Here is a 115,343-nt window from a genome sequence, read left to right on the forward strand (position 1 = left end):
CTATCGTGAGAGGTATCGAGAACTTTAGAGTCGTGATGCTGGCAGTATGGGCACCGCATTGAAAGAATTACACTCCATTTTTAGAACATTTGTACCCGCCATCTGTGGGCGTAAAGGCGTTGCATCCCCGTACATTTGGCATCTATTGAACAGCATTTTAGCACGTACACCCCCTCACTTCAAGAGGACACACGGGGGATTAATCTTAAAATATCAGGTATTTTAAGGGGCGCGTAGAGCAATCGTTGTTATGCAACCCTTTTCAAAAATTCCAACACCAACACATTGAACTCTTTTGCATTCGATTGATGCGGCACATGCCCGGCGTTGATCGACTTCCCTTCTGCATGAGGCATCACCCGCATCAGCTCAGGGAATGACTTGGGATTCAATGTCTGGTCATGGTCACCCCACACGATCAGCGTCGGAACAGAAATGGATGATAGGTTCCTGGTCTGGTCTTCAAGCACGTTGGGGATGTTATATACGCCCGACGCAGTGCGTGTGTAATCCAACGCCGTCTGTGCACGGATATGTTCTGGCAGGGAGTGCAATGCACCGGCGCTGTGTCCCATCACACGACTGGTCGCATCCACGATCTTACGAAACATCCACTGCGGGATACGTTGAGCAATAACGCCTCGCAAGTTGCGGTTGCTGTAAGACCTTCGGAGAAGCGGAGGAAGCTGGCGGCGTGTATAAAATGGATTGACGAGGATCAGGCCTCGGGTCCGTGTTGAGAAGCGGCGTGCGTACTCCAAAGCAAGATACCCACCCAGTGAATGTCCGATGACAATAGCAGGCTCGGTCAGTTGAAGCGAGTCCACCCAATGCAGGAAATGTTCGATCACCCAGTCGATGTGATAACCCCGCGATTCGGGCTTTGGGCTTTCGCCATGACCGAGGATATCGAGCGCGTAGGAGGCGTAACCGTTCTTCGTGAGTTCAGGGATGAGTTCATCCCAATCATGTAAGGAGGCGGCCATGCCATGGATCATGATGACCGGCGTGCCGCTACCTTGTTGAACAAAATTTGCAGTTGTAGGGATCACAAGATCATTTATCGTACTTTTCATATCGTCTGACTAACTCTCTTCTCAAAACTTTTCCAATGAAGGTGCGCGGGAAATCATCGAGGAAGAAAACAAAACGCGGCACAAGATGACCGGGCAACCTGCGCTTGCAATAGGCAATGACCGCGTTAGGCGTGGGCGCATCTTTGCTCGCGATCACGAACGCAAAGGGATGCCCCGCCACAGCTGTGACTGCCACCTCTTTCACCTGCGGGATTTCGTAGATCACTTCTTCCACATCGCGCGGGAAGGCTGGCTTCTTTTGTTTGGTCGGGTACCACATATCGGCCTTGCGCGAGATGATGCGGACGTATCCATCTTCATCCTCTTGCGCAATATCGCCCGTGAGAAGCCAACCACCTTCAATGAGAACTTCCTTCGTCGCCTTCGGATTCTTCCAATATCCCATCATCACCTGCGGACCGCGGATCGCCAACTCACCGATCTGCCCTTGCTTCACGGCTTTGGTCTTCAAGGACAGATCAACAATGCGACTTTCCGTGGAGGGAAGAGGCACACCGATCGTGCCAACTCTGCGCTGATCACCCAGCGGATTCGCGTGCGTGACCGGCGAGGCTTCGGTGAGTCCGTAGCCTTCCACCAATCTGCCTTTCGTCAACTTCTCAAACGACTCTTGCACTTCTACAGGCAACGGCGCAGACCCACTGATACACGCCTTGATGGATTTAATCCCGTACTTTCGCACACCACGGAAGTTATTGATCGCCACATACATATTCGGCGAGCCGGGGAAGATGGTCGGCTTGTATTTTCTGATCGCCTTCAACACATCCAGCGTTTGGAATTGTGCCTTGAGGATCATCGCCGCCCCCACCGAAACAGGGACGTTCATCGCAGTCGTTAATCCATAACTATGAAAGATCGGCACGACACACAAAAATCGTTCCTGACCTTCTATCGCCTCTGGCAGCCAGTGACGGGTCTGCAAAGCGTTCGCTACTAAATTACGATGCGAAAGCATCACACCTTTTGATTGTGCGGTCGTGCCACCTGTATATTGAATAACAGCCAGATCATCGGGCGTCACTTCCACAGTCGGTGATTTGGTGCTGTTGCCACCCAGCCAATCCTTCCAACGCATCGCATTCCGCAAGCCATATCCGCGATTACGCCAACGCGAGATCAAATGCTTCGGCAACGAAAGATAATCACCAGGGTCGGTCAACACAACATGCGGAATACCACTGCTCTCTTGAATTTGTTTGGCAAGCCCTGCCCACATCGAAAGCGTCACCAACACGCTCGCATCTGAATCCTTGACCTGCCGCAACACTTCCTCAGGTTCGATCACCGGCGGCACGAACACCGCAGTCGCGCCCGCTTTCATCGTCCCATAAAAACCGATCACCATCTGCGGCAGGTTTGGCAACAACAACACAACCCGCGCTCCCTTTGCCACACCCAGCGAAAGTAACGCATTCGCATATCGATTGGCTTCGTGGTTCAACTTGCGATATGAAAGTTGACTGCCTTCAAAAAAGATCGCGGGTTGCAACGGAAAACGCCGTACCGATGAACGCAACAAATGATGCAACGGAATGTTCGGCACGCCCACCGTATACGGCACGCCCGCTTCATAATGCTCCAGCCACGGACGTTCCTTCCGCAAGGCATCACGTCCGCCCTTTTTCTTTTGGGGACTGCTGGCCGATTCTCGCCATGAGCGTTGACCTTCGCCCATGAGGAATCGTTCTATCGACCGATTCACCGCCTCCCGCCGCTCCAGCATGACCATATGGCCGGATACGCCAATATCGGCCTCTTCCGCCCCGACGATTGACTCTGTCACCTTCTCGAAGGCCGGCCGCTCGAACACGATATCGCGATGCCCGCGAATGACAAGTGTCGGCACTTCGAGCTTCGCCAACCTCTCCCAACCCTTCCAACGGGACATATTTTCGTAATAGTATTTCTTTAACGCATGTGGCGGCGCATGCAACCACGAACGCGTGAACGGGCCGATCAAGCGCAACAACCACGCTGGCAAGCTCAACCCAAACCGAAAGAACGGATTCAAATTGAACTCACCCGCCGTTGCGATCAAGATCAACCGCTCAATGCGGTCAGGGTGCTTCAATGCATATTCTGTAACAACCGCCCCACCAAAGGAATGCCCTACCAACACGATCTTCCCCTTGACCTGCAACAACGTAAGCGCGATCTCCAAGTCTTCAACAACACGTGGCATATCGTATCCACTACCCGGCTTATCGGAAAGTCCGTGGCCACGCATGTCCAACGCAATGACACGGTTCTCCACGGCAAACTTTTGCATCTGGTAATGCCATTGTTCCGCCTTGCCGCCAAACCCATGGATGAAAACAAAAGTCCGCTGGGGATGATCCGGCGAAATATCGATCGCCGAAAGTCTCACCAACGGATTTGTAGAAACGCGAACCTCGTGCCGATAAAGATCAAGGTCTATGTCCATGAAAAGAGTTTACAGGAGGTGACATCAATTGTCAATTTTGTTATACTGCCAAAATCATGGGCAACAAACTTACCCCCAAAGTCATCCTCGAAGGCACCCGCCTGACGTTCAAGACCGAGATCGCGTTCGAACTCAATGAGCATCCGCGCATTGTCGGGCCGCGCAAGTATCGCTATCATTCTCCATTGATCTCAGCGGAATGGTGTACGTTCACGAACTACCCCTGGGGGCGCGGACCGATCAACTTTGAACCGCAGGAAGAGTCGTTGGCGATGGAAACCTACGCGACCTGGGTAAAGATGTTCGAACTGCAAAAATATTATTCGTGGATCGTGGATCGCTTCCACATTTCGACAATCGCTTATCAAAAGCAAACCTATAACAAAGATTACGATTTCAAATGGCTGGAAGAGAAGTTACTGCCATTGAACTTCCGCATTGTTTTCTGTACGCGTACGCCAGAGAGTTTTGAAGCGGCAAGAGAGGAACGATTAAAGGTTTCAGGGAATCCATCGCAATACGATGACCTGCGTCCTTTCATTGAACAGCAAGAGCTGATGCGCGAGTTGATCGCCAAATCCATGTTGCCGAGTTTGACGCTGGATATTTCTGACAACAATATCCCTGCGGCTGTGGAGCGGGTCGCGGATTGGCTTGAACAAACGAACGGGCTGTACATGCCGGATTAGGAGAAGCATGAATTTCGATAAACTCGTCGAGTCCATCATCAAGGAAGCGCAGGAGCGCGGAGAATTTGATAACCTGCCCGGCAAAGGCAAGCCCATTGATCTGACCGCTTATTTTGAAACGCCTGAAGACGTCCGCATGGTGTATTCGGTGTTGAAGAATGCCGGGATGGCCTCGCGTGAAGTTGACTTGTTGAAAGAGATTACGGAGCTAAAACAAGTCCATGCGGCGATGGTGGATGAGAAAAGGAAGAAAGAGATCGGCAAGGAGATCGAGAAGAAACAGATCGAATTTAGCTTGATGATGGAGAGACAGAGGCGTCAGAGGAAGCAAAAGTAGTTCGGACGGAGGCAGGTAGCGGTTAAGTAAGAAAGAGGCACCCTTCGTCTACGCCGCCCAACAAACGGGCGACTCCGCTCAGGGCGGGTTTCAATCCCCGCTTTACAAATCATCCCTGCCCTGCTATACTCTTGTAAATTGAATTTGACTTTCGTGGCGCAAAAGCGTCATTTGTTTACAGGAACAATCGCACGGTACGACCCAACCTTCGCGAGCAAGTCAGCGAAGGTCTTTTTATTAAAACTAATTAGACCTTAACCGCCAAAGGCGGATAAAAATTTTTAAATTAAAAAGGATATACATACTTACATGAGTAAGCAAGGAAAATTGAAAATCATTCCCCTGGGTGGACTTGGGGAAGTAGGCAAGAATATGACTGCCTACGAATTCCAGAACCAAATTTTGGTTGTGGACGCGGGCATTATGTTCCCGCATAACGATATGATCGGGATCGACTATATCATTCCCGATTTTGAATATTTAACAAAACGAGCCGATAAAGTGGTGGGCATCATCATCACGCACGGACACGAAGACCACATTGGAGCGATCCATCATCTGGTACGTGAGATTCCCGCGCCGATCTACGCCACACCCCTAACCCGCGGCTTGATCGATGTGAAGCTGGCGCGTAACAACGCTGGAAATAAAATTTCATTGAAGAACATCGAAGCGGGCGATACGATCGAGATCGGCCCGTTCAAAGTGGAATTCTTCCACATCTGCCATTCGATCCCGGATGCAGTTGGGCTGGGAATTACAACATCTGCGGGTCTCGTCGTTCACATGAGCGACTTCAAGTTTGATCACACCCCCGTCGATGGCTGGCCCACCGACTATGCCAAACTGGCCGAGTTCTCCAACCGTGGTGTGGACTTATTGCTCTCCGATTCGACCAACGCCGAACGCCCAGGCTGGACCCCTTCAGAAATGATCATCGGCCCCGCCTTTGATAAAGTGTTTACCGAGGCGCCGGGTCGCGTCATCGTGGCTACATTTGCATCGTTGATCTCGCGTGTGCAACAAGTGGCTGACGCCACCGCCAAGCACGGACGTAAGATGGCGTTGGCTGGCTCGAGCATGATCGACAACGTGAAGATCGCCCGCAAGTTGGGCTATCTCGAGATTCCCGATGAGTTGATCGTACCGATTGACCAAGCCTTGCAGATGCAAGACCACAAGGTCACGATCATGTGTACGGGTTCGCAAGGTGAACCGTCATCCATCGTGGGACGTTTATCAGCGGGAACCAATCGTCAGTTCGATCTAAAAACCAATGACACCGTTGTGTTGTCATCACATCCGATCCCCGGCAATGAAGAGACCATCAGCAAGACGATCAATCGTCTGCTCAGGCGCGGCGCGAATGTGATCTATGATTCCATGGCTCCCATTCATGTCTCCGGTCATGCCAGCCAGGAGGAATTAAAACTCCTGCTGAACATGGTCAAGCCGAAGCACTTCATCCCCATTCATGGTGAATTGCGACAGTTGAAACGCCACGGACAATTGGCGGTTGAAGTGGGTATTCCACAAGAGAATGTCATCATCGTTGAGAACGGACAGATCGTGGAGCTCTCCGGCAAGAACATCAAACTCGGCGAACGTATCCCCGGCGGCTACGTCTTCGTGGATGGTCAATCCATCGGCGAAGTGGATTTCAGCGTGATGCGCGAACGCGAAAAACTCGCCCGTAACGGTATCTTCCTGATCGATATCAGCGTGGACAAACACAGTGGCAAATTATTGCACGAGCCTGAGATCATTACGCGCGGCTTCGTCTCACAAGAAGACGCGGAAGAACTTCTCCCCGAAGTACGTACGCATATCATGGAAGTTGTCAACAACAGCAGTTGGGACAGCGAAAAAGATATTGCCAACACGGTCAAGTCGTACCTTTACGAATACACCAAACGCAGGCCAATGGTATTGGTCACATTGAGCAAGGCGTAAAAATTCTTACAAAATAAAAAGAGGACCGCTGGAATAGCGGTCCTCTTTTTTGTCCTACTGAACTCAACCCATTTCCTTGAAAGTCACATCGGGATATTTTTCAGAATAATATTTCAAGAGATGAGGAGCAATAAAAATGACAACGGTCCGCTCCTTGAAATCGCGCGCCAATATGGCTTCTGCACGAGCGGGCAAATTCTTGATAGCCTGCTCTGTCCCTTCCACCCAACGGACAAGAGTATGTGGCAAACGTTCCAACTCCGTCGGCACGTTATATTCCATTTCCATTCTGGCTTGCACAACTTCAAATTGCAATTGCCCAACCACAGCCAGAATAGGTTCGCGCTTGAACGCATTCAAGTTATAGAATACCTGAACGCTCCCCTCTTTTTCCAACTGGCTTAATCCTTTTGCGAATTGTTTTTGCTTGCTCAAGTCAGAGTTTTTCAGCAGAGCAAAATGTTCCGGTGGGAAGTGCGGCATCGCCGCAAATTCGACAGGTTCCCCAACGTACAAGGTATCCCCAATTCCCAAAGCACCGTTGTTAGGGATGCCAACCACATCGCCGGGAAAAGCCTCGTCCATGATCTCACGTTCATTCGCAAAAAGTTTATACGGACGCATCAAGCGGATGGACTTCCCACTTTGGGCATGGACCACGTTCAAACCGCGCTCGAAGCGTCCCGAACAAACACGGACGAAGGCAACGCTATCGCGGTGCTTGGGATTCATGTTCGCTTGTATCTTGAAAACATATCCTGAAAAATCGGGGCTTTCAGGTCGAACGAGGGAATCGCCGCTTGCATACGGCTGTGGAGGCGGAGCATGTTCGATGAACGCATCGAGAAACAGCCGCACGCCGAAGTTAGTCAAAGCCGAACCGAAAAAGACAGGTGTCTGTTTCATGTCAAGCACACGGGCAGAGTCAAATGAAATCCCCAATCCGTCTAAAAGATGAATATCATCTTCGATCGTTTTATGGCTGGCTGTGAATGTCGGCCTGGTATACAACTGCTCCAGAGTGACGAATTCTTCAGGTGCCATTTTTTCGTTGCGCGTTGTGCGTTCATACAGATAAACACCCTTTGTCTGACGGTCATACACGCCCTGAAATCTGTCTCCATCCCCAATGGGCCAATTCATCGGGACAGGTTGCATTCCCAAAATTGATTCGATCTCATCCAGTAACTCAATCGGATGACGTGAAGGGCGATCCAACTTGTTGATGAACGTAAATATGGGAATACCACGCTGGCGACAGACATCAAAAAGTTTGCGCGTTTGCGGCTCGATACCCTTGGCCGCATCCAACACCATCACGGCGCTATCCACCGCAGACAATGTACGATACGTGTCTTCAGAAAAATCCTGATGTCCCGGCGTGTCGAGCAGGTTGATCACAAATCCTTTATACGGGAATTGCAGAATAGTGGATGAGATCGAAATGCCACGCTCGCGTTCCATCGCCATCCAGTCCGATGTCGCACTGCGTTGATTGCGTTTGGCTCGCACGTTGCCCGCCAACTCAATGGCGTTGCCGTACAATAAAAGTTTTTCTGTCAGGGTGGTCTTCCCTGCATCTGGATGCGAGATGATCGCAAATGTCCTGCGCGGGGCGCTTGCCCCTCCCACAGTAACACTTCCATTTGATTGATCGGTCAACTTAAACTCTTCCACGATATTCCTCTGTTCAAATTCTTTTATAAAGACCAGCCTGAGATCAGGTCGTCTTCTTAGTTAACATATTCGCGATTTGCCGATCCACCTTACCCATCGGCATCTCATTCAAGCCCTTCAGCGAAACCCACTTCATATTTTTATCTGGAATGGATTTCAACTCGCACCGAAACGCATGGACAGTCACTTTGAAGTGTGTGTACGCATGCTGGACGAACCCCATCGCCTCTTTCCTCTGGACTTTGAGGTTGTATCCCGCCCGAAGAGCTTTGGTCAATTCTTTAGCCGGGTCGCCATCTACTCGCCCATTCGGAAACTCCCACATCCCCCCGAGCAGTCCATCTGACGGACGTTGTGCCAACAAGACTTTTCCGCTCTTCACGATCACCGCCGCTGCATGGACGTACTGAGGCACAACTTTCTTCGCCTTCTTCACGGGGCGAAGTCCCTGCGTTCCGTTCTCTCGCGCTTTACATAGCTCCATTAATGGGCAAAGCAGACAACGTGGGTTCTTTGGAATACAGACTGCCGAGCCCAGATCCATTAGGGCTTGGTTGAAATCACCAGCTTTGCCTTTGGGCAGATTTGCTCTTGCGATGTCCCATAACAGCTTTTCACCTTTAGGTGAATCAACGGGTTCTGTAACATCAAACAAACGCGCATACACACGCTTGAGGTTTCCATCGAGGGCAGGTTCGTCTTTTCCATACACAAGTGACGCGATCGCCCCAGCAGTATAACGCCCAATACCGGGCAACTGAATTAACTCATCAACATCCTGCGGTAGTTTGTCGTCATATTCATTCGACACAACCTTCGCCGCTTTATGCAAATTGCGCGCACGACTGTAATAGCCAAGTCCTTCCCATGCGTTGAGCACATCCTGTTCGGAAGCTTGCGCCAAAGCCCGAACCGTTGGAAATAACCGCATCCACTTTTCGAAATAAGGAATGACCGCTTCTACCCTCGTTTGCTGAAGCATGATCTCGGAGATCCACACCGCATAGGCATCCGGGTGATCTCTCCAGGGTAGAGTCCGCTTATTTTTGTTGTACCAGTTCAACAGTCTGGTTTGAAGCGTGTGTGAAGGCATGGTTAAATAAAATCACGGAGACTTATCCTGTCTCCGTGATCCGTTGGCTAGAATTGAAATCCGCCGCGCGCGGGAACAACTTTACAGGAAAAATTTTTGACGTAATTGAACAGGCGTCCCTGCAATGCATCCCAATCGTCAGAGTTCAATATCTGACGAGCTTGAGCAAGGTCCGATGCAAGCAAGCCGACTTGAATTTGAGGGTATGCACCATAGACAGTGGCCCAGGCTTCGGCAGGTTGTAATCCCATGCGCTGAATGCCCGGGATGAATTCGCCGATAACGAACTCAAAATATTCCTGATCTCGTTCGGCGGCAATATCCCAGGTCATCAAAACTTTTACTGACATGATTAACTCTTTTGGTATTCCAATACAACCACATGAGTCTCGCTTGGCAAACTGCTTCGCGTCACTTTAAGGGACGGTTGAGCCTCTGGTTTGGAAAGTCCCATTTCTTTGATGAACTTGTTGAGCGATTCGAGAGATATCTTCGAATCAGGCGTTTCATAGTGCATGGGGATGACAATGTTCGGCTCGATCAGGCTGATGACTTCCGCGGCTTTTGCGGCATTCAATCCGTTACCACCGCCCACCGGGACAAGTGCCACGTTGATCGTGCCCAGCGATTCGATCTCAGATTGGGTTGGGACCTGTTTAAGGTCACCGAGATGCGCAACAGTGATGCCGTCATAATCGAACACATACACGGTGTTGCGTGAGGATGCGTCTTTGCCTTTCTTCTTTCCGCCCGCACCACCATCGGTGGCAACGCCAGTGATGAATACACCGCCGATCTCAAATTCACCCGCGCCGTCGATCACGTGAGATGTACCTTTGACCGAATCCGCGTTGCTGTGACCGGGTGCATCGTGACTGATCGTTGTAATGTCAGCTTTAAGTTTAAGTGCATCATAACCAACGGCCTTGTTATCGTAAGGGTCCGTCACCACTGTCGCATAACTGCGCTCAGTGAGACGAAAGCATGAATGTCCATACCAGGTAATTTCCATAAAAGTGTAGCCTCCGCCTGTTATTATACCCGTCACGGTCACAAAATTGCGTCTCTTTTTGAGGAGGGACAATACAAGTTAATCACCAAATCACGATGAATATTGAGTTTCAACTCGTTCATAAAGTTTATAATGGGCAATCTTATATCCATTCCAAGGACTTATAAAATGCAAAGATCAAAAACGGTCTCTTATCTTGAGGCTGTATTCGCAGTAATTGTATGGGGTGCGTCATTTATCGCCACCAAGGTTGTCTTGCAGGATATTTCGCCAACTACCACCGTATGGTTAAGGTTCACGATGGGCATTGTTATTCTTGGTATCGCTGTTCTGATGCGCGGGCAATTTGCCCTGCCAGACAAAAAAGAATGGGGATATTTTGCCCTGCTGGGTTTTCTAGGTATTACGTTTCATCAATGGCTTCAATCGAATGGACTTCAAACTTCTGAGGCTGGAACGACCGCCTGGATTGTTTCCACAACCCCGGTCTTCATGGCTTTGCTGGGATGGATCGTTCTTAAAGAAGGGTTGAGCTGGCTCAAAACAACCGGCATTCTCCTCGCTTTTAGTGGGGTCCTGCTCGTTGTTTCCAAAGGAGATCTTTCTTCGATTTCCATAGGTAAGTTCGGGGCACCCGGTGATTTTCTGATCATGATCAGCGCGGTAAATTGGGCTGTGTTTTCCGTCCTATCGCGCAGAGGCTTGAAGTCCCATCCTGCGAGTTTGATGATGTTCTATGTGATGATATTGGGATGGGCGTTTACATCCGTTTTATTTTTTACAGGAGACGGCTTGGGTGAATTTTCAAAGTTGACTTTCCACGGCTGGCTTGGAGTTACATTCTTGGGAGTGTTCTGTTCCGGGCTGGCATATATTGCCTGGTACGATGCGCTACAAACTTTACCTGCGGCACAGACCGGAGTGTTCTTATATATCGAACCGTTGGTTGCTGTGGTTGTAGCCTTTTTTGTTTTGGGCGAGAAAACTTCAGTTGAGTCCCTTGTAGGCGGCGTGTTTATCCTATTTGGGGTGTGGCTGGTTAACCGGTAAAAAGCCAAAGTTTGGAAAAACTCCCAGATTGGGAACAGGCGCGGGTGAGTCCGAAGCGGATATTCGTCATAGAAAACCCATACCAATTTCCTTATCCTCACCCAAAAGAGGGGGTATAATCTAGTCACTATATTCCCACGAAACGGAGGAAAGACCCATGGCAAGTGTAACATTTAAGAACGTAGTTAAGCAGTTTAATGATGTGATCGCTGTAAACAACCTCAACATTGAGGTTGCGGATAAGGAATTCCTTGTCCTCGTTGGACCGTCTGGTTGTGGAAAGACAACCGCCCTGCGCTCTCTCGCAGGATTGGAGGAAATCTCCAGCGGTGAAATTTTGATCGGTGACCGTGTTGTGAACGATGTGGCCCCGAAAGACCGCGACATCGCCATGGTCTTTCAGTCATATGCTTTGTATCCTCACCTCACGGTGTACGACAACATGGCGTTCGGCTTAAAACTCCGCAAGGTACCGAAGGACGAGATCAAGCGCCGCGTGAACGAGGCCGCTGACATTCTCGGTATTCAAGACCTTCTCGATCGCAAGCCCCGCCAACTCTCCGGTGGTCAACGCCAACGTGTTGCAGTGGGACGCGCCATCGTCCGTGAGCCGAAGGTGTTCCTCTTCGACGAACCCCTTTCAAACTTGGATGCAAAATTGCGTGTGGCAATGCGCGCCGAAATCAGCAAACTGCATCAGCGCCTGCAAACCACATTCATCTATGTGACCCACGATCAGATCGAAGCCATGACCATGGCAAGCCGTATCGCGGTCATCAACAAGGGTGTGTTACAACAGCTCGATACTCCCCAGAATTTGTATGACCACCCCAACAACCTCTTTGTTGCAGGCTTCATCGGCTCCCCCGCCATGAACTTCTTCCCTGGCAAGCTCCGCAAGGACGGCGGCAAATTGGTTGTGGACACTGGCGATTTCTCAGTTGCCATTCCGCCCAAGTATGCTAAGCCTTATGAGTCACATGTCGGCAAGGATATTATCTTTGGCATTCGCCCAGAGAATATCCATGATGTCAACTTCATCCCACCCAACGTCGACTTCGAAAAAGTTGCCGTAAAAGTGGATGTGACCGAGTTGATGGGTAACGAAATCTTCCTCTACCTCGTTAGCGGAAAGAACACTTTCGTCGCCCGCGTCGATCCCCGCTCAAAACTGCGCCTCGGCGAACAGGCCCAAATCGCTCTCGATATGGATGCTGTTCACATCTTCGATGCCGCAACCGAACAAGCGATTCGCTAGTTTCATAACTAAATCACAAAAAAATAGGCGCTCAAAATTGAGCGCCTATTTTTTATTTAATAACCCGACTACTTTGTTAAAGTACTTGAAAAAGTATTAAATATATGCTACTATAATCCTACAATAAGGACTTTAGAGACTATATTGAGCACTTTTTTTTGGCTCCCAGCAGGCTACAATGTCAAGAGCTTTAACAAACATGCGGCTCTTGACCTCATCCGTTTTTCGGGTGTCGGTTTATCACGTACCGAACTGGCGGACAAAATGGGCCTCACAAAAGCCGCGGTCAGCCTGATCGTAAAAGAACTTATGGACAGCAAAGTGGTACAAGAGACAGAAAGCCGGTCTGCCCCAAGCGGACGTCCGCCCATTGTGCTTGAGGTGAATCCCCATCGTGGTTTGGTTGGCGCAATTGATATGGGGGCGACACACTTGAGTATTGCCGTGGCAGGGTTTAACGGCCGCATACACGAGGAAACAAACTACCCATTCAACATCAAAAATGGACCTGAGGCCTGTCTGGCTCAAGCCGACGAAAATTTACGGAGTATGTTGACCAATCTAGAAATGAAGGTTTCAGATCTGTTGGCTGTAGGTGTTGGAGTGCCAGGACCTGTTATTACAGACGCAGGAATGGTTATTGCACCGCCGATCATGCCGGGTTGGGACCGCTTCCCCATTCGAACAGTATTAGAAAAAAAATGGGGCTGTCCGGTTACGTTGAACAACGATGCCGAATTGGGAGCGCTGGGCGAATGGGCATATGGAGCCGGTCGCGGCGAGAAAAATATCGCCTACATCAAAGTGGGAAGCGGTGTTGGAGCAGGTATCATCATTAATCAACAAATCTATGGAGGAACCACCGGCGCCGCAGGAGAAATTGGGCACCTTACCATCGATGAAAATGGACCTCTTTGCAACTGCGGCAACCACGGCTGTCTTGAAGCATTCGCTGGTGGTTATGCAATCGCCAGACAGGGACAACTACTGGCAAAGTCTGGGAAACGAACACTGCTATCTGAAACTCCTCTCGACTCGATAACCGCATCGGAAGTAGCCGAAGCGGCAAGACGTGGCGATCTTCATGCACAGGAAATATTACGGCGAGCCGGCACAGCTATCGGAGTTGCCATCGCTGGTTTGATCAATTTGCTCAACCCGGGCGTAGTGATCATCGGTGGCGGCGTAGCACAAGTCGGCGATATTATCACAGCCCCGATCCGCGAAGCAGTGCGGGAAAGGGCGATGCATGCATCCGAACAAAGTGTACGGATTACTACAGGTATGTTGGGGCGACGTTCTCTATTAATAGGTGCAACTGTGCAGGCCATCAACGTTGCCATTCATATTGCGGCCGATAACAAAAATGCTGGGTCGAAAGAAAAGTCCTTTAAAAATGCAAAAATAAAAAAATCCCTTGAAAGGAGGTGATGCGCATACAACCAGTTACTCACAATTGCAAAAAAGTGACGATTTTCAATCAATATATACATAAGGAGAAGAAGTAATGAAAAAGAAGTTCAATCTGTTGTTTACCCTTTTGCTGATCTCAGCCTTTGTCTTGACCGCATGCGGCGGTGGTCAAGCTACCGAGGCCCCTGCGGCAACTGAAGCACCCGCTATGACTGAGGCTCCCGTCGCCACGGAAGCCCCCGTTGTCGCTACCGAAGCTCCAGCAATGGAACCTGTAACAGTCAGCATCTGGCACTCGTATCACCCAGACGAAAATGAAGAGAAAGCCTTCAATCAGATTCTTGATCTGTATAAGGCAGAACACCCCAATGTAACAATTGATGTTCTGTATGTTCCGTTCGATCAACTCGCTAACAAATGGTCAACCGAGGTTGCCGCTGGTGGTGGCCCAGATATGTTCACCATGCCTAACGACGATCTTGGCAACTGGATTCGCGGCGGTCTCGTCGCCCCAGTGGATGAACTCGTGGCTGGCCAGCTTGATGGTTTCACCCAGCTCGGCATTGACGGCGTGACCTATGAAGGCAAAATGTACGCTGTCCCTGGTATTGCCAAGGCTGTTGGTTTGTTCTACAACAAGAGCTTGGTTGAAACAGCTCCCACCACTACTGACGAATTGCTTGCCCAAGTTAAGAGCGGCAAGATCCTCGTTGCCCGTCCGTGGGATTACTTCAACTACGGTTTCTTCACCGGCGCATTTGGTGGCAAATTGATGGATGAAAACGGTGTCTGTACTGCAGATAAAGGCGGCTTTGTTGAGGCCTTTGATTACCTCAAGGCGCTTAAGGATGCTGGCGCTGTGTTCGAGCCTGACGAAGGTAAAGCCAACGCCATGTTCACCGATGGCACCGCGGCCTTCATCACAACTGGCCCGTGGATGACCGGTGCTTTCAGCGAAAAACTCGGTGACAACCTTGGCTTCGTTGCTCTGCCCGCTGGTCCCGCTGGCCCTGCAACACCCATGACCGGTATCGACGGTTGGTATCTCAACCCCAACAGCACCAATCAACAAGCTGCGATCGACTTCGCCCTCTTCGCATTTGGTCCTAAGGGCGCTCAGATCTATGCAGATGTTGCAAAAGATCCAATGGCTCGCACTGACATTTCCGCCAGCGATCCATTTGTGAAAACTGCCGCAGAAATTGCGGCCGCTGGATACCCCCGTCCTCAATCTGCTGAATTCGGCAATTGGTGGGGCGCATTCAATGATGCAACCACAAAGGTTCTTGAAGGCAAATCAGACTCGACTGCTGCTGTAGCAGAAGCCTGTGCCGCAATGAACACAGCAAACAAAAAGTAAGAAAGTAGTTGGTAGTAAAATGGCGGTGCGTTGTAAATACAACGCACCGCCATTCAAAGTCTCTCGAGAGGAGATGTACACCATGTCAGAAAAAACAACAGGTGTTTTCGATACGGCAGCGGGGGAAAACCCGACCATAAAAAAGATCACACCATTTCTATATATACTGCCCGCATTTCTCGTCATGGGTATAATTACTTTTTACCCCATGGGATATCAGGTCTGGATGTCGTTTACAGACTATGGCATTAAGAATATCCGTGTTGATGCGCCTTTACCCAACTTTGTAGGTTTCAAAAACTATATCGACATCCTCACTACAAATCTGGGACTCTCCAGCTTTAGCTTCTGGCGTACATTAGCATTTAATCTTTGGTGGACATTTTCAAACGTTATCTTTCATGTCGCCTTTGGAATTATTATCGCCGTAGCCCTCAACACAGAAGGTTTGTGGTTCAAACGCTTCTACCGCATGGTATACATTATCCCGATCATTATTCCACAGATCATTATTGCAAACATCTTTCGCAATTTCTTTGACCCAGATTACGGAGCATTTAATCAGGGATTGCAATTGATGGGCTCATTATTTCACCTTCCCCCTGAAATGTTCCACATCCGCTGGCTTGACCAATTGGATTACCCATTCCAGAACATACCGCTCACGCTTTCGTATTTTGCGTTATTGATCACCAATGTCTGGTTGGGTTGGCCTTTCATGACTATTATCGCCACTGGCGCCTTGCAGAGTATTCCCAAGGAACTCTTTGAAGCCGCCGAAATTGACGGGGCAACAGGCTGGCAAAGATTCTGGAGCATTACCCTCCCCCTCCTCCGCCCAGCGATGGTTCCTGCGGCGGTATACGGTATCGTAGTCACATTCAATCTATTCAACCTTATCTTCTTCCTATCGGCGGGCGGACCCTTGCGACAAACCGAAATTTTGCTCACTGTTGCATTCCGCCTTGTCAACGAGCAACGAGCCTACGGCGTTGCGGCTGCATTTTCGATCTATGTGTTCCTCATCCTGCTTGGACTTACCCTTTTGACCAACTACATTACCAAAGCTACGGAGAGTTACGATGCATAATCAAACCCCATCTTTCATTCAGAAAATTGGCCGTAAATTTAGCGGAAATTCAGGCGCTGGTCGCAAACTCACCTTCTTGCAACAACTTGGCTTGCAACTCTTCCTCGGCACGATTGCTTTCACTGTCCTTTATCCCATGCTGTGGGTGTTCAGCCTCTCCATCAACCCATCAGATGACATTCGCCCCAAGGAACTTATCCTCATTCCAGAAGGCGCATCCTTTGACACCTATCGCGAAGTGATAAAACAGCCAACCCCAAACCCAGTTTCGTTTGGACGATTGGCATTCAATAGCTTCAGGTTGTCCTTCACCACCGCATTCGCATCTGTGATTATTGGTGTATTTGCGGCATACGCTTTTTCGCGTTTGCGATTTGCAGGGCGTCAGGTTTTTATGATCTCGGTGCTCACGGTTCTCATGTTGCCTGCCATTGCAACCCTGCCAGCTTTGTTCGTATTGCTTAACAAAGTTGTCTTCGGCGCTGGGAAGACCTTATTCAACCTTCGCAATTCACTTTGGGGTGTTGGCGTTGCCGTGCTTTCAGGTTTGCTTCCGCTTGCCATCTGGAATCTCAAAGGATACCTCGATACCATCCCCAAGGAACTTGAAGAAGCCGCCCTCATTGACGGATGCACTCCCAATCAGGCATTTTTCCGCGTTACGCTTCCTCTTGCTGTACCAGCCCTCGCGGTAACAGGTTTCCTCGGTTTCATGAGCACGTGGTCTGAGTTTGTCATCTCGTGGCAATTTCTCACTAAGCCTCAAGACTTTACACTTACGATGGCACTCTATGGCATGGTCGGGCAGTTCGCAGGGCAAACGCCTTGGTCAAAATTTGCCGCCTTCGCCATTCTCGTCGCGCTACCCGTTTCGGTGATATATCTATATCTACAAAAATATATCGTTGGTGGGCTTGCCCTTGGTGGCGTAAAAGGCTAAACACTTACGGGCGGTCACAATGACCGCCCGATTTTTTTGAGACTGGATATGAAACGACTTATCACTCTCCTCCTCCTGGCATCCATCATCATCGGATGTGCCCCTGCGACTCAGACCACGCTTCCCCCTACCCCTCAGCCTGCTTCTGCCACAGCGACAGCACCTGCCGCTGAAACTGCATCAGCCCAATGGTGGCAGGATGCGGTCTTCTACGAGATATTTGTCCGCTCGTTTTACGATTCCAACAATGACGGCATCGGCGACTTCAACGGCATCATCCAAAAAATGGACTATCTGCAAAGCCTCGGCATCAATGCCATTTGGCTTATGCCCATTCACCCGTCCCCGTCTTATCATGGGTATGATGTGACCAATTACTACGCCGTCAATACGGAATACGGCTCAATGAACGACTTCAAGAACCTGCTCGCGGAGGCCCATAAGCGCGATATCAAGATCATTATTGATTTGGTTTTGAACCATACATCCAGCCAACATCCTTTCTTTATCGATGCGAACAATGACCCGCAATCACCCTATCGCGACTGGTACGTTTGGAATGACAAATCGAATGGTGCTAACTGGCACGAAGGCAAAAGCGGATACTACTTTGGTCTCTTCTGGAGCGGGATGCCAGATTTGAACTATAACAATCCTGACGTCACTGCACAAATGGAGAATGTAGCCCGCTTCTGGCTCGATGACATCGGCGTGGATGGGTTTCGCGTGGACGCCGCGAAACATCTCATCGAAGAGAACGGCAAAGTGGAAAACACCCCAGCCACACACGAATGGTACAAAGGCTTTTATAAATTTTACAAAGCCAACAAACAAGAGGCTTACGCCGTTGGAGAAGTTTATAACGGCGGTGCGTTCATGGCAAAGACCTACGAGAATCAACTGGATGCCATCTTCAACTTTGAACTCGCCAGCGCGTTCATATCCAGTCCACAGGCGGGTACGAACATGCCTATCAACTCTGCCTTACGGTTTTCGCTGAAAGACAAGCCTGATTTCAACTTTGCGACCTTCCTCACCAATCACGATCAAAACCGTGTCATGAGTACATTGAACGGCAATATCGAGCAGGCGAAAGTTGCATCCTTTCTCCTGCTCACAACACCGGGCACACCCTTTATCTATTACGGCGAAGAGATCGGGATGCAAGGTGTGAAACCTGACGAGGATATTCGCCTGCCCATGCAATGGAATGCGAAGGAGAATGCTGGCTTCTCAACTGTCATTCCCTGGCGCGCGCCATTTACAAACTACTCTGAAGTCAATGTCGCCGCACAAGATATTGACCCTGATTCGTTACTTAACCACTATCGCAACTTAATTCAAATCCGCAAGGAACACCCAGCACTTCGCACAGGACAAGTATCCGTTATTGAAACAGGAAACTCAGGCGTATACGCCATTCTGTGTGTGAAAGAAAGTGAAACGCTCCTTGTATTGGCAAACCTAACCGACCAACCGATCAAAGAGTACGCACTCACGCTCAAAGGTGCTGTACTGGCAGATGGAACTTACAGTGTAGAGTCGCTATTTGGCGCAGAGCAGGTGAAAGGTCCAGCAGTGACGCGTGGCGTCTTCGAAAATTACAAACCCGTAGACGAGTTAAATCCATTTTCCACGCTCATAGTAAAATTGCTACCCTAATCCACTTTACTGAGGTTCCTGCAATGACCATAACCGCTCCCGACTGGGTGCAAGACGCGATCTTCTACCAGATATTTCCTGACCGTTTCGCTCGAAGTGCACGTAATATAAACAGTAAACTCACCTTAGAATCCTGGGACTCCCCTCCCACCGTACATGGCTTCAAAGGTGGTGACTTATACGGTGTTGCCGAAAAGCTTGATTATTTAAAGGACTTGGGAATCACGGCTCTTTACCTTAACCCGATATTTGCCTCTGCTTCGAATCACCGGTATCACACCTTTGATTATTATCAAGTAGACCCATTGCTCGGCGGCAACGAGGCCTTCCGCTTTTTACTGGATGAGGCCCACAAAAAGAACATGCGCGTTGTGATCGATGGTGTCTTCAATCATGCGTCACGTGGGTTCTGGCAGTTCCACCATGTGCTGGAAAATGGAATTGGCTCACCATACCAAGATTGGTTCTATTTTGATACCGACCGCCTGGAAGGACGTCGCCGTTGGGGAGCTTACCCCGGCACATCCGAACTGCATGCGTTACAAAGTGGCGAAGATAGCCTAAAGGCCATCGGTTATCGCGGCTGGTGGAATTTGCCCGCATTGCCCAAGCTCAATGTGAATACGCTCGCTGTACGTGACTTCTTGTTCGATGTTGCCGAATACTGGATCAAGTTTGGCGCGGACGGTTGGCGATTGGATGTTGCCACCGAAATTGACGACGACTCGTTCTGGCGTGAATTCCGCAATCGTGTGCGGGCTGTCAACCCTGAAGCCTATATCGTGGCTGAGATCTGGCATGAATCACATCGCTGGTTGCAGGGTGACCAGTTTGATGCCATCATGAACTATGATGTGACACGCCCAATTATTGCGTTCTTCTCGAATGGCAGTCTTGACCTGCGTGTTCTGCACCAGCAATTCAACTACAACGGCATCCACCACTCCATCGATGCGCACGAATTTGCCAATCGCATTGACCACAACCTTGGGTTGTATAAAAAAGACATCACGTACTCACAGCTCAACCTACTTGATACACACGATACACCGCGCTTCCTTTCCTGCGTCAACGGCGATAAATCCGCGCTTAGGCTGGCATGGTTGTTCATGTTCGCCTACCCCGGCGCGCCCTGCATTTATTATGGCGATGAGATCGGCGTGGACGGCGAGCATGATCCGTTCTGCCGCAAGTCCTTCCCATGGGATGAAGCCAAATGGGATAAAGACTTGCTCGCTTACGCCAAAGAGGTTGCGGCACTTCGCAAAAAGAATCCTGCCCTTAGGCGTGGGGACTATAAACGCTTGTGGTCAGCGGAAGGTGTGTATGCATTCTCGCGCACTTTCGAAGACAAAACGGTTGTCGTGGCGTTGAATGCTTCAGCATCGCCTCAGCATATCCACGTCACCTATGATGCGAAAGCTAAGCCCAAACCCATTTTTGGCGAAGCATCCGAAATATCCGTGGATGGGCGTCTCAGGTTCACCATCCCTGCACGAAGCGGAGTAGTATTGAAGTAGAAGCAAAAGACAGTTACCTTGCAAGTAACTGTCTTTTTAAAGCATTGGTTTGTTTTTATCGATCCACCTAGTACTGTTCAAACGCGAAAGGATAAACAACATGGATGATAATCTTTTCTCCAACCCTTTTGATAAGAACGAACAAAACATGGGCATGAAACCTATCGACTCTGGAGAAGGGGATACCAGTGGACGATCACTTGTATGGTTCCTGATAGGCATCATCGCAATAGGATGCCTCTGTTTCTTCGGCGCCGCACTGCTTTACTACCAACCCGATGTCAAAACACTTTATGCTCAATACTTCCCGTCGCCCACATCGACTCTAACCGCAACACCTGTATCAACTTCTACACCTATACCAACACCTACAAACACACCCACTCCAACGCCCAACATGACCGCCACCGCTATTGCCATCCAGGCAACAGATACCGCTCTTGCTTATCAGGCGACTGCTGAGAACGCGGCAACCAAGTGGAAGGTGATCCGCACCGACACATTCGATTCAAACAAGAACGATTGGCTGGTTGAATCGAATAGTGAAGATGAATACTCTACAACCAGCTACGAGGTTGTAGATGGAAAATACAGATGGGACACAACCGCTCACCAATCGTATATCGGCTGGGTACGAGCTGGCAGAAAGGTACTGAAAGATTTTTACCTGAGCGTGGATATCCAAGCCATGGAAGCGCCCGAAACTGCAGATTACGGTGTGGTCTTCCGTGAGGATGAAGATTCGAATTTCTATTACTTTGGGATCAACGAACAGGGAGAGTATGCCTTGTATGTGTATTTCAAAGAATGGAGCACTCTCATCGACTGGACCAAAACTGATCTGGTCAAACTAGGTAAAGCGAACCGTATCACGGTCATTGGCGAAGGCTCGCATTTTACTTTCTTCATCAACAATCAATATCTGACCGAGTTCACAGATGACACGCTCACCAAAGGTTCCACTGCGTTGGCGGTTGAACTCACAGACACAGACGACCACGCCCTCATTGAGTTCGACAACTTCGATCTACGCGCGCCATGACCAACCAATCCCGAGGGGATGGCAAGATTCTAGAAATAGACGATATTGAAAAAATCCCGAAGGGATGACATTGTTTGAACCTATGTCATCCCTTCGGGATTGATAAACACGATCTGAAATCTATAATCATTTCACTCCTTCGGAGTTATCGATCACTCTCCCCACACGGCTTTCACTAACGCTGGCAGTATTTCACCAGATTTGCCATGAAAGGCATAATCCACTTTGGAAGTGAGAGGTGTTGGCTCGGCGTTGACTTCGATCACGACCGCCCCTTTGTGTCGAGCCGCATGCGCCAGAGACGCGGCCGGTTGCACAACTCCTGACGTGCCAATCGAGATGAACACATCGCAGGAACGAGTCGCTTCGATAGCGGCTTCAAGTTGCTCGCGTGGCAAGGATTCCCCAAACCAAACCACATCTGGCCTCAACAAGCCACCGCATGACTCACACTTGGGAACAGACTCCATATCGTCCCCCCATATTTCAGTGAACATATAACATTCGGAACAACGTACACGCTGGATATTGCCGTGCAGTTCAAGGACATTTTGATTGCCCGCCATGCGGTGCAGGCCGTCCACGTTTTGGGTGATGATGGTAAATTGCGAGACGCGTTTTTCGATCTCGACTAACGCATAATGACCAGGGTTGGGTCGTACAGCCTTGATCGCTTCGCGCCGCCATGCATACCAATCCCAAATCAGTTTGGGGTCACGGGCAAACGCTTCAGGCGACGCTAGGTCTTCGGGTTTGTACTGCGCCCATAAACCAACTTGCGCGTCGCGAAAGGTGCGGAGTCCGCTTTCTTGCGAGGCACCGGCTCCTGTAAGTGCGACCAGTTTCGAGGTCCGAAGAAGAAGCGAGAGAAGTTCAGGCGGGAAAGTTAAAGTCCACACTTTGCCAGTGTCAGGTTGTGATCATAGAGCTGGGTGCGTCCAAGGATCTCAAGGTCTTCATTGACCGAGACAAGTTCATATTCGATCCAGGCGTTCTTGTAACCCGAATAACGTCTGAGGTTATATGTTTCGACGTTGTAATTGAATGACCCATCATCGACCTTGATCATTTCAGCGCCCGCGCTCCATTCACCAACGTTGAGAGTGTTTTGTTTATCACGTAAACGCAAAAAGAGGAAGACACGGTCGGTGCGGTCAGGGTCTTCAACTTGGGCCGTAATCTTAATAGCACGTGTCACACATGCACCCTGCCCCCAATACAGAACAGGCGCAGAATATTGGATCAACTTAAACCCGGAGTTCTGGCTAAAGAACGTAACACTGCTCATGTCGTTGATAAATTCTTCCGAGAAAGTGGGAAGAGGCACGATCGTATCTGTCGGCACAACAATGGGCACGGCATTCGGCGCCAATGGCGTTGTGGCTGGCGTGAATGTGATGGGAGTTGCGACCTTCGTGGCAAACAGATCACGGGTTGGGATCTTCGTGACGGTCGGCTGAGGCGTATCGGTGTTCACAGGGATGGGCGTAGGGGTCGTCAACAAGGCATTGATATCGGGCAGTTGGATACTGCCACAACTGGCGAGCAATAGAGTAAGTAGAAGAACGGGAATAATCTTTTTCATGGTATGTCTCATCATGGAACTAAAACGTCACAATGTGTAAGCGATACGCTGGTGCGGTCCACAACCGAACGCCCAAGCACGTTCAACCCAACTGTGGATGCCACCATTTGGTATTGCAACCACGCATCTTCATAGAACATGTAATCCTCGATCTGGTCGAGTTCCAGTTTGTAGAAATATTTACCTTGATCGTTATCTTTCATAATGGCGCCTGCGCCCCATTCGGTATTGCGCCCGCTGAATTTATCCTGAAGTTTTATGAAAAGCAAAACGTATTTCAATCTTCGCACTGGGGTTACGTTGGCAATAAAAGTGATCGAACGGTCGCCATCACAGGCGCTTCCCCACACAACCTGGCTGGTTGATCTTGAAACATATGTAAAGATATTAGGAGAGGGCGTGAACAGGCTCGGGTCTATCGGTTCGAGCGTGATGGTGGGACGGAATGTCTCAGTCGGTGGCACGGTACGCGTGGGCGGCGGAAGCGTGATGAGCGGGTCTTGCGTGGGCGGTATCTCGGTGGGAGCCGCGGTATTGATCGCAAACGGATCACGCGTGGATGTCGGCGTAGGGAAATGCGTGACCGTTGGCTGAGGCGTAAATGTCGGCGCTGGCGTAGCTGGGGTGAGAAAAGAGAGATCCAGCGGTGGGAGCGCAGAGCAGGCTGTGATGATTACCGAAAGAAGAAGGATGACTGTCTTTTTCATGAGTTCCTCATGGACAATTTTATACCCATCGCACCGCGGGCACTATATCAATTGTATCCGGTTTGACGTGGATTGACCTCCCCCTTTGGCCTTGCGTCCTTGTTTGGAATACGCCTCTTTCTTGGACACCGAGCCTGATTCAGCGGAAAGGACTTGTCACTCCGCTATGACGTACGCCAGCTTTACGGCTCCCATTGAGGTTGCCAATCGGGCTCAGGGTTATCCGTGATCTGGCGCATGGACGAACCATCGGCCCGCATGATAAAGAGATCAGCCTGATCGTTGTTCCGCAAGGAATTGAATGCGATCCACTGACCATCGGGAGAATAGGAACAAGCCGCGTTGTTGCCGCCTTGTGTGAGTTGGGCGGCGGTCTTCGCTTCCACATCAATGCGAAAAATATTCTTATCGCCTTCGGACCCAGCGTAGATCAACAGATACTTTCCATCTGGCGACCAATCAAGACTACCTCCAATACCGCTGAGACCACGCGTCAACTGGCGGACATCGGTAGCATCTGGGTTCATGAGGAATATTTCGTAGGCGTTCGGTTGATCCACGGCCATGGCAAATGCGATTGTCTTGCCATCTGGCGACCAATCGGCAGAGACAATGGTATTCGGCCCGGCATATAACAACTTTGCATTCTTGCCTGTGTTCTCCACCGTCCACAAAGAGGTTGGCCCGTCAGCCGCACGGTTGGCGAACAGGATGGTATTGCCATCAGGAGAAAAACTTGGCGAGAAGGCATTCCCAACATTTTGGGTCAAACGCAATAAGCGCGAGCCGTTGAATATAAAGAGGAATAGGTCGAAGTATCCACCATTTTGATTTGCCGCATAGACAATTGAGCCGCCCAACGGCGAAAACACAGGGTAATAATTATGCGCTTCCACATTTGTGAGCTGTTGGTAACCCGTCCCATCAGCGTTGACCATGCAAAGCTGATTGAAATCACCGCGCGTGCAAGTGAAGATAATGCGACCGATGTTAGGCCTTGTCGGTGCGGGAGCAGGTGTATAGGTTGGCAGAGCAGTTGGAAGGTCGGGGTCTGAGGCGTTGACATCGCCAAGGTTAATGTTCGCCGCAGGGATCAGCATACAGAGGCCAATCATGAGCACGATCAGGATCAATCCGATTGGTACTTGGAAGCGCGAGTTTTTATTTCGTCGGGAAAAGAGTCGCCTTTGAGACATGAGTGAATTTTACATCGTTATTTTTTGTCATCGGGAATGGTAAAGCAAAAAGTGGAGCCCTTCCCCAAGCCTTCCGATTCGATCCATACCCAGCCATGATGCGTTTCGATGATGCGCTTGACTAGGGCAAGGCCGATGCCCGTGCCTTCCACCGTGGCATCTAATTTCTCGAACAAGCCAAAAATCTTGGTATGGTATTGTGCATCAACTCCAATGCCGTTATCTTTTATGAAAATAACCTGCTGACCTGCCGTATTACGAGTACCTATCTCAATAACTGGTTCTGGCTGATCTCCCATGTACTTGATGGCATTGTCGATCAGGTTCTCGAATACTTCCAACAGACGGATGCGGTCACCATACAGAACAGGCAGAACATCTGCGATCACAATTTTGACATTTGAAGAAAGGATTTTTGCATCCAGTAGATCGAGAGTATCCTGCACCAATTCTCGGCAATCGATCTCTTCAGGCGGGTTGACGACACGACCAATGCGCGAGAGTTCAAGCAGTTCTGAGAGTAGGGCATCCATTTTATCCGCCGCATGTGCAATACGTTGCATATCATGTTCGGCCCGTTCAGGGCGATTCTCCTTCACATCTTTTTTGAGCATGCCGATAAAACCCTTGATGGTAACCAGCGGATTCCGTAGATCATGCGAGACCGTGTAAGCAAAACGTTCAAGCTCGGCGTTCTTTTTGTTCAACTCATCAATATATTGCTCACGCTCATTCTGCAAGTGTCTGCGTTGTTCGATCTCATCTCCCAATTGGAGAATGACACCCCGTTGCTTTTGCAAGGATGTTTCCATCTGAAGGCGCAAATAACGGACAATAAACACGATCATACTTTCCTGTGCGGCGAGGGTGATGAACGTTGTCCAGAAATCGGTAAAGGGTTGACCCGAAGAAAGAAGCGGAGGATCGTAGTAGTTCATATCCAGCCAATGTCCCCAACCTCCAATGACGGTCAACTGAAAGATCAAAAAGAACAAAATGGCATTACTCGGCAAGAGCAGTGTACCCAGAATCCCCTGAAGAATGATCGAGATCTGATACCCTGAATACCAATACCCCTCAATGGAAAGACTGAGCAGGTCGGTGAGATTCCAGTGCAGGAGGTAAAACACACCCGCCCAGCCGACTTTTTGTCCTACCAGAAAGTAGATCGAAAACATTATGGGGACGATAAATATAAATAGATTGACCCACAATGGGAAGAAAGGCGTAGTCAGTTCAGGAGCGCCAGAATACGCGCGTTGTATACCGAAACCACGCAAAAGGATCGTGATAGGCAACAAGACACGCAAGGCGCGTTCACGATATATAACGGTTGGATCAGTAGAACGTGTGGTGAACCACCATTTCCACAAGCGGATGATGGGGTTGTGCGACGTGTTCATTCTGTCTTTCCTTTCATCAGAAGACTCGAAAGACTTCACCGACGAGCATTACCCCCGTTGTGTCGAATTTATCCTATTAGACGCGACGTGGGTTCCCAAAAACCTGATACCCGACCTCAACTCATTGACACTTGTCAAATGGATAAGCTTTGAATGAAACATCTTTATTTTACAACGAAATGCAGGCCAAACTTAAGCATCCCAAGTACTATTTGTAAAAAGGAGAACATGCCGAATGCAAGGGAGCTAAACTACAGAATCGTAAAACTCCCCAATCGGCAAAACCGTATGAAGTAGATCAGGTGAGATTTTTCTTTCCCCGCAAAGAACAAAAAGGGATGCAACTCTGCCCAGCCCATCGCATGTTCTTCCAACCCGTCTTCAACCTGTTCCCTCTCCTCGGGTGATAACCACTCAGGCAGATCATCCAGCCAACATGCGGAGGACCAACTCAAATCCATGTTGTGATCGGGTATATCGTCCAATGACTTCTCCAGCGCACGCGCCAAAGACCGGGCATCCTCCGCACTGACCACCTGCCCATCGTTCGTCAGGTACGTACCATCCCATTCTGCATTGAGCAGATGCAAATTCAATCCAACAGGCGGACGTGTCCCCAAGGGTTGCCAGCCATACAAGCGGGCAAGTTCGAGGGTCTTCATCAAGAATTCCCTGCTCCATCTTCTTGAAATGGCTGTGGAGTCATTGAAGAGTTCGATACTCATAAGATGCCAATCACCAGTTCACGTTCAGGCTGTTACATCCTGAACAATAGGTAATGCCACGCTCCAACAGTTTATGAGCACACCTTCCACACACATCACCTGGACCTGAAATATGATGGATCATCTGCTTGCAATCGCGCAAGTTCAAGTTCAGTCGCTTGTGGATCAAGACCATCGCTTCGATCTTGCGATCTCCGCGACACGCAGTCGCCAATTCCAGTTGAATCGCTTCATCAATTTCAGAGGGGAGTGTCAGTGAGCCGTTACATTGGGGGCATTCGTAAACTTCGTCCATAAATAATACTTGCCTGTCACTCATTATACTCATTTACAGCTCTGCATATGGCGATGCGCTTTGCAGGAAAATGAAAGTCGCAACTCCCATAAAGCCACACTACCCCGCCATGCGGTACAATTCCTAAACTATCACCACTAACCGCTAAAAGCTAATTGCTAATAGCTAATAGCTAAAACCTACCCACTAAAAATGTCATCCATCGAAGTTCATAACCTCCAAAAAACATTCCAGACTAAACGCAAAACCGAAGGGCTGGGCGGCTCTGTGCGCTCCCTCATCAAACCACAATACAGCTCCATCGAAGCAGTGCGCGGCATCTCGTTTGAAATGGAAGCGGGTGAACTGCTTGGCTTCATCGGCCCAAACGGCGCAGGCAAATCCACCACGATCAAAATGCTCACAGGCATTCTGCACCCCAGTGGCGGCGATGCCAAAGTGCTCGGGTACGTTCCGTGGAAAGAACGACAACAACTCGCCTATCACATCGGCACCGTCTTCGGTCAACGCCCGCAGTTGTGGTATCACCTCCCCGCCATCGATACCTTCCGTCTCTTCGGCAAGATTTTCGAAATGGAAGATAGCGAGACACAAAAGCGCATCGCCTTTCTTTCGGAAGCGTTCGAGATTGGCGACCTCTTGGAGACTCCCGTACGCAAACTTTCCCTCGGGCAACGGATGCGCTGTGAAGTCGCCGCCTCGCTTCTTCACCGACCGAAGCTGGTTCTCCTCGATGAGCCTTCCATTGGCTTGGACGTGGTCGCCAAACAACACATCCGAGATGCCATCCGCGAAATGGCAAGGGTAGAGAACGTTGGTGTCCTACTCACATCTCATGATGCAGGCGATCTCGAAGCCTTATGTCGCCGCGTCATCGTCATCAATCACGGACAGATGGTCTACGAAGATAAAGTCTCCAACCTCAAACGCAAATTCCTCACATCCAAGTTGGTTGAAGTGCGTTACGCTGAAGAAGTATCGAAAACCTTCAAAGTGGAAGGTACCGAGATGATCAAGATCGGTCAATATGGAGTGAAGCTACGGTTCGACACCCACACAACTCCTGTCGAAAAAGTGTTATCGCATCTGACGGATGCAGGCAGTGTAGTTGATATCACCATCTCCGACCCGCCACTGGAAGAGGTCATTGCAAAGATCTATCAGACACAGGCATAACCCTGAGAGACTTCCTGCAGATCATCGTAACAGTAGAGCAAGCTCTGACCCCGAAGGCAGTGTATTGAGCTTGTCGAAACAGGTCGAATGATTGTAGATTGTATAATGCAATATATTCAAGGATGTAGACAGGAGCCCCCCATGTCAAAGTATCGCGTCACAACGGCCGCATTACGTTTACGTTCTGGGCCTGGCACAACTTACGAAATCATCGGCATGATCTATCGGGATAATACCGTCGAGGGCACTGAGATCACGAACGACTGGGTCCATATAAAAACAGTTGACAATATAGTAGGCTGGAGTCATCGCGCCTATCTTGAACTACAGGCAGAACTCCCACCTCCATCCAACGGAGATACCGTCTACCGCGTAGATGCCACCAGCCTCAACTTGCGTCAGGGCCCCGGAACAAACTACGCAACAGTTGGTTCGCTCATCAAGGGCGAAATGGTCAATGGGCTGGCCCTTTCGCCAGATGGCCTGTGGGCACAGGTTAAGAAGTCAAACAGGGCAACGGGCTGGGCTTCGCTCCAGTACATGTCCAGAGTCATCATTCCACCTGCCAGCTCCACAGATATTCAAATGATCGTCACAACCGACACATTGAATGTCCGCTCTGGACCCGGCACGGGGTACACGATCGTCGGCAAGGTCAACCGTGGAGATCGCTTGATCTACATCAGCGCCACGCCAGATTGGGCATGGGTTAACCTCAAGATCAGCGATACCAAAACTGGCTGGTGCTCTTCAAAGTACCTGATGGAACAGAACGATCTCTTCGCCCTGCCATCTGAGTATCCTGCTACAGGCTTTCACCGTGCATTGACAGATACCTTATACATGCGAGAAGGCCCTGGCGAAAATTATCCACAAACTGTAGAGATGAAATTCAATCGCGTCGTCATCGTGGATACGCTTTCAAGCGATGGCAAATGGAAACACTGCACAAACGCTTGGGGCGAATCAGGTTGGTATCCAGTAGAACGCCTCTCCCCGCTCGGAGATGTAGCCATCCAGAAAAGCAAAGAAGAGTTCCCGTGGCTTCCCATCGCATTCGCAGAGTTCGGGACACGTGAGATCCCCGGGGCAAAGAACAATCCCCGAATTGTGGAATACCTGAACAGCACAGACCTGGCCCAGAAATATCCCTACCTGCCCGACGAAACGGATTGGTGCGCGGCCTTCGTCAACTGGTGTATCGAAAAAAGCGGACTTTCCTCCATGAACTCGGCCCTTGTCAATCCGTGGACGAAGTGGGGTAAAGCATCGAATCCCCCTAAACGAGGGGCTGTCATCACCTTCCTCTGGGATGATGGCTGGGCACATGTCTCATTCTATCTAGGCGAGATCGGCAATTACGTCGTCTGTCTGGGCGGCAATCAAAGCGACGCGACATGGATCTCGGTGTACCACAAGAAATATGTAACAAGTTATCGCGTTTACTAGTAGATGGTGCATCGCATCTTCATAGAAAATATGAATCCAAAGCGTGGATTCGTCTGCTTTTGTGGACCAATCCACCCGTGTGGTGCGACGCACTCAGCCAGCACACTCGCTGACTCTATATCATAAAGAGAGAAGAATGAAATCATTTCCCATTGCATTGAAAAGACCTTACGAGATCACACAACACGGCGAGACACGCATAGATCATTACCACTGGCTCCGTCAACGCGAAGACCCTGATGTGTTGAAGCATTTACATGTTGAGATGGATTATCTCGAAGAGGTCATGGGGCACACGAAGCCATTACAAGAGACGCTTTTCTCCGAGATGAAGGAAAGGATTCAGGAAACCGATTCAACTGTCCCTGAAGAGAGAGGCGGGTATCTGTATTACGAGAGAACAGAAGCAGGGAAGCAGTATCCTATTTTTTGCAGGAAAAAGATTTCGACGGGAAGTCCAGAAGAGATTTTGCTCGATCAAAACGTATTAGCGGAGGGGAAAGATTTTTGCAGTGTCAGCGCATTTGAGGTCAGCCCTGATGGCAACACGCTTGCATACTCTGTGGATGTGAAGGGCGATGAAGTATATACGATCTACTTCAAGAACCTTGTTACTCAAGCGTTGTATCCTGAAACAATAGCGAACGCAAGCGGCAGTGTGTACTATCACACAGGCGTTGAATGGGCGAACAATAGCAAGACGCTCTTCTATTCAACGTTGGACGATGCCAAGCGTCCGTTCAAGTTGCATCGCCACGAACTCGGGACCAACCCATCACAAGATGTTACGGTCTACACAGAAGAAGACGAAACATACTTCCTGTTCTTTCGCAAAACGTGCGACGATCTTTATATCATCACCGAACATCACAGCACACTGACAAGTGAAGCGCGTTTTCTCTCGGCAGATCAACCTAATGGTGAACTGAAAATCATTTCGCCACGCAGGCAGGGCGTTGAGTTCTACGTCAACCACCACAAAGGATTCTTTTACATCCTTACAAACGAGAATGCGAAGAACTTCAAGCTTGTCAAAGCGCCTGTTGCCAATGCAAGCCATGAACATTGGCAGGAAGTTATCCCCCATCACAATGATGTCATGCTGACCGCAATGGATACCTTCGCCAATCATCTCGTATTGTATGAGCGCAAAAACGGCTTGCCGCAAATCCGTATCTTTGATGCGGACGATATGAGCAACTCACATTACGTCAACTTCCCTGACCCCACGTATTACTTTGAGCCAGAAAGAAATAGCGAATTCAACACAAACTCTCTGCGCATCAAATATTCATCGCTCATTACGCCTGTATCGATTGTGGATTACCACATGGTCACAAAAGAATGGGAGTTGAAGAAAGAAGATAAGATCAACGGATACGACAGATCAAACTATGTCTGCGATCTTATTTACGCAACTGCATCGGACGGAAAACAAATTCCTATTTCGATCTCGTATCGCAAAGATCTAAAACTGGATGGGAGCCATCCGACTCTGCTACACGGATACGGAGCCTATGGCGCCAACCTTGAAGCGGAGTTTACACCCAATCGCATCAGCCTTCTGGACCGTGGGTTTGTGTACGCCATCGGACACGTTCGTGGCTCTTCGGTCTTGGGGCGTGAATGGTACGAAGAGGGAAAGGTTTTGAAAAAGAAGAATTCCTTCACTGACTTTATCGCATGTGCGGAGTATCTCATTGAGAAAGGCTTTACCTCAAAAGATAAACTCGCCATCCTTGGCGTGTCAGCAGGTGGCCTGCTCGTGACCTCGTGCATGATCATGCGTCCCGACTTGTACAAGGCTGTCATCGCCAAAGTCCCATTCGTGGATGTCATCAACTCGATGAGTGACCCAACCATTCCGCTTACGACACATGAATACGATGAATGGGGCAACCCCGAGATCAAAGAACAGTATGAGTATATGATGTCCTACTCCCCGTATGACAACATCAAGACAAGGGAATATCCAAATCTTTTATTGACGGCTGGGTACAACGATCCGCGTGTCGCGTATTGGGAACCTGCCAAATTTGCGGCAAAGCTACGCGAATCAAAAACTGACGACAATCTGCTGTTGCTTAAGACCAACTTCCATGCAGGCCATGCTGGTTCTTCAGGACGGTATGATTTCTTGAAGGAAGTCGCATTCGAATATGTGTTCCTGATCGATAGATTGAGCTAGAAACAAAACAACTCCCGAGAATCTCGGGAGTTGTTGATCAAACATACAAGAGCGTTTAGGCGGGTTGACTTGCCTTCGCGACGATGTCTTCCAGCATCTTTGTGCTAAGTGATTTGGGACGTTCGATGGGCCAGCCGAGGGCACGTGCCCAAACATAGTTGGCGGTCACACCGAGGGCACGACCGACACCAAAGAGAACGGTATAGAAGTCGAATTCGCGCACGCCATAGTAATACTGCAATGCACCAGAGATCGCATCCACGTTCGGGGCGGGATTCTTGGCCTTGCCTTGTTCGCGCAGAACGGTTGGCACTACATCGAAGACCATGTCCGCAAGGCGGATGAGGTCATCTTGCGGGAAACGCTTCTTGGCAAATTCCATCTGTGCAGTGAAGCGCGGATCGGGCACACGTAAAACAGCGTGACCATAACCAGGGATGACATGTCCACTGTTGAGGGTGTCCCATGCGAATTTGTAGAGTTCATCGCGTGAGGGCACGCCACCAAACTGCTTATGGACATCCAACAACCAACCGAGACATTCCTGATTCGCAAGTCCATGTAGAGGGCCAGCCAACGCATTTAAAGCAGCTGAAAAGGCGTAGAAAGCGTCTGATAGTGTAGAAGCAGTCAGATGCATGGCGTGAGCCGAAGCATTTCCAGATTCATGATCGGAGTGGATAATGAAGTACAGGCGGGCAAGTTCAGCGTATCCCTTTTTATCTTTCACTTTCATAATGCGCGCAAAGTTCGTACCGTAATCCTGTTTGGGGTTGTATTTCAACTTCTTGGTTTCGTTGAAATACTTCATGCGGTAGATGAAGGCCGCGATCAAAGGAAGTTTCGCTGTGAGGTTCAGGCTGTCTTCCAGAGCAGCTTCCCAATATGCATCTTTCTTCATGCTGTGATACTTGCTCGCAAAAACGGAACCGCCCTGCAAGGCCAACACAGCCTGCGAGAGAAGCACCATCGGGTGCGTATCTTTCGGCATGGACTTGAGCATTTTGTAAACGTGATCGGGAAGTTCAGCGCGCTTTGCCCATTCGGCTTCCACTTCCAAGGCTTGTTCCTTGGTGGGCACTTCACCGATCATGAGCAGGTAATACAAACCACCGACGAGAGGCATCTTGACACCGCGCGCCTTGGGCAGGGCTTTCAACGTCTCAGGGATGGACATGCCGCGGAAACGAATGCCCTCGGCAGGGTCAACGAATGAGACGTCGGTCAACAGTGATTTGATGTCGCGCATTCCGCCGACCACCTGCCCCACTGTCACCTGGTCAACAACAACATCGGCATGGTCCTTGGCGAGGGATTTCATCCGTTCGCGCCATGCAGGCAATTGAGCAGAAAGCTTTTCGTGCAGAATCATGTTTCCTCCAATGACATTATTGTATTGCAGGGCCGGCCACGATCATCTCCTCACCCGGCCACAAGCCCTGCATGAGTTTACAGGCTTACCAAATTACGCAACGCGTCGTGCGTTTCCTTCACCGCCGCCGCAGACTTATCGAACATGGCCTTTTCATCATCGTCCAGTTTATATTCGATGATCTTTTCCATACCATTGGCGCCCAACATCACTGGTACACCAAAATACATATCGTTCAATCCGTATTCACCGTTCATATACGCCGCGCACGGGACAATCAGATTCTTGCCTTTGAGAATCGCTTCGGCCATTTGGGCACATGCGGCGGCAGGCGCATAATATGCCGAGCCAGTTTTCAACAAGTTCACGATCTCACCACCACCCTTGCGAGTGCGGTTGACGATCGCTTCCAATTTATCCGCGGGCAAATACTCTTTCAACGGGACACCAGCAATGTTCGAATGGCGTGTAAGCGGGACCATTTCATCGCCGTGCCCGCCCAACACATAACAATCGATATTCTCAACGCTCACACCGGTTTCCATCGCAACGAATGCACGCATACGGGCCGAGTCCAAAATCCCTGCCTGACCAATCACACGCTCACGGGGCAGACCCGTTTTCTTCAACGTCAAATAGGCCATGGTGTCGAGCGGGTTGGTCAAAACAATAAAGATCGCATCTGGTGAATACTTGAGAGTCTCCAGAGCGGCTGTACCCACGATCTCTGCATTCTTCGACAACAGATCATCACGGCTCATGCCCGGCTTGCGCGCCAGACCTGCTGTGATGATGATAATGTCAGAACCCTTGGTGGCGGCATAATCATTTGCACCGATCAGGTCAACATCTTTCCCAATAATGGGCAATGCCTCAGCCAGATCGAGCGCCTTCCCCTGTGGCATCCCTTCCACAACATCTACCAAAACAAGGTTGGCAAGTTCACGTTCTGCAAGCCAGTGTGCAGTGGTCGAACCAGTCATCCCTGCGCCGATGATAGAAATCTTTTTCATTGCTCCTCCATAATATACGATGTAAATGAATTTTATCCGAAAATTTCAGGGTTACTAAGTACAATTTGTCATTCGTTTAGCGTTACGAGCAATGGACAAGAAAACAGTGGCGTTAGTAACGCCACTGTCCGCCTCATTCTTAATCTTTATTCTGATTCTGCTTCGAGGAACCTTGTCGCCGTTATAGCTGCGGCGGCCCCCATCCCTGCCGAAGTGACCACCTGACGAAAATGCGGGTCTGCCGCCTCACCGGCCGCAAAGACGCCGGGCACGTTCGTTTCCATTTTGTCATTGACCTTGATATATCCGAGGTCACTCATTTCCAGTTGGCCCTTGAACATCTGCGTATTCGGTATGTGACCAATGAAGATGAAGAGACCATCCGTTTCAAGGGTTGATTCCTCACCCGTCTTCACATTTTTGAGTTGCAAAGCTTCAAGTTTCTCAGCGCCAACTGTTTTGGTAACGACTGTGTCCCAGACCACATTGATCTTGGGATGTTCCAGTGCTCGCTTCTGCAAGATCGCTCCAGCCCGAAATGTATCGCGGCGATGAACGATAGTCACAGATGATGCGTACCGTGTAATGAACAACGCCTCTTCGAGGGCGCTATCACCACCACCAACAACTACGACCTTCTTATCCTTGAAGAACCAACCATCACAAGTGGCGCAATACGAAACACCGCGCCCGGTCAATTCCACTTCGCCAGGGATCTCAAGATGTGTGGGGCTTGCGCCCGTGCCAATGATCAACACATCGGCAAGATATTCACCGCTATCCGTTGTCACCTTGAACGGTCGCTTCGACAAGTCCACCGAGTTCGCTAGATCAAACTCGGTCACTGCGCCGAAATGCTCAGCCTGTTTCTGGAACAACTCACCCAACTGCGCCCCGCCCACTCCTTCAGGGAACCCGGGATAATTCTCAATGGTATGGGTCAATGCCGCCTGCCCGCCCAACTGCATACCGGTCAACACAATGGGTTGTAACTCTGCGCGTGCGGCATACAACGCGGCCGCATATCCTGTTGGGCCTGACCCCAACACCAGTACTTTTACATGTTTTGCGTTCTCATTTGATGACATGGTTTATTTTATTTCCTCACAAAGATTTTCTTTCGTAATCGAGACTACCTATTAGATGCAAATTTTACCGATAAGTGACACACAATTTGGCAGGGATTATTCCGTCACCCGTTCAATGTTTGCACCCAACGCCTTGAACTTCTTATCCACGTCCTGATACCCACGTTCGATCTGGCTGATATTCCGCACCGTGGACTTTCCCTTCGCTGCGAACGCCGCCAGCAACAGAGACATACCTGCGCGGATATCGGGGCTTTCCAGCTTTTCACCATACAACTGATTCGGTCCCTGAATGAGACAACGATATGGATCACACAAAATGATCTTCGCGCCCATGCCCACTAACTTGTCAGTGAAATACATACGCCCGGAGAACATCCAATCATGGAACATGATCGAACCACTGGCTTGTGTAGCAACTGTGATGGCAATACTGATCAAGTCCGTTGGGAATGCAGGCCAGACGTTCGTCTTTATTTCGGGAATTGCACCATCAAGGTCTGGGATAATTTCCAATGACTGGTTGGATGGAACGATCAAGTCATCACCTTCCACATCCCAATGCACACCCATGCGCTCGAAGATATGCGCCACCATGCCAAGATTCTTGATGCCTGCATTCTTGATACGCACGTTCCCATGTGTCACAGCCGCCGCACCGACAAAGCTAATGACCTCCAGATAATCGGGACCGATCGTAAACTCGCCTCCGTGCAGTTTCGTCACACCGTGAATATGAAGCGTGTTTGAACCGATCTCTTCGATCTGTGCACCAAGACTATTCAAAAAGTAACACAACTCCTGCACATGCGGTTCAGATGCGGCATTACGAATGACCGTATCTCCTTTTGCAGTGACTGCCGCCATGATCGCATTTTCCGTCGCAGTGACACTGGCTTCATCCATGAGAAAGTCCGCGCCATGCAAACCGTTCGAGCGGAAAGTAAAGCCGCGATCATATTGCACATCAGAACCGAGCGCTCGCAAAGCAAGGATGTGCGTATCGAGGCGGCGGCGTCCGATCACATCACCACCGGGCGGAGGCAGTTTGAACTCACCCACCCGCGCCGACATGGGTCCCGCTACAAGGATCGAAGCCCGAATGCGACGGCAAAGGTCCGGGTCGAGGTCCGCAGGCCTCAGGTCCCGAGCTGTGATGCGCCACGAAGTGGAGTCCAGATCTTCCACCTGTGCTCCCAAGCTTTCGATGAGATGTCGCATCACCTCCACATCTTTGATGTGGGGGACGTTACGCAAAATCACAGGCTCTTCGGTCAGCAGGCATGCGGCAACCAGGGGTAATGCGGCGTTCTTGTTTCCAGCGGGGATCACCTCACCACTCAACGGAACTCCGCCTTCAATAACGAATTTTTCCATGTTCATCTCCTGGGGATTTCGGGGCGATTGTAAGGCAGTTCACGCACTCGTGCAAGCACATTACAGTTGGCTTACACGGTATGGCCCCTAAAAAATGGCCTGCACATTAGTATATAATGAAAGTAATGGATATTACTTTATTCATCCCCATTCTGCTCGGCTGGATCGCTGGCCTTCTCGTGAACTATGTATCGGACGTTTTGCCAGTTACTCGCCGCTTTAGCCAGCCGGCTTGCCCCCACTGCCAATCATCTTTTTCATGGTTTGACTATTTGACTTTTCGCGCATGTCACAATTGCGGGACTCGCCGCAGTCTGCGGATCTGGATCGTTCAAGCCGTGGCAATCGCTTCTTTTCTGTACTTTTGGCTGTCTCCACCTAAAGCGCTTGGTCTGCCCCTTGGCCTGATCGTACTTACTTATTTTGGCGTCATCATCGTCATTGACATGGAACACCGCCTGATTCTGCACCCCACTAGTATGTTTGGCGCAGTGTTGGGACTGATCGTCGGCACCTATATTTACAGAAATGCAGTAGACGGACTTCCATATGCCTTCTTGAAGTCCTTGATAGGCGGCATCGCTGGCTTTGTCATCATGTTCCTCCTGTACCAATTTGGCGCCTTCATTGCCAATTTACGCGCAAGGAAAATGGCATCAGCCGGACAAGCGGATGACGGCGAAGAGGCCCTCGGTGGCGGCGACGTGTACCTGATGGGCGTTTTGGGGCTGATGCTCGGCTGGCCCAATATCATTCTCGGCATCACCGCTGGTGCATTAGTCGGAGGTGTTGTGGCTCTGCTGGCGCTGATCCAAGTCCTTATCAAAAGGCGCTACGCGCAAGACAGCCTGATGACCTTCATCCCCTACGGCCCTTCACTCGTCCTTGGAGCCTTCTATATCCTTTATTTCTTCTAACAAATTACAGAAATGATAGCCGTATTTTTTACCGTTTAGTACGAATGTCTCATCAAGCCAAATACTGTGTACATTAAACTAAATAACAGGCATATTAGAGAATAGGAAAGACTATGAAACTATTGAAATTCAACCCCAAAAAGAACAAGGCACAAGCAATCGTCGAATTCGCGATTGCACTGCCTATTTTGCTTTTAATTTTGTACGGGATTATGGAAACCGGCAGGTACATTCTGATCGTTTCCTTCGTGAACAATGCATCCCGTCAAGCCGCAAGGTATGGTTCAACATCCGGTGTTGGCCCTAATAACATAGAACGGTATAGGGATTGTCAAGGGATTAGAGACGCCGCTCAAAAAAGTGATTTTCTAAATGCGTTCGATGATGGCGATATCACCATCACATACGATAACGGAACATCTCCATTTACAACACTTGACACTTGCAACGGCACCACAGATACAGGCGTTGCAGTTGCGAACGGAGATCGTGTTACCGTTGAAATCAAAGCTGATTTCAACGCTGTAGTTCCAAAGCTTGTGCCTTTTATTTCAAGAACTGTCGCAAAGGGGAATCCTATTATCGCCAAAAGCTCCCGCACTCTTGTTTTAACTATTTCGATACAAAAACCAGGAAGCGGATCAACAAAAGAAACAACAACTACAACCCTTGTTGGCCCCAGCAATCCATCGAAATCTGAAATAGGGCAATCGGCAAGATTCACTGCTACGGTCGCCGGAACCACAACACCCACTGGCAGTGTGGTATTCAAAGACACTACTAATAATGTAACACTGTGTACCGTTACTTTATCCGGTGGCACAGCCATATGTGACTATACTTTTACTACTCTTAGCCCTCCAATAAGAAATATTTCTGCTGAGTACTCTGGGGATAGTACTCATAACACTAGTACCGGCACATTATCCCATGAAGTAACCAAGGCATCGGTCACAGTGACCATAACAGCTGATTCGCCCGACCCATCCGGGGTGAATGCTACTCTTACATCTGTTGCCGTAACAGTAACCAGCGCATGGACCACCCCAACAGGCACAGTGACCATTGGCGGTGCAGACACCGGTTGTACCATTACCCTCTCAGGAAACAGTGGCAGTTGTAACAACACGGTAAAATTTACATCTCTCGGCTCCAAAACCCTCACCGCCACTTACAACGGCGATACCGAACATAATACAGGCACTGATACTGAACCTCATACTGTAATTAACGGTAACGATACCACCACCACAATCACATCAGTAGCATCATTTTCAGGGTTGACCCCAACTTTGACGATCACAGTCAGCGGTATCACAACACCTGCTGGCACTGTAACTTTCAAAGAAGGGTCCACTACTCTTTGTACAGCAACTCTTTCCGGCGGTTCAGGGAGTTGCACATCAACTACTCTTACCCCTGGTGCACACAATATTACCGCAACATATACCAGTAGTAACGGTCTCAACAGCAGCACTGCGTCGCAAACTGTTACAGCCGGTGCCACCACTACCACCATCACTGCAGGGACACCGGTCAATGGTGTAGTGCCTATCACTGCAACCGTCACTGGAAGCGGAACTCCCACTGGCACCGTAGCCATCACTGGCGCGAACACAAACTGCACCATCACTCTCGCGAGCGGTACAGGTACCTGCAATGTCACTTTCACTTCATCGGTCACTAACGCAACAGTGACCGGCACCTATAGTGGTGATAGCACACACGCCGGGAGTCCAGGCACTACCACGGTAACCGCAACCGTGGTAACAAATATTTCATGTGCCATCAGCGCATATACGTTAAATTCATGGAGCAATGGCTTCAATGCCGACCCCGTTACAATTCAGAATACCGGTACCACCACTATCAATAACTGGACACTTACATGGACCTTTCCAAATGGACAAACTATTACAAATATGTGGAACGGAAATTATACCCAGAGCGGAAGTGTAGTTACAGCCACCAATATGCCATATAATGCAACAATCGCTCCTGGCAGTACAGTATCCTTTGGCTTCGGAGGAAGCCATACTGGTACAAATAACTACCCTGTTGATTTCAAAGTGAACGGTACTTCCTGCACACCACCACCAGTTGCATCTTGCAGCACCAGCACTGTCGTCGTTTCCAAAATGCAGTTTGTTAGTGGAAACTTGGTCCTGCCCATTAATAATACTCTTCCATCGGCATTGTTGATCAAAGATGTAACTGTCACATGGTATGAATCCAAAGGGCACTCAACAGGCAGTGACAAAACTCTCATCTTGAAAACCGCAAAGATTGGGTCCACAACTTTCTGGACAGGTAGCGATGCAGACGGCACCAACACGATCACACCTGCATCCCCAACCTATATCCCAACCGGTGCATCTACTATGACATTTACTTATCACCAAACTCAGGACCGTTGGGATGATGAATCTATTACCATCAATTTAAGTACGCCAGGTTGTACAACTGTTGTTCTTAGCGCACCAGTCGGTTATCACCAATAAGCGAGAGACTATGAAAAAAATCAACTCTGAACGCGGACAAAGTTTGGTAGAACTTTCTATAAGTCTGGTGTTTATACTCTACCTGTTATCGGGAATGGTTGAATTTGGCATTGCCCTATTTCAATTTGTTCAACTGCGGGATGCGGCACAAGAAGGTGCTTTGTATGGTTCCATAAACCCAAGCAAAACAAACGAGATTATTGCACGCGTGAGAAATGCATCTTCGGCACCACTCAATCTTAATGACACAAGCCTTGTCACTGTGACTGTGACTTCAACATATAGCGGTGGTACATGTGCCGCCAATGGAACAGATTCAGTAACAGTTAAAGTCTCGTACAATCATGTAGTGTTTCTGCCGTTTTTCAGAAACATTAGCGGTAGAACGTCAATTCCACTTGAAGCCACAGTGGTGGATACAATTCTAGTCTGTTAGAACATAGGCACACAAAAGTATAAGAACGCCTCAGGCGGGGCTTTTATACCTGATCTTGATTAATTAGGTATAATCCCGCCTGAGTTTTTTATTTAACAAGGAGGTGAAACGGCACATTGACTTCGGGAAAGACAGCGCATGATCCCGCTTTTGCGGGATGACGAGGATAAGGGTTCTCCATCGCGAGATGGAGTTAATTATTTTGTTGGATTCGAAACTAGGCGGGGAGACCCCGCCCCTACCAACAAGAATAAGAAAATCGACAGATCAGCGGAAGCCCTTCGGGTGAACCATCACCCGTTCATTCTTTCCCTCCGAAAATAGAACCCGGCTACAACGCTGTGCGAGTGATCGTGCAGACAAAGATGACGGGAATGGCAAATAACTTCGTCTTTGCGAGGAACGTTCTTAGCGACGAAGCAACTCCCACCAAGCTGGGGATTGCTTCGTGTTTATGGCGTTCGCACTGACAATAAAAATTCGGAGGAACCCATGTGTGGAATCGTAGGATATATCGGTTCGCGTGATGCGACACCGATCATCATCAACGGCCTGAAGAGGCTGGAGTATCGCGGCTATGACTCAGCTGGAGTCGCTGTCATCAACGGCGACCAACTTGAAGTGAGGAAAGACGCGGGTAAGTTATCCCAATTAATTGATCTCGTAAGCAAATCCCCCATCAATGGCGCACCGGGCATCGGTCATACGCGCTGGGCAACCCACGGAGCGCCGAACGCGCGTAATGCTCATCCGCATCTCGGACAAACAAAGCGCGTGGTCGTTGTGCAGAATGGCATCGTGGAAAATTTCCTTGAACTCAAGGATGAGTTGATCGCAGAAGGCGTCGAATTTCAATCGGATACTGACACAGAAACTATTGTACATCTTGTAGAACATTACCTCGCCACAGGCATTGGACTCGTGGAAGCCGCACGCAAAACGTTCAACCAGATCCACGGTGCGAATGTTGTTGTGTTGATGTCGGCAGATGAGCCCGATAAGATCGTGACAGCACGTATCGGGAACGCAGGTGGTGTTGTGCTCGGGTTGGGCGAAAGTGAAAACTTTATCGCGAGTGATACACCCGCCATCATGGAACACACGCGTAATGTGATCTTTTTGGAATCGCGACAAATGGCGGTTGTGACACGCGACACCGTGACCATCGAAACATTGGATGGGGCAAAGGTCAAACCGCAGGTACATACTGTTTCATGGGACCCGATCGCAGCAGAGAAGGGCGAGTATCGCCACTTCATGCAGAAAGAAATCCACGAGCAGGTGCGTGCGTTAACGGATACGCTCGCCGGGCGTGTAGATTTTGTGAACGGAAAAATCCGTCTCCCCGATCTAAACCTGACTGAAGAACTTGCGCAAAAGATCGAGAAGATCTACATCACTGCCTGTGGCACGGCGGCCTATGCGGGTATGGTCGGAAAGTATTTGATCGAAAAGATCGCGCGCATCCCTGTGGAAGTGGTGATCGGCTCCGAATTCCGATATAGCGATCCGATCCTGAATGATAAGACCGTCGTGTTGGCCATTTCGCAATCTGGCGAGACAGCCGATACGCTTGCGGCCATGGAAGAAGGACGTCGTAAAGGGGCGATCATTTGGAGCATTGTGAATGCCATCGGCTCACAAGCCATTCGTGTGGCAGATGGATTTATCTCGATGCAAACCGGACCTGAGATCGGGGTCGCTTCAACAAAAGCCTTTACCGCCCCTCTGGTGGATCAATACATGCTGGCGATCCTACTTGCAGATATGCGCGGGGTGATCGATGAGAAGACTCGCAAAGAATTGGTCGCTGACCTGCGCCTCATCCCGGACCTGGTGGGCCGGACCCTCGAACGAGAAAGCGATGTGGAGGCTGTGGCTCATGTTCTGAAAGACATCCGTGACTGTTTGTATCTGGGGCGCGGCATCAACATGCCCATTGCATATGAAGGTGCGTTGAAGTTGAAAGAGATCTCCTACATCCATGCTGAGGGATACCCGGCCGGGGAAATGAAACATGGCCCCATTGCCTTAATTGATGAGCGGATGCCAGTGATTTGTTTGGCGCCAAAAGACCCCTGGCACGAGAAAATGATCTCGCAGATACAGCAAGCCAAGGCACGCGATGGAATCGTGATCGCCGTCGCAACCGATGGAGATGAACTGGTACGGGACATGTCCAGCCACGTGTTGTGGATCCCTGAAACGCCGTGGATGCTCTCCCCGGTCATCACGGTCCTGCCCTTGCAATTGCTGGCCTACCACATCGCCGCCCTGCGTGGGCTTGATGTAGACCAGCCACGTAATCTGGCCAAGAGTGTAACAGTAGAGTAAGTTGTAGATGAAACATAACACACCCCGAAATTAATCGGGGTGTGTTGCTTTTAAACTCCATCCAGAAACTGATAAAAAGCGAAAATCAGCGTCTATCTATATCCTAATTTGGGGTAATCATACATCCTACCCGCGCGTCCCAATTTGTGTATCAAATACAATGTCGACAAGCGAAAAATGGCTAAAAAGCCATTTAGTACAAATAGGGGGGGATAGACATATCAGAATTGTATGCCAAAATACATAGTGAATCAGAAAGATTGAATTAAAATCCCTTACGGATTTATTAAAACTGAACAAAAATCAGTCGTCTAGAAAGCTGTAACCAACTAATTATTGAAGGCCTCATATTTTGCTTATATAATGAATAAGTCATGCACGACTGATAAAAAGGAGTTCAGAATGAATAAAATGAAATCACAAAAAGGACAGGCGCTGATCTTAATTGCATTTGGGGTTGTAGCGCTCATTGGGTTCACCGCCCTGGCAGTGGATGGTGGTAGAGCTTTCTCTGATCGACGCCACGCACAGAACGCGGCAGATACAGCAGTATTGGCGGCGGCCCTCGATAAGATCAACAACCCCACTGCCACATCCTACAAAACTGTGGGCGCAACTCGTGCAACCAGCAATGGCTATACAACGGGAGTCAATGGCCGTACAGTTGAAGTAAATCTCTGCAATGAAAGCGGGGTCACTTGTACAGGACTCCCCACCGGCGCAGCCACATCCGAATATATTCGAGTAAAAATAACGTCGATCGTTCCTCTCACGTTCGGTCGCGTTCTTGGACGACAATCGGTAACGAATGTTGTGGAAGCTATCGCCCGCGTACAGGGAAGCACTTCCTCAGGCTGGTCTTTTGGCAACGCGGGAATGGTAGCCACAAAAAGCGACAATTCCAACCAATGTTTTTTGGTCAACGGTAATGCGAACATTTATATTCACGGCGCCGGAACATTTACCAACTGCACCGGTTCACAATCCGTCTTTTTCAATGGCAGTTCAACCATGACATATGAAGGCAATGTAGCATCTGCCGGTGGCTGTTACAACCAAGGTGGCACCGTCACCTTTAAGAATGGCAGCACATACACTTGCCCAGTAGCTCAACAAACGATCAATGCCAGCACATTTGCCAGTGTGCCCACCATGCCATCCCCGCCAGCTTGCGCATCCCTGCCTACAGTAACTGCCACAGTCAGTGGAGGCAACAAAATTTTCCCGCCCGGTAGATATGTGGGGGGACAAACCGTCGATTCCGGTAGTAATGGCGTTCTCAATGGCAATGGAACCTACTGTTTCGAAGGCGGCCTGAATTTGAATGGTCAGGCCAATCTAACAGGGACAGGTTCGAACAAAGTAGTCTTGGGCGGTAATTCTCTGAACCTGACCGGGTCTGCAAATACGTTTTCGGATCTCGAGGTATATGTAACGACCGGCACTTTCAGGACTACCGGCACCCTCACCTCACCCCGCTTCCGCTTCTACTCATCAGGGGCTGGCAATTTTACGATGCAAAATGGAGTATTTACTTCCACAGACACATATATATACAACAAGAGTGGAACCATCGATATCAACTCGCAGTCGAAAGTCAATATACATGCACCAGCATCACCAGATCCTTATGCTGGTTTGTTATTTCATATGCCATGGGGCAATACCAGTGCTTTTAATCTCAATGGAGGCACAAGTGACAAATGGTATGGTACGGTTATGGCGCCGTCAAGTGATGTTACATACAATGGTGGTTCCGGTTTTGAACTCCACGGACAGGTGATCGCAAACACGTTCAAGGTTAACGGTAGCACCAACGTGGACATTTGGTACAATCCTGCAGACAACTACAATCCGCCCAACAACCCAACCATCGAGTTAACCAAATAACACTGTAACTTTTTAATAAAAACCTGGAATTTGACTTGCAAAAAAGATAGCCCCTGTAACCTTTTCGTTGTTGACTAGCTTTATTTAGGCTGTAAAATTAGAGATGCCCTTATAAGGCATCTCTAATTTCTTAATTTCGTCAAAAAACAAAGAAAGGAAGCAAAAACATGTCATTTAAAGCATTTTTCTTATCCTTGACTGTCACAACACTGTTGCTTTATAGCATTGTTGGGACTTCCACCGTCTATGCAGACGATGGAACAGGGACCGAACCGACAACGACCGAGGTCGCTCCCACTGGGGATACACAACCAGAGACAGATGTGGTTACTCCCACAGAGGATGTACAACCCCCTTCAGAAGATACAGTACCTGCTGTTTCCACCGAAGAAATACAACCTGCGGAAACCGTTCTAGAGCAACTACCGGAGAATACAACGGTAACTGTTTTGGATTCAGCAGGCGAAGTCTTACCGCTTGCATCACAGGAAACTGCCGATGTGATCGAATCGGCATACGATCCGATCTGGTGCCCTGCCGGGCAAGATCCCACTCCCGGACTGAACGGTTGTACTGCATCCTACAGTAGTTTCGATCAGCTTCTCAGCTTCTTACAAGTTAATGAAGGTGATGTGGCTTATCAACAGGCAGGTACGATCTACATCCAGCAAGGTGCATATCTGGGCGGTGAATCTCAAATCAACTTTAATAACTATACATTCACCAACCTGAACAACTACGACCTGACCCTGCAAGGCGGTTGGGACACGACATGGGATCCGACAAACCCCGCTACTCCATTCCCGGAATACACCACCACTACATTCAATGCCCCGATCATCATCGGCTCAAGCTCCAACCCGTGGGTTGGTTCGCTGACGATTAACAACATCGGCATCAGTGGAGTTAATAACCAAACTGGCCTGACGGTCTACTCGGACAGCAATGTCACCCTTTCCGATGTGGAAATCACCAATTCCCAGTCCGGTGCAAATCTTAATGCAGATGGATACGTACAAGTAAACGATTCGAAATTCAACAACAACGCAAACGGCGGCGCTACCATTAATGCCGGTGGCGATGCTTACGTTTTCAACAGTGAGTTCAATAACAACGGCTCCACAAAGACTAACGGATACGGTGTCAAGATCAATAGCGGCGGAGAGGTTGACCTTTTTGAAACGAACGCCAGTTTCAACGAAATCTTCGGCGCTGATGTCAAAGCAACAGGACCTGTCTATATTGATAGAAGCACCTTCTCTGGCAATGTCTCTTACTCCTATAGCTGTAAGGGCAAAGTTGCCACCGGCGGTTATGGTTTAAAGGTTGTCAGTCAAAGCGAAATCATCGTGAACTACGGCGATGTTCCAGGTGACGGCATCCAGGCAAATGACAACTATGAATTTGGCGCATATCTCGAAGGCACAAACGTCAAAGTAGGCTATAGCACATTCAACAACAATGGCTATGGTTTAAAGGTCGTCGGTCACAAAACAGGCGCCAATGATGGAAATGTCACCCTTCAATCCGTCAATGCGAACAACAACAAACTCTTCGGTGCTGATATTCTGGCTGACAACTCTGTCACCGTAAACAACAGTTTCTTCAACGGGAATAAGTCCTATACTTATTCCTGCAAGGGAACAACCTACTCTGGCTATGGATTGAAGATCGTCACAACTGACGGTATCTACCTGACCAATGTTGACGCATCGAACAACAATCTCTTTGGTGCCCATTTGGATGGCGATCGTGTCTACATCTTTGGCGGCACCTTTAATAACAATGGTTCCGATGCAGGGAACACCGGTAAAGGCTTGGAAATCATAAGCGATACATTTGTCACTATGAGCGATGTTTATGCCAATAACAATCAATTGTTTGGTGCTAATATCCAGGCTGGTGATGATGTCTCCCTTTACAATGGTTTCTTCAATGGAAACAACTCCTACTCCTACTCTTGCAAGGGTAAAACTGCAAACGGTGGGTATGGTGTACAGATCGTCACTACAACTGGTGACATCACCATCACGAATATTGAAGCGTCCAATAATTACGATTTTGGTGCGTCCCTGACGGGTGCCAATGTCGCCATTGCGGCAGGCACTGCTAACTTCTTCAACTCCTTCAATAACAATAAAGAAGGTTTGAAGGTTGTGTCAACAGGCAACGTTGCTTTGATCGGGATTAAGGCCAACAACAACAAGGTGTTCGGCGCTGACATTAACGCCGCTGGCACAGTAGCCATTACCGACGGCTTCTTTAACGGCAACATTTCCTACACTTCTTCGTGCAAGGGAAGTACATCGCAGGGTTACGGCTTGCAGATTGTGTCCACCACCGACAAAGACATCTCCCTTATCAACATCGAAGCCAACGACAACGGCACTTTTGGCGCTCACCTTGAAGGTGGTTATGTCTTCGTCTCATACGGCACGTTCAGCAATACAAATGGTGGCACAGCTCAAGCAAAAGGCTTGGAAGTGATTAGCTCCGGCAACCAGACCACTTCGCTCTATCAGGTCAACGCCAGCAATAACACAGAGTTTGGCGCGAACATTACATCGGATGGCTATGTCTCAATCAGTGACAGCATCTTCTCTGGCAACATTTCTTACACATCAGGATCATGCAATAGCAAGACCTACACCGGATACGGCCTGAAAGTTGTCACGACAAACAATGTCAACCTGTATAACGTCACAGCTAACGACAATGGTACTTTTGGCGCTTCACTTGACGCTGTAGATGTGCAGGTTACCAACAGCACCTTCAACAACAACAAAACGTCGAACGGTCTCACGATCACAGCGGCCACCGTTACACTCAACAATGTCACCGCTCTTAAAAACGGCGGCAACGGAGCCAAGATCTGTGCTACGATCAGCACCGATGTCAATGCCAGCAATTTCCAGAACAATGGTCAGTATGGTTTGAATGTCGGAAGTCCCGTCTTCAACCAGAGTGGCAACACCTACCTTAACAACACCAGCGGCAGCCTGTTCTACAATCCTTCCTGTGGTGGTACCAGCACAGGCGGCGGTAATAACCATGGTGGTTGGGGTGGCTGGGGTTGGGGCTGGAATTGGAATCACCACAAACCGCAGATCGGTCATGGACATGGAGCTTCCTACCATGGCGGTTCCTGCAATAAGTCCCAGCATGCGTTTGCGAAGAAGTGGTAAACATCAACTATCAAGTTGACCAATTCCGCTAATTCATGATGCTATAATTGAGGAACAGCCAAAAGCTGTTCCTCAATTCATTAAAGGACACAACACAATGAAAACAAAACAATACATCTCGTTTCTTTTGCTTATCGCAATGACAGCTATTTTTCTTAATGCCTGTGCTCCAACAACTACAAGTCCTGAAGTTCAATATGTAGTTGTGACTGCAACCGTGGCCCCAATAACCAGCACACCCGATCCTTGTGGAGCAGAAAGTATCGAGGCCGAGGTACAAAAGGTCCACACTTATATGCGTCAGTTCGATGATGCATCATCGCTGGCGGCCAGCAGGCCACAAGGGGAACTTGGTGATGCCATCGCCGAATTACAAAAGATCAGGCGTGAGACAGAAGACCAGCCCACCCCACCTTGTTTGACCACATTACGTACATACCAAGTTTCACATATGAATTCGGTCATCAACACCCTCATCGGGTTTATGGGTGGTTCAGACCAGGCTACTGTTGATCAGGGTATTGCGCAAGCACGTGACCTACATGACAAATACACCCTCGAGTTGGCGCGCCTGTTAGGTGTTACCGTGGAGCCTGCCGTAGCTGCTCCATCGCAGACGCCAAGCCCATAGAAAAATAAGAACGCGAATATTTTGTACTCCAAACAAGACCTGTCCCTTTTGAGCAGGTCTTGTCTTTATAAGATAGTGGAAGAGATAAGGAGAGTTTATGCGCCCAGATTGGGATTCATATTTTATGAAGATCGCCTATGCAGTATCCGAGCGAAGCACCTGTGACCGTGCTTTTGTGGGATGTGTACTGGTGCTGGATAAGCGCATCCTGACAACAGGCTTCAATGGGTCCCCAGCTGGGCAGGGACACTGTGACGAGATCGGTCACCTCATGGTGGAAGGACATTGCGTCCGCACGATACATGCAGAGACGAATGCCATTATCCAGGCCGCATTACACGGTGTCTCTACCAAAGGCTCGACATGTTATGTCACTCACCTACCGTGCATCAATTGCACAAAGGCACTCATCAATGCCGGTGTAACGCGGATCGTATACAGTGTCGCTTATCGCAATGATGAGAATGCCATGAATTTTCTTAAAGCCGCCAATATCGAAATTTCGCAAAAAGAATATTTTCCTGAATGATTGAAATTTGCAACAAAAAAGCCACACGATACATGTGTGGCTTTTTTGTTTATTAGATTTACTTACTCACTAGGGACAACAACCCACATGATGATGTAGATCAACAACCCCGGTACCCCGCCCGGAACGAAGGCAAGCAGCATCGCCAGGCGGAACCAGAATGAACTGATACCATAGAATTCGGCGAGTCCGCCACAGATGCCTGCAACCATGCGGTTGTTACGTGAACGGCGTAAAGCTGGTTTGTGTTGTACGGTCATTTTTTATACTCCTATTTTTCCTTTGATTTCAATTGTATTTACGCAACTGCGGGCGCAAAGTAGCAAGGGAAAAATCGAAGTGAGAAAGGGTGATTCGAAACAGGAGCAGGTATCGGGTCAGGTTGAGGCGGGCGGCGGGGATTTGGAGCGTACGATCAAAGAGAGGCCCGCCGCCTTCCAAAGTATCAGATGACGGAATTTGCACTCGCGGGTACAATACTGACATTCGGGTTACCCGAATAAAACTACCCTTGCGGTATAAAACCACTTATGAGAGTATGGCCTATTCAAATTTAACAAGACCGATTTCCACCCACGCAGTTTCAAACGTAATTCACAAACCCTTCTGGCTGGACGACCCGCTTCGTCCCGACCCCCACCCTGATCTGACAAAAGAAATATCCACTGACCTGCTCGTGATTGGCGCAGGTTTTTCCGGCTTGTGGACAGCGCTTCTCGCAAAGGAGGAGAACCCTGCGCGCGATGTGGTGATCCTCGAGGGCGGTGAGATCGCCACTGGCGCCAGCGGGCGCAATGGCGGCTTCATGGACGCATCCCTCACGCACGGATTCTCGAACGGCCTTTCACGTTGGCCGAAAGAGTTTCGTACCTTGTTCGCGTTGGGGCTTCAGAACTTGAAAGAGATCGAAGAGACCCTACAACGGTACAACATTGACTGCGATTACATCCGCACAGGCGATATCGATATGGCAACCGAGCCGCATCACATCGAAGAGATGAAAGAGGAAATCGAGGAAGCCGCCTCATTCAACACGAACTTCCAATTCATGGACCGTGACGAGGTGCAAGCAGTCGTCAAATCGCCGCTTTTTATCGCTGGCATGAAACGTCCCGATTCCTCATTGGTCAACCCCGCCCACCTTGCTTGGGGGCTTCGCAAAGTTTGCATTGACTTAGGCGTGCAGATCTACGAGAACTCTCCTGTCACAAGACTCGAAGAGAATGGTGATCGCGTGATCGCTCATACCCCTCATGGACGCGTTCGCGCTTCACGCGTTGCCGTTGCAACTAATGCCTTCCCGCCTCTGTTCAAGAAGCTATCATACTACGTTGTACCAGTCTATGACTACGCCCTGATGACCGAACCGCTCACAACCGCCCAACGTGATTCCATTGGATGGTATGGGCGTGAAGGGCTCAGCGACGCGAGCAGGCAATTCCACTACACACGCACCACCAAAGATGGTCGCATTCTCTGGGGTGGGTATGACGCGGTCTATTATTGGAATAACGGCTTTGGCCCTGCCCACGAAACATCACAAACAGAGTTTGAACGGTTGGCTGAACATTTCTTTCAGACATTCCCTCAACTCGAAGGGCTTCAGTTCTCGCATGCCTGGGGCGGCGCCATTGATACATGCTCACGTTTCAGTCCGTTTTGGGGGACGGAACATCATGGAAAAACAGCTTACTCTGTCGGCTTCACAGGGCTGGGCGTAAGCGCAACCCGCTTCGGTGCAAACGTAATGCTTGATCTACTCTACAACAGAAAGACCGAACGCACCGAACTCGAATTTGTAAGAACGAAACCTCTTCCTTTTCCGCCTGAACCATTTCGTTCCATCGGCATCAACCTCACGCGTTGGTCCATGGACAAAGTGGATCGCAACGGCGGCCGCGAAAACCTCTGGCTTCGGGCCATGGATTGGCTCGGGCTGGGCTTCGACAGTTAGTCAAGGAACATTTGACTCCTTCATTTCGTCACCTTTGAAATGAAGGAGTCAAAATGAAAACCAAATCTTTAGTGTTTCTTTTAGTTATAGCAATATTCGTTAGTGCATGTGTCCCAGCAGTCGCATCTCCTGAGCCTATATCAACGACTGTTGAAGAAACTTCCCCCATACCAACACAAACGCAAGAGCCATCACAACCTGAAATACCCGTTGTTCCCAGTGTATGGAAAACGATCCGCGATCCGAGATATGGCTTCGGACTCGCTGTCCCATGTTGGTGGCTGGTTAGCCCGATCCCTGCAGAGGGAGTTGGCGGTGTAATGATCATCAAAAATTATGATGAGGCATATTTCAACGCGAACTCAAAGAAAGGCTTTTGGGAGTGGCCCAATGGCACACTCAAATTAGATATCGTTATTATGGAAGGTGTTGATCCTGCAAAATCAGAGACAGATGCCTACGTGCAATTTATCGACCCAACTACAACAGGGCTTGTATCTGCCGAAACACAACAGATCAGTTCGCGTACGGTAACCGTGGTCACCCTTTCAAATCTTGTCAACACCAATGACCCGCATACAAAATTGTTCATCTTTCGTCTTGCACCAGATAAACTGCTCATAGTCGCGCCCACGCCGCAAAACATCATCGATGCCCCCGACTTCCAAGCTGTCCTTCAATCCATTGTTCTAACAGCCGATGAGCAAGTCATACTCCCCACGATCACTCCTGCCCCAGCGCTGATCAATGCGTCTTGTGTGCAATAACTTCCGCTAACGAATCAGAAACACAAAGGGGCAAACCCCGCTCTTTTGTGTTTCTGATTTTATTTCACTCGCAACAGGGCTGCCCGCCAAGATCGCGAGTAAACTCACATCCATATCACACAACTCAGGGTGCTTCCCAACAACGCTCGCGTAGGGACAATGCCCCAAAATGATCCTCGGCCCTGTCGCACCCGCTTCCCAGCGCGCGTGATAATTCATCTGATTTAATTTCTGGACGACAAGGGCTAGTCGTTTGGCAACGGGTTGACTTGTAAAATCAGAATCCCCGGCCAGATGTTTCGCCAGCGCTTCCATCTTTAACTTTGAGCCTGCCTCCGTCAAAAGGGCCTCGCTCAACGCGGACAAATTATCCCCCAACACCTTGCGGGGAATCGAATACACCTTCTCCGGCCTGCCTCGCCCTTCACGCCCTCGCACCGATTCCATTTCCAACCGCTCATCCGCAACCATCACCCGAAGATGATGTCTCACCGTCGCCGCGGACATCTTCAACGAACGCGAAATCTCTCTCGCAGAAGCAGTGCGATTCTTGGTGAGGTAGGCTAGAACTTTCTGGCGGGCGGTTATCATTTCAAGTTCACCTTGGTGGTTGAGTAGCCCTGTCGCGCTGAGTGGAGCGATAGCGAAGTCGAAGCGTGGCACTGCGTATCGAAACCACAAGTTGTCATATGGCTGTGATGATTATACTCACTTTCTTATTTATATAAAAATATTTTTATATAATTCAATTGACTTTGACTAGCCAAGTGCTATAATCTCACAAAACTTATGGAATTCCACAACTATATCAACGGCAAGTGGGTCAAAGGGCGGAATTCATTTCAGACCATCAATCCCGCCAACGAAGAGTTGGTGGCAGAGATTGCACAAGCCGAACTCATTGATGTAGATACCGCAGTCCAAGCAGCCAAAGAAGCCTTTAAATCATGGAGACTCGTCCCTGCCCCATTGCGCGGAGAGATGCTCTTCAAAGTCGGTGACATCCTCAAAGGTAAAAAAGAAGAACTCGCGCAACTACTTACGCGCGATATGGGTAAGGTCATCGCCGAAGCGCGTGGTGATGTGCAGGAAGCCGTTGATATGGCTTACTTCATGGGTGGAGAAGGACGTCGTTTACTTGGTTATACAGCTCCCGTGGAAATGATGAACAAATTCGGCATGGCTGTTCGTGATCCATCCGGTGTCGTTGGTCTCATCACTCCCTGGAACTTCCCCATCGCTGTCCCTTCATGGAAGATATTCCCAGCGCTCGTTGCAGGCAATACGATCATTTGGAAACCATCACCAGAGACTCCCGCCATCTCGGCCGCTTTCGTCAAAGTGTTTGAAGAAGCTGGAATTCCCGCTGGTGTCTTTAACCTCATTATGGCCCCCAGCGCGGACGTGGGTAAAGCGCTCGTTGAACACCCTGACGTGCGTGTGCTTTCGTTTACGGGTTCAACAACCACAGGCCGTGCCATTGCTGAAATGGCTGGTAAACATAATAAGAAATTATCGCTTGAAATGGGCGGAAAGAATGCCATCATCGTCATGGATGATGCAAACCTTGAATTAGTAACAGACGCAACTCTCTGGGCCGCATTTGGCACAACAGGTCAACGCTGTACCGCCGCAAGCAGACTCATTGTTCAAAAAGGGATTGCAAGCAAAGTCAAAGAGTCGCTTGTCGAACGTACGAAGAAACTCAAGCTCGGAGATGGTCTCGACCCCAAAGTGGACGTCGGTCCCGTCATCAACAAAGCCGCTCTCGAACGAATCCACAACTATGTACAACTCGGCCAACAAGAAGGCGCAAGACTCCTTGTCGGCGGCAACAAAGCGTCCGTTTCTGTCCGTGAATCCGTTTCAAAGTCCGTTGATAAAGGCTTTTTCTACGAACCAACTTTATTTGACGGAGTCAGACCCGGGTCCACGCTTGAAGCGGAAGAGGTCTTTGGCCCAGTGCTTTCGATCATCGAAGTCGAGTCGTTTGAGGAAGCCATCGAAGTCAACAATCGTTCCAAATACGGACTTTCCACTTCGATCTTCACACAAGATGTAAACCGCGCCTTCACTGCCATGCGCGATATTTTTACAGGTTTAGTCTATATCAACCACGGAACCACTGGCGCAGAGATCCAATTTCCGTTCGGCGGTGTGCGAGGCACGGGCAACGGCCACCGCGAAGCCGGGCAAGCCGCGCTCGAAGTGTTTACCGAATGGAAATCCATTTACGTGGATTATTCAGGCAAATTACAACGCGCCCAGATCGATAATAGAGAAGAATCGTGAACCGAAAAAATATTTATCTCGCGATTTCCCTCATAGGTTTGTTCGCACCCTATTGTTTTCTCTTAAAGTTTCTTAGGGCCTATGGGTTAGATGTTTCTTTGCTCTTCCAACAATTATTTGCCAACAATATATCAACCTTCTTTGTCGTTGACTTAATCATCTCGATCATTGTGTTTTGGATCTACATGGTCAGTGAAGCTACAAAACTGCAAATGAAGAACTGGTGGTTATATATTCTCGCATCGTTAACTGTAGGTCTTTCGTTTGCCTTGCCACTCTTTTTATACTTTCGAGAACGAAAACTGGAAAGCAAATGACCCTGAATTGGGAAGCGACCTACGCAATAGCAATGGAACTTCGTCGGCAACACAAGGATATCAACATTGAAGAGGTGACATTGCGACAAATCTACGATTGGACAATGCAACTTTCGGAATTCGAGGATGATCCCGCACTCGCGAACGACGACATCCTTTATGCAATCTATCAAGACTGGTTCGAGGAGAACATCAATGGACAATGAAAAGTTAAGCCTGCCTCAATACGACATTCCTGAAGACATTCAGAATGCCGTGGCCATCACCACGCTTGACCGCCTCTACAACTGGGGGCGTCGCTCATCGGTATGGCCGCTCATGTTCGGCCTTGCGTGTTGCGCCATCGAAATGATCGCCGCGCAAGCCTCACGCTACGACATGGCCCGCTTCGGTATGGAGGTCATGCGCCCCACCCCGCGTCAGGCGGATATGATGCTCGTCTCAGGCACGGTCACCAAGAAAATGGTACCTGCCATCGTGCGTCTCTACAATCAAATGCCTGAACCAAAATATGTTGTCGCCATGGGTGCGTGTGCATCGGGTGGCGGCCCGTTCAAGGAGGGGTACAACGTCGTCGCAGGCATCGATAAGTTCCTGCCTGTCGATGTCTACATCCCCGGCTGTCCTCCCACCCCGCAGGCGCTCATCGCAGGCATGATCAAATTACAAGAGAAGATCGATAAGGAGAGTATCAAAAAGGTCTCCTGGTATAACAAGAAGAATAAAGGACAAGACGTCAACTATGTCCCCGTCCCGATCCTCGGACCTGACCTGATCGACCCACGTCGCAATGCAGAGATCAAAGCGACAGCCGCAGTGAAGGAGAGTGCATCATGACCGCTCCCGCCTCCACCTTAACTGTTGATCTGGTTCAGCGCTTCCCCGGCATTGTCTCCGCTGAGACTCGCCCCGGCTTCACAGGTTTCATCGTCGAAAAAGATAAACTCGTCGAAGTAGCCACCGCCATCCGCGATGAATTTGGCTATGACTTTCTCACCGCTCTCACCGCTGTAGATTACCTCCCCGACAACAAAATGGAAGTGGTCTACCATGCCTATAAAACTACTGGTGGCCCCGGTCTTGTCTTCCGCGTACAAGTTCCGCGCGTAGACCCGATCGAAATCCCGTCCTTGATCAATGTGTATCCCCGGAGCAGACCTGCAAGAACGCGAAGCCTGGGACCTTTTCGGAATCAAATTCACCGGCCATCCCGACCTGCGCCGCATTCTCATGTGGGAAGGATACGAAGGTCACCCCCTCCGCAAGGATTGGCAGGAGCCCTTTTACGAAGAAGAGTTCAAACCATTCAAGAGCCGCTGGCCCGAAGGTAAGCATACGCTTGCAGAAGAAAAGAATCCATTCAAAGACAATCTCAAGTTCCCGCAGAACTTCGATCCCGAGAAATGGGTTCCCGATAACGAAGAAAGCCTCTACACATCCCTCAAGCGATACACCGTCGCAAATGAAGACGGGATGAACACCGACCGCATCGTGGTCAACATGGGACCCCACCATCCATCCACGCATGGCGTGTTCCGTGCCGCTCTCACACTCGATGGTGAGACCATCGTCGGTTTGAAGCCTGTGGTTGGGTATCTGCATCGCAATCACGACAAGATCGGCGAGCGTAACACGTTCCTCCAGAACATGCCCTACACAGACCGTCTCGATTACTTCAACTCCATGAGCAATAATCTCGGGTATGCCATCACCGTCGAAAAGCTGATGAATATCCCTGTCGCCGAACGCGCTGAGTATATTCGCGTGATCATGGCGGAGTTGAGCCGTGTTCAGAACCATCTTGTTTTCATTGGCATGTTGCTCAACGACCTCGGCGCAATGTACACGCCTGCGCTGTATGCTTTTGAAGAGCGCGAGCTCATTCTCGATATCTTCGAAGCGGTCTCCGGCGCACGCATGATGTGCAATTACCTGCGCTTCGGTGGTGTTGTCCGCGATATTCCTCCCTACGTGATGCAAAAGATCAAGGATTTGGTCACCGACCGTCTCCCCGCCAAGACCGATGAAATGGAACGTCTCTTGAGCGAGAATGAAGTATTCGTCTCGCGCTTGAAAGGCGTGCGCGTGGTGGATGCTGAAACAGCGATCAAGTATTCAGTAACCGGCCCTGTTCTGCGTGCCGCAGGCGTGCCATATGACCTTCGTCGTGCTGATCCTTACTCGATCTATGACCGTTTTGATTTCGATGTGGCGGTCCGCCAGAACGGTGACATGATGGATAACTACCTCATCCGCTTGGATGAAATTCGACAGTCGCTTCGCATTCTGGAGCAGGCTGTCAAACAAATTCCCGATGGGCCGATCAACTCTCAGAAACCGGCGTACCAGGTCCGGGTCCCGGCAGGTGAGGCGTATGGTCGCATTGAGTCACCTAAAGGTGAGTTGGCGTTCTATGTCGTATCGAATGGCAAGCCGAATCCGTGGCGCTATCATGTGCGGCCTGCTTCGTTCGTGAACATCACCTGCCTCGAGCAGATGTGTATCGGCACCAAGATCGCAGACTTCGTGGCATTGCTCGGCATGCTCGATATCGTGATGGGCGAGTTGGATCGCTAAGAGGAGATGAATATGTACGGAAAAGGTATTCTCAAAGGATTGAGCGTCACCTGGAAGCGATTCTGGGATACGTATACAGAAGATATTTCGTGGATGCTGAGCGGTAAGAAGCGTTATTACACGGAGGAAGGTATCAAGCATCGCGCCAGCAAACACACCAAAGGCATTTTCACGGTGCAATATCCGGAAGAACAGTTGATCCAACCGGAAGAGTTCCGTTATGTGCCGTTCCTTGTATATGATGAAGGCGCAGAAGGGAAGAAAGAAGTGCGCTGTACTTCGTGCGGTATCTGCGCGAAAGTTTGCCCGCCACAATGTATTTGGATCGTGCGATCAAACGACCCGAATACTGGCCGTCCCATCCCAGAGCCAACTGAGTTCTACATTGATGCGGACGTCTGCATGAACTGTGGTTTCTGCGCTGAGTACTGCCCGTTCGATGCGATCATCATGGATCATGATTTCGATATCGCATCCTACACCCGTAACGTCTACGGCATGGATAAATTGCTCAAGCCAGCCTCGTATTATAAGAACATCCGCCCCGAAAATTACGAGCGGAATGACGCCGAACGCAAAGCAAAAGAAGCAGCAAGAGCTGCCAAAGCTGCCGCAAAACCTGCGGCACCTGCATCCTAATTCACCACAAAGAGCCCAAGGGACACAAAGGTTTGATCGATAAAACTTTTGTGTCCCTAATGTTCTTGGTGTTTAAATCATTTACACAGGTATAACCAAATGACTCAAATCACAAAAGAAGCGATATTAGCCGCACTGGGAACAGTGCAGGAACCTGAATTACACCAGGATCTCGTAACACTCAATATGATCCGCGAGTTGGAGATCGATGGAGACAAAGTCTCGTTTACCGTCATGCTGACCACGCCCGCCTGCCCCTTGCGTGGAAAGATCGAAGCAGACGTGAGGAAGGCTGTCAAGTCTGTAGATGGCGTGAAAGAGATCGCTGTCAAAATGGACTCGGATGTACCAAACGATGGCCGCATGCGCGGGCTTGTCAATATGCCGATTCGTAATGCGATTGCTGTTGGCTCCGGCAAAGGTGGCGTTGGTAAATCCACAGTGTCGGTCAATCTGGCAGTGGCGTTAGCCAAAAGCGGAGCGCGCGTCGGGTTGATGGATGCAGATATCTACGGTCCGAACATCCCCACCATGTTGGGTGTGGAAAAACTCCCGCCGCCTAACGGACCGCGTCTCATTCCTGCTGAAGCATATGGCATCAAGATGATCTCGATGGGACTGCTCGTGAAACCCGGTCAACCTCTCATTTGGCGTGGACCGATGCTCAATTCGGCCATTCGTCAATTTTTGGGCGATGTGGAATGGGGCGAGTTAGATTACCTGATCATTGACCTGCCTCCGGGTACGGGCGATGCGTCTTTGTCACTGGCGCAGGCATTGCCGTTGAGCGGCGCGGTGATCGTGACACTTCCGCAGTTGGTATCGCTTGAAGATGCCGGGCGTGGATTGAACATGTTCAAGACTCTTGAAGTTCCGATCCTGGGCATTGTCGAGAATATGTCCTATCTCGATCTGCCAGATGGTTCACGCATGGACTTGTTCGGCTCCGGCGGCGGTGAAGCATTGGCTAAGGCTACTGACACTACTCTTCTTGGTATGGTGCCGATCGATCAGAACGTGCGCATCGGCGGCGATACCGGCAAGCCTATTGTGGACGCATACCCCGAGTCCACGGTGGCGATTGCATTGACCAATATCGCGCAAAAGATCGCGGCACAAGTCAGTGTGGCGGCGTTGAGCGCAAAGAACGACATGCCGATCAATATCGTGGAATAATAATCTTCACAGTAATAAAAAATAAAAGGGTTTGACGGTAAAGCATCGTCAAACCCTTTTTTGTAAAGAGTATAATGATTCCTGTGTGATAAGATCTTTTTATAAATAGGAGACCATATGCTCATTCGACAGATTCCACTAAAACGAGGCGTAACCGTAAGGGCGGTCAATATTTCGGACAATAATGAAATTCCAGAGGCACTGACACAATTGGGCATACCATATCCCAAAACATCCATTGTCCTTGTAGGTGGTGCAGGTGGGATCGGCTTCATGGAGAAGTTCCCCATGAAGAAGGCCATTAGCATCGTAGCGCGTCTCGCAGAGGAAACTCAGTCCGTTATTGTGGATGGAGGCACGCAAGCCGGTATCATGGAAGAGATTGGGAAGCAGAGGAAAAAGAACGGGTATACCTTTCCACTGATTGGCGTAGTTTTCGATAGTCTCGTCATCAACGAAGATCCCAAATCCATACTGGACCCGAATCACACACACTTCTTTTTGATCCCCGGATCAGATTGGGGCGATGAATCAGGTTGGATCGCAAAGATAGCTACCGCCGTAGCAGGAGCCGAGAAGTCCATCACTGTTCTTGTTAATGGTGGCAACATCTCACGAACGGATGTGTATTATGGCCTATTGGAGAATCGTCAAGCTTTTGTGATGCGCGGGACCGGACGAATGGCAGACGAGATCACCATCACCAACAATATAATAGCGATCGATATCTCACAGAAGCCCGACAAAATCCTGGAAATTTTGAAAGAGAAACTGGTTTAACCTGTTAGAGAACCTATCGGAGATGTTTGTTGGCTGTAGAGTGATTGCAATTGAGTTGTTGTAATTGTGAACCATGGTCGTGGGTATACTGCGACCATGATGAACGATACACTCACCTTCGACAAAATCTCCCTTCTACGCATCGCCTTCAAGGGGCTGGAAGATGGCGAACTGCAGGAAATGGCAGACTTGACCGAACTCCGCACCTACCCGCCGGGGCACGTCTTGTGCCAGGAAGGTGCGTACGAGGATGTATTCTATATCGTCGCGGATGGGACTATCGTCGTCACCAAGAAAATGCTCGACGATGAAGGGGAACGCACCCTCCGCATAGGTGGCCGAGGCGATCTGGTCGGCGAGATGGCATTGATCCAAAACGTGCCGCGTGCCGCTACTGTGCGTGCGACCACCGAATGCACCGTGCTGGAAATGGAAAAGCAGGATTTCGAAACCATTCTCAGCCGCAGTCCGCGTATGGCTTTGGATATCATTCGCATTACGTTGGACCGCATCCGCGCCAACGATCAGACCATGATTGCCGAACTGCAAAAATCGAACAAGGTGCTCCGTCAACTCGACCGCAACAAACTGGAATTTATTCAGGTTGCCGCACACGAACTTCGTACGCCGCTGACGGTTCTAAAAGGATACGTCAACGTTCTGCGTTCGTTCAGTAGCACAGGCATGAATACCGCACTTGGCGACGTGGTGCAGGGCATCTTCAAAGGAACTGACCGCATCCACGAGATCGTCAACTTGATGTTGGATGTGACGCGTATCGACGCAGAGACTCTCAAACGAGGCTCGGTGCCAGTCTCATTGAAACATGTAATAGATGATCTCGCCCGTGACCTGAGAAAAGCCGCCGCCGAAAGGAACATTGAGATCAACACGGAACATGAGGAAGGCGTCCCAACCATCAATGGCGACCCAACTCTGATCTCAAAAGCGCTGTATCACTTGATCGTCAACGCCATCAAATACACGCCAGATGGCGGCAGGGTTTTTCTCAATACACACCCCGTCGTCATGGACGATACCATGCGCGGCGTTGAGGTGACCGTGACAGACACCGGCATCGGGCTGGATGCTGAGCACCACGAACTTGTTTTCGAAAAGTTCTATCAGGTGGGCAGTGTCGCGATCCACTCATCTGGTAAAACAACGTTCAAGGGTGGTGGCCCCGGGTTAGGGCTGGCGATCGTGCGAGGTGTGGCACGCGCTCATGGCGGAAAAGTATGGGTCGAAAGTGCCGGGTATGATGAAGTTGCGCTACCGGGCAGTACATTCCATTTGCAGTTGCCCATCAATCCACCAAAGACATCAGCATAAACTAAAAGGCCTGACGATGTTTCGTCAGGCCTTTTTTATTTAACAGCACATAATTTTAGCCGAATGTGATTCCAAGGTCACGTGCAGTTTGGACGATATCGGAATCGAGCGGCACTTTCTTCATCTTGCCCATCGCTTCTTCAATCGGAACATACTTGACCTGTGGCGGATCAAGAGCCACCATCACGCCAGATTGTCCTTCCTCCAAACCACGGACAGCGGCCGCACCAAAGCGCAGAGCCGTCAGACGGTCGAAGGATGTGGGGGAACCTCCGCGCAACAAGTGACCAAGCACAACGACACGAGTCTCTTTATTGATGAGGGATCGGATCTCGTCCGCGACTTTTTCGCCGATGCCACCTAAACGCTCAGCCCGACCCGCTGTATGCTCCACCACCGATATGCCTCCGCCTACGGGTGAGGCGCCTTCTGCCACAATCACGATAGTGAAGTTATCGCCAAGCGCATCACGTTCCTTGATCTTATCGATAACCTTACCGATATCATAAGGGTGTTCGGGGATCAAGATTGCGTCCGCTGAACCAGCCACCCCTGCGTGAAGAGCGATCCACCCAGCGTAGCGCCCCATCATTTCAACCACCATGACGCGTCCGTGTGAGGCCGCTGTGGAATGAAGTCGATCCAGCGCTTCTGTAGCAAAACCGACGGCTGTATCGAACCCGAATGTGACGTCAGTCTTATCGAGATCATTATCAATCGTCTTGGGAACAGAGATCAGGCGGAGACCCTTCTTTGCGAGAACGTCAGCAATTGCCAAGGAACCATCACCACCGACCGTAATGAGCGCATCAATGTGATGCAGGCGGAAACCACGCACGATCTCATCACTGCGATCCACTTCTTCAACGGTACCATCTGCGTGATGGATCGGATACTTGAGCGGGTTATTGCGACTGCTTGTACCGAGGATGGTACCACCGAGGTGCGTGATGCCGCTGACACGCTTGGGCGTAAGCGGAATGAAACCGCCTTCGGGGTATTCCTCAGGCGAGAGTATGCCGTGGAAGCCATCACGGACGCCGTAGACTTCCCAACCGCGTCTCATGGCCGAGAGCGCCGCCGCACGAATCACTGCGTTCAGGCCGGGTGCATCACCGCCGCCGGTGCTGATGGCGATCTTTTTGATCGGTGGAAATTGTTGTTGCTGTTGTTTCTTCGACATGAGCGTTCTCCATAATAAAATATATTATTACTTTCAAGACCGGTTCCCTCTAGATTGAAATACACACGATCTTTAAACAGGCCACATTATAGCGTTGAAATGCATCCTTGTAATAGGAAAATGTCAGGGGAATACACGCTAAGTGTCAGGTATTGGTATGGATCACTTTAATTCTTGATACGCATCGAGCATAAAAGAACCTTGGTGATAATCGAGAAAGAAAGTAACTTCGAGTTCCGCCCATTCGGGGCCCAAGTTGCCATGAAAAGTAAACATGGTTTCAGGCTTATCACGTTCCCATAATTTGACATCCATGTCACCATTCGATGAGCGTCTCATCGCAAAATAATGCCACGTATTAAAATCGGGCTGACGAGCATTCCAACTTTCGACAGGGAAATTAGCGTTGCCTGTTGTGTTGGAATTTCCTCTATATAAATCCCATGCCCCACTGCCAGAATTAAAACTGAAACGGCGTAGCGATTCCGTTCCGTAATCGCCAGCATGATATCCTATGTTGAACGTTGCGCCGCCGGTCGCCCGAAAAAGGATGATGGTTGTCACATCAGGTGGGATTGGCCCCTTTGTGTTCATTCCGCCAAATGGCCAAAGTCCTTCGGGAGATTTATATCCCGCTTCTCTTTCCAACACGACTGTCCCATTTTCTATACGGGCTGGTCCCCAAAAATTAAGAGCCGCATCTAAATCGTCAAAGCTCTCGTCAACAATAACCTGACCTAGATCAGGAGCTAATGACGCAGGAGTTGCACTGGGCAATGGCGTTTCGCTAGGCTGGACAGTTGCTGTTGGTGCAAGAGTAGATGTAGGACTTGGGGTATCAGATACAACAATATTTGGAGTGCTAACACTTGGAGTAATTGATTTTGGGGAAGAGCCGCAAGCAAAAGAAAAGAGAAGGAAACAGGTCGTTATAAAACACAAGGCTTTTTGCTTTGCGAGGATAAAAATTTCCATGGTTATTTTCCATTCATTGTTGAGAATTCGATTATAGCAAACCTCCTCGGCTATAATCGCCCAATTCAAATTCAAACCACAAAGGGACATTTATGCAACTCTACTACATCCGTCACGGACAATCCGTGAACAATGCGGGCTGGGGAACCCCGAACTACGTCGAAAGCACGGACCCCATACTGACCGACATCGGCCAGCAACAGGCCAAACTCCTTGGGGATTTCCTCGAAAAGAATCAAGGCAACACCGATCATAGCGAGTGGGACCCACACGATCATCATGGATTTAGGTTCACCCACATCTATACCAGCCTAATGGAACGTGCTGTGCAGACCTCCATGCCCACCGTGCGCAAACTGCCTCACATCCCGTTCACCGCATGGACAGATATTCACGAATCGGGCGGCATCTACGGGCGCGATGGTGCAGTGAAAGACAAGGGCTTGCCCGGCAAACCACGCTCCTTTTTTGAGGTCAATTATCCCGAGCTGAAGTTACCCGAAAGCTACAATGAAAGCGGATGGTGGCAGGAACGCCCCGTTGAAACCGAGGAGCAGGCTCATGTCCGTGCTGAGCGTGTATGGGTTGACCTGCTCGCCCGTCACGGCGACAGAGAAGGCCAACCCGAACATCGCGTGGCCTTTGTCAGCCACGGCACGTTCTTTGTCCATTTGCTGGGCGTCATTCTCAATCTGCCTTTCCGCACCGCCTATCTCGATATGCAATACTGGTTCCTTCTCAACAACTGTTCCATCAGCCGTATCAGTGTCTATAAAGATGAGGTCACCATCTGTTACATCAACCGCACCGATCATTTGCCGAGTCATCTGATCACAGGGTAGGCGCCACCCCATCCCTCCCCAAATACGACAACTAAAATTTAGTTCGCATACAAAATCCTCTTGTCGTATTTGGGGAGGGTGCCCTTTAGGGCGGGTGGGGTACGGTATAATTCGCCCCATGGATAAAAACATTATCGGTGTACGCTTTACCAAAATAGGCAAAATCTATCATTTCGACTCATCCTCCGTCCCTGACGTGGGTGTTGGCGAACATGTTATTGTGGATACATCCCGCGGACGTCACCTCGGCGAAGTTGTGCAAGTCGTGAAGGAACTGCCTCCGAAACCGGAAGGCGGCTGGAGGTCCGTAGAGAGGCGGGCTACCCCTCGCGACCTGCTCCTGCTTCAGTCGTGGCAATCCAAACAGACAGAAGCCATGATCAACTGTCGCGCCCGCGCATCCGAACTCAAACTCGAAGGCGTCAAGATCGTTTCAGCTGAATACAACTACGACGGCTCACGCCTCACCTTCCTGTTCAGTACCGAGAGCGAAGAAAAGGTGGACCTCAAATCGCTCAAGCATGACATGTACAACATCTACCCCAACACCCAGATCGAACTCCGCCAGATCGGCCCGCGCGATGTGGCCAAGATCATCGGCGGCATGGGTGCCTGCGGAATCGAAACCCGTTGTTGCTCCAAGTTCCTAACAGATTTCTCGCCCATCTCGATCAAGATGGCCAAGGAACAAGGCATCTCCCTCACACCCGAAGAGATCACCGGCATGTGTGGTCGCCTGCGTTGCTGTCTCATTTACGAATACGAACAATATGTAGAAGCCCGCAAACAACTGCCCAAGCGCAACAAGCGCGTTGTCACGCCCAAAGGCGAAGGCAAAGTTATCGATGTCCTGCCCATGAGCAATCAGGTCATTGTGTTCATCGAAGATGCAGAAGGCAAACGCTGGCGCGAAACCTTCGCACATACTGATATCCAACCCTGGGATGAACTCGAAGCGCTCAAACGCAAATCCGAAGCGCCCTGCGATCGTCACGATAGCGGTGGATGCACATGCGGTAAGAAAAGCCCACGAGAAGAGAATAACCGTAAACCGCCTTCGAATCAAAATCGTAGGCAGAATTAACTTCGCGTCCCCGGCATCATCACACCGAACGATCTTTCCCTACCCCTAAACCTGACCCTCCGCCCGGGCACGATTCATCTCAAGCCGAAGCCTGTATCCTCGGCCTCTGATTTTTATCTTGCCCGGGCTTTTTTCAACTGACTCCATCAACATGAAATACGCTTTACTTGCTCGTTCACATCGTCCTTTCGCGCTATGAGAGTTCCTTCGATATCAACCGCATGGACAGCAAACAACATCTTCAACACAAACAAAACAAAATCCTACAAATTTTGAAAGAATGGCTGGCGGAAAAATCATGACAGAACAACCGTATCACTGGCAAACACCCCAAAACATCCTCGTCATCCTCGCCCACCCCGATGACCCCGAATTCTTCTGCGGGGGTACACTCGCCAAATGGGCGCGCGAGGGACATTCCATCACCTACATTCTCCTCACCTGCGGCGATAAGGGCTTCAATCCCACCACGCACCCTGAAATGACCCCCGAAAAATTATGCGCCATTCGCCACGAGGAACAACATGCCGCTGCAAAAGTTATCGGTGCAAAGTTCGTATACATCTTATCCAACCCTGATGGCTACCTTGTCCCAGATATTCACATCCGTCGTGAAGTTGTAGCGGAGATCCGCAGGCACAAACCCGATATCCTTGTGACCTGTGACCCGCAAAATTTGTTCGCCACTTATGGCATTAATCATCCCGATCATCGCGCCTGCGGACAAATTGTTCTCGACGCCGTTTTCCCCGCCGCTGGCAACCTTGTCTACTTCCCCGAATTGCTTGATACAGGTCTCGAACCTCATATGCCCAAAGAAGTTTGGTGCTCGCTGACAAACCAACCCAACACAACAGTAGATGTCACTGACACATGGGATATCAAGCTCAACGCCATCCTTGAACACAAGACACAGGTGCAGGATTCAAAAGCATTGGTCAAACGCTTCAAGTCTCGACGGACTGAAGATAGTACAGACGAAAAACCAAGATACGAGGAGAAATTCAGAGTAGTGAAATACAGTTGAAGCAAACATCGAAGGTCACAAATCACAGGCCTTCGATGTTCAATGTTCTACTTTAATACTTTACATTGCTTTTCGTGCCCTTTAAATCTTTAATGGCAAACCTGGGCACAATAAACAACAGAAAAGAGATTTTACAAGTATGGAATCGACCTGGAAATCAAGAAAAGTTGTAATAGTAGGTGCTGGCGCAGTCGGCTCGTCTTTTGCTTACGCCCTCGCACAAAAAGGGATGGCAGACGAGATCTGCCTCGTGGATGCAAACAGCGACCTTGCATCTGGACAGGCGCTTGATCTGGCACACGGTCTCCCCTTTTACCCTCCCGTGCAGATCCATGCGGGCAGTAAAACGGATTATGCCGACGCCAGCGTGATCGTCATCACCGCCGGGGCCAAACAAAACCCAGGCGAATCGCGTCTCAATCTTTTGCAGAGAAATGCCGCGATCATCAAGGCCATCATCGACGATATCATCAGTGAAAATTCACAGGGTATCATCATCGTCACCACCAACCCTGTTGATATCCTCACTCATGTGGCGCTCAAACACTCTGGCTGGACAAAGAACCGCGTCATTGGCTCGGGCACCGTATTGGATAGTGCACGCTTCCGTTATCTCATCAGCCAATACTGCAATGTGGACGTAGGCAACGTCCACGCTTATATCCTTGGCGAACACGGAGATAGCGAGCTTCCCGCCTGGTCCATGACGAATGTGGCTGGCGTCCCTGTGGACGAGTACGCTCCCAAATATGGAAATGGTGATTGGCACAACGAGCGTGAGAGAATTGCGCGCCAGGTCAAGGAATCTGCGTATCACATCATCAACTACAAAGGTGCGACCTATTACGGCATTGGCATGGCGCTCACACGCATCGTCGGCGCTATACTGCAAGACCAGCAAAGTGTGCTCACCATCTCTACACTTCTCGAAGGAGAATACGGCGTCAAGGATGTATGTCTTGGTGTGCCATGTGTTCTCGGGCAGAATGGTGTTGTCAGCATTGTAGAGGCTTCGCTGATACGTGACGAACAAAAAGCTCTGGAAAATTCTGCCAACACTTTGCGAGAGGTGTTGAACAGTTTGTAATTTAACCTGCACCTAAAAAGGAATATCACATGAACAATTTCTTCCAACAAGCCAAAAGCCTTTTTCCCTACACACAATCCCTGCGCCGTGACTTTCACATACACCCAGAGCTCGGCTTCCGCGAGATTCGCACGGGCGGCATCGTAGCAAAGGAACTGGAAGCCTTGGGGATTGAAGTCACAAAAGGAGTCGGAAAGACCGGCGTAGTTGGCTTGTTGGAAGGATCAAAACCGGGTCCAACGATCCTCCTCCGCTTTGATATGGACGCGCTCCCTATCATCGAGGAAACAGGCGCAGAGTATGCGTCTACAAACCCGGGCGTCATGCACGCCTGCGGACACGATGGTCACACCGCGATAGGCCTCACCGTTGCGAAGATATTGAACGAACACAAAGATCAACTTAAAGGCAACATCAAATTCTGTTTTCAACCATCGGAGGAGGGAACGAACGGAGAAGAAGTCGGCGGCGCATTGATGATGATGCGTGACGGTGTGCTCGAATCGCCCAAAGTCGAAAAGACGCTTTCCCTACATCTATGGAACGATAAACCGCTTGGCTGGATCCACGTTGCAAAGGGGCCCATCATGGCGGGCGCAGAACTTTTCATTATCAAACTTACAGGCAAGGGCGGGCATGGTGCCGCGCCCGATACCACAATTGATCCGGTGGTTGCCGCGGCCCATATCATCACGGCGTTACAAACCGTCGCATCGCGCAATGTAGATCCATTACGACCTGTCGTAATCAGCGTCACATCCGTCCATGCAGGTTCAGCCTTCAATGTCATTCCGCAAACCGCTGAACTCACCGGCACCATTCGCACCTTCGATCCTGTCGTCCGCAAACTCGTACTCGAGCGTTTTGAACAGATCACACGCGGCATTGCCGCATCCATGCAATGCGAGGTCGAGATCACGATCAAACAAGTCACCGCACCGGTCATCAACAATGACAAAGTTGCCGCAAGCGTTGCGCAGTCAGCCCGCTCAGTATTCCCTGCAACTGAAATTGACGAGACATCTTATCTCACCATGGGCGCGGAAGATATGGGCTATATGCTTGAAAAAGCCGATGGCTGTTACTTCTTCATCGGCTCTGCCAACGATGCCAGGAATCTCAACTACGGCCACCATCACCCCAAATTCGATTTTGACGAACAAGCGCTCATCAGTGGCGTTGCCGTGATGGCTACCGCCGCAGTTGACCTTTTGAAATGAAGACAAAAACCACGCTTCTCTTTCTGACCTTTATCCTGTTTGCTTGCGCACAAAATTTTTCAACACCTGAAACTTTACCCGCGCAAGTCACTACCATTACACCATTCATACAACCCGCGACCAAATCTGCCATAGACGTCCCAACCGATAGCAATCCATCTGGCCCGAAGATCGTCGTCACTGTCGGCACACCAAACATTGGTCAGTCACCCGATGGCGACTTCCCCACACCCGCCGTTTCACAGCAACAGTGCGGATTCACCTGGGCATATCACGATCTCCCTGAAATCACAACCGAGTTCGATACAGCCGTCAAAGCCTTGAACTCCAGCGCATCTGCACACGCCACGGCATTCGGGGAAGATTGCTTCGGCCCAGATGGACAATTCGTCCGCTTTGCCGCTATGGAAACAGACTTCTATGTGACCATGCCTGCTTCTGATTTGAGCGACTACGAATCTTTCGGAAACATAATCGCACAAGTACTACAAATTGTGACTGGCTTTCCTCCTGACACACTCGCAGGTCCAAAGCCTGGCTTTGTCGAATTTCGTTTTGAGAAAAGCGCTTCAGAAAGCATCGGCCTTCGCGTCCCGATCGAACAATACAAAACAACCGCTCATGGCATCACAGGCGAAGAATTGCTCCGCATGTTTTATACAGGGCCGTAATACCTTGAATTGACTATCCGATATATTTTCAGCGCAAAAAACACAGACATCCCTCAAGTCTTTTTTAGAACTTGCGGGATGTTTGATTCTATATGTGGTGAGTAAAAAGATTCAATTCACTCATAACAAACTACACCATCTTGCCTACACGCAGACAGGACCCTCTTGACACATCCCAACCTTCATTGTATATTTCGTTTAGTAATTACTAAACATACATAACAAAAGAGACAGCATGCCACAATCACTCAATAAGATCAAACAAGAGTTCACACAAGGTCTCAGCCAAATCAGTCGCTTCTGGGGTTTCCCTAAAGGGATGGGCGCCATTTTTGCGGTGCTCTATCTCTCCCCCACACCGTTATCGCTCGATGAGATCGTCAGCGAAACGGGGCTCACCAAAGGAGCGATCAGCACCGAGATCCGTTCCCTCGCCCGCATGGGGCTTGTCCACCGTTCGACCAAACTTGGTGACCGCAAGGATTACTACGAGGCCGAAGCGGATTTCTATGCCGCGATCCGTTCCATTTTGCAGGAACGACAAAACTCCGAGTTTGATCGCGCTGTCCGTTCTGTGAAAGAGACGCTTACAGTAATGGACGAAAACTGGGTGGATAACGAAGAATGGAATTTTGTTTATCAACGCGTGCAAGCCTTGCAAGATTTCTTCGATGCGATCGACAGCCTTACGAAGGCAGTCATTCGTTTGGAGAGCTTGGGGCTTTCGAATGTCACAAAGATTTTAGGTGTTTTGAAATAATTATTCCGCGCTGAGCGGAGGGACAGCAGTTTTCTGTCCCGTAGTCGAAGCGTACTTACTGGTTACGGCGCTTCGACTACAGCCTTCGCGAAGAACGCTCAGGCTTCCGCTCAGCGCGAATACAAGGAGACAAAATGAAAATCGCAGTTACAGGTTCGTTCAGTTATTCAGGTAAGTACATCACAAAGCGGCTTCTCGCACGTGGAGAAGAAGTGATCACACTGACAGGTCACCCGAATCGTCCAGACCCCTTCAACGGACAGGTCAAGGCTTACCCGTTGGATTTTGACGAGACAAGCATGACCAAATCCCTGCAAGGTGTGGATGTGTTGGTCAATACGTATTGGGTGCGTTTCGACAAAGGCGAGAATACGCAACCACGCGCTGTAGAAAACACAAAGAAACTCGTCAACGCCGCCAAAGCCGCAGGCGTCAGGCGGATGGTTCATATCAGCATCGCCAATCCGTCAGCGGACTCACATCTCCCCTATTACTGGGGAAAGGCCGCCAACGAGAAAGCTGTCATCGAATCAGGAATGGGATATGCGATCTTACGCCCCACCGTACTGGTCGGTGACGAGGATATTCTCATCAACAACATTGCCTATCTTATGCGAAGATTCCCATTCTTTGCCTTGCCCGGCGATGGCTCGTATGGAATCCAACCCGTGTACGTGGATGACCTCGCACAACTGGTCGTCGAAGGCGTTTACACCAAGGATAGTTACATCATAGATGCTGTTGGACCTGATATCTTCACATTCAAGGAAATGGTGGAGTTGATCGGTGAAACGGTCGGGGCAAAACGTCCGTTGATCCCCTTCCCACCACGGCTGGCTTTGTTCGCCGCACAGTTCCTGAGTCTCTTCGTCAATGATGTTTTGCTCACCCCTGAAGAAGTGGACGGTTTGATGGAAGGCTTACTCGTTTCAAAAGAGCCAGCGCGCTGTAAGACTCGTCTGGGTGATTGGCTGGAAGCAAATAAAAACAAGGTTGGCGCAAAGTATGCGTCTGAGTTGGCAAAACATTACTAAAAAAAGACAGTCACCGCGAAGGTGACTGTCTTTTTAATAACAACATCTGAGAGAAAGAACGCCTCGCAACGATGATGGACTTAACCGATCTCCACCATCCCCGGGCAGTGCGGGTTATCCATACAGCCGTAATACTTTACCCCAGCCTGTGACCCATTGCGATGGATTCGCAGGACCATCATCCGACCGCAGACAGGGCACATTGGGACTGAATCAGCTTTCGTCGGAGTCCGAAGCGTGTTCGTCTCCTTCACTTTCAAAATGGAGAATTTAAACAGTTCGGCCAGGTCATCTTCCGAATAGCGGTCATTTGAGGGAATGTGGACAAGCGGAAGCCCTGCGCTGAGGAAAAGGTCTTCCATAAACTGATCGGTTTCACGGGTTTCATTTCTCGAAACAGGTTTCACCAATTCGATGCCGATGGCAGGCTTGAGCGTGGACGGCTCGCACAGGAGAAAATCCACATGCTTGCGAAAGATCTTGTTGAAGAAGTGAACGTTCTCGTTCGGGCGTACGATATAAAAAATGTCATTCAACCCAACCTTCGGGCAAATGACATAATGGTTTCGCACCATGCTTTGCAGAACTTTCAACAACGCCAACTCAGGGGTCGACATGAACTGTTCACGCAAGCGATAAGGCAGGCGTTCTTCAAGTTCTTTGAGTGGGATTGTTTTTCGATCTGACATTGGATTGCCCACATTATAGCAGGTGTGTTTGCGGATGCGCTACGCTTTTCGAATCAATTCCATAACTTTCGGCTTGAGTGCGGCGTTGACACCTATTGACTCGCCGTGAGTGTGACCTTCTTCGCCGGCCCACGAGCCGAAGAAGCCACCCGCCTCCCGAAAGATGACCGGGAACGGGCCACAATCCCAATCGTTCATGACCGGGTCTATCGCAACTTCTGCACGCCCGGTGGCAACGGCGAGATAGGCGTACGCATCTGACCAGCCGCGCATCACGTAGGCGGCATCGGAGATGCGTTTCCAGAGAGTTGGATCCCGTTTTTCAAATAAATGATGACTGGTACAGCAGAACCACGAGCGCTCGAACGTATCCACATCTGAGACGTGGGCACGCTTGCCGTTCCACCAGGTACCGAGTCCATCGGCGGCGCAGAGCATTTCATCGGTGCCGGGATAATACGCCGCACCGACTTGGATCACGCCGTCAATTTCAAGCCCGATCAACACGGCATACATCGGGATGCCACGCATAAAGGATTTGGTCCCGTCGATGGGATCGATAAACCACTTATACACAGACTTTGTGTCAGACTTTGACTCACCGAACTCTTCGCCAACGATGGCGTGAGTTGGGTAAGCTTTTTCAATTTCGCCACGGATAAATTCTTCAGCGGCACGGTCCGCGGCAGTGACGGGGGAATCGTCAGCTTTGTAATCGGGGCGGATACTGGTGTTGAAGTATCCGAGCGTAATGCGCCCCGCGCGGTAGGCAAGTTGGGTTGTAAAGTCGAGGTAGGGTTGGAGGTTCATAATTAGTATCAACCTTATAATAAATTAATTTGTTTCAACAAACCAGTCATCACTACTTAATCCAATGGCTTCCATGGCTTGGATGCAAAACCGATAGACATCTTTTGCAGATAAATTCACTTCTATATAATAGTCATTATCAAGTTTCCTATTCCTTCTAAAACGAGCTGGATCTTTACTGATAAATCTCGGATATTCCAAAGCCAAGTTCACAAATAACTCTGGCACTAATTCCGCGATTTTCATCAATGTCTGTGCTTGAACGTCTCGCCAAGACTCAACACTAATCCTTTCTCCTAAAACTGTTACGAATTTGGGAGTTTTGCCAGTAACGTCGTCACCAGTTACATTGAGAGTATCTTCCTCTCCAAAAAACGGCCATATAGTTACAGATAACTCTGCAAGTATTTTTGAACGCTCCTCAATATTTGCCCTCCGCCACGCCGGGTATGCGCTAAAAAATTTATTTAACTCAAGGTGGGAATTAATCAATTGCTCGCGCTTCATCAGGTAAGGTAAGTTTGATAGTTCCGAGTTATAACCAGTTAATGTCAAATTCCCAATAGTATTCAAATACAATTCATGATCAGCTTGCCATTCATCACCTAAATGCCCCATCCACCACTCGGTAAGCGTCTGTGGCATAACATGCTCAATAGATAGTGCTGCAAACTCAATAATTTCTTTATGAGCATGAGCAAGCTCTAAAGTTTCAAGTATAAATTTTGTCTTCACTGCTCGTTCCCCAGCACCGTACAACTTTGCGTCTTGTAATCTAGCGCGAAACTCATTATCTTTCGGATACCCCCTTGTCTGTAAAACAGACCTGACGCCATCAACCAAAACAGGCGAATTCTTCAGCGCTTGCCCATACAATAAAGGGAATATCTTATTCAATTGACTAGTTGGCACATTGCATACAAACCTTCGAACAAGATAATTTTCGAGCAACTTTAAAATCTGCAAAAAATCATCGGATGAAATCTGGCCTGTTGCGAAATCATGATAACAATTCAACAAAAATGGATAAGCTGTTGTAATCTCCATCCGGCTTAAGCGTGTAAGTGCTTTTTGCAGTTCCTTATTTTGTTCTAAATGAGGATGCAGGAATTTTGTGTAATAACCGGCAAAAAGGGATAAATCTTTTAATGCGTCGATTGCATTTCCCTGACCTATACGATCTTTTAAAGTGAAATAAACATCCCCTTGTTTCACAAAAGCACCATTCCGCATTAAGTAATGACGAACAAATTCTGTAAGGCTGTCTTCTAAAGCATTTTGCATTGGCGTCCAAAACTTCGCGTGATATTTCTCTTGTTCATTGGCGTGAATACGCATAAAAAAATAGTTTCGGATTAAGTCAGACTGAGTTAACGTACGTCCTTTCGCATTTAAGCTTTCAAATACTAGATGAGGATTATCATCAAGATCAAGAACTATACCAACAGCTGACAACCTACCGGTAATTACTTTATTTAGACTCGAAACATCTACTTTGCCTTGTCGTATTTTTCGTTCAAAGTATTGATAGCATTGCATCAACAGACTTTGTTCATCAAGTTTTTCTTCCTGAATTAAAGCTTTAAATGCATCCCGATCAACTTGAGTTGGTAATAATTTAAAGAAATCATCATCTTTCTTAAAAGGATTAACCAACATTGTCTGTTGAATTTCTTCAGCCAAATTTTCTTCGCCAGCCTTTTTTGAAAGGTCGCGCAAAAGAACCAGTAAAACAAATATTGTAGTTAGCCGTTGTTGACCATCAATTAATAAATATTTAGTAACCCCTTGTGGAACAGCAATTGTTGGCATAGTAACGATGGATCCAATAAAATGGCTCTTTGGTTCGCTGTTCTCGCATAACCACACTAAGTCATCCCAAAGGACATCCCATTCTTTTTTCCCCCAACTATAAGGACGTTGAAACAAGGGAACAACATATTGCTTCGTACCTTCAATAATTGGCTGAAATGTTGTCTCAGATGCTTTCATAATTATCCTCCTATCCAATATAGCGAGAAAGTTTTTAATTTAGTTACTGATTGTTACTTTAGACTTAGCAATCTCTCAAGCAACTTCTCTTCTTCCTCTTCCGTCTTTATTTCTCCATCCAGCCATGCGTTGCGGAGCTGACGTAGGATCACCGCATAGCGTGGTCCTGGTTGAAGGCCGCGTTCTTTGAGGTCATCGCCAGAGATATGCGGCTTGACGTAACGCCACATGGAAATGTATTCGTTGAAGAGTTCTTTCACTTGCAGGTCTTCGATCACGTAGCCCATCGCTTCCACGGCGTTGACCGGGAAAGACTCCAACCGCTCCACGCATTCGCTGGGTTTCAAGCCAACGAATTCTGGCAAGTCTTTGAACATCATGGATACGGCAAACAATGAGGCGAGCAAGTCCGCGGTGAAGTGGAGACGTTTATTCAGGGAGGCGATCTCTTCTTTCGATAAAGACATCAGCCAAAGTAACCAGCCTAGATCAGACGGATTCATCTGCTCCCCCATCGTCACATTCCACGGAGAAAGATGTTGCAAGCCGCGATACGTATGCAAATCCGCAAGACGAGCATGAGCGACCTTGTCACAGGTCAAAGCGGGATGGATCGGTCTGAGCAGGTCCAGTTCACAAAGATGCGTGAGCGCAGTCGCGGCGCTCCATTCTTCGAGGATCAAATCCAATTCATGGCGGATGCGCTGGGCAGAAAGCTCCTTAATGAATCCACGTGCTTCAGGGATCAGCGCCAGTGTATCGTCGGCTAATTCGAATCCATATCGCTCCGCATAACGGACAGCACGATACATACGTGTGGGATCATCAATAAAAGAATGGGGGTGCAAAACTCGAACAATACCCGCCTTTAAATCCTCAATGCCATTCAGGTCATCGCGTAGTTCGCCAAAGTGAGGGTCATCGAGGCGAATGGCAAGCGTATTGATCGTGAAGTCACGGCGGCGAATGTCGCCATCCATGCTTCCCACTTGCACAGTAGGCAAAGCGGCAGGCTGTGCGTAGGTTTCAGAACGCGCGGAGATCAAGTCCACGGCTTCGGTGGAGTGAACCAATTCTTTCGGCAAAAACCACTTGGCAGTGCCAAATTTGGCATGTACCGTCACCTTACCGCCATGCCTTTTAGCCAATGACCGCGCCAGCTTGATCGCATCCCCCTCCACGGTGAGATCAAAGTCTTTTATCGAGGAATTAAGCATCAGGTCCCGTACGGAACCGCCGATGATATATAGAGGAAACCCCAATCGTTCCGCATCGGCTTTTACAAGGCGAATCAGTTCAAATGTGTCAGAAGTCAGCGATGTTACAAGATGATCTGCAAGGTTCATATGCGCTCCCAGTTATCCATTTTACTCGTAAACCAAAATTTTTCAGGTATAATCTCCGCATCATCCTAAAGGATTGCTTCGCTTATGTTGAACCCGTTGCCGCGACCCGTAATGCAAAAAACCACCTGGTCTGGATAGGTTCAGTTCATCACGTCAACGAACGGCTCCCAGACTTTGGCGAGCCGTTTTTTATTGGTACATCCGCGCTGAGCGGAGTGAGGACAGTTCCATCGTCCGAACAAAGTCGAAGCGCACCTCACACCCCCGCTTCGACTTCGCTACGCTCCGCTCAGCGCGATGAAAGAAGTTATGGACATCAAACAACTCACCGAAGAAATGCACGCCCTCGTCCGCTCGAAAGGCTGGTACGAGGCCGATAGTAAACGGCCACAAACGCCGCGCAATCTCGCTGTGTCACTGGCAATCGAGGCGGCCGAAATTTTGGAGCACTTCCAATTCACCGACGAGATTAAAGATCGCGACGAATTGGGAGCCGAACTCGCGGACGTGACGTTGTATCTATTGCAATTGGCATCCGTTTCAGGCATCGACCTTGAGGATGCGGTGTTGAAGAAGATAGAAGTAAACAAAACAAGAACATGGGATCAAGATCGTTAGAGCGCTCAAACGTTTTAACGTGACAACGAGAATTTGAAATGAACATCACTGTATTTGGCGGCGCACAACCCAAAGAAGGCGAACAAGCCTACACCGAAGCATTAGAACTCGGCAGGCTGTTAGCCCAACGCGGACATACCGTGTTGACCGGCGGCTACATCGGCACGATGGAAGCGGTCTCTCGCGGTGCCAGTGAAGCAGGTGGACACGTAGTCGGCGTCACATGCGAAGACATCGAAGCGTGGAGAGGCGTTCGTCCAAATCCATGGGTGAAAGAGGAACGGCGGTATAAAACGCTGAATGAGCGGTTGCAGGCCCTGATCGACGGCTGTGATGCGGCTCTGGTCCTGCCCGGTGGCGCAGGTACGTTGACCGAAGTCGCGTTGATGTGGAACCTGATGATCGTGGAGTCCCGTCACCGGAGCCCGCTGATACTGATCGGCAGTGGCTGGCAGTCCACGTTCGATCAGTTCTTCAAAGATTTTGACGAATACACATCCACAAGCCAGAAAAATCTACTGAGCTTCGCGGAAGATGTGCAAACTGCCGTAAATGCGTTAGAAAGTTATCAGGTTTGAACGTTCAAACGTTTCAACCTGCAAACATGCGAACTAAAAAGAGGAAAAATGGCTGAAGATAAATTAACCACCCGTGCAGAAGATTTTTCAGAATGGTACAACCAACTCGTTCTCAAGGCAGACCTTGCCGACTACGCCCCCGTACGCGGCTGTATGGTCGTCAAGCCTTATGGCTGGGCACTATGGGAAAACTGTATGGCTGCGCTCGATAAGGAATTCAAAGCGACAGGTCACGTCAACGCGGCGTTTCCCATGCTCATCCCCCTTGCATTCTTTGAAAAAGAAAAAGAGCATGTAGAAGGCTTTGCGCCCGAACTTGCAGTTGTCACGCATGGTGGAGGTTCTGAACTCGAAGAGAAATTGGTCGTTCGTCCCACATCTGAAACGATCATCGGACACATGTATTCCAGATGGGTCAAATCCTGGCGCGATCTTCCCATCCTGATTAACCAATGGGGCTCCGTGCTCCGCTGGGAATTGCGGACAAAACTATTCCTGCGCACAGCCGAGTTCTACTGGCAGGAAGGTCACACCGCCCATGCAAACGCTGAAGAAGCCAAAGAAGAGATGTATCGCATTCTCGACATCTACTACAACTTTGCGGTCAATGAAGCGGCATTGCCTCTGTTCAAAGGCACCAAGAGCGACACCGAACGTTTTGCGGGTGCACAGATCACCACATCGATTGAAGGCATGATGCAGGATAAACGTGCCTTGCAATCTGCTACATCTCACTACTTCGGCACCAACTTTGCGAAGGCATTCGAAATTCAATTCCTCAACAAAGACAACACCCTGCAATATGCCGAGACCACCTCATGGGGTCTTTCCACCCGCATCATTGGTGCCATCATCATGACTCACGGTGACGATCAGGGACTTGTACTACCTCCACGCCTTGCGCCCATTCAAGCGGTCATCGTTCCCATCTTCAAAAAAGAAGAGGAAAAGACCAAAGTGATGGAAGTAGCCGACCGCATCTTCATGGAACTCAAAGCCGCTGGCATCCGCGTCAAAATGGATGACCGCGACAACGTCAGTTCTGGATTCAAATTCAACGATTGGGAGATGCGAGGCGTCCCCGTCCGCGTGGAGATCGGTCCCAAGGATGTTGAAAAAGGATCTGCAGCACTCGCCCGCCGCGACAAACCCGGCAAAGAAGGTAAATCCTTCGTCCCACAAACGGATCTCGCTTCGACCGTGAGCGGACTCCTCGTCGAAATACAGGATTCACTCCTCAAGCGCGCCACCGAATACCGTGACGCCAATATCCGCGAACCCAAAGATTACGAAGACCTCAAAAGAATCGTCGCTGACGGTTGGGCATTTTCCTATTGGTGTGAATCAAAGGAATGTGAAGCCAAGGTCAAAGAAGACACCAAAGCCACCACACGCAACATTCCATTCGATCAACCCGAAGGTGAAGGGACTTGTGTCGTCTGCGGCAAACCTTCCAAGCGCAAAGTGTATTTTGCGAAAGCATATTGATGACAACGTAGGGACGGGCAGCTGCCCGTCCCTACAAATGTATTATGCCTGCCATAGATCTCGCCCGCCTCAAAAAACAGACAGCCCATCTGGCCGATATCTTCGACCAGCCATCCGAATTTCTGCGTGAACACCGCGAAATATTGGATTACTACGTCAACCGCACACTGCGCAGTCAGGGCGTGGCGCCATCTTCTGTTCTTCCCACGTATCGCACGCCTCCTGTTGTGCTCCGCCAAATTGAAACGGAATTAGGTCCGGTTGCGGCGAAAAAGCCCATCCAAGCTCTTGAACTTGCCGATGCTCTTTGGGATGAAGGCTGGCTCGAAACTCGTTTGCTGGCGGCCTTCCTGCTCGGACGCATCCCCCCACAAGAGGAACGCTTGCTCGCGCGCCTCACAGCTTGGACACAACAAGTCCGCGACCCAAGTGTGCGTGTTGCATTGCTCACCACCAGCCTCACCCGTCTACGCAACGAAACACCAGACCTATTCCTGATCCTTGTCAGAGAATGGCTTCATCCCGCACGCCAACGCTTGTGGTCCAACGGAATTGAAGCGCTCGTCCCCTCATCAACACACCAGACTTTCACAACCTCCCGCCCATTCTCGATATTGTCGAACCTATTATTAAAGCATCGCCCGCCTCTTTGCAAACTGACCTGCAGGAACTCATCACGGCGCTATACAATGCATCTCCGGATGAAACTATATTCTTCCTGACGCAGATCGTGAACAAAACCAAAAGTCCGCTACCAGCGGTATCATTAAGACGCATGTTACCGGACTTGCCGGATGAATTGCAAAAAAGCTTGCGCGAAATCTTGCACGCGAAAAAATAAAACTCTTAAGTACACAACAAGGAGCAGATCATGATACTCAGAGGCATTGCCGGGGCAGTTACACTCTTTCTAGGACGCGAACTCAGTTTTCTTTTCTCAGCCGCCATGGCCGCGCTTCTCGGGATACGGATACTTCCGCTTCTTCCCGCCGCCTGGCCTGGTTGGACCGATCTGGCCTTTCTGATCGTTTTAGCGATTCTTGCCGCTGTGCTTACACTGATCAACAAAGAAACCAGCTATTACGTCTGCGGATTCATCGTGGGTGGTTTTGCCGCTTGTGAATATTTCGCGCCGGGCGTTCAGACTGTCCCTTTCTTTCCGTTCATTATCGGTGCCGCTCTCGGGACAGTCATTCTCGGCGTTCTCGGCGAGTGGGCCATGATCATCGTCTCTTGCGCGATCGGTGTCTACCTTCTCTATGGCGTTCTGCCTTTTTACGGGACGGCAAAGATCCTTGCCAGCGCTGGTATTTTCATCGTTGGCACTTTGGTGCAGGTAACCATCTTCCAATCACAAAAACACGTCGCCAAATAAACATCGCCAACTTTCATTAGCTCATTATTCTGGCGAGGCCCATGGAGTAGCGCTCCATGAATTCCGAGGAGAGATCAATGCATCAAAAAAACTACTGGTATACCACCACTGCCGCAATGCCTGAGGATAAAAACACGATCACACCACTCCCCCAGAAAGTGGACGTGGCCGTCATCGGTGGTGGGTATACCGGCTTAAGCGCCGCACGGACGCTGGCACAACAAGGCGTGAATGTCATCGTGCTCGAGGCGGAGTCCATTGGCTGGGGCGCCAGTTCCCGTAACGGAGGTATGACACTGACCGGCCTGAAACCGTCGATGCATACGGTTATCAAAAAGTATGGGCGTGATCTTGCCAAACAACTCTTTCAATGCTCACTGGATTCAGTCAGCGCTGTTGAGCAGATCGTCAAAGAGGAAAACATTGATTGTGGTTTTGCACGCACGGGTCATTTGCTTGCGGCGAACAAACCTCAACACTACGAAGCGCTCAAACAGGAAGTTGAATTCATGGCAAAGGAGTTCAATCACAATGTCAAAGTTGTTCCGCCGAATGAATTGAGAAGCGAGATCGGCTCGGATGTGTATCATGGCGGAATGGTGGATGAGGTCAGTGGTGGGTTGAACCCAGCTCAGTATGTTGCGGGCCTTGCAGGTGCGGCAGAAAAGGCCGGGGCGAGGCTCCATGCTTGGGCACGAGTAACCAAGCTCGGGCGTGGTGAGACGCGGTTTTTCATCCAAACAGAAAGAGGCTCTTTACAGGCAGACTCTGTTTTTATAGGAACATCTGGGTATACGGGAAGTATCACAAAGAAATTGCAGAAGAAGATCATCCCTGTCGGCTCATTCATCATTGCAACGGAAAAGCTTTCGGATGAATTGGCACATGAACTCAGCCCAAAGAACCGCATGATCTTTGATTACAAACATTATCTGAACTATTTCAGGCTATGGGATAACCGTATGATCTTTGGCGGACGTGCGGCATTCTTCCCTGAGACAGAAAATACGCTTCAGCAAAGCGCTGAAATTTTGCGGCGCGAGATGATACAGGTGTATCCACAGTTAAAGGATGTAAAGGTTGAGTATGTTTGGGGCGGCACTCTTGATTTCGCCTTTGACATGATGACACATGTAGGCGAAGACAATGGTTTGTATTATGCGCTTGGGTACGCCGGTCACGGTGTTGCGATGGCAACCTATTTAGGGAAGACTGTTGCAGAGGCAATGGTCAAGGGAAATATCAAAGAGCACCCATTCGCACAATTCGACTTTCCCGGTGCGCCGTTGGGATTATATGGTGGCAGTCCGTGGTTCCTGCCATTTGCAGGAGCATGGCATAAAATTCTGGACTGGGTCGAATAAAGTATGGGCATAAAGCATCCGCTGAGCGATGAGACGTTTTCATTGGCACTATCGGATGTTGTGTGGCAATTTCATGTGTACGGCAAAAATGGCGGCGAGCCAAAGAAAGCCATCAAGGCTTTGACAAAGAGAGCGCCAGGGTATTCTCCTGATATCTACAAGGAGATGTTCGACTTAAGCTTGAATGTTCTAGTTGCAACTATCGAAGCGGTAGAGAAGGCGCCCAAATCACCCAAGCCCGGGCAAGAGTTTGCTGAGTTTGCAGATGTGGACATGGAATACGTCATGAGTCAACTCCATGCCCAATTCCCCGGCCAGACAGATACCCTCTTGAAATCCTATGTGGGCATGACCATCAATTGGTTTTATATGAGGTAAGTTCAAAGTCAAAATAATTTGAGTATTTGAGTAAAATATCCTATAATTCGACCTGCCAAAGGAGAATTAGCCAGCATGGACATCAGCACATTCTATGCAGTGACATCTGCCACTTGTTTCGGGTTGGTTGGGTTGTGGTGGTCGGTGGTGAAAGATAAACCTCAATGGTTCGCGGACGAAGCGAGAAAACGCATGGCGGGAGGCGTATACGCTTCGTTTTTGATTCCTGGCATTATGAGCCTTGCCGCACAGATCGGGGTGGATAATTCTTTCATCTGGCGTGCGGTCTTCGTCATCGCATCAGGGGCGGGGCTTTCCTATTCCGGTAAATTGATCAAACTAACCCGTGAGTTAAACCCAAACGGAGCCTTCAGCCGTAACAGTTGGGCTGTACCGGTTCTGTATGGCCTGATCTTGTTCTTTGCACTCTTTACGGGATTCGCAAGTATTTTTGGCTTACAAGCACTTCAATTGGAAGCTCTTATTCTCTGCGGCTTGATCTTGTGTTCTCATGCACTGGCATGGGAATTTATGACCGCTTCTACATAAACTCTGCCAGCGGTATCGCTACGGCGATATTGCGATGCTGTACAACTCCAAAATATAAAATCAACCAGAGGAGAGTAACATGATGGCAAAAAAGGAAATGGAAGGCGAAGTCTATTATCCGTCAGAGCAGGTTGTGTCGCAAGCCAATGCCAAAGATTGGGACACCATGGCTGAGCAAGCCTTGAAGAATCCGCAGGCATTCTGGGCGGCAGAGGCGGACGAGCTGGAATGGTATAAAAAGTGGGACCAAGTACTGGACGACTCGAACAAACCGTTCTTCAAGTGGTTCGTTGGCGCCAAGACCAACATTGTTCACAACGCCATCGATCGGCATCTGAAAACCTATCGAAAAAATAAACTGGCTTTGATCTGGGAAAGCGAAGATGGAAAAGATCATCGCACGTTCTCGTATTTTGCAATGAACCGCGAAGTCAGCCGCATGGCGAACATCATCAAAGCCATGGGCGTCGTCAAAGGTGACCGCGTCACCATCTACATGGGACGTATCCCTGAGATCGTGTTCGCGATGCTGGCTTGTGCGAAGATCGGTGCCATTCACTCTGTAGTGTTCGGCGGTTTCTCCGTGGATGCATTGCAGGGACGCATTGACGATAGCCAATCCAAACTTGTCATCACCATGGATAGAAGCTTCAACAATGGCAAAGTCGTTGAGCTCAAAAAGACCGTGGACGAATCACTCAAGCATTGTCCCACTGTGGAAAATGTGATCGTCGTCAAACGTGTGGACGAAAATGTCCCCATGGAGGCCGGACGCGATCACTGGTATCACGATCTATGTGCGCTCCCCATCGCCAACGGTAAATGCGCCACCGAAGTGATGGACGCGGAAGATCCGCTCTACATTCTTTACACATCGGGTTCCACCGGCAAACCCAAAGCCATCCTACACACACACGGCGGTTACATGGTCGGCACATACACAACATTGAAGTATGTCTTCGACCTCAAAGATGATGATCGCTGGTGGTGTGCGGCAGACCCCGGCTGGGTAACGGGACATTCCTACATTGTCTACGGTCCCTTGCTGAACGGTGCGACATCCTTCATGTTCGAGGGCGGGCCTACCTACCCATACCCGAACCGCTGGTGGCAATGTATCGAACGTTATGGGATCACAGTCCTCTATACCGCCCCCACCGCCATCCGTGGACTCATGCGTTTTGGCGAAGCCTGGCCGAACAAACACGATCTTTCTTCCTTACGCCTGCTCGGCTCCGTGGGAGAACCGATCAACCCCGAAGCATGGAAATGGTATCACCGCGTCATCGGTAAAGAGAAATGCCCGATCATGGATACCTGGTGGCAGACCGAGACCGGCATGTTCATGATCACGCCGACACCCACCGTCCCGCTCAAACCTGGCTCGGGCACGCGTCCATTCTTTGGACAGGAAGCTGAGATCGTGGACGAACACGGAAACCCCGTCCCAGATGGTTCCGAGGGATATCTCGTCTTGAAGAATCCCTGGCCTGCCATGTTGCGGACGATCTATGGAGACCCGGATCGCTACGTAACCCAATACTGGTCCAAGAACCCGGGCAAATACACCACTGGAGATTCTGCCAAACGCGACAAAGACGGCTACTTCTGGATCATCGGCCGCGTGGATGACGTCATCAAGGTCAGTGGACACAGGCTTGGGACGGCTGAAGTTGAGTCGGCGCTGGTCAGCCATCCCGCAGTGGCTGAAGCGGCGGCCATCGGCCTACCTCATGAACTCAAAGGGCAAGGCATCCACTGCTTTGTTTTGTTACGCACCGGCTTCACCGCATCCGCTGATCTGGCAGAGGAACTCCGTCAGCACGTAGCAACGCACATGGGAGCGATTGCCCGCCCCGAAGATGTGAAGATCATCGACAAACTCCCCAAGACGCGCTCCGGCAAGATCATGCGCCGTGTGTTGAAGGCAAGGGCACAAGGCCTGCCTGAGGGCGATGTCAGTACGCTGGACGAATAGTGAGCCAAAAACTTCCGAAGCCTTGAAGACTTCGGAAGTTTTTTCATATTGTATAATCACCCTATGGCAACGAAAAAAGATCAAGAATACGAAGCACAGGTTTTGCAATGGCAGGCTGAGAAATATGCATCGCGCAAAAGCGAGAACGGCTGGGTGGCACTGGTAGGTTTGTACTGGCTGAACGAAGGCAGGAATCTGGTCGGTTCGAACCCGATGTGTGAAGTGATTTTGCCGGAGCGTGCCCCCACGTTCGTTGGGATCGTTGAACTCAAAGGAAAAACTGTCCGACTGACGGTGGCAGAAGGAGTTCAATTGAAGATCAATGGCCGATTGGTGCAGAAAGCAATCCTAAAGTCCAGCCAGGAGGCGAAGCCCAGCTTTATCACATGGAACGAGACTCTGCGAATGGTCGTCCATGAACACGCGGGCAAGTACGCCATCCGCATTTGGGATAATGAACGACCGGAACGCTTCTCCCTGCGACCTTCAAGCTGGTTCCCGGTCAATAAGCATTTTCGCATCCCCGCGCGGTATACGCGTTATAAAAAACCGCTGATTACAAACTCCCCAGATGCCGACGGAACGATGGTCGAAGATCGCATTGATGGATACGTCACGTTTCGGTTCGAGGGCAAAACTTATAAATTGGACGCCACCGAAATGGAAGACCGCTCGCTGTTTATCAAGTTCCGCGACCTGACAAGTAAAAAAGAAACTTACCCACCAAGCCGCTATTATTACACCGAGCCCGTCAAAAGCGGAAAGGTGACGGTTGACTTCAATTACTCATACAGCCCACCGTGTGCCTTTACAGCGTATGCAACCTGCACCTTTGCGCCACCGCAAAATGATCTTCCGTTCCGCGTGGAGGCGGGAGAGATCTACCGTGGTTGACATACGGCACATATTTTATACAAAACTGCAAGTCTGGAATCAATATTCGTAAAGGTATAATAAAAACATGGCAAACGAAGAGTATGTCAGAAGTGTTCTGAATTGGCGGCAGGAAGTGGACACCAATCTACGCCGCGAAAACGGTTGGTTATCGCTGGCTGGTTTGTTCTGGCTTCGCAAGGGTGAAAATATCATTGGCTCTGATCCTGATTGCGATATTCTTCTGCCCGCACGCGCCCCAAAAAGGCTCGGCACTTTTGAATTCGATGGTAACCATGTAAAGTTGAATGTTGAATTAGACACACCAGTTGAAGTAAACGGTACATCTGTAAAGTCCTCATTGCTAGATACAGACGAAGATGATGTTCCCAGCTTTATCACATTCAATGACATGCGCATGGTGGTAGTGCGCCGCTCCAAAGGGATCGGCATTCGCTTGTGGGATAACACAAGAGAGGCACGCCGCACGTTTCCACCCCGTGTTTGGTATCCCGTCAACGAGGCATTTCGAGTCCCTGCAACGTATACGCGCTACGAAACGCCCAGAGTCGTCAAGATGCCCGATATCCTTGGCGCCATTCTTGATGAAAAGATGGAAGGGTATGTCACTTTTGAACTGAACGGAAAATCTTATGAGCTGGTCGTGAGCGAATTATCTGACCATCGTCTCTTCGTCCAATTTATGGATGAAACCAACGGCAACCCCACTTACCCATCTGGCCGCTATCACTACACTGATGCACACGAAAACGGCAAATTATTCTTGGACTTCAACAAGGCATACAGTCCGCCTTGCGCGTTCACTGACTACGCCACCTGTTCCTTCCCGCCGCAGGAAAACCACTTACATGTACGGATCGAAGCGGGAGAGAAATTCCCTGAGCACAACCATTAGGTTCTAAAAGCAAAAAACGACGCGGCATGCGTCGTTTTTGCTTCAACAGCTACTAGATAAATGGGTTATAAAAACGGCTGTGGTTGATAAACACAGATACAGAAATCGTGAATATAAAAATCAAGGCTGAGATCGCTAATGCTGTGTAATCTAAACCCGTGAAATTTCTGGATGTATACCAGGTACGGGTTTTGCTTTTGGCAAAGCCGCGCAGATCCATGGCATTGCTAATTAGTTCAATACTATCAAGCGAAGAGAAGATCAGCGGAATAACGATCAGCAGGGAGTTCTTGAATCGATCAGTAAATTTTGCCTTGTTCGAAAGTTCCAATCCACGCGCCTGTTGTGCCTGACTAATATCATGGTAATCACGCTGTACATCGGGAAAATAACGTAATGTCAAAGCCACAGCGAAAGCGGCCTTGTAATTTACGCCGATCCTGTTCAAAGATGAAGCAAACTCACTGGGATTGGTTGTAAGCAAGAAGATAATTCCAAAAGGGATGACTGAAAAATATTTAAAAAACTTGGTAACCTGATAAAAAACCTGCTCCCACGTCAACTTGTATTCGCCGTACAAATTGGCAATGTCATGCCGTGTGCCATAAATTTTCACGCCTTCTTCAGGGGAAAATAAGAAAGTAATCACTGCATTGGTGAGCACAAAGATGAGCACGTAAATAATCATCAAGCGGATCTGTGAATATTTGATCTGCGAAAGTCTCAAAACAGCAACAGAAAAGACCATGACCGCGAGAATGACACGAATGTCATATGAAAACATAACAGCAAAGGTTAGCAACAAAAAGCAGATCAATTTTGTTAAACCAGACAACCTGTGGACAGGCGTATTCAAAGTATTATACGAAAAGAGTTTTATTTTCGTATTCATCGGTTTTTCATCCGCCTCTCGTAGTCAATGAACCCCTGTACAAAGTGCGTACCATCCTTGATACCTGCCATCTGAGCAAGGTTGAACAAGGATGTCTCTTTCAAGTTCGCTTCTTCGATAACATGAGTATCCGTAAGGATTACAGAAGCGGCCGTATCCGCTATTTTTCTCCCGTTGGAGAGGACAATCGCGCGTGGCGTATATTCCAGCATTAAGTGCATGTCGTGCGTAATCAAGATGATCGTCACGCCTAATTTATTGATCTCCACCAAGAATTCCATGATCTCAGTGTAATGACGGAAATCCTGCCCGGCGGTTGGCTCATCGAGAATGAGAATCTTTGGCTCAAGCACTAAAATGGACGCGATGGTTACCCGCTTTTTCTGTCCATAACTCAAAGCGGATATGGGCCAACTCTTGAAAGGCGCCAGGCCGCAAACCTTGAGCACCTTTTCCACTTGTTCTGCAATTTTTTCTTCGGGAACGTTTCGCAAACGCAGGCCCAACGCAACTTCATCATAGATCATCGGCTTGGAAATCATCTGATTAGGGTTTTGCATTACCAACCCAATGATCTCAGCGCGTTCTTTGATCGTCCTGTTTTTGATATTCTCCCCTTTGTAGAGAATTGCACCCTGGTCTTCTTTTTCAAATCCACACAACAATTTAGACAGGGTAGACTTGCCCGCACCATTCCTGCCAACAATCGAGATCATTTCTCCTTCGCGGATATCAATATTTATGTTGCTTAATATCTGACGGTCACCATCATAAGAAAAGGAGATATTCTCCATCTTCAAAATGGATGGGTTCGTATTTACCTGATCTTCAGATCGGATGGCATCGTACCATGTGGTTATGGCGCTTCGAGAAAGTTCAGTCTTCAATGTAGTGATATGCCCCGGTTGCATCTCGGTGGAGACTTTGACGCCTGCATATTTCAATGCAGTGATGTACAGAGGCTCTCGAATCCCGTTCTCGGTCAGAAGTGTGGAGGAAACAAGTTCATGGGGCGTCATATCAGCGACGATTCTGCCGTCATTGATCATGATGACACGGTCAACATTCCGATGCAGAACATCTTCCAAACGGTGCTCAATAATGACAATCGTCTTTTGCGATTCCTTATGAATATCATCGATGATTTCAATGGCGGCTTTGCCGGTCGCAGGGTCCAAATTGGCAAGTGGTTCGTCGAAGAGCAAAATATCCACATTATCGATCATTACGCCGGCGAGCGAGGTGCGCTGTTTTTGCCCGCCAGACAATTCAAATGGAGATGAATTCAACAGGCTTTGCATATCCACCATCGCCGCCACTTTTTTTACACGGTCATGCATTTCGGCATTGGAAACATTGTCATTTTCAAGTGCAAAAGCAATATCTTCACCGACAGTCAAGCCTACAAACTGTCCGTCGGCGTCTTGCAACACTGTACCAATGATCTTTGACAAGAGAAAAATATTCTGTTCTTTTGTTTCCAACCCGTTTATTTTCAAACTGCCTTGAATCTCCCCTTTATACGAAAACGGAATCAATCCATTCAGACAATGTCCAAGCGTGCTTTTACCGCTACCGCTGGGGCCAATGATCAGTATTTTTTCGCCACGATTAATTTTCAGGTTGACATTGTGAAGGGTTGGCTCAGATTGGCTGAAATATTGAAACGAAAAATCCTGAAATTCGATGATTGTCTGTTTGTCCATAAATGCAAGCCTGCCGATTTATAACACAAGGCTGTTGATGTCAACAGCCTTGTGTAACAATCGAAAACAGGCGCCCGTTTAGCCTTTGCTCAGGCTACCCTTCTTTGTACGAGTCGCCGCATAAGCGATCAGCAAGAGAGTGCCGATCACCCCCGCACTGATCGCATTCATGATCGCTGCAGTTACGCCTTGTGTAAAGACCAGATTCACAGGTTCTTGATAAATCAAAATATCCAACACGGGCGCCACCACGATCCACGCAATCGCATTGCCGATCACCTGAATTACGTTGAAAGTGATGATGTCTTTTGTTTTGAATTCGCCTTCTTCAACGTTCGTGCGTTTGAAAGCAAAGCCAAAAACAAAACCAGCAACACCGCTGGCGATCACCCAGCTCCACCACGGGGAACCATACTGAATGGCGTCGCTAAGCGCATGGCCGATGAAGGCGATCAACGCACCGGCAATGGGTCCGAACAACGTGGCAAAGAAAGCGCCCAAGCCATAGGCGGTCTGAAAGCTGGTTTCAGGGATGGGGGATGGAACCTTAACGTACATAAACAACAATGCAAAAATAGCCGCGCCCAAACCAGTGGCAACGATCGTTCTGGTGTTAACCTTGAAAAGCTCTTTCATATTTCTTTTCTCCTTTTGATATGGTTTCTCAAACTCATCTTTTTATTTTACCGTACAACAACGGCGCTTTATTCGTCAGAACTATTATCAATTCATCGAATCAGAATGTCAAGAAACGCGCCTACAAAAGCTAGAACACTATCTAGATGTTATAGTTTCTTCTTGAAAATCACCATCGGCGGCAAGTGGAAGTCTGGTGCCCGGTCACTGGACCAGGACGCTCGGGGGGCCATGACAAGTCCGCATAGCAGGATCAGGGTTCGGTCATAGTTGACGCGCCAGCCTGCGAAGTCGAGCCAGGCTTGATCACGATTCGGCTTGAGAGGCAGTCCAGCCTTGGCGAGCTGGTCAAGTACAGCATCAAATTCTGCACGCGCTACACAAATGGGAGTTTCAGGGTAGTGTGGATCGTGGGGATGAGGAATATCAAAATAATCCGCGATACGGTGAAAGGCGAGGAACCCTGCCCGTATACAAAGCGCGGCAGACGGCTCATAAGGAATATCCAGCGCTGAGAGCGTAATGGCGGCCGCATCCAAAACGGACCCTGCGGCAATCACCCACGAATTTTCAGCGCGCGGCGAGCGGAAGAAAACGAGTGCGGGCAAAGTGGTATGGCTCTCCTCCACGTCTGCGAACCAGCCCTCCCAGATCTTCCAGTACTCAGCTAACTTGTCCAAGCCATGAATACGGTTGAAGCGTAACAACATCTCAGAGGCAGAGGGGGGACCTCCCGCACGGACCTCGTGCATGTTGACTGCTTGTTCACGCCGTGAGAACGCGGCATATATGGTTGGTAAATAGGCAATCAGAAGCGCAACAAGAATCAAGCCCAGCATGGCCTCGATAAATTCGAACGCATCAATCAGAAATGTATTCTCTGTTGCAAAACCAAGTGTGAACAACGATGAGCCGCTCAATTGATACGCTGTGAACCAATCCCCCACTCCCATGCTCCAATACATGGCTGTAAAGCCAAGTGAGATCAACAGGTACCAGGTCGGCATAAGGAGCATCAACCCGATCGGTGCGTAATACGCCATGATCGCGTCACGCCGTTCGTAGGTCTTTGCAAAGTGAAGGATAAAGTCAAAGATGCGGCGCAAGAGTCCGAAAACAATACGATTCAATTGGCTTCTTGCCGCACGAGGCAAAACAAACGTGGATAGGGCCGAGAAGAGTGTGAGAATGACTGTTATTAAGCCAGCAAGGAAAATAAATGTATGAATAAAAGAGTCCATGCATGGATTATAACCGTGCCTTTAATAGGGCTTGACAGCCGTGCTATACTAAAAAAAGCACATGGACACGCCAAGGAGGCAACCATGAAAGCGACTTTTGCATTACTCGCGAATTCAGACGTCCACAACTATATTCGGAAACTATCGTGGGATATCCACCAAAAATATCGTACGGGAACGCGTCACGCCGCCCTGCCGCCGCATATCTCATTGAAACAGCCTTTTCATGTTCCAGATCTCCGCACACTCGATGAGTACATGGATGAATTGGCAGGCTCCCTTCAACCTTTTGACGTTACCTTGACAGAGCTTCAAGCCGTTCCCATGCTCTTCGATGGAACCGAATATGGCATTCTCTGGGCGGCTGTGGAAGAGACGGAGACATTACGAGAACTGCATCACCGTATCAACAAGGACTTAAGCCAGCGTTTCGGAGACGTATCCGCAGATTTTGACGGGGACAAGTATCGTTTTCACATGAGTGTAATGATGTGTGGCCACCTGATGGAGATCTGTAACAAGTATCAGGGCGAGATCGAATACTCCAAAATCAACTTGAGCTACACTGCTCATGAACTCGCCATGTTCGTCTACGATGAACCAACAGGTCCGCATGGGGACCAGTTATGTTACAAGATTCGGCCATTGGGGAGGTGATGGCCAGCGTCTAACGTTTCATTATGGAAGTATTATGCAATTATGATCATTACACATCGTATAATTCTTCCCATAGTAAAGGATAATTACTGTGGAAACCATTGAAGTTCCTCTCTTTCTTTTGGCTAACTTTGATAGTATGACCATTCGCACACCCCTAACATCAATTAGAGGCTACACAGATGTTATGCTAGAAGGTGTGGCAGGACCAATTACAGAGGACCAACAACACTATCTAAAAATCATCAAAAGTAATGCAGAACGATTATGGAAGATATTTGGTATCTTACTAGATGCTCAGCGTTATATTGTTTATAGACAAAGCGTTACGTCATCAAATCTCAAAGTGTGGGAATTAATGGATTTTTGGGATGAAGAAATAAAACTTCATCCCAAGCTCCACACAACCATCAAAGTTTCAGATGACGAGATTCTGTTATGGGGCGATCAGATACATGTGCATAAAGCACTAGAGTGTGCCGTCCATCTCATTGAAGATATCACAACAGATGGTCTGGAAAACGAGATTACCATCATGTCTCTTCAGAATGCTAATGCCACTACTCTACAATTTGAATTTAGCAGAACGGATATCACGGAAGGTGAATATTTCGACTCTTATATCGATCCTTATAGATTTGTCATGCAACGCGTTATGGAGTTACACAATGGAACGTTTGAATTAAAAGATGCACCAGCTGAGAAAATGCAAATCATTCTTACTTTTCCTAATTCCGTAAAATAGACACCTTGCTATCAGGCACAAAAAAGCGGACGAGTAAATTCGTCCGCTTTTTAAATTGATTTTGAAAACTTTTACTGCACATATTGCGCGAACACTTCTTCGAATTCTTCTTCGGTAGTGTATCCCACCCATTTCTTTAGGACATTTCCATTTTCGTCGAGTAAATATACTTCAGGCTGATAGTAAAAACCAAGTTGACGCTGGAAAGGCTCCGTTCCGATATCGTTGGCATCCAGATAGGTAAATTTGATTCGTCCAAAGTATTTTGCTTCGAGCCCATGAACCATGGGCGCCATTTGGCGGCAAGTACCTCAGGTAAAGCGGAAAAATTCCACAAACTGCAACCCACCAGAAGCGAGACTGACTGTTCGTGGATCAGTGGCTTCGAGGTTAGGTCCACGCGAGGTGGCGACAGGGAAAGGTGTGGGTGCAAGAGTTTCGGTTGGGACGGCAACAACCACTTCGGTCGCTGTGTCCAAGATGGGCGTTGCGCTTGGCCCAACGGTGGCAGAAGCAGGCTGGGGCGACGGTTGAGGAGTCACAGCCGCAGGGGCGCACGAGGCCAGTAGTATGGCAAGCAAGCCAAGGTTAAGGAAGAAGCGGGGTTTCGTCATATTCATTAGAAAATTTATATCAGAAAATTCTTACGAAGAGATTAATATAACCCTTCATAGGTGATGATTTTCGTCACTTTGACGAGGGTCACATCCTACGCTATACTGTCTTTAGTTAAGTGATTCACGTGTTGAATGTTGTATAGTCCAACTGCTGAATCGCCAAACTACTCAACCACCAAACCACAAACTCTTCAACTCAATTCAGGAGGCAGAATGGCTTTCAAACTCACGTACGCCACAATGTTCAACCCACCCGAGGCATTGCACACGGGTTTCGACAAGGCAGTTGCGAAACTCAAGGCAAACTTAGGCAAGGAATACGGGATGATCATTGACGGCAAGGATGTCTTCGCAGAGGATAAATTCGAGGACCGCTCACCCGTGAACACCGATTGGGTACTGGCCGTCATGCAGAAAGGCAACGCATCGCACGCAAAGATGGCAATTGATGCGGCACGCAGGGCCTTCCCCGCATGGAGCCGCACACCATGGCAAACGCGTGTAAAGTTGGTACGCAAAGCATCGGCTTTGATCGAGAAGCGCATTTTCGAACTCGGCGCGGCGATGGCTTTGGAAGTGGGCAAGAACCGCATGGAATCGCTTGGCGATGTACAGGAAACTGCCGACCTGATGTATTGGTCTGCTCAAATGGTGGAGGAAAACAAAGGCTTCGTCAAACCGATGGGCAAAGACCCGCTCGTTGGATATGACTCGACAAACGTCTCTGTGCTCAAACCGTACGGTGTATGGCTTGTGGTCTCGCCGTTCAACTTCCCCTTCGCTCTGAGCGGAGGTCCCACCGGCGCCGCCCTTGTAGCTGGAAATACGGTCGTCCTTAAACCGGCAACGGATACAGCATGGATCGTGCGACTCTACGCTGAATGCTTGCGCGATGCCGGCATCCCTGACGGTGTCTTCAATTTTGTCACCGGCCCCGGCTCCACGCTTGGCCAGGCCCTTGTAGATAGCCCCGAAGTGGACGGCGTAACCTTCACCGGTTCATTCGATGTAGGCATGAAGATGTTCCGCGATTTCGGAAGCCGCAACTACGTACGCCCCATCATATTGGAACTTGGCGGCAAGAACCCTGCCATCGTTTCACGCAATGCCAATCTTGATGATGCCACTACTGGCATCATCCGTTCGGCGTTCGGTTTGCAGGGACAAAAATGCTCGGCCGCATCACGCGTCATTGTGGAAGAACCCGTCTACGATGCGTTGGTCGCCAAACTCAAAGCAAAGGCTGATGCCCTCGTTATCGGCGACCCAACCGACCGTAACACGTATCTCGGCCCTGTAGTCAACAACAGTTCCTACAAAGATTTCAAAGACTTCACTGAAGAGATCAATGGCGCAGGCGGCAAGTTCTTAACCGGCGGTCACGTGAAAACCGGCGGCGATTTCGATAAGGGGTATTACTGCGAGCCCACCCTCGTCACCGACCTGCCATTCAGTCATCGTTTGTGGCAACATGAAATGTTCCTGCCCATTACCACCATCGGCAAGGTGAGCAACCTCGCCGAAGCCATGGAGATCGCCAACAACGTGAACTATGGTCTCACCGCTGGCTTCTATGGTTCCGCAAAAGAAACCGCATGGTTCTTCGATAACATCGAAGCTGGCGTCACGTATGCCAATCGTCCGCAAGGCGCAACCACAGGCGCATGGCCGGGCTTCCAACCCTTCGGCGGCTGGAAAGGCTCCGGTTCAAGCGGCAAGAATGGCGGCGGTTATTACTACGTTCAACTCTACATGCACGAACAGATCCAAACATTGATCAAGCCTGCACCCGTGAAGGCAGCACCGAAAAAAGCAGCCAAAAAAGTTGTAAAGAAGGTTGCTAAAAAGACTGCCAAGCGTAAATAAACTAGTGGCCCTTCCTGAAAAGGGAGGGCTTTTTGATTAACCATGCCCTGGAACCCTGACCTATATCACAAATTCCAATCGCAACGCGCCGCTCCGTTTTATGACTTGCTCGCGATGGTGGATGTGCGCCCGAATCTCAAAGTCATTGACCTCGGATGTGGCACCGGTGAATTGACTCGCCAACTGGCGGATACACTTCCAAACAGTCATGTGACCGGTCTCGATAGCTCCACTCAAATGCTGGATAAAGCCGCTTCTTTTTCGACGCCAAATCTGGTCTTCCAACAAGGAGATCAATCCACGCTGACAGGTAAATGGGACCTCATCTTCAGCAACGCCGCATTGCAATGGAGCGAGAACCACGCGGAGCTGATCCCCTATCTCTTCGATAAACTCAACCCCGGCGGACAACTTGCCGTGCAAATTCCATCCAACCATAATCACATCTCGCACCAGATCTATCGTGAGACGGCCGAAGAGGATATGTTCAAATTCATCCTACAAGGCTTTCAACGCTATGCGCCTGTCCTCCCCATCGATGATTACTCTCGCATCCTGTTTGATTGCGGCGCGGAAGAGATCAACGTCTTCGAGAAGATCTATCCGCACGTTCTGGAGGATTCAGACGCAGTGGTAGAATGGATTTCAGGCACAGCACTGGTCCCATATTTTGAACGGCTTGGTGAACATAAGGATACATTCGTGGAAGCTATACGTAAGAAGATGCGTATGGCTATGCCGGATAGTCCCGTTTTCTACCCATTTCGCCGAATCTTATTCTCAGCAAAAAAACCAAAATAAACCAGAAAACCTGATAGGTTTAACAATACATCATGGGCGATCAAGGATACAACCGTAAAGAATTTTTATATCGTATCGGTACCTTCTTTTTACTGGTGGGTACCGGACTATTGATCTTCTTCATGCTATCCGAAGCCGCAAAACAAACTGTTTTCAGCTTCTTCTGCTGGAGCATGATTCTTTTGACTGTTGGGTTCGCTTTCCGCGCACAATATAAAAAGCCATCCCCTCCCCCCAGCGGACGGTTCAGCATTCTCAAGCGATTGAAACCTAAACCCAAAGAAGAGAAGAAATAATGAGTAAACTCACTTCGCTTTCCGAAGCTATTTCTAAATACGTGAATGATGGTGACACGGTCTATGCCGCGGGATTTACGCATCTCATTCCATTTGCGGCAGGGCATGAGATCATTCGTCAAGGCAAAAAGAATCTCACTCTCGCCCGCGCCACCCCAGATCTGATCTACGACATGATGGTCGCGGCAGGTTGCGCAAAGGAAGTGGTCTTCTCGTACATGGGGAACCCAGGAGTTGGGTCGTTGCGTATCGTCCGCTCGGCCATCGAAAAGGGTGACCTCAAATGGGACGAGTATTCTCACTTCGGCATGATCACTCGTTTACAAGCGGGCGCATCGGGCCTGCCCTTCCTCCCCATGAACCAGACCGGCGCTACTGACCTTGAGCGCGCCAACCCCAATATCAAACGAATCCCTGACCCATACGGCGGCAAGGACGTGATCGTTGTGCCTGCGCTCAATCCAGATGTGGCGATAGTCCACGTGCAAAGAGCAGACGCCAATGGCAATGCACATCTTTGGGGCATCATCGGCGAACAAAAGGAAGCCGCCTTCGCCGCAAAGAAAGTCATCCTTACGGCAGAAGAGATCGTGGACGAATCAGTCATCAGGTCTGACCCGAACCGCACAATGATACCGGGCATCGTCGTCAGCGCGGTATGTCATGTCCCGTTTGCGTGTCATCCGAGTTATGCACAAGGATATTACGATCGCGACAATGAGTTCTATCTCGCGTGGGATAAGGTCAGTGAATCGGTGGACACGGTCAAAGCCTGGTTGGACGAGTGGGTGTATGGTGTGAAAGACCGCGAAGAATATTGGAACAAACTTGGAAAAGAAACTCATAAACGGCTTGAAGTGCAAGCGCAAATGAGTCAGCCGATCAATTACGGGAAATATTGAAGTGTAGATTAGTGGATGAAAAGTTTTAACTATAACAACCAAGGCAAACCGCTTCATTTTCTTCACGCAAACGGTTACCCCCCTGAATGTTACAAACCTTTGTTTGAATTTTTAAAAACAGAATACCGAATCTTCGGGATGTATCTTCGTCCGCTTTGGGATGACGCGAAGATGGAAGACCTGAAGAGTTGGCATCCACTGTCGGATGACTTGCTTCAGTATCTCGCGCTTCGACCACGGTGATTACACCTCCCCTCAGCGAGGAGAAAGTCATCGGAGTTGGTCATTCCATCGGAGCGGCTGTCACTTTGCGGGCCACGTTGCGTGACCCAAATAAGTTCCGTGCCTTGGTCTTGATCGACCCAGTGTTATTCGTTCCGTCATTTATGACGATGTGGCACAGCATCCGTTTGCTTGGGCTGGGAGACAGAGTCCACCCACTGATTGCAGGAGCGAAGAAACGCAGACGGTTCTTTGATGATCTTGAAACCGTCTTTAAAGGCTATCGCAATCGGAATGTATTCCGTTATATGAGCGACGAGAGTCTGCGAGCGTATATCGAAGGCATTACACAAAAAACAAAACAGGGATACGAACTGGTTTACACCCCTGAATGGGAAGTCCACATCTATCGTACAAGTTTGTTCGATTACGATATCTGGCGCAACCTTCCCAAACTCGAGGTGCCGACTCTCATCATCCGTGGCGCAGAGACAGACACATTGCTCGAAGATGCAACAAGGCTCATTCAACGGAAACAGCCTTCAATTAAGATTGAAGCGTTGCCCAAGTCCACCCATCTGCTTCCACTGGAACGTCCAAAAGAAGTGTTTGAGATCATGCAGTCGTTTCTAAAAGAGGTCACATGAGCGAAATCAATTATTCATCCGCCGAATTGATGATCATCAACGCCGCGCGTTTATTGCGCGATGGCGACGTAGTGTTCGTCGGTGTCGGGCAACCCAACCTTGCGTGCAATCTCGCCAAGCGGACTCACGCGCCCAATCTTGTGATGATCTACGAGGCAGGCGTGATCGGCGCGGAACCTGAGCGATTGCCGTTATCCATTGGCGACCCAACACTCGTAAGCGGATCGCTATCCGTGGTGAGCATGTACGATATTTTTGCCAACTATCTTCAACGCGGCAATGTGGATGTCGGTTTTATGGGCGGCGCGCAAATTGATAAATACGGCAATATCAACGCCACAGTAATCGGTGGATACGACCATCCCAAAGTACGATTACCCGGCTCGGGTGGTTCACAGGAGATCGCGGCATGGGCAAACCGCTGTTACATCATGACCCCACATCAAAAGCGACGTTTCCCTGAAAAAGTGGAATTTATGACATCGGCCGGATTCATCAATGGCAAAGGCGACCGTGAAAAAGCAGGCCTACACGGTGGAGGTATGCTAGCTGTTGTGACTGATATTGGAATTCTGGAACCTTACGAAAACGGTGAAATGATCCTCACGGCGCTACATCCCGGCAAGACAGCCGAAGAAGCGAAAGCCAACACAGGTTGGGATTTGAAAGTTGCCCCTGAAGTAAAAGCAACTGAAGCCGTCACCGAAAACGAATTGCGAATTCTGCGCGAAGAACTCGATCCAACAGGAATTTATTTGAAAAGCGGCGGATAGAATGAGACGTATTGCAGCGCCCATTTTTCTACTCTGGCTAGTTACCATTATTGGTGCATACTATGTCGTGCAGAAACCTGATTTAATATCCTCCTTCAGGGGTATCGTCGACACACTGTGGACATTCATTGTCACTGCAATTTTACTTTTCAATGCCTACGCTATAGGAAAAAGAGTCCTGTATTGGACAAAGACGCAACTCGACGAAATAGAGCGTCTCCTTTTCGGCACAGGTATTGGCTTAGGTGCGTTGGGACTACTCAGTCTGTGGATCTCCGCCGCACAAATCGCCAAAGCACCAATTCTTTTTGACATCCAATTTATATTGGGGATATTCTTTCTCATTAAGCAAGACCACCAAACATTAGCTAACGATATCAAAGCTCTCAGCACACGCTGGAGGGCATCCTTCGGACAATTCAACACGCTTTCAAAATTCGCTGTCGCGCTTCCATTTTTTCTTTCCTTCCTTCTTACACTTGTCCCTCAATTTGAAGCGTTCGATGTCCCACTCTATCATCTCGCACAACCTGCGCAAATTCTCAAAGATGGCGGACTCCGTCCTTTCGAAAATCTTTCCTTCTGGTTTCCCAACGTAACTGAAAATGTTTATCTCTGGGCTCTCGGCATGGGAAGTGAGCGCGCTGCGCAAATGCTCCATCTCACATGGGGCACACTCGCAATTCTTCTGTTGTGGCATTGGGCCACACAAACTTGGAACGTAGAAATCGGGAGAAAGACTCTCCTGCTCGCCGCCACCATTCCATCCCTGCCCATTCTTGCATCATGGGCCTATGCCGATATGGCACTGATCTTTTACGCACTCGCCACGCTGTATGCCATCACATTTTACGAATCAAAAAACTCAACCGCATGGCTTCACATCGCAGGGATCATGGCAGGGTTCGCAATGGGTGTCAAATACACATCCTTCACCACACCACTCGCGTGCGGGTTGTTGATCCTGTTTTGGCGTAGAAAAAACTTTAAGCAAGCAATCGCACATGCCGCTCAATTTAGCATCATCGCGCTTGCCATCGCCGCATCATGGTATATCCGCAATGCGGTCATCATGGGCAATCCATTTTATCCCTTCGTCTTCGGCGGCCGCTATTGGGACTCCTTTCACACCGAATGGTACGCAGGTGCAGGCACGGGCATTGGTTGGAACTTACTTGAGATCATTAAACTTCCTGTCATTGTTACATTGGGCTATCGGGATGAGACATATTTTGATGGACGCATGGGACCGCTCTTTTTGGCGCTTGCCCCACTCGCGATCTGGACTCTGACCAAGCGCACGCGTCAGAACTTAACACAAAACCTGTCTCTGCTTACGATTGGCTTTTTCTCAGCTTTAGCATTCTCCGCATGGACATTGGGCGTTATCAACTCATCACACCTCTGGCAGGGACGCTTACTCTTCCCTGCTTTAATCCCATTCATTCTCCCCACTGCGCTTGGCTGGGATACGTTACGAAACCTAGACACATCTAAAGTCCGTGTTAGTTTTCTTGCCAACACATTGATTGGTGTCACCATAGCATTAACTCTCTTTAGCAACAGCATGTTCGTTCTGCGCCGTAACCCATTGGCCGTTGCCTTCGGCATTCAAACCCGTGAACAATATATCGCAAAGACGAGTCCATCCTATGCCGCTCTTATACAAATTGTTGATGAACTTCCAGAAGGTGCGCACATCTACAATCTCTTCGAACCCCGCACCTACGCACTCCCCCGCTTCGCCCAACCTGATGTTATCAACAACAACTTTCCTCACGACCTACATTATTACAAAACATCCGAAGGCCTAATAAATTACTGGAAAAGCCAAGGCTATACACATATCCTTATTAACAATACCGGCGCCCAACTGGACACCAACGACCCAAACAGCACCTTTACCCCCACCGCCAAAGAAGTGCTTCGTGAAATATTAAATCAACTTCAGCTTATCAGTCATACGCCAGATAACATATACGGTATATACAAACTTCCCGAATAGGAACACATCATGTCACAAGAAATTACCCCAATTCCAGAAAGAACCATCGTCCAGAAAATCTTCATCTCACCTGATGAGCCGCGTCTACGCGCGGGCTGGAGGTTATTACTCCAAACTTTGCTTCTCATCTTGATTAGCATACCTCTTAATCTTGTCGCATACGCATTAAAGCTTCACGAAATCACCGGAAACTTAGGCTTTCTCGTCAGCCAGATTCTTGAGTTAATTATTCTGGGATCATCCATCTACATCGCCCGTCGCTGGCTTGATAAGAGATCTTTCGAAAGCCTGGGATTAAAAGTTAACCGTCAGGCATGGGTTGATATCCTCACAGGTATCGGTATCACTTTTATTCAAATGGGATTTATCTACGCCGTAATGTTGGGGCTTGGCTGGTTGAGCTTTACAGGGTTTGCATGGCAGTTTGATTCTCTCAATGTTGTAATCACCAGTGTATTGGCATTCTTCGTCATCTTCATCTTCGTCGGCTGGAACGAAGAACTGCTCTCACGTGGCTACCACCTACAGACTCTCGCCAGCGGCATCAATTTATTCTGGGGCGTTATGATCTCATCGGCTGTCTTTGGCCTGCTTCACCTCGGAAATCCCAATGCGACTTGGGTCAGCGCGGCGGGTATTTTCTTTGCAGGTATCTACCTTGCTTACGGGTACATCCGCACAAAACAACTCTGGCTTTCGATTGGACTTCATATTGGCTGGAATTTCTTCGAGGGTGTTGTTTTCGGTTTCCCCGTTTCAGGCTTGGACATCTACCCATTGACGCGGATTCAGGTCACAGGTCCAGAACTATGGACCGGTGGCGCATTTGGTCCCGAGGCAGGGCTGATCGTCCTACCTTCATTGATCGTAGGAGCGGTCCTGATCTATTGGTATACAAGAGGCCGAGAATCAAAAGAACAATGATCTAGTATCTTTGTAATTGATAGTACCTTTGTCTCTCTCCGATATGAGACTAATCACATTTCGTGCCGTCTTGGTGTAGATGTCCTTTTACGACATCATTACACACCAAGGAGAGAGACAAATGAAAAGAAGTATTTTTTTACGCCTGGCCGCTTGTGTGATATTAATTCTTTCAGCATGTAACCTGCCAGCCAACAATTCCAATCTGCAAGAGACGTCCACTCCCGAAGCGAACCCGCTTCCGCAAACGGATACGCCTATCCCTTTTACTGCGACGCCAGAGTTTACGTCTACGCCTGAATTCACAGCAACACCGGAATTTACAGCCACGCCATCGGTTCCAATCGTATCGGTTAGTCAAAGCACGAATTGTCGCTCCGGTCCTGGCGTGGAATACGATCTGTTGAGCGGATTAAACCCCGGTCAAACAGCTGAGATTGTCGGCAAGAGCACCATCACCAATTATTGGATCATCAAAACCCCAGGTGGATCTGGCACTTGTTGGTTATGGGGGCAGTACGCAAGCGTCGCAGGGAATGTAACCAACCTTCCAGAGTACCCTGTTCCTCCCACTCCCACGCCATCTGTTCCAAGTGCACCTAAAAACCTAAATGCCAACGTCAGTTGCGTAACATCGAATGATCCATTCTTCCATAAGAAGGTTAAAGTTGACCTCTCATGGACGGACACATCCAACAACGAGGATGGCTTCCGTCTCTACCGTAATGGAACAGAACTTCTAGGCATACTTGATGAGAATACAACCAGTTTCACCGATAACACCACCCTGCCTGCTATATGGGTACTTGGAGACCCGCCGCCCAGCGTTACCTATGACATCACATCCTTCAATACAACAGGCACATCCAATACAGTGTCCATCGTTGTAAAGTGCGGATGATAGTCTAATAGCACTCAACAAAACAGCCTTGTAGACAAAATCTACAAGGCTGTTTTGTTCTTCTCGATGCAAATAAATCAGGGGATAAAACATATATTAGCCGCAACATGATTAGGATACATATCTTGGTCACTTGCAATTGAATTCGCAGTATCACACGCCTTTTGAATATCATGACTTTCTTGAAATTCATCCCAAAAAGTGTCCGCTATAACTGCATAAGAATGCCCTGGTTGACCCTCTGGAAATTTATCTTGTAGGGTGCTATATACTACCTGCATAGCATCTTGGGAGCCCTCGAGAGTATTGATAAGAAAAATTCGCCAGCGTGCATAAGCAGTAAGCAGCTCCTGTTCATTCTTAATGAGATCAGGATCAATGTCAGGTCCAATGCCTTTACAAGCATCTAGCTGAGGTAAATATTGATCGCGTCGATAGAGTCCTGTATCAAAGACTACGTCTCGATATGCTTCTAGCGCAACATCATATTGTTTGAGAGCAAAAGCAAGGTCACCATCGGCCGATCTTTGGAAACGATAAATAGGTAGATCATATACACGCTCCGCAAACTGGAAAGATCTTCCATTCCAAGCCCAAACATCTGCAAACTGTCGTTCAAAACGAGTTTCACAGGTAGGGACAGGAGTGACCAATCCACCTGTGACAATCATTTCATAAAGGCCATCCCCATTTGTGTCACGGGTTGTTACAGTAGCATTAGCGATTGTCCTTTGCCAATCAGTAATATCGCTCGGAAGGCGTTTGGCAACATCAGCAAAGCGAGTATTATCGATCAAATCAATGATTTGCCGCCCATCCCATTCTTGAATGAAGAACTCAAAAAGTTGAGTTGTCTCAGGCTGTGTTTGTCGATAGCTAAGAATATCGGGTAACTTATCCCCATTCAGGTCAACAGCAAAACGAAGGTAGTGTTTATCAGAGTCACTGACATCCACCAAAGGCTCATATTGTCCTGAGTTGCATCCAAGGATTTGCCAAATACTACCCTTCGGCAAAATTACACTAACTATGATCTCAGGCACACCATCGCCCGTTAAGTCAGTGCTGACAATACGACCATCACTAAAGTCAACCTTTTTCTGAGCCAGTATATTGAAGCCGCTTTGCAATGCAACAAAAGAGCCTCCACTATTGAGAAAATCCCTAAAAGATTGTGAACCTGAATACTCAAAAGCTGATGGTACGGATAATACATCAGGGCATTTGCCGTCGAACGAGACGAAGTCTGGAGTGGGTGTTAGAGGAGACACTGTTGTTGCATCTTCCACCTGTGGTTTCGTAACAATTGATTGAGCCATAGATGCGGTTGCAGTTATTGACTGTGCAAGTTGAAACTCTGTTGATGTTGCATCAATAATTGGCTTAGTGCCTTGCAACCAAGCCCAAAAAAGAAATCCCGCAATCCCCATAATAGCCATCCCAAACAAGAGCCATCTCCACAAATATTTATCTTTGACTGACGGCCCATCTTTTCTAGAGTTTTCACCTGCCGGATTAATGACAGAAATAACGGGAACTTCTTCAGCGTTCGTTCTAGAGAGGAAAAACCTATCGCATAGTTTCTCTACTTCTGGGTAGCCCGCGCTGGCAAGAAAAGCGCCTAGCCAGTCACGTTCTACATCACTGTTTGTAATAATAAGTTCAGCCAGTTTTGCAACATCCTCCATACTGGCTGGAATGCGTTTCTTGTAATACCAATGTCCCAAAGCATGGCGCCCTTTTGAAGAATCTTCTGGTCGGAGCTCGTAGCCAAATTCGTCCAGAATATAACCAATCGGTTTCTTCCGGTTAATATGTACCCGCTTGATACCCTCTTCAAGCAGATCTCCAAATTTCCGATGTGATGTTGACATACCTGAGCGATTCTCCGTGAAAGCTTTTCCCAATATCAAACACAAACAGGTTCATATTGTAATGCCATTTTTTACCACACCACAAATAAAGGCCTTCATCCTTCAAAAATAATACTCTCACGGTTGTGTATCCTCCAATAAACTTTTCAGCACCTGCAAAGCGGATAAATTCCGCACAGGCCAGGCAAACTGCATTGTCTGGGGGGAGCTAAAAGTATTCGGGAAATAGGTAAGGTGTTCATGGTCTTTCTGCAAACCATGGTTGGGTAAAGGCTGTACAGCAAGCCAGAAATTCCAGACCGGGAGATCATATTCCACGGCAAGGCGGGCAATGATCATATTAATACTGTTGTCACCTTCAAGATTATCAGCCTTTGTAGATAACACTGGGACCACGCCATGCACCATTAAAGTCTCAATGATTTTCCTCATCCCGCTCTCGAACTCTGCAGGTTGCCACACCTGATTTGTACCCAATGAAACCAAAGCAAAGCTTGGGCGATGTATCCGTATCTCACAATCAAGAGGCGACTCCCCTGTTTGACAAAGCTTTCTATCCGCCAAGGAAGGATCCAAAACTCTTTGCGCATTGAAACCACGACGAGCCGCCTGACTTTGCCTGCCAAACGAGCCCGAAAAATAAGTGACTGTTGTTTGTAAATCTATGTTTGGGCCCAGATCATAATGCTCAACACCAAGGTCAAACTCAGTCAGAAACCACTCAGCAGAAATCTCACCATCGCCCACTTTGGAGAAGGCATGGGGGTTATTACCAATCGTCAATCCTTGGTTATAGATCAAAAGCGCTCTTTGACTCAAGGAAGGGACAATATTCCAGGATTTCCAATCTTCAGGGCGACGAGTGTTTAAATCAGAGCCTGAAAACGATGTAGGCAATACAACCATAGACAATTCAGTATCTTCCGATTTATGGATCGCAGACGAGCGTATCGGTTCGGTAACACTACCGAGAGACTGCCCTCCATCATATGTTTGCGACTTGGCCGCCTGAACAGACGATGTCGTCATTTTGGGGATAAAAAACAAACTAGCAAGCAAGATGAGAAAGGGTAATAGCTTGACATGTGTTTTTGAGAACATTTCTGAAACTCCGTAAAATGGATTTCCGAGTGGATTGTTCTCATAATATGAGCCTGCCCCTCTAATTTGTCGGAGCCAGGCAGAATTAGTGCTCCAATTAATTAGAGTCAGTGGTCAAAACGCAATTTACCCATAAAAACCATCTTGCTGTGGTTTAAAACAAAAAATCTCGGAGCTTTTGAAAAGCTCCGAGATTTCAGTGATACCTTCTTACTACCGGCTTACGTTCCTTCTTCCCACGAACCCAAGTATTTGACCTGTTCCGGGGTGAGGGTATCGATCTTCACGCCCATGGCCTGAAGTTTGAGGCGGGCGATTTCCTTGTCGATATCTTCGGGCACGGAGTAGACCTTCTTCTCCAAAACCTTTGCGTTCTTCGCCATGTATTCGGCGGATAAGGCTTGGTTGGCGAAAGACATGTCCATAACGGAAGCAGGATGCCCTTCGGCAGAGGCGAGGTTGATGAGACGTCCTTCGCCGAGGATATTGATCTTGCGTCCGTCTTTGGTGGTGTATTGATCTACGAACGGGCGGACGAGTTCGGGCTTGCCCTTGCTCATTGCCGCAAGCGCGGGGATGTTGATTTCCACATTGAAGTGGCCAGAATTCGAAACGATCGCGCCGCTCTTCATGACTTCAAAGTGATGGCCGTCGATCACGTTCAGATCGCCGGTGACGGTGCAGAAGAAATCGCCGATCTTGGCGGCATCTTCCATCGGCATCACCTGGAAACCATCCATGACCGCTTCGAGCGCCTTCATCGGGTCCACTTCGGTAACGATGACCTGCGCGCCCATGCCACGTGCGCGGGATGCGAGACCGCGTCCGCACCAGCCGTAGCCTGCCACTACAAAATTCTTTCCAGCCAACAAGACGTTTGTTGCGCGGATGATACCGTCGATGGTGGATTGACCCGTGCCATAGCGATTATCGAACAAGTGCTTGGTCAACGCATCGTTCACAGCGATGACGGGGAACTTCAGGATGTTATCCTTTTCCATGGCCTTGAGGCGGATAACGCCCGTGGTGGTCTCTTCGGTGCCACCAACGACGTTGGTGAGGAGAGTCTTGCGCTCTTCAGCAGAAAGACCTTTGGCCCATGAAGCGAGGGAAGGCTCAAGTTTTTCGAAACGTCCCATTTCGATGAAGAAGAGGGACGACACAAGGTCGGCGCCATCGTCCATCGTCATGTGCGGGCGGTGTTCCAACGCGGCGCGGATGTGCTTGTAATAAGTGACGTTGTCTTCACCCTTGATCGCGTAGGTGGGGATCTCGAACTGATTCACCAACGCGGCGGCCACATCATCCTGTGTGGAAAGCGGGTTCGAGGCAGTCAGGACGATGTCCGCACCGCCATCTTGCAATGTGACCATCAGGTTGGCAGTCTCAGTTGTCACATGCAAACATGCTGAAACGCGCAAACCCTTGAGAGGCTTTTCTTTCTTGAAGCGCTCGCGGATCTGGCGCAGGACGGGCATCTCGTTCTCTGCCCAATCCATACGGCGGCGTCCGCCTTCAGCCTGATTGATGTCTTTGATATCGTAGTTACTCATGTATTGCTCCTTCTAAATTAATATGGAATCGTGGAGCTTTGCTCCACGCCATCAGCGAGCTGATGGATTCCAAAGTTTTTACAACAACACGTCCAATTTTCCAGCATCATCGAAATGTCTTCGGAAGCGCTGGACAAATTCATTTCTTGTATAGCTATGGCTTTGCGTCCCGTTCTTTTCCAAGCAATAGACCGCCGCCAGAGAACCGACCTCACCGCACAACTTCCAATCGAAACCGCGTGAGTAGCCTGCTAAAAACCCGCCACGGAAGGCATCGCCCACGCCGGTCGGATCCATGATCGTATCTTCGGGGACAGTGGGGATATGCACCGCGTCACCTCCGACGTAGAGGTCTGCTCCATCTTTCCCTCGGGTGATGACCAACACTTTGACATGTTCCAGGATCTGGTCAAGGCTCCATCCTGTTTTCTTGGAGATGAGTCCGAACTCGTAATCGTTGCAGAACAGGAACTGTGCGCCTTCCATATCGCGAGCGAGTTCGTGACCTTCAAGGCGAAGAACTTGTTGACTCGGGTCATACAGATACGGTATTCCTAATTCGCGACTCTCGGCAGGAAACTTCATCATTGCATCGGGCGCACTGGGTGACACAATGACGAGGTCAGGTTTTTTATCGAGATCCTTCAACGATTGCGTGGCGGAATGCCCCATCGCTCCGGGGTAGAAAGAGGCAATTTGAGCAGAGGCCCGGTCTGTTGTCGCAAAGAAAGAGGCGGTGAATTCGCCGGGGATCACTTTCATCAGCGAGGTGTCCACACCGCTGGATTCGAGCCATTGGCGATAATCCGAAAAATCTTCACCAACAGTTGCCATCACGCGCGGCTTTTCACCGAGCAAGGCCATGGTGTAAGCAATGTTCGGGGCAATGCCTCCGCGTTGCTTTGACATGGACTCAACGAGGAATGAAAGGCTGATCGATTCCAATCGTTCGGGGAGAATCTGTTCCTTGAAATAACCGGGGAAGGTCATCAAGTAATCATAGGCTACGGAGCCAGTAAGAAGAATGTCCATTGATTTCCTTATCTCATCACAAACTATTAATTCGCACTAAAAGGCGCACTCTTTATGAGTGCGCCAGTGTGTGCGAGAAAAAGTTTATCATGTGATGCTTGCATTGTCTAGAAAATCGGCTTACAAATTTTTTCAATATCGCACTTGCAAGGCCTGAAAACTTTGAAACGCTAACAACCCAAATAGAACCGCTGTATAGGTACTGCGAAGCACAAAAAAAGCTAACAGCGCGATCAACCCGCCAGCGATAACAGACAACCAAAGCGACTTGCGGACGCCATCCCACGGGTCATATTGAATGAAAATATTTCGTGAGACTTGGCCGCCATCAAGCGGGTAGACCGGCAATAGATTCATGAGACCCCAAAAGATGTTGACCCACAGTAACATCCCTACAAGAGTACTCAATAACGCTCCGCCAAACGACAGGCTCGGAGATAAAGGCAATGGGATAAATCCAAACAGCCAGCTAGTTTGCACGGCTCCACCTGTGAGCACAACACCAAGGATGATCACCGCCGCAAACAAAAAGCCTGCAAAGGGACCAGCCAGGGAGATGAATATCTGCCGCATCGGGCTGGAAGGGACGCCTGCCCACCCATCCAAGGCACTGGTCTCAGGGATGGTGAGGCCGCCCGCAAAATGAAGAACGATCCGTGAGCGTTGACCGTAGCGACGGAATGCAAAGGCATGGCCCAATTCGTGGATGAGGATGGATATGAAAATGACAAAGATCCAAACTGGGATGAATATCAAATTGCCAGATGAGCCAAACACGAGCGCTACCAGCCAGAACAACGGATGAACGCTAACGGGGATACCGGCAATCGTAAAGCGCAGGTCATATTGTGTAGGAGAAGGAATTTGAAAGAGCATGATTATCCTAATACAACTTTCTTTAGATTAACTTCAAACGGCGGGTAGACGACGCCGTTCTCTGTAACGATACCTGTCACCAACCGATTCGGAGTGACATCGAAGGCAATGTTGCGGGCTTTGGCATTTTGTGGAGCGACGCGTTCGCCCATGAACTCGAGGCCAAGCACCTCTTGCGGATTACGTTCTTCAATGGGGATCAAATCGCCGTGCGCAAGGGAGAGATCAATTGTTGATGTAGGGACAACGGGATAGAACGGCACACCGTTATCGTGCGCGGCGAGGGCCAGCATGTATGTTCCGATCTTGTTAGCCACGTCGCCGTTAGCGGCAGTGCGGTCGGAGCCGACAAAGCATTTCTGTACTTTGCCTGCTTTGAGAAAATATCCTGCCGTGTTATCAGAAATGATTTCGTATGGGATTCCATATTGTTCCAGTTCCCATGCGGTGAGACGCGCTCCCTGCAAGCGCGGACGGGTTTCATCCACAAATACATGAATTCGTTTGCCTTGTTCATGCGCCGTGCGGATCACTCCGAGAGCGGTGCCCCAATCGACAGTTGCCAATGCGCCGGTGTTGCAGTGATGGATGATGGTGTCGCCATCATTGATAAGCGTTGCACCATGTTCTGCCATACGCTTGTTGATCTCTACGTCTTCGTCCGCGATGCGTTGGGCTTCTGCGAGGACGAGATGGCGAATTGATTCGGCATCTCCCTCACCCCCCGCCCTCTCCCGCTGGGAGAGGGAGCTTAACACCCTATCCACAGCCCATGCTAAATTGACAGCAGTGGGACGTGAAGCTTTCAGAGTGTTAGAAGCGGCTTGTAGATCAGCGAGCAGGTCATCGGTTGAGTTTGAAGCGGATTCAAATCCAGCGAGGGCAAGGCCGAATGCGGCGGCCGCTCCGATGGCAGGCGCACCACGTACCACCATGTCGGTGATCGCGCGCGCAACAGATACATGATCCTTGTAGGCAAGGACTTCAAATCGACCGGGCAAAATGCGCTGGTCGATCATCTTCAGTTGGTTATCTTCCCAAAATACGGTTCTCATAAAAATATTTTACCCGCAAACAGAAAAAGTCACCCATTTAAAGCCTTAACATCACAGGAAAATCGTGCAATAATACAACCCGCTTGTTAAATTTAAAAACATACAGGAGCATCAATGTTCAATAGATCACGCACATTGTTCTTTCTGATCGTACTGAGCATCGCAGGTTTAATCGTAGCATCATGCGCATCACCAACAACTGAAACAGGAAATGGGATCGTGGTTGTCATCCCTGAAGACCCTCCATCGTTCAATCCGACGATCGCAGATACAGGCTACGATTCGCTCGTCATGGAATTGGTTATGCTTGGTCTTGCAGATGTTGACCCGAATGGAAATGTGTTCCCTGAATTGGCGGCGGAACTTCCCACACAGGAAAACGGCGGAGTGACCATCAATGATGATGACACGATGAGTGTGACGTGGAAGATGCGTCAGGATGTGCAATGGTCAGACGGAGTTCCCGTCACTGCTGACGATGTGATCTTTACCTACAATTCCATCATAGACCCTGAAACTGGCGCGTGGATCCCGGGCATTGATTACATTGATAGCGTGGAGAAAATAGACACGTATTCATTCGCTGTCAACTACAGTTCCATTTACCCCGGTTACTTAACTCAATTCGGTGGTGAGCAGGTTGTGATTTGGCCTGCCCATTACTGCGATGCATCACAAGGATTTTCCGCATGGGACTGTGGTCGCACGCCAATAAGTAACGGGCCGTACGTTTTGAAGGAATGGATCAATGGCGATCACATGACCTTTGTAAAGAATGATAAATACTTTGAGCAGGGTAAGCCCGCCATTGATACAGTCACTGTGCGCATCGTGCCGGATGAAGCTGTGCGCAAGCAGATGCTCATTAATGGTGATGCAGACCTCGATATGTGGACCACAGAACCGACAATCGCAGACTTGCAAGATAAGCCAAACGTAAAGGTCAGCCAGAGCCCGTTCAATCGCTGGGTATTCCGCCTGTATTTCAACCTCTCAGCCAAAGGGACGAATGACCCGGTGGCTACGCCACATCCCATTCTGTCGGATGTCAACGTACGCCGCGCCATCCGCATGGCGATTGATGTGGATACGATCTCGAAGGAATTTTTCCTCGGCTACGCCCAACCCGCATGGACGGAATTCTTCCGCCCGCCGTATGAATGCACCAACGTTCCGCGCCCGAAATTTGACATCGAAGGCGCGAAGGCCTTGCTTGAATCCGCAGGCTGGACAGATACCGACGGCGATGGCGTACGCGAGTGTCACGGTTGCGCTACAGGCGCACCCGATGGCTACAAAATGGAAATGGAATTCATCACGTATGCCGAATACGGCGAGGCGTTGAACTTGACACAACAATTCATTGCCGATGAACTCAAACAGATCGGCATCTCCACCAGCTTGAGCGTGGTGGAAGGCAGTGTGTTGTGGGCGTCTTCGGCAGATGGCGGCATCGAGCAAAGCGGCAACTTCGATATGGACATGTATGATGACGGCTACGCCGGCACCGACCCGACCGACTTCCTATGGTCGTATTACGCTTCAGAAGCCGCCGTACCCGATAACGGAACCAACTACGGCGATTGGATCAATGCAGATTTCGACAATATGCTGAGCGAAGCCTATACATTGGACGAGAGCTATCGCAAGGAACTGTTCTGCAAAATGGCTCAAACTCTGGAAGATGAATTGCCCGAGGCGTTGCTCTTCACAGCCATCAATGCCGATACACACTCCACGCGTTTGCAGGGAGTGCAATCCACAACAAACGATCTCGTGACGTGGAACGCCGCAGACTGGACGCTCGCAAAATAAAATGGCGACGTATATTTTTCGCCGCCTGTTACAAACGATCGGACTGCTCTTTCTGCTCAGTATCCTGCTTTTCGCGCTGGTCAACCTCGCGCCGGGCGGACCATTGGCAGGTCAAGGAAGGAGCCGCCATGTCAGCCCGGAAAAAGTGGAATTGATGAAACGTCAATTCGGGTTGGATAAACCGCTCCCGATGCAATATCTCATCTGGCTGATCGGGAACGATTGGATGAAAGTGGATGTGGACGGCGATGGCACCGCCGAAAGTCATGGAACACGTCAGGGCATTTTGCGCGGCGACTTCGGCTTTTCGTTCCGTACCCGCCAACCCGTCCTGACCGAGATCGGGCAACGACTCCCCAACACCATCTATTTGATGTCTATCACGATATTGGTGGCGCTGCTGATCGCGATTCCCATCGGCATCATTTCGGCGTTGCGTCAATATTCGGGTTTCGATATCACGGTCACCACATTTTCCTTCGCGGGGCAGGCCATCCCTGAGTTTTGGTTGGGGTTGCTTCTCATCCTGATCTTTTACGCGTGGCTCAAGAACCCGTTTACGGGCGCTCCCCTATTGCCGTCAGGCGGCATTCAATCCATTGACATTTCAGGCTTCAACCTTGGCGACCGCATCGTGCATTTGATATTGCCCGTCATCACCGGCGCACTCGGGTGGATCGCGTGGTATTCGCGCTTTCTGCGTTCGAGCATGTTGGAAGTGGTGCACAAGGATTTCATGCGCACCGCGCGCGCCAAGGGACTCCCCAATCGCATGGTCCTTTATAAACACGCGTTGCGCAACGCGCTCATCCCCATCGTCACCATGCTGGCATTGGACCTGCCCACCATCTTCGGCGGCGCGGTCTTTGTGGAAATCCTTTTTTCGTGGCCCGGCATGGGCAGGTTATATTACACGGCCGCCCAGCAACGCGATTACCCGGTGCTGATGGCTGTGCTCATCATCGGCGCCGCGTTCATCATCCTCTCGAATCTGTTCGCAGACCTTTTATATGGTTCCCTCGACCCGCGCGTTCGATATGAATAAAGAATGACAGAACACTACATAGAATCATTGCCGCAGAACGTTTCCAATATCACAGCCGAGGATGTCAGTATGTCTGCCATCATTTGGAAGCGCTTTCGCAAACACCCGGGCGCGATCTTCGGCGTGTATGTCTTTATCGCGCTGATCCTGCTAGCCCTGCTCGCCCCGCTCTCTCCTTACCCATCAGAAGGTTCTTTCATGAGCGAGCGCCTGCAACCGCCATCGTTGGCTCACCCTCTGGGCACCGACGCGCTCGGTCTCGACCTGCTCACACGCATCGCCTACGGCGGCCGCATTTCCCTCACGGTCGGTCTGTTGGTGGTGATCATTTCGCTTTCCATCGGCGTGCCCATGGGAGCGCTGGCCGGGTATTACGGCGGCCGCCTCGATAGCATCCTGATGCGCACCACAGACGCGTTCCTCTCGCTCCCCACGTTGCTGGTGCTCATCCTGCTCAGCGCCATCCTGCGCGAAGTGGACATCCCGTTCTTCGAAAGCAATAGTGTTTTGACGATCGCCCTCGTGATCGGCATCCTCTCATGGATGACCTTCGCCCGACTGGTGCGCGCCCTCTTTCTCACGCTTCGCGAATTGGACTTTGTGTCTGCCACGCGCGCCCTGGGCGGATCTGACCTCCGCATCATTCTCCGCCATATCCTGCCCAACGCCATCGGCCCCATCATCGTGGAGGCCACGCTCGAGTTGGGATACGCCATCATCGAAGAATCAGGGTTGAGCTTCCTCGGTTTCGGCATCCAACCCCCCACGCCTTCGTGGGGCAACCTACTCAGCAATGCACAGGAAAACTTCACCAAATACCCGTGGCTGGCGATCTTCCCCGGACTGATGATCTTCCTTGCCATTATTTCTGTCAATTATATTGGCGATGGCCTGCGAGACGCATTCGATCCGCACAAAGTCTTTGGCATGGCGGATGAACATTAAATACCTGTAATGGGCATACGTATGTACGTACTATTCAGCATCTGGTCATTTCATAACGACATCAAAGCAATTGATTCCATCAACAAGGACACGTTGATAAAAATCTTCTTTGCTCAATCCAAATACACTTTCTGTTGATAGAGAATCATCTCCCGTACGCAGAGACCAGAACTCCCAATTTGGTGGGTAAATCTCTAAATCACTATCTGGATTTGCAATCGACATTCGGATTGAATTTATGTCACCATTTTCATGAATCTGTGGGCAAAGGACTTTGTCCCTTCGTATTATTCCAGATAACCAGAATGCTATCTTAGGTTTCTGATACAACAACAGCATATCATATCCAGCATTCTGGTCGAAGTTGCGCTGATATACATCAAAAGAAATTTCGTCGGGCAGGCCAAGTTGGGAGAATATCCATTGATTCGAATAATATTCCCAATAGTAACTTAAATCTTCAGGCGAATCTGCTTCTGAGTAAATGGCTATTCTTTGGACTTTTTCTTTATCTACAGTCAAATAAACACCAAGTATTACAGCTCTGTTTTTTATATCAATGAAGTCAAGAGGGACAGAGTACGCTGGCAATGACGCATCAGTATAAACTGACACGTCTGTATTTATTTTATGAAATGTTCCAAAGAATACATCAGCTAAGTCCCATGTTGTCTCGCCCGGCGTAATCCCCCAGAAACAAGGCAGGTCACAGCCTCCATTGGTAAAAAGTAGCTGAAGCAAGCGCTCCTGATCTCTTTCTGATAGGTAATATTCAGGTAGCGACAGCGCGGTCGGTGTCGTTTGTTTTGGTGCAATATTAGCTGTAACCTGTCCGTTAAATTGGCTATTTGGCGGAAACTGTTGGACTAAACTACAGCCTGAAATTGATAGAGAAAATATTAGAACTATTAATAACAATGGTTTCCGTGGCATTTTATTATCCCGTTAAATTCTCATATCCAATATTGCTTAGTTTATCACCTAGTCTCTTAGGGGTAAGTTTACACAAGGCAAACAGGTGACTGTCATCTACGAGATGACAGTCACCTTGGTTAACCCTCCTGCGCGGACGGGACAGCTACGGCATGAAGCATTTGAAGTATTACCGAGCACACGCGCCAGAGAAAGTGTAAATATCAAAGACATCGGAAATCTATGAGACTTCCGATGTCTTTCTATACCAATCACATCATCCCTGCACCCGTGAAGATTTTTCCGCAGTCAAAGTTATCGAGGAAGATAGCATAACCATTATGGTGTAGGTGGCAAGCCAGTTGGCCACGCTTGCCCTGGCAGATACTCTTTCAAGTATCCGTACCCTATCCAAGGTTGCATATTTTCAACGCTAAACTCGTCACCCAAAAAGATGGCTTCAGTGAAAGCGTCTTGATCTAGTCCTTGCAAATCATAGTCCACAACGAATAGCACCATCTTCTTCTCAAGATAGTAAATATGATAATTTGTAACTGTTAAATCTGGAGCCTGATATATATTAGCGTCAGCTCCATCCGGTACGCCAAGTGAATCAACGACATATTTCACTCGGGCGCAACACATTGATTGCATAATGATATATTTTACTAAGCCGTCTTCAACCTGCATGGAAACCTGCGTTAAAGTGCGATCCTTCCCCACAAACCAATCAGCGTAAATGCTCGGGTCTGTTATTTTAGAAAGCCGCACACCAAATTTACCATTGTTCGCCAACAAAGCTACAGCATCGTCAGCGGTAGTTACACCAGGCTCAACTCCAAACCAGCAAACTGTTTGGCATGATTCGCCAAACTTGATTGTACCCAATATGTCAGAAGCAAATCTGGAAGATTTCTCCTCAAAATACTCCTGAGTTGCAAGAGCAGGGTTCGCTTGCGGAGTAGACAGGGATTCAGCACAGGAACATAGAAGCAACAGCACACACAAGGATATT

109 protein-coding genes (2 of these 109 running past the window's edge) are annotated in these 115,343 nt (G+C 49.3%); 68 read left to right on the forward strand and 41 right to left on the reverse strand.

All coding sequences use genetic code 11. The features are described 5' to 3' along the window. From nrdR to IPP66_20410, 3 genes are all read right to left on the reverse strand, one after another. Positions 1 to 59, reverse strand: partial view of a transcriptional regulator NrdR gene (gene nrdR, locus IPP66_20400; protein ID MBK9927638.1) — the 5' portion only. It extends 391 nt beyond the left edge of the window; the window shows 59 of its 450 coding nt (coding positions 1–59); it begins with the start codon at positions 57 to 59; its stop codon lies beyond the left edge, outside the window. A gap of 189 nt (positions 60 to 248) precedes the next feature. Further along, entirely contained in the window at positions 249 to 1,076 is an 828-nt protein-coding gene (locus IPP66_20405; protein MBK9927639.1) for an alpha/beta hydrolase, read from the reverse strand. After that, on the reverse strand, positions 1,057 to 3,525 hold the full coding sequence (locus IPP66_20410) for an alpha/beta fold hydrolase (protein MBK9927640.1): 2,469 nt from the start codon (positions 3,523 to 3,525) through the stop codon (positions 1,057 to 1,059). Before IPP66_20410 ends, IPP66_20405 begins: the two co-directional genes overlap by 20 nt. Positions 3,526 to 3,581: 56 nt before the next feature. On the opposite strand from IPP66_20410, the gene IPP66_20415 reads away from it, so the two are divergent. From IPP66_20415 to IPP66_20425, 3 genes are all read left to right on the forward strand, one after another. Continuing rightward, the gene (locus IPP66_20415; protein ID MBK9927641.1) at positions 3,582 to 4,214 is read left to right on the forward strand and encodes a hypothetical protein; all 633 of its coding nucleotides are present in this window, start codon (positions 3,582 to 3,584) and stop codon (positions 4,212 to 4,214) included. Between the two features lie 7 nt (positions 4,215 to 4,221). Further along, the gene (locus tag IPP66_20420) at positions 4,222 to 4,551 is read left to right on the forward strand and encodes a DUF1992 domain-containing protein (GenBank protein MBK9927642.1); all 330 of its coding nucleotides are present in this window, start codon (positions 4,222 to 4,224) and stop codon (positions 4,549 to 4,551) included. Positions 4,552 to 4,860: 309 nt separating this feature from the next. Next, positions 4,861 to 6,504, forward strand: coding sequence for a ribonuclease J (locus IPP66_20425; protein MBK9927643.1), 1,644 nt, complete (start codon positions 4,861 to 4,863; stop codon positions 6,502 to 6,504). Between the two features lie 63 nt (positions 6,505 to 6,567). On the opposite strand, the gene IPP66_20430 is transcribed toward IPP66_20425, so the two are convergent. From IPP66_20430 to IPP66_20445, 4 genes are all read right to left on the reverse strand, one after another. Next, the gene (locus tag IPP66_20430; GenBank protein MBK9927644.1) at positions 6,568 to 8,136 is read right to left on the reverse strand and encodes a peptide chain release factor 3; all 1,569 of its coding nucleotides are present in this window, start codon (positions 8,134 to 8,136) and stop codon (positions 6,568 to 6,570) included. 88 nt (positions 8,137 to 8,224) lie between these two features. Continuing rightward, on the reverse strand, positions 8,225 to 9,274 hold the full coding sequence (gene mutY, locus IPP66_20435) for an A/G-specific adenine glycosylase (GenBank protein ID MBK9927645.1): 1,050 nt from the start codon (positions 9,272 to 9,274) through the stop codon (positions 8,225 to 8,227). A 47-nt stretch (positions 9,275 to 9,321) separates the two neighbouring features. Continuing rightward, the gene (locus tag IPP66_20440) at positions 9,322 to 9,624 is read right to left on the reverse strand and encodes a hypothetical protein (GenBank protein ID MBK9927646.1); all 303 of its coding nucleotides are present in this window, start codon (positions 9,622 to 9,624) and stop codon (positions 9,322 to 9,324) included. 2 nt (positions 9,625 to 9,626) lie between these two features. Further along, complete coding sequence (locus IPP66_20445; GenBank protein MBK9927647.1) at positions 9,627 to 10,286, reverse strand: MBL fold metallo-hydrolase; 660 nt, start codon at positions 10,284 to 10,286, stop codon at positions 9,627 to 9,629. A gap of 168 nt (positions 10,287 to 10,454) precedes the next feature. Here IPP66_20445 and IPP66_20450 point away from each other — a divergent pair, with 168 nt between their 5' ends. The 9 genes from IPP66_20450 (at position 10,455) to IPP66_20490 (ending at position 21,621) form a co-directional block, all read left to right on the forward strand. Beyond that, entirely contained in the window at positions 10,455 to 11,336 is an 882-nt protein-coding gene (locus IPP66_20450; protein MBK9927648.1) for a DMT family transporter, read from the forward strand. Positions 11,337 to 11,493: 157 nt separating this feature from the next. Next, positions 11,494 to 12,594 (forward strand): sn-glycerol-3-phosphate ABC transporter ATP-binding protein UgpC, encoded by a 1,101-nt coding sequence (gene ugpC / locus IPP66_20455; protein ID MBK9927649.1) that lies wholly within the window; start codon positions 11,494 to 11,496, stop codon positions 12,592 to 12,594. 144 nt (positions 12,595 to 12,738) lie between these two features. Further along, on the forward strand, positions 12,739 to 14,025 hold the full coding sequence (locus IPP66_20460; GenBank protein MBK9927650.1) for an ROK family transcriptional regulator: 1,287 nt from the start codon (positions 12,739 to 12,741) through the stop codon (positions 14,023 to 14,025). A gap of 76 nt (positions 14,026 to 14,101) precedes the next feature. Further along, complete coding sequence (locus tag IPP66_20465) at positions 14,102 to 15,367, forward strand: extracellular solute-binding protein (protein ID MBK9927651.1); 1,266 nt, start codon at positions 14,102 to 14,104, stop codon at positions 15,365 to 15,367. Between the two features lie 73 nt (positions 15,368 to 15,440). After that, entirely contained in the window at positions 15,441 to 16,457 is a 1,017-nt protein-coding gene (locus tag IPP66_20470) for a sugar ABC transporter permease (GenBank protein MBK9927652.1), read from the forward strand. Continuing rightward, on the forward strand, positions 16,450 to 17,397 hold the full coding sequence (locus IPP66_20475; protein ID MBK9927653.1) for an ABC transporter permease subunit: 948 nt from the start codon (positions 16,450 to 16,452) through the stop codon (positions 17,395 to 17,397). Before IPP66_20470 ends, IPP66_20475 begins: the two co-directional genes overlap by 8 nt. A gap of 48 nt (positions 17,398 to 17,445) precedes the next feature. Next, positions 17,446 to 19,059, forward strand: a complete 1,614-nt coding sequence (locus IPP66_20480) for a DUF3459 domain-containing protein (GenBank protein ID MBK9927654.1) — start codon at positions 17,446 to 17,448, stop codon at positions 19,057 to 19,059. 23 nt (positions 19,060 to 19,082) lie between these two features. Next, positions 19,083 to 20,579 (forward strand): glycoside hydrolase family 13 protein, encoded by a 1,497-nt coding sequence (locus tag IPP66_20485; GenBank protein MBK9927655.1) that lies wholly within the window; start codon positions 19,083 to 19,085, stop codon positions 20,577 to 20,579. Positions 20,580 to 20,679: 100 nt separating this feature from the next. Then, positions 20,680 to 21,621 carry a hypothetical protein gene (locus IPP66_20490; GenBank protein MBK9927656.1) on the forward strand — a complete coding sequence of 314 codons (942 nt, stop codon included), beginning with the start codon at positions 20,680 to 20,682 and terminating at the stop codon, positions 21,619 to 21,621. Positions 21,622 to 21,773: 152 nt separating this feature from the next. Here IPP66_20490 and IPP66_20495 read toward each other — a convergent pair whose 3' ends face one another. From IPP66_20495 to IPP66_20525, 7 genes are all read right to left on the reverse strand, one after another. Continuing rightward, positions 21,774 to 22,520, reverse strand: coding sequence for an NAD-dependent deacylase (locus IPP66_20495; protein MBK9927657.1), 747 nt, complete (start codon positions 22,518 to 22,520; stop codon positions 21,774 to 21,776). Beyond that, a complete protein-coding gene (locus tag IPP66_20500) occupies positions 22,508 to 23,206 on the reverse strand; it encodes a hypothetical protein (GenBank protein MBK9927658.1) in 699 nt (232 codons plus the stop codon). Before IPP66_20500 ends, IPP66_20495 begins: the two co-directional genes overlap by 13 nt. Before the next feature lie 11 nt (positions 23,207 to 23,217). Continuing rightward, the gene (locus IPP66_20505; protein MBK9927659.1) at positions 23,218 to 23,913 is read right to left on the reverse strand and encodes a hypothetical protein; all 696 of its coding nucleotides are present in this window, start codon (positions 23,911 to 23,913) and stop codon (positions 23,218 to 23,220) included. A 182-nt stretch (positions 23,914 to 24,095) separates the two neighbouring features. Next, positions 24,096 to 25,028, reverse strand: a complete 933-nt coding sequence (locus tag IPP66_20510; protein MBK9927660.1) for a PD40 domain-containing protein — start codon at positions 25,026 to 25,028, stop codon at positions 24,096 to 24,098. Between the two features lie 98 nt (positions 25,029 to 25,126). Then, positions 25,127 to 26,512 carry a GHKL domain-containing protein gene (locus IPP66_20515; GenBank protein ID MBK9927661.1) on the reverse strand — a complete coding sequence of 462 codons (1,386 nt, stop codon included), beginning with the start codon at positions 26,510 to 26,512 and terminating at the stop codon, positions 25,127 to 25,129. 251 nt (positions 26,513 to 26,763) lie between these two features. Then, positions 26,764 to 27,237 carry a hypothetical protein gene (locus tag IPP66_20520; protein MBK9927662.1) on the reverse strand — a complete coding sequence of 158 codons (474 nt, stop codon included), beginning with the start codon at positions 27,235 to 27,237 and terminating at the stop codon, positions 26,764 to 26,766. Positions 27,238 to 27,247: 10 nt separating this feature from the next. After that, positions 27,248 to 27,532 (reverse strand): hypothetical protein, encoded by a 285-nt coding sequence (locus IPP66_20525; GenBank protein ID MBK9927663.1) that lies wholly within the window; start codon positions 27,530 to 27,532, stop codon positions 27,248 to 27,250. A gap of 192 nt (positions 27,533 to 27,724) precedes the next feature. Here IPP66_20525 and IPP66_20530 point away from each other — a divergent pair, with 192 nt between their 5' ends. From IPP66_20530 to IPP66_20540, 3 genes are all read left to right on the forward strand, one after another. After that, positions 27,725 to 28,708: an ATP-binding cassette domain-containing protein gene (locus tag IPP66_20530; protein ID MBK9927664.1), complete on the forward strand. Its 984-nt coding sequence runs from the start codon at positions 27,725 to 27,727 to the stop codon at positions 28,706 to 28,708. A 141-nt stretch (positions 28,709 to 28,849) separates the two neighbouring features. Then, complete coding sequence (locus tag IPP66_20535) at positions 28,850 to 30,157, forward strand: TIGR02594 family protein (protein MBK9927665.1); 1,308 nt, start codon at positions 28,850 to 28,852, stop codon at positions 30,155 to 30,157. Positions 30,158 to 30,293: 136 nt separating this feature from the next. Next, complete coding sequence (locus IPP66_20540; GenBank protein MBK9927666.1) at positions 30,294 to 32,345, forward strand: S9 family peptidase; 2,052 nt, start codon at positions 30,294 to 30,296, stop codon at positions 32,343 to 32,345. A gap of 55 nt (positions 32,346 to 32,400) precedes the next feature. On the opposite strand, the gene IPP66_20545 is transcribed toward IPP66_20540, so the two are convergent. The 4 genes from IPP66_20545 to murA form a co-directional block, all read right to left on the reverse strand. Then, positions 32,401 to 33,717 carry a citrate (Si)-synthase gene (locus IPP66_20545; protein MBK9927667.1) on the reverse strand — a complete coding sequence of 439 codons (1,317 nt, stop codon included), beginning with the start codon at positions 33,715 to 33,717 and terminating at the stop codon, positions 32,401 to 32,403. Between the two features lie 77 nt (positions 33,718 to 33,794). Continuing rightward, positions 33,795 to 34,730 carry a malate dehydrogenase gene (gene mdh, locus IPP66_20550; GenBank protein MBK9927668.1) on the reverse strand — a complete coding sequence of 312 codons (936 nt, stop codon included), beginning with the start codon at positions 34,728 to 34,730 and terminating at the stop codon, positions 33,795 to 33,797. Positions 34,731 to 34,876: 146 nt separating this feature from the next. Further along, positions 34,877 to 35,818 (reverse strand): thioredoxin-disulfide reductase, encoded by a 942-nt coding sequence (gene trxB, locus IPP66_20555; protein ID MBK9927669.1) that lies wholly within the window; start codon positions 35,816 to 35,818, stop codon positions 34,877 to 34,879. Positions 35,819 to 35,914: 96 nt separating this feature from the next. Then, entirely contained in the window at positions 35,915 to 37,201 is a 1,287-nt protein-coding gene (gene murA / locus IPP66_20560) for a UDP-N-acetylglucosamine 1-carboxyvinyltransferase (protein ID MBK9927670.1), read from the reverse strand. A 119-nt stretch (positions 37,202 to 37,320) separates the two neighbouring features. Between murA and IPP66_20565 the strand changes: the two genes are divergently transcribed. The 8 genes from IPP66_20565 to IPP66_20600 all read left to right on the forward strand — a co-directional run bounded on the left by IPP66_20565 (position 37,321) and on the right by IPP66_20600 (position 49,618). Continuing rightward, complete coding sequence (locus tag IPP66_20565) at positions 37,321 to 38,112, forward strand: prepilin peptidase (protein ID MBK9927671.1); 792 nt, start codon at positions 37,321 to 37,323, stop codon at positions 38,110 to 38,112. Between the two features lie 113 nt (positions 38,113 to 38,225). Continuing rightward, positions 38,226 to 40,613 (forward strand): Ig-like domain repeat protein, encoded by a 2,388-nt coding sequence (locus tag IPP66_20570; protein ID MBK9927672.1) that lies wholly within the window; start codon positions 38,226 to 38,228, stop codon positions 40,611 to 40,613. Positions 40,614 to 40,623: 10 nt separating this feature from the next. Continuing rightward, positions 40,624 to 41,049, forward strand: a complete 426-nt coding sequence (locus tag IPP66_20575) for a pilus assembly protein (GenBank protein ID MBK9927673.1) — start codon at positions 40,624 to 40,626, stop codon at positions 41,047 to 41,049. Positions 41,050 to 41,541: 492 nt separating this feature from the next. Continuing rightward, the gene (gene glmS / locus IPP66_20580) at positions 41,542 to 43,383 is read left to right on the forward strand and encodes a glutamine--fructose-6-phosphate transaminase (isomerizing) (GenBank protein MBK9927674.1); all 1,842 of its coding nucleotides are present in this window, start codon (positions 41,542 to 41,544) and stop codon (positions 43,381 to 43,383) included. A 402-nt stretch (positions 43,384 to 43,785) separates the two neighbouring features. Continuing rightward, positions 43,786 to 45,273, forward strand: coding sequence for a Tad domain-containing protein (locus tag IPP66_20585; GenBank protein ID MBK9927675.1), 1,488 nt, complete (start codon positions 43,786 to 43,788; stop codon positions 45,271 to 45,273). Positions 45,274 to 45,440: 167 nt separating this feature from the next. Then, positions 45,441 to 48,458 (forward strand): hypothetical protein, encoded by a 3,018-nt coding sequence (locus IPP66_20590; protein MBK9927676.1) that lies wholly within the window; start codon positions 45,441 to 45,443, stop codon positions 48,456 to 48,458. 97 nt (positions 48,459 to 48,555) lie between these two features. Beyond that, entirely contained in the window at positions 48,556 to 49,089 is a 534-nt protein-coding gene (locus tag IPP66_20595) for a hypothetical protein (protein MBK9927677.1), read from the forward strand. A 97-nt stretch (positions 49,090 to 49,186) separates the two neighbouring features. After that, complete coding sequence (locus tag IPP66_20600; GenBank protein MBK9927678.1) at positions 49,187 to 49,618, forward strand: cytidine/deoxycytidylate deaminase family protein; 432 nt, start codon at positions 49,187 to 49,189, stop codon at positions 49,616 to 49,618. 62 nt (positions 49,619 to 49,680) lie between these two features. Here IPP66_20600 and IPP66_20605 read toward each other — a convergent pair whose 3' ends face one another. Continuing rightward, positions 49,681 to 49,878, reverse strand: coding sequence for a PspC domain-containing protein (locus IPP66_20605; GenBank protein MBK9927679.1), 198 nt, complete (start codon positions 49,876 to 49,878; stop codon positions 49,681 to 49,683). Between the two features lie 28 nt (positions 49,879 to 49,906). Next, positions 49,907 to 50,104: a hypothetical protein gene (locus IPP66_20610; protein MBK9927680.1), complete on the reverse strand. Its 198-nt coding sequence runs from the start codon at positions 50,102 to 50,104 to the stop codon at positions 49,907 to 49,909. A gap of 52 nt (positions 50,105 to 50,156) precedes the next feature. On the opposite strand from IPP66_20610, the gene IPP66_20615 reads away from it, so the two are divergent. After that, on the forward strand, positions 50,157 to 51,572 hold the full coding sequence (locus tag IPP66_20615; protein MBK9927681.1) for an FAD-dependent oxidoreductase: 1,416 nt from the start codon (positions 50,157 to 50,159) through the stop codon (positions 51,570 to 51,572). 53 nt (positions 51,573 to 51,625) lie between these two features. Continuing rightward, positions 51,626 to 52,339: a hypothetical protein gene (locus tag IPP66_20620; protein ID MBK9927682.1), complete on the forward strand. Its 714-nt coding sequence runs from the start codon at positions 51,626 to 51,628 to the stop codon at positions 52,337 to 52,339. 6 nt (positions 52,340 to 52,345) lie between these two features. Here IPP66_20620 and IPP66_20625 read toward each other — a convergent pair whose 3' ends face one another. After that, on the reverse strand, positions 52,346 to 52,930 hold the full coding sequence (locus IPP66_20625) for a winged helix-turn-helix transcriptional regulator (protein ID MBK9927683.1): 585 nt from the start codon (positions 52,928 to 52,930) through the stop codon (positions 52,346 to 52,348). Between the two features lie 198 nt (positions 52,931 to 53,128). Here IPP66_20625 and IPP66_20630 point away from each other — a divergent pair, with 198 nt between their 5' ends. The 10 genes from IPP66_20630 (at position 53,129) to IPP66_20675 (ending at position 61,452) form a co-directional block, all read left to right on the forward strand. Further along, complete coding sequence (locus IPP66_20630) at positions 53,129 to 54,631, forward strand: aldehyde dehydrogenase family protein (GenBank protein ID MBK9927684.1); 1,503 nt, start codon at positions 53,129 to 53,131, stop codon at positions 54,629 to 54,631. Continuing rightward, on the forward strand, positions 54,628 to 54,948 hold the full coding sequence (locus IPP66_20635) for a DUF2834 domain-containing protein (GenBank protein ID MBK9927685.1): 321 nt from the start codon (positions 54,628 to 54,630) through the stop codon (positions 54,946 to 54,948). Before IPP66_20630 ends, IPP66_20635 begins: the two co-directional genes overlap by 4 nt. Next, entirely contained in the window at positions 54,945 to 55,154 is a 210-nt protein-coding gene (gene iscX / locus IPP66_20640; GenBank protein ID MBK9927686.1) for a Fe-S cluster assembly protein IscX, read from the forward strand. The genes IPP66_20635 and iscX overlap by 4 nt, the downstream gene beginning before the upstream one ends. Next, positions 55,144 to 55,785, forward strand: a complete 642-nt coding sequence (gene nuoB / locus IPP66_20645) for an NADH-quinone oxidoreductase subunit NuoB (protein ID MBK9927687.1) — start codon at positions 55,144 to 55,146, stop codon at positions 55,783 to 55,785. The genes iscX and nuoB overlap by 11 nt, the downstream gene beginning before the upstream one ends. Beyond that, on the forward strand, positions 55,782 to 56,279 hold the full coding sequence (locus IPP66_20650) for an NADH-quinone oxidoreductase subunit C (protein MBK9927688.1): 498 nt from the start codon (positions 55,782 to 55,784) through the stop codon (positions 56,277 to 56,279). Before nuoB ends, IPP66_20650 begins: the two co-directional genes overlap by 4 nt. A gap of 142 nt (positions 56,280 to 56,421) precedes the next feature. After that, a complete protein-coding gene (locus IPP66_20655) occupies positions 56,422 to 57,525 on the forward strand; it encodes an NADH-quinone oxidoreductase subunit D (protein ID MBK9927689.1) in 1,104 nt (367 codons plus the stop codon). 12 nt (positions 57,526 to 57,537) lie between these two features. Beyond that, complete coding sequence (locus IPP66_20660) at positions 57,538 to 58,164, forward strand: 4Fe-4S binding protein (GenBank protein MBK9927690.1); 627 nt, start codon at positions 57,538 to 57,540, stop codon at positions 58,162 to 58,164. A 99-nt stretch (positions 58,165 to 58,263) separates the two neighbouring features. After that, positions 58,264 to 59,340 (forward strand): Mrp/NBP35 family ATP-binding protein, encoded by a 1,077-nt coding sequence (locus tag IPP66_20665; protein ID MBK9927691.1) that lies wholly within the window; start codon positions 58,264 to 58,266, stop codon positions 59,338 to 59,340. A 117-nt stretch (positions 59,341 to 59,457) separates the two neighbouring features. Then, positions 59,458 to 60,120, forward strand: a complete 663-nt coding sequence (locus tag IPP66_20670; protein ID MBK9927692.1) for a hypothetical protein — start codon at positions 59,458 to 59,460, stop codon at positions 60,118 to 60,120. 96 nt (positions 60,121 to 60,216) lie between these two features. After that, the gene (locus IPP66_20675; protein ID MBK9927693.1) at positions 60,217 to 61,452 is read left to right on the forward strand and encodes a cyclic nucleotide-binding domain-containing protein; all 1,236 of its coding nucleotides are present in this window, start codon (positions 60,217 to 60,219) and stop codon (positions 61,450 to 61,452) included. 55 nt (positions 61,453 to 61,507) lie between these two features. Here the strand turns inward: IPP66_20675 and IPP66_20680 are convergent, their stop codons facing one another. Further along, positions 61,508 to 62,635 carry a 6-phosphofructokinase gene (locus IPP66_20680; GenBank protein MBK9927694.1) on the reverse strand — a complete coding sequence of 376 codons (1,128 nt, stop codon included), beginning with the start codon at positions 62,633 to 62,635 and terminating at the stop codon, positions 61,508 to 61,510. A gap of 162 nt (positions 62,636 to 62,797) precedes the next feature. Beyond that, on the reverse strand, positions 62,798 to 63,610 hold the full coding sequence (locus IPP66_20685) for a hypothetical protein (GenBank protein MBK9927695.1): 813 nt from the start codon (positions 63,608 to 63,610) through the stop codon (positions 62,798 to 62,800). Between the two features lie 92 nt (positions 63,611 to 63,702). Here IPP66_20685 and IPP66_20690 point away from each other — a divergent pair, with 92 nt between their 5' ends. From IPP66_20690 to IPP66_20725, 8 genes are all read left to right on the forward strand, one after another. Continuing rightward, positions 63,703 to 64,452, forward strand: coding sequence for a histidine phosphatase family protein (locus IPP66_20690; GenBank protein MBK9927696.1), 750 nt, complete (start codon positions 63,703 to 63,705; stop codon positions 64,450 to 64,452). 118 nt (positions 64,453 to 64,570) lie between these two features. Continuing rightward, positions 64,571 to 65,536 carry a hypothetical protein gene (locus IPP66_20695; protein ID MBK9927697.1) on the forward strand — a complete coding sequence of 322 codons (966 nt, stop codon included), beginning with the start codon at positions 64,571 to 64,573 and terminating at the stop codon, positions 65,534 to 65,536. A 298-nt stretch (positions 65,537 to 65,834) separates the two neighbouring features. Next, a complete protein-coding gene (locus IPP66_20700) occupies positions 65,835 to 66,563 on the forward strand; it encodes a PIG-L family deacetylase (protein MBK9927698.1) in 729 nt (242 codons plus the stop codon). A gap of 139 nt (positions 66,564 to 66,702) precedes the next feature. Then, the gene (locus IPP66_20705; protein ID MBK9927699.1) at positions 66,703 to 67,650 is read left to right on the forward strand and encodes an L-lactate dehydrogenase; all 948 of its coding nucleotides are present in this window, start codon (positions 66,703 to 66,705) and stop codon (positions 67,648 to 67,650) included. A 29-nt stretch (positions 67,651 to 67,679) separates the two neighbouring features. Next, complete coding sequence (locus tag IPP66_20710; protein ID MBK9927700.1) at positions 67,680 to 68,870, forward strand: amidohydrolase; 1,191 nt, start codon at positions 67,680 to 67,682, stop codon at positions 68,868 to 68,870. Continuing rightward, positions 68,867 to 69,541: a hypothetical protein gene (locus IPP66_20715; GenBank protein ID MBK9927701.1), complete on the forward strand. Its 675-nt coding sequence runs from the start codon at positions 68,867 to 68,869 to the stop codon at positions 69,539 to 69,541. The genes IPP66_20710 and IPP66_20715 overlap by 4 nt, the downstream gene beginning before the upstream one ends. Positions 69,542 to 69,776: 235 nt before the next feature. Continuing rightward, positions 69,777 to 70,301 carry a hypothetical protein gene (locus IPP66_20720; protein ID MBK9927702.1) on the forward strand — a complete coding sequence of 175 codons (525 nt, stop codon included), beginning with the start codon at positions 69,777 to 69,779 and terminating at the stop codon, positions 70,299 to 70,301. A gap of 134 nt (positions 70,302 to 70,435) precedes the next feature. Further along, positions 70,436 to 71,335, forward strand: a complete 900-nt coding sequence (locus tag IPP66_20725) for an NAD(P)H-binding protein (protein ID MBK9927703.1) — start codon at positions 70,436 to 70,438, stop codon at positions 71,333 to 71,335. Positions 71,336 to 71,415: 80 nt separating this feature from the next. On the opposite strand, the gene IPP66_20730 is transcribed toward IPP66_20725, so the two are convergent. From IPP66_20730 to IPP66_20745, 4 genes are read right to left on the reverse strand one after another with little or no spacing between them, the layout of a single operon-like run. After that, positions 71,416 to 72,024 (reverse strand): DUF2726 domain-containing protein, encoded by a 609-nt coding sequence (locus tag IPP66_20730; GenBank protein ID MBK9927704.1) that lies wholly within the window; start codon positions 72,022 to 72,024, stop codon positions 71,416 to 71,418. A 39-nt stretch (positions 72,025 to 72,063) separates the two neighbouring features. Further along, positions 72,064 to 72,834: a histidinol phosphate phosphatase gene (locus IPP66_20735; GenBank protein MBK9927705.1), complete on the reverse strand. Its 771-nt coding sequence runs from the start codon at positions 72,832 to 72,834 to the stop codon at positions 72,064 to 72,066. 24 nt (positions 72,835 to 72,858) lie between these two features. Then, a complete protein-coding gene (locus IPP66_20740) occupies positions 72,859 to 74,826 on the reverse strand; it encodes a DUF262 domain-containing protein (GenBank protein MBK9927706.1) in 1,968 nt (655 codons plus the stop codon). A 53-nt stretch (positions 74,827 to 74,879) separates the two neighbouring features. Then, positions 74,880 to 76,172 (reverse strand): CCA tRNA nucleotidyltransferase, encoded by a 1,293-nt coding sequence (locus IPP66_20745; protein MBK9927707.1) that lies wholly within the window; start codon positions 76,170 to 76,172, stop codon positions 74,880 to 74,882. Positions 76,173 to 76,481: 309 nt separating this feature from the next. Here IPP66_20745 and IPP66_20750 point away from each other — a divergent pair, with 309 nt between their 5' ends. From IPP66_20750 to IPP66_20800, 11 genes are all read left to right on the forward strand, one after another. After that, the gene (locus IPP66_20750; GenBank protein ID MBK9927708.1) at positions 76,482 to 76,790 is read left to right on the forward strand and encodes a nucleotide pyrophosphohydrolase; all 309 of its coding nucleotides are present in this window, start codon (positions 76,482 to 76,484) and stop codon (positions 76,788 to 76,790) included. Positions 76,791 to 76,828: 38 nt separating this feature from the next. After that, positions 76,829 to 77,368: an LOG family protein gene (locus IPP66_20755; protein ID MBK9927709.1), complete on the forward strand. Its 540-nt coding sequence runs from the start codon at positions 76,829 to 76,831 to the stop codon at positions 77,366 to 77,368. A 48-nt stretch (positions 77,369 to 77,416) separates the two neighbouring features. Continuing rightward, positions 77,417 to 78,856, forward strand: coding sequence for a proline--tRNA ligase (locus IPP66_20760; GenBank protein MBK9927710.1), 1,440 nt, complete (start codon positions 77,417 to 77,419; stop codon positions 78,854 to 78,856). Positions 78,857 to 78,900: 44 nt separating this feature from the next. Then, positions 78,901 to 79,578, forward strand: coding sequence for a DNA alkylation repair protein (locus IPP66_20765; protein MBK9927711.1), 678 nt, complete (start codon positions 78,901 to 78,903; stop codon positions 79,576 to 79,578). A gap of 149 nt (positions 79,579 to 79,727) precedes the next feature. Continuing rightward, positions 79,728 to 80,231: a hypothetical protein gene (locus IPP66_20770; protein MBK9927712.1), complete on the forward strand. Its 504-nt coding sequence runs from the start codon at positions 79,728 to 79,730 to the stop codon at positions 80,229 to 80,231. Between the two features lie 77 nt (positions 80,232 to 80,308). Further along, positions 80,309 to 81,595 carry an FAD-binding oxidoreductase gene (locus IPP66_20775; GenBank protein MBK9927713.1) on the forward strand — a complete coding sequence of 429 codons (1,287 nt, stop codon included), beginning with the start codon at positions 80,309 to 80,311 and terminating at the stop codon, positions 81,593 to 81,595. A 3-nt stretch (positions 81,596 to 81,598) separates the two neighbouring features. Then, on the forward strand, positions 81,599 to 81,973 hold the full coding sequence (locus tag IPP66_20780) for a hypothetical protein (GenBank protein ID MBK9927714.1): 375 nt from the start codon (positions 81,599 to 81,601) through the stop codon (positions 81,971 to 81,973). 75 nt (positions 81,974 to 82,048) lie between these two features. Further along, positions 82,049 to 82,522: a hypothetical protein gene (locus IPP66_20785; GenBank protein MBK9927715.1), complete on the forward strand. Its 474-nt coding sequence runs from the start codon at positions 82,049 to 82,051 to the stop codon at positions 82,520 to 82,522. A 79-nt stretch (positions 82,523 to 82,601) separates the two neighbouring features. Continuing rightward, entirely contained in the window at positions 82,602 to 84,500 is a 1,899-nt protein-coding gene (gene acs, locus IPP66_20790; GenBank protein MBK9927716.1) for an acetate--CoA ligase, read from the forward strand. 63 nt (positions 84,501 to 84,563) lie between these two features. Beyond that, complete coding sequence (locus tag IPP66_20795; protein MBK9927717.1) at positions 84,564 to 85,394, forward strand: DUF1684 domain-containing protein; 831 nt, start codon at positions 84,564 to 84,566, stop codon at positions 85,392 to 85,394. 67 nt (positions 85,395 to 85,461) lie between these two features. Beyond that, positions 85,462 to 86,289 carry a DUF1684 domain-containing protein gene (locus IPP66_20800; GenBank protein ID MBK9927718.1) on the forward strand — a complete coding sequence of 276 codons (828 nt, stop codon included), beginning with the start codon at positions 85,462 to 85,464 and terminating at the stop codon, positions 86,287 to 86,289. A gap of 52 nt (positions 86,290 to 86,341) precedes the next feature. On the opposite strand, the gene IPP66_20805 is transcribed toward IPP66_20800, so the two are convergent. From IPP66_20805 to IPP66_20820, 4 genes are all read right to left on the reverse strand, one after another. Beyond that, a complete protein-coding gene (locus IPP66_20805; protein ID MBK9927719.1) occupies positions 86,342 to 87,181 on the reverse strand; it encodes an energy-coupling factor transporter transmembrane protein EcfT in 840 nt (279 codons plus the stop codon). Beyond that, the gene (locus IPP66_20810; GenBank protein ID MBK9927720.1) at positions 87,178 to 88,887 is read right to left on the reverse strand and encodes an ABC transporter ATP-binding protein; all 1,710 of its coding nucleotides are present in this window, start codon (positions 88,885 to 88,887) and stop codon (positions 87,178 to 87,180) included. The genes IPP66_20805 and IPP66_20810 overlap by 4 nt, the downstream gene beginning before the upstream one ends. A gap of 78 nt (positions 88,888 to 88,965) precedes the next feature. Continuing rightward, positions 88,966 to 89,523: an ECF-type riboflavin transporter substrate-binding protein gene (locus tag IPP66_20815; GenBank protein ID MBK9927721.1), complete on the reverse strand. Its 558-nt coding sequence runs from the start codon at positions 89,521 to 89,523 to the stop codon at positions 88,966 to 88,968. 149 nt (positions 89,524 to 89,672) lie between these two features. After that, positions 89,673 to 90,764, reverse strand: coding sequence for a hypothetical protein (locus IPP66_20820; GenBank protein MBK9927722.1), 1,092 nt, complete (start codon positions 90,762 to 90,764; stop codon positions 89,673 to 89,675). A gap of 84 nt (positions 90,765 to 90,848) precedes the next feature. Here IPP66_20820 and IPP66_20825 point away from each other — a divergent pair, with 84 nt between their 5' ends. Beyond that, a complete protein-coding gene (locus tag IPP66_20825) occupies positions 90,849 to 91,421 on the forward strand; it encodes a 2'-5' RNA ligase family protein (protein ID MBK9927723.1) in 573 nt (190 codons plus the stop codon). A 91-nt stretch (positions 91,422 to 91,512) separates the two neighbouring features. Then, positions 91,513 to 92,166: a hypothetical protein gene (locus IPP66_20830; protein MBK9927724.1), complete on the forward strand. Its 654-nt coding sequence runs from the start codon at positions 91,513 to 91,515 to the stop codon at positions 92,164 to 92,166. Positions 92,167 to 92,237: 71 nt separating this feature from the next. Here IPP66_20830 and IPP66_20835 read toward each other — a convergent pair whose 3' ends face one another. After that, positions 92,238 to 92,462, reverse strand: coding sequence for a hypothetical protein (locus IPP66_20835; GenBank protein ID MBK9927725.1), 225 nt, complete (start codon positions 92,460 to 92,462; stop codon positions 92,238 to 92,240). A 15-nt stretch (positions 92,463 to 92,477) separates the two neighbouring features. Beyond that, positions 92,478 to 92,780: a hypothetical protein gene (locus IPP66_20840; protein ID MBK9927726.1), complete on the reverse strand. Its 303-nt coding sequence runs from the start codon at positions 92,778 to 92,780 to the stop codon at positions 92,478 to 92,480. A 216-nt stretch (positions 92,781 to 92,996) separates the two neighbouring features. Between IPP66_20840 and IPP66_20845 the strand changes: the two genes are divergently transcribed. The 9 genes from IPP66_20845 (at position 92,997) to IPP66_20885 (ending at position 102,120) form a co-directional block, all read left to right on the forward strand. Then, positions 92,997 to 94,649, forward strand: coding sequence for an aldehyde dehydrogenase family protein (locus IPP66_20845; GenBank protein MBK9927727.1), 1,653 nt, complete (start codon positions 92,997 to 92,999; stop codon positions 94,647 to 94,649). 42 nt (positions 94,650 to 94,691) lie between these two features. Further along, positions 94,692 to 95,450, forward strand: coding sequence for a methyltransferase domain-containing protein (locus IPP66_20850; protein MBK9927728.1), 759 nt, complete (start codon positions 94,692 to 94,694; stop codon positions 95,448 to 95,450). A gap of 32 nt (positions 95,451 to 95,482) precedes the next feature. Beyond that, positions 95,483 to 95,746: a hypothetical protein gene (locus tag IPP66_20855; GenBank protein MBK9927729.1), complete on the forward strand. Its 264-nt coding sequence runs from the start codon at positions 95,483 to 95,485 to the stop codon at positions 95,744 to 95,746. After that, on the forward strand, positions 95,746 to 96,648 hold the full coding sequence (locus IPP66_20860) for a CoA transferase subunit A (GenBank protein MBK9927730.1): 903 nt from the start codon (positions 95,746 to 95,748) through the stop codon (positions 96,646 to 96,648). Before IPP66_20855 ends, IPP66_20860 begins: the two co-directional genes overlap by 1 nt. Before the next feature lie 239 nt (positions 96,649 to 96,887). Beyond that, positions 96,888 to 97,517, forward strand: coding sequence for an alpha/beta hydrolase (locus IPP66_20865; GenBank protein MBK9927731.1), 630 nt, complete (start codon positions 96,888 to 96,890; stop codon positions 97,515 to 97,517). Then, positions 97,514 to 98,290, forward strand: a complete 777-nt coding sequence (locus IPP66_20870) for a CoA-transferase subunit beta (GenBank protein MBK9927732.1) — start codon at positions 97,514 to 97,516, stop codon at positions 98,288 to 98,290. Before IPP66_20865 ends, IPP66_20870 begins: the two co-directional genes overlap by 4 nt. Before the next feature lies 1 nt (position 98,291). Beyond that, on the forward strand, positions 98,292 to 100,295 hold the full coding sequence (locus IPP66_20875; GenBank protein ID MBK9927733.1) for a glycosyltransferase family 39 protein: 2,004 nt from the start codon (positions 98,292 to 98,294) through the stop codon (positions 100,293 to 100,295). A 9-nt stretch (positions 100,296 to 100,304) separates the two neighbouring features. Continuing rightward, positions 100,305 to 101,219: a CPBP family intramembrane metalloprotease gene (locus IPP66_20880; protein MBK9927734.1), complete on the forward strand. Its 915-nt coding sequence runs from the start codon at positions 100,305 to 100,307 to the stop codon at positions 101,217 to 101,219. A gap of 121 nt (positions 101,220 to 101,340) precedes the next feature. Then, entirely contained in the window at positions 101,341 to 102,120 is a 780-nt protein-coding gene (locus IPP66_20885; GenBank protein MBK9927735.1) for a hypothetical protein, read from the forward strand. A gap of 77 nt (positions 102,121 to 102,197) precedes the next feature. Here IPP66_20885 and IPP66_20890 read toward each other — a convergent pair whose 3' ends face one another. The 6 genes from IPP66_20890 to mtnA form a co-directional block, all read right to left on the reverse strand. Next, complete coding sequence (locus IPP66_20890; GenBank protein MBK9927736.1) at positions 102,198 to 103,994, reverse strand: hypothetical protein; 1,797 nt, start codon at positions 103,992 to 103,994, stop codon at positions 102,198 to 102,200. A gap of 117 nt (positions 103,995 to 104,111) precedes the next feature. Then, positions 104,112 to 105,095 carry an SGNH/GDSL hydrolase family protein gene (locus IPP66_20895; GenBank protein MBK9927737.1) on the reverse strand — a complete coding sequence of 328 codons (984 nt, stop codon included), beginning with the start codon at positions 105,093 to 105,095 and terminating at the stop codon, positions 104,112 to 104,114. A 221-nt stretch (positions 105,096 to 105,316) separates the two neighbouring features. After that, positions 105,317 to 106,648, reverse strand: a complete 1,332-nt coding sequence (gene ahcY, locus IPP66_20900) for an adenosylhomocysteinase (GenBank protein MBK9927738.1) — start codon at positions 106,646 to 106,648, stop codon at positions 105,317 to 105,319. 78 nt (positions 106,649 to 106,726) lie between these two features. Beyond that, positions 106,727 to 107,680: a carbohydrate kinase family protein gene (locus tag IPP66_20905; protein ID MBK9927739.1), complete on the reverse strand. Its 954-nt coding sequence runs from the start codon at positions 107,678 to 107,680 to the stop codon at positions 106,727 to 106,729. 132 nt (positions 107,681 to 107,812) lie between these two features. Then, entirely contained in the window at positions 107,813 to 108,556 is a 744-nt protein-coding gene (locus IPP66_20910) for a site-2 protease family protein (protein ID MBK9927740.1), read from the reverse strand. Positions 108,557 to 108,558: 2 nt separating this feature from the next. Beyond that, positions 108,559 to 109,611, reverse strand: coding sequence for an S-methyl-5-thioribose-1-phosphate isomerase (gene mtnA / locus IPP66_20915; protein MBK9927741.1), 1,053 nt, complete (start codon positions 109,609 to 109,611; stop codon positions 108,559 to 108,561). A 114-nt stretch (positions 109,612 to 109,725) separates the two neighbouring features. Between mtnA and IPP66_20920 the strand changes: the two genes are divergently transcribed. From IPP66_20920 to IPP66_20930, 3 genes are all read left to right on the forward strand, one after another. Further along, positions 109,726 to 111,426 carry a peptide ABC transporter substrate-binding protein gene (locus IPP66_20920; protein MBK9927742.1) on the forward strand — a complete coding sequence of 567 codons (1,701 nt, stop codon included), beginning with the start codon at positions 109,726 to 109,728 and terminating at the stop codon, positions 111,424 to 111,426. Between the two features lies 1 nt (position 111,427). After that, positions 111,428 to 112,471 carry an ABC transporter permease gene (locus IPP66_20925; GenBank protein MBK9927743.1) on the forward strand — a complete coding sequence of 348 codons (1,044 nt, stop codon included), beginning with the start codon at positions 111,428 to 111,430 and terminating at the stop codon, positions 112,469 to 112,471. Between the two features lie 69 nt (positions 112,472 to 112,540). Continuing rightward, positions 112,541 to 113,416, forward strand: coding sequence for an ABC transporter permease (locus tag IPP66_20930; protein ID MBK9927744.1), 876 nt, complete (start codon positions 112,541 to 112,543; stop codon positions 113,414 to 113,416). 45 nt (positions 113,417 to 113,461) lie between these two features. Here the strand turns inward: IPP66_20930 and IPP66_20935 are convergent, their stop codons facing one another. After that, positions 113,462 to 114,349 carry a hypothetical protein gene (locus tag IPP66_20935; GenBank protein ID MBK9927745.1) on the reverse strand — a complete coding sequence of 296 codons (888 nt, stop codon included), beginning with the start codon at positions 114,347 to 114,349 and terminating at the stop codon, positions 113,462 to 113,464. Positions 114,350 to 114,667: 318 nt separating this feature from the next. Next, positions 114,668 to 115,343, reverse strand: partial view of a hypothetical protein gene (locus IPP66_20940; GenBank protein ID MBK9927746.1) — the 3' portion only. 32 nt of this gene lie beyond the right edge of the window; the window shows 676 of its 708 coding nt (coding positions 33–708); its start codon lies beyond the right edge, outside the window — the gene reads right to left on this strand; the stop codon is at positions 114,668 to 114,670.

It is taken from the genome of Candidatus Defluviilinea proxima, from assembly GCA_016721115.1.
In the GTDB taxonomy this organism is placed as follows: Bacteria; Chloroflexota; Anaerolineae; order Anaerolineales; family Villigracilaceae; genus Defluviilinea; species Defluviilinea proxima.

Bases quoted from the DNA above. Each gene is read 5' to 3' on its own strand.
- IPP66_20520 (MBK9927662.1), bottom strand. From the start codon at position 27,237: ATGAGTATCGAACTCTTCAATGACTCCACAGCCATTTCAAGAAGATGG.
- IPP66_20905 (MBK9927739.1), bottom strand. From the start codon at position 107,680: ATGGACATTCTTCTTACTGGCTCCGTAGCCTATGATTACTTGATGACC.
- IPP66_20685 (MBK9927695.1), bottom strand. From the start codon at position 63,610: ATGGAAATTTTTATCCTCGCAAAGCAAAAAGCCTTGTGTTTTATAACG.
- IPP66_20845 (MBK9927727.1), top strand. From the start codon at position 92,997: ATGGCTTTCAAACTCACGTACGCCACAATGTTCAACCCACCCGAGGCA.
- IPP66_20465 (MBK9927651.1), top strand. From the start codon at position 14,102: ATGAAAAAGAAGTTCAATCTGTTGTTTACCCTTTTGCTGATCTCAGCC.
- IPP66_20475 (MBK9927653.1), top strand. From the start codon at position 16,450: ATGCATAATCAAACCCCATCTTTCATTCAGAAAATTGGCCGTAAATTT.
- IPP66_20660 (MBK9927690.1), top strand. From the start codon at position 57,538: ATGTACGGAAAAGGTATTCTCAAAGGATTGAGCGTCACCTGGAAGCGA.
- IPP66_20705 (MBK9927699.1), top strand. From the start codon at position 66,703: ATGGAATCGACCTGGAAATCAAGAAAAGTTGTAATAGTAGGTGCTGGC.
- IPP66_20440 (MBK9927646.1), bottom strand. From the start codon at position 9,624: ATGTCAGTAAAAGTTTTGATGACCTGGGATATTGCCGCCGAACGAGAT.
- IPP66_20695 (MBK9927697.1), top strand. From the start codon at position 64,571: ATGGATAAAAACATTATCGGTGTACGCTTTACCAAAATAGGCAAAATC.
- IPP66_20445 (MBK9927647.1), bottom strand. From the start codon at position 10,286: ATGGAAATTACCTGGTATGGACATTCATGCTTTCGTCTCACTGAGCGC.
- IPP66_20420 (MBK9927642.1), top strand. From the start codon at position 4,222: ATGAATTTCGATAAACTCGTCGAGTCCATCATCAAGGAAGCGCAGGAG.
- IPP66_20875 (MBK9927733.1), top strand. From the start codon at position 98,292: ATGAGACGTATTGCAGCGCCCATTTTTCTACTCTGGCTAGTTACCATT.
- glmS (MBK9927674.1), top strand. From the start codon at position 41,542: ATGTGTGGAATCGTAGGATATATCGGTTCGCGTGATGCGACACCGATC.
- IPP66_20770 (MBK9927712.1), top strand. From the start codon at position 79,728: ATGATACTCAGAGGCATTGCCGGGGCAGTTACACTCTTTCTAGGACGC.
- IPP66_20835 (MBK9927725.1), bottom strand. From the start codon at position 92,462: ATGGCGCCCATGGTTCATGGGCTCGAAGCAAAATACTTTGGACGAATC.
- IPP66_20485 (MBK9927655.1), top strand. From the start codon at position 19,083: ATGACCATAACCGCTCCCGACTGGGTGCAAGACGCGATCTTCTACCAG.
- IPP66_20535 (MBK9927665.1), top strand. From the start codon at position 28,850: ATGTCAAAGTATCGCGTCACAACGGCCGCATTACGTTTACGTTCTGGG.
- IPP66_20610 (MBK9927680.1), bottom strand. From the start codon at position 50,104: ATGTCAGTATTGTACCCGCGAGTGCAAATTCCGTCATCTGATACTTTG.
- mutY (MBK9927645.1), bottom strand. From the start codon at position 9,274: ATGCCTTCACACACGCTTCAAACCAGACTGTTGAACTGGTACAACAAA.
- IPP66_20525 (MBK9927663.1), bottom strand. From the start codon at position 27,532: ATGGACGAAGTTTACGAATGCCCCCAATGTAACGGCTCACTGACACTC.
- IPP66_20415 (MBK9927641.1), top strand. From the start codon at position 3,582: ATGGGCAACAAACTTACCCCCAAAGTCATCCTCGAAGGCACCCGCCTG.
- IPP66_20605 (MBK9927679.1), bottom strand. From the start codon at position 49,878: ATGACCGTACAACACAAACCAGCTTTACGCCGTTCACGTAACAACCGC.
- IPP66_20500 (MBK9927658.1), bottom strand. From the start codon at position 23,206: ATGAAAAAGATTATTCCCGTTCTTCTACTTACTCTATTGCTCGCCAGT.
- IPP66_20805 (MBK9927719.1), bottom strand. From the start codon at position 87,181: ATGAATACGAAAATAAAACTCTTTTCGTATAATACTTTGAATACGCCT.
- IPP66_20655 (MBK9927689.1), top strand. From the start codon at position 56,422: ATGAACACCGACCGCATCGTGGTCAACATGGGACCCCACCATCCATCC.
- IPP66_20780 (MBK9927714.1), top strand. From the start codon at position 81,599: ATGGGCATAAAGCATCCGCTGAGCGATGAGACGTTTTCATTGGCACTA.
- IPP66_20450 (MBK9927648.1), top strand. From the start codon at position 10,455: ATGCAAAGATCAAAAACGGTCTCTTATCTTGAGGCTGTATTCGCAGTA.
- IPP66_20510 (MBK9927660.1), bottom strand. From the start codon at position 25,028: ATGATTGGCCTCTGTATGCTGATCCCTGCGGCGAACATTAACCTTGGC.
- IPP66_20615 (MBK9927681.1), top strand. From the start codon at position 50,157: ATGGCCTATTCAAATTTAACAAGACCGATTTCCACCCACGCAGTTTCA.
- IPP66_20825 (MBK9927723.1), top strand. From the start codon at position 90,849: ATGAAAGCGACTTTTGCATTACTCGCGAATTCAGACGTCCACAACTAT.
- IPP66_20885 (MBK9927735.1), top strand. From the start codon at position 101,341: ATGAAAAGAAGTATTTTTTTACGCCTGGCCGCTTGTGTGATATTAATT.
- IPP66_20740 (MBK9927706.1), bottom strand. From the start codon at position 74,826: ATGAAAGCATCTGAGACAACATTTCAGCCAATTATTGAAGGTACGAAG.
- IPP66_20620 (MBK9927682.1), top strand. From the start codon at position 51,626: ATGAAAACCAAATCTTTAGTGTTTCTTTTAGTTATAGCAATATTCGTT.
- IPP66_20410 (MBK9927640.1), bottom strand. From the start codon at position 3,525: ATGGACATAGACCTTGATCTTTATCGGCACGAGGTTCGCGTTTCTACA.
- IPP66_20735 (MBK9927705.1), bottom strand. From the start codon at position 72,834: ATGAACCTCCAACCCTACCTCGACTTTACAACCCAACTTGCCTACCGC.
- trxB (MBK9927669.1), bottom strand. From the start codon at position 35,818: ATGTCATCAAATGAGAACGCAAAACATGTAAAAGTACTGGTGTTGGGG.
- IPP66_20765 (MBK9927711.1), top strand. From the start codon at position 78,901: ATGCCTGCCATAGATCTCGCCCGCCTCAAAAAACAGACAGCCCATCTG.
- IPP66_20730 (MBK9927704.1), bottom strand. From the start codon at position 72,024: ATGTCAGATCGAAAAACAATCCCACTCAAAGAACTTGAAGAACGCCTG.
- IPP66_20480 (MBK9927654.1), top strand. From the start codon at position 17,446: ATGAAACGACTTATCACTCTCCTCCTCCTGGCATCCATCATCATCGGA.
- IPP66_20870 (MBK9927732.1), top strand. From the start codon at position 97,514: ATGAGCGAAATCAATTATTCATCCGCCGAATTGATGATCATCAACGCC.
- IPP66_20670 (MBK9927692.1), top strand. From the start codon at position 59,458: ATGCTCATTCGACAGATTCCACTAAAACGAGGCGTAACCGTAAGGGCG.
- IPP66_20925 (MBK9927743.1), top strand. From the start codon at position 111,428: ATGGCGACGTATATTTTTCGCCGCCTGTTACAAACGATCGGACTGCTC.
- IPP66_20515 (MBK9927661.1), bottom strand. From the start codon at position 26,512: ATGAACACGTCGCACAACCCCATCATCCGCTTGTGGAAATGGTGGTTC.
- IPP66_20630 (MBK9927684.1), top strand. From the start codon at position 53,129: ATGGAATTCCACAACTATATCAACGGCAAGTGGGTCAAAGGGCGGAAT.
- IPP66_20590 (MBK9927676.1), top strand. From the start codon at position 45,441: ATGTCATTTAAAGCATTTTTCTTATCCTTGACTGTCACAACACTGTTG.
- IPP66_20650 (MBK9927688.1), top strand. From the start codon at position 55,782: ATGACCGCTCCCGCCTCCACCTTAACTGTTGATCTGGTTCAGCGCTTC.
- IPP66_20540 (MBK9927666.1), top strand. From the start codon at position 30,294: ATGAAATCATTTCCCATTGCATTGAAAAGACCTTACGAGATCACACAA.
- IPP66_20710 (MBK9927700.1), top strand. From the start codon at position 67,680: ATGAACAATTTCTTCCAACAAGCCAAAAGCCTTTTTCCCTACACACAA.
- IPP66_20935 (MBK9927745.1), bottom strand. From the start codon at position 114,349: ATGCCACGGAAACCATTGTTATTAATAGTTCTAATATTTTCTCTATCA.
- IPP66_20745 (MBK9927707.1), bottom strand. From the start codon at position 76,172: ATGAACCTTGCAGATCATCTTGTAACATCGCTGACTTCTGACACATTT.
- IPP66_20665 (MBK9927691.1), top strand. From the start codon at position 58,264: ATGACTCAAATCACAAAAGAAGCGATATTAGCCGCACTGGGAACAGTG.
- IPP66_20625 (MBK9927683.1), bottom strand. From the start codon at position 52,930: ATGATAACCGCCCGCCAGAAAGTTCTAGCCTACCTCACCAAGAATCGC.
- IPP66_20800 (MBK9927718.1), top strand. From the start codon at position 85,462: ATGGCAAACGAAGAGTATGTCAGAAGTGTTCTGAATTGGCGGCAGGAA.
- IPP66_20890 (MBK9927736.1), bottom strand. From the start codon at position 103,994: ATGTCAACATCACATCGGAAATTTGGAGATCTGCTTGAAGAGGGTATC.
- IPP66_20820 (MBK9927722.1), bottom strand. From the start codon at position 90,764: ATGGACTCTTTTATTCATACATTTATTTTCCTTGCTGGCTTAATAACA.
- IPP66_20855 (MBK9927729.1), top strand. From the start codon at position 95,483: ATGGGCGATCAAGGATACAACCGTAAAGAATTTTTATATCGTATCGGT.
- iscX (MBK9927686.1), top strand. From the start codon at position 54,945: ATGACCCTGAATTGGGAAGCGACCTACGCAATAGCAATGGAACTTCGT.
- IPP66_20895 (MBK9927737.1), bottom strand. From the start codon at position 105,095: ATGTTCTCAAAAACACATGTCAAGCTATTACCCTTTCTCATCTTGCTT.
- IPP66_20530 (MBK9927664.1), top strand. From the start codon at position 27,725: ATGTCATCCATCGAAGTTCATAACCTCCAAAAAACATTCCAGACTAAA.
- IPP66_20755 (MBK9927709.1), top strand. From the start codon at position 76,829: ATGAACATCACTGTATTTGGCGGCGCACAACCCAAAGAAGGCGAACAA.
- IPP66_20425 (MBK9927643.1), top strand. From the start codon at position 4,861: ATGAGTAAGCAAGGAAAATTGAAAATCATTCCCCTGGGTGGACTTGGG.
- IPP66_20930 (MBK9927744.1), top strand. From the start codon at position 112,541: ATGTCTGCCATCATTTGGAAGCGCTTTCGCAAACACCCGGGCGCGATC.
- IPP66_20565 (MBK9927671.1), top strand. From the start codon at position 37,321: ATGGATATTACTTTATTCATCCCCATTCTGCTCGGCTGGATCGCTGGC.
- IPP66_20725 (MBK9927703.1), top strand. From the start codon at position 70,436: ATGAAAATCGCAGTTACAGGTTCGTTCAGTTATTCAGGTAAGTACATC.
- IPP66_20795 (MBK9927717.1), top strand. From the start codon at position 84,564: ATGGCAACGAAAAAAGATCAAGAATACGAAGCACAGGTTTTGCAATGG.
- IPP66_20720 (MBK9927702.1), top strand. From the start codon at position 69,777: ATGCCACAATCACTCAATAAGATCAAACAAGAGTTCACACAAGGTCTC.
- IPP66_20920 (MBK9927742.1), top strand. From the start codon at position 109,726: ATGTTCAATAGATCACGCACATTGTTCTTTCTGATCGTACTGAGCATC.
- mdh (MBK9927668.1), bottom strand. From the start codon at position 34,730: ATGAAAAAGATTTCTATCATCGGCGCAGGGATGACTGGTTCGACCACT.
- IPP66_20850 (MBK9927728.1), top strand. From the start codon at position 94,692: ATGCCCTGGAACCCTGACCTATATCACAAATTCCAATCGCAACGCGCC.
- IPP66_20880 (MBK9927734.1), top strand. From the start codon at position 100,305: ATGTCACAAGAAATTACCCCAATTCCAGAAAGAACCATCGTCCAGAAA.
- IPP66_20570 (MBK9927672.1), top strand. From the start codon at position 38,226: ATGAAACTATTGAAATTCAACCCCAAAAAGAACAAGGCACAAGCAATC.
- IPP66_20680 (MBK9927694.1), bottom strand. From the start codon at position 62,635: ATGTCGAAGAAACAACAGCAACAACAATTTCCACCGATCAAAAAGATC.
- IPP66_20405 (MBK9927639.1), bottom strand. From the start codon at position 1,076: ATGAAAAGTACGATAAATGATCTTGTGATCCCTACAACTGCAAATTTT.
- IPP66_20505 (MBK9927659.1), bottom strand. From the start codon at position 23,913: ATGAAAAAGACAGTCATCCTTCTTCTTTCGGTAATCATCACAGCCTGC.
- murA (MBK9927670.1), bottom strand. From the start codon at position 37,201: ATGAACATGGAAAAATTCGTTATTGAAGGCGGAGTTCCGTTGAGTGGT.
- IPP66_20585 (MBK9927675.1), top strand. From the start codon at position 43,786: ATGAATAAAATGAAATCACAAAAAGGACAGGCGCTGATCTTAATTGCA.
- IPP66_20840 (MBK9927726.1), bottom strand. From the start codon at position 92,780: ATGACGAAACCCCGCTTCTTCCTTAACCTTGGCTTGCTTGCCATACTA.
- IPP66_20700 (MBK9927698.1), top strand. From the start codon at position 65,835: ATGACAGAACAACCGTATCACTGGCAAACACCCCAAAACATCCTCGTC.
- IPP66_20860 (MBK9927730.1), top strand. From the start codon at position 95,746: ATGAGTAAACTCACTTCGCTTTCCGAAGCTATTTCTAAATACGTGAAT.
- IPP66_20575 (MBK9927673.1), top strand. From the start codon at position 40,624: ATGAAAAAAATCAACTCTGAACGCGGACAAAGTTTGGTAGAACTTTCT.
- ahcY (MBK9927738.1), bottom strand. From the start codon at position 106,648: ATGAGTAACTACGATATCAAAGACATCAATCAGGCTGAAGGCGGACGC.
- acs (MBK9927716.1), top strand. From the start codon at position 82,602: ATGATGGCAAAAAAGGAAATGGAAGGCGAAGTCTATTATCCGTCAGAG.
- IPP66_20675 (MBK9927693.1), top strand. From the start codon at position 60,217: ATGATGAACGATACACTCACCTTCGACAAAATCTCCCTTCTACGCATC.
- IPP66_20910 (MBK9927740.1), bottom strand. From the start codon at position 108,556: ATGCTCTTTCAAATTCCTTCTCCTACACAATATGACCTGCGCTTTACG.
- IPP66_20775 (MBK9927713.1), top strand. From the start codon at position 80,309: ATGCATCAAAAAAACTACTGGTATACCACCACTGCCGCAATGCCTGAG.
- IPP66_20750 (MBK9927708.1), top strand. From the start codon at position 76,482: ATGGACATCAAACAACTCACCGAAGAAATGCACGCCCTCGTCCGCTCG.
- IPP66_20785 (MBK9927715.1), top strand. From the start codon at position 82,049: ATGGACATCAGCACATTCTATGCAGTGACATCTGCCACTTGTTTCGGG.
- nuoB (MBK9927687.1), top strand. From the start codon at position 55,144: ATGGACAATGAAAAGTTAAGCCTGCCTCAATACGACATTCCTGAAGAC.
- mtnA (MBK9927741.1), bottom strand. From the start codon at position 109,611: ATGAGAACCGTATTTTGGGAAGATAACCAACTGAAGATGATCGACCAG.
- IPP66_20815 (MBK9927721.1), bottom strand. From the start codon at position 89,523: ATGAAAGAGCTTTTCAAGGTTAACACCAGAACGATCGTTGCCACTGGT.
- ugpC (MBK9927649.1), top strand. From the start codon at position 11,494: ATGGCAAGTGTAACATTTAAGAACGTAGTTAAGCAGTTTAATGATGTG.
- IPP66_20760 (MBK9927710.1), top strand. From the start codon at position 77,417: ATGGCTGAAGATAAATTAACCACCCGTGCAGAAGATTTTTCAGAATGG.
- IPP66_20600 (MBK9927678.1), top strand. From the start codon at position 49,187: ATGCGCCCAGATTGGGATTCATATTTTATGAAGATCGCCTATGCAGTA.
- IPP66_20810 (MBK9927720.1), bottom strand. From the start codon at position 88,887: ATGGACAAACAGACAATCATCGAATTTCAGGATTTTTCGTTTCAATAT.
- IPP66_20690 (MBK9927696.1), top strand. From the start codon at position 63,703: ATGCAACTCTACTACATCCGTCACGGACAATCCGTGAACAATGCGGGC.
- IPP66_20595 (MBK9927677.1), top strand. From the start codon at position 48,556: ATGAAAACAAAACAATACATCTCGTTTCTTTTGCTTATCGCAATGACA.
- IPP66_20490 (MBK9927656.1), top strand. From the start codon at position 20,680: ATGGATGATAATCTTTTCTCCAACCCTTTTGATAAGAACGAACAAAAC.
- IPP66_20545 (MBK9927667.1), bottom strand. From the start codon at position 33,717: ATGATTCTGCACGAAAAGCTTTCTGCTCAATTGCCTGCATGGCGCGAA.
- IPP66_20470 (MBK9927652.1), top strand. From the start codon at position 15,441: ATGTACACCATGTCAGAAAAAACAACAGGTGTTTTCGATACGGCAGCG.
- IPP66_20715 (MBK9927701.1), top strand. From the start codon at position 68,867: ATGAAGACAAAAACCACGCTTCTCTTTCTGACCTTTATCCTGTTTGCT.